This is a genomic window from Kitasatospora paranensis, from assembly GCF_039544005.1.
Lineage (GTDB): Bacteria > Actinomycetota > Actinomycetes > Streptomycetales > Streptomycetaceae > Kitasatospora > Kitasatospora paranensis.
The window spans coordinates 5977356-6091346 of record NZ_BAABKV010000001.1 but is presented as its reverse complement, the minus strand read 5'-3'; the positions used below and the strand labels follow the sequence as shown (position 1 = coordinate 6091346).

At 74.3% G+C, this 113991-nt stretch carries 90 protein-coding genes, 18 pseudogenes and 2 riboswitches (1 of these 110 cut by a window edge); of the genes and pseudogenes, 57 read left to right on the top strand and 51 right to left on the bottom strand.

The features are described from left to right. On the bottom strand, nt 1–1410 hold the 5' portion of the coding sequence (locus ABEB13_RS28945) for a S8 family peptidase (protein WP_345707793.1). It extends 78 nt beyond the left edge of the window; 1410 of the gene's 1488 nt are visible here — the first part of the coding sequence; it begins with the start codon at nt 1408–1410; its stop codon lies beyond the left edge, outside the window. Nucleotides 1411–1590: 180 nt separating this feature from the next. Continuing rightward, entirely contained in the window at nt 1591–4512 is a 2922-nt protein-coding gene (locus ABEB13_RS28940) for a glycoside hydrolase family 48 protein (RefSeq protein ID WP_345707792.1), read from the bottom strand. A gap of 218 nt (nt 4513–4730) precedes the next feature. Here ABEB13_RS28940 and ABEB13_RS28935 point away from each other — a divergent pair, with 218 nt between their 5' ends. Next, nucleotides 4731–6302 (top strand): cellulase family glycosylhydrolase, encoded by a 1572-nt coding sequence (locus ABEB13_RS28935; RefSeq protein WP_345707791.1) that lies wholly within the window; start codon nt 4731–4733, stop codon nt 6300–6302. A gap of 25 nt (nt 6303–6327) precedes the next feature. Here the strand turns inward: ABEB13_RS28935 and ABEB13_RS28930 are convergent. The 3 genes and pseudogenes from ABEB13_RS28930 to ABEB13_RS28920 form a co-directional block, all read right to left on the bottom strand. Continuing rightward, nucleotides 6328–7065 (bottom strand): annotated as a pseudogene (locus ABEB13_RS28930) (amidohydrolase family protein); the annotation flags it as partial. Between the two features lie 64 nt (nt 7066–7129). Next, entirely contained in the window at nt 7130–7417 is a 288-nt protein-coding gene (locus ABEB13_RS28925) for a hypothetical protein (protein ID WP_345710018.1), read from the bottom strand. A 2-nt stretch (nt 7418–7419) separates the two neighbouring features. Then, a complete protein-coding gene (locus ABEB13_RS28920; protein ID WP_345707790.1) occupies nt 7420–8745 on the bottom strand; it encodes a type I glutamate--ammonia ligase in 1326 nt (441 codons plus the stop codon). Nucleotides 8746–8939: 194 nt separating this feature from the next. On the opposite strand from ABEB13_RS28920, the gene ABEB13_RS28915 reads away from it, so the two are divergent. Further along, entirely contained in the window at nt 8940–9581 is a 642-nt protein-coding gene (locus tag ABEB13_RS28915; protein WP_345707789.1) for a TetR/AcrR family transcriptional regulator, read from the top strand. 43 nt (nt 9582–9624) lie between these two features. Next, nucleotides 9625–11124 (top strand): MFS transporter, encoded by a 1500-nt coding sequence (locus ABEB13_RS28910; protein WP_345707788.1) that lies wholly within the window; start codon nt 9625–9627, stop codon nt 11122–11124. A gap of 66 nt (nt 11125–11190) precedes the next feature. On the opposite strand, the gene ABEB13_RS28905 is transcribed toward ABEB13_RS28910, so the two are convergent. After that, nucleotides 11191–11376 (bottom strand): hypothetical protein, encoded by a 186-nt coding sequence (locus tag ABEB13_RS28905; protein ID WP_345707787.1) that lies wholly within the window; start codon nt 11374–11376, stop codon nt 11191–11193. A 461-nt stretch (nt 11377–11837) separates the two neighbouring features. Between ABEB13_RS28905 and ABEB13_RS28900 the strand changes: the two genes are divergently transcribed. From ABEB13_RS28900 to ABEB13_RS28860, 9 genes and pseudogenes are all read left to right on the top strand, one after another. Next, entirely contained in the window at nt 11838–13613 is a 1776-nt protein-coding gene (locus tag ABEB13_RS28900) for a 3-hydroxyacyl-CoA dehydrogenase family protein (protein WP_345707786.1), read from the top strand. Between the two features lie 298 nt (nt 13614–13911). Continuing rightward, nucleotides 13912–14820: a TetR family transcriptional regulator gene (locus ABEB13_RS28895; protein WP_345707785.1), complete on the top strand. Its 909-nt coding sequence runs from the start codon at nt 13912–13914 to the stop codon at nt 14818–14820. Nucleotides 14821–15190: 370 nt separating this feature from the next. Next, the gene (gene ccrA, locus ABEB13_RS28890; protein WP_345707784.1) at nt 15191–16528 is read left to right on the top strand and encodes a crotonyl-CoA carboxylase/reductase; all 1338 of its coding nucleotides are present in this window, start codon (nt 15191–15193) and stop codon (nt 16526–16528) included. Further along, nucleotides 16528–18560: pseudogene (locus ABEB13_RS28885) on the top strand (protein meaA). Before ccrA ends, ABEB13_RS28885 begins: the two are co-directional and overlap by 1 nt. A gap of 22 nt (nt 18561–18582) precedes the next feature. Continuing rightward, nucleotides 18583–19542 (top strand): HpcH/HpaI aldolase/citrate lyase family protein, encoded by a 960-nt coding sequence (locus ABEB13_RS28880; RefSeq protein WP_100888079.1) that lies wholly within the window; start codon nt 18583–18585, stop codon nt 19540–19542. Nucleotides 19543–19574: 32 nt separating this feature from the next. Continuing rightward, nucleotides 19575–20078, top strand: coding sequence for a MaoC family dehydratase (locus tag ABEB13_RS28875; RefSeq protein WP_345707783.1), 504 nt, complete (start codon nt 19575–19577; stop codon nt 20076–20078). 135 nt (nt 20079–20213) lie between these two features. Further along, entirely contained in the window at nt 20214–21416 is a 1203-nt protein-coding gene (locus tag ABEB13_RS28870) for an acyl-CoA dehydrogenase family protein (RefSeq protein WP_345707782.1), read from the top strand. 480 nt (nt 21417–21896) lie between these two features. Next, nucleotides 21897–22588 (top strand): annotated as a pseudogene (locus tag ABEB13_RS28865) (phosphatidylserine decarboxylase). Beyond that, nucleotides 22575–23456, top strand: coding sequence for a CDP-alcohol phosphatidyltransferase family protein (locus ABEB13_RS28860; RefSeq protein WP_380233176.1), 882 nt, complete (start codon nt 22575–22577; stop codon nt 23454–23456). The pseudogene ABEB13_RS28865 and the gene ABEB13_RS28860 overlap by 14 nt, the downstream one beginning before the upstream one ends. A 99-nt stretch (nt 23457–23555) precedes the next feature. Here the strand turns inward: ABEB13_RS28860 and ABEB13_RS28855 are convergent, their stop codons facing one another. The 3 genes from ABEB13_RS28855 to ABEB13_RS28845 all read right to left on the bottom strand — a co-directional run bounded on the left by ABEB13_RS28855 (nt 23556) and on the right by ABEB13_RS28845 (nt 27208). Next, a complete protein-coding gene (locus tag ABEB13_RS28855; protein ID WP_417466427.1) occupies nt 23556–24890 on the bottom strand; it encodes a hypothetical protein in 1335 nt (444 codons plus the stop codon). A 405-nt stretch (nt 24891–25295) separates the two neighbouring features. Next, nucleotides 25296–26423, bottom strand: coding sequence for an alpha/beta hydrolase family protein (locus ABEB13_RS28850; RefSeq protein ID WP_345707780.1), 1128 nt, complete (start codon nt 26421–26423; stop codon nt 25296–25298). A gap of 95 nt (nt 26424–26518) precedes the next feature. Next, nucleotides 26519–27208: a helix-turn-helix domain-containing protein gene (locus tag ABEB13_RS28845; RefSeq protein ID WP_345707779.1), complete on the bottom strand. Its 690-nt coding sequence runs from the start codon at nt 27206–27208 to the stop codon at nt 26519–26521. 222 nt (nt 27209–27430) lie between these two features. After that, nucleotides 27431–27612: riboswitch (cobalamin riboswitch) on the top strand. Between the two features lie 91 nt (nt 27613–27703). On the opposite strand from ABEB13_RS28845, the pseudogene ABEB13_RS28840 reads away from it, so the two are divergent. The 5 genes and pseudogenes from ABEB13_RS28840 to ABEB13_RS28820 all read left to right on the top strand — a co-directional run bounded on the left by ABEB13_RS28840 (nt 27704) and on the right by ABEB13_RS28820 (nt 34239). Then, nucleotides 27704–28674, top strand: a pseudogene (locus ABEB13_RS28840) (cobalamin biosynthesis protein). Beyond that, nucleotides 28671–30165 (top strand): annotated as a pseudogene (locus ABEB13_RS28835) (cobyric acid synthase). Before ABEB13_RS28840 ends, ABEB13_RS28835 begins: the two co-directional pseudogenes overlap by 4 nt. A 26-nt stretch (nt 30166–30191) precedes the next feature. Then, a pseudogene (locus ABEB13_RS28830) lies at nt 30192–32240 on the top strand (putative cobaltochelatase); the annotation flags it as partial. 19 nt (nt 32241–32259) lie between these two features. Beyond that, nucleotides 32260–32856, top strand: coding sequence for a cob(I)yrinic acid a,c-diamide adenosyltransferase (gene cobO, locus ABEB13_RS28825; protein ID WP_345709860.1), 597 nt, complete (start codon nt 32260–32262; stop codon nt 32854–32856). Nucleotides 32857–32860: 4 nt separating this feature from the next. After that, nucleotides 32861–34239 (top strand): annotated as a pseudogene (locus ABEB13_RS28820) (cobyrinic acid a,c-diamide synthase CobB). Here the strand turns inward: ABEB13_RS28820 and ABEB13_RS28815 are convergent. Further along, nucleotides 34226–34693: a nitroreductase family deazaflavin-dependent oxidoreductase gene (locus ABEB13_RS28815; protein WP_345707777.1), complete on the bottom strand. Its 468-nt coding sequence runs from the start codon at nt 34691–34693 to the stop codon at nt 34226–34228. The pseudogene ABEB13_RS28820 and the gene ABEB13_RS28815 overlap by 14 nt on opposite strands. 143 nt (nt 34694–34836) lie before the next feature. Between ABEB13_RS28815 and ABEB13_RS28810 the strand changes: the two genes are divergently transcribed. Next, a complete protein-coding gene (locus ABEB13_RS28810; protein WP_345707776.1) occupies nt 34837–35517 on the top strand; it encodes a TetR/AcrR family transcriptional regulator in 681 nt (226 codons plus the stop codon). A gap of 33 nt (nt 35518–35550) precedes the next feature. Here ABEB13_RS28810 and ABEB13_RS28805 read toward each other — a convergent pair whose 3' ends face one another. From ABEB13_RS28805 to ABEB13_RS28790, 4 genes are all read right to left on the bottom strand, one after another. Beyond that, the gene (locus ABEB13_RS28805) at nt 35551–36771 is read right to left on the bottom strand and encodes a DUF4190 domain-containing protein (protein WP_345707775.1); all 1221 of its coding nucleotides are present in this window, start codon (nt 36769–36771) and stop codon (nt 35551–35553) included. A gap of 319 nt (nt 36772–37090) precedes the next feature. Beyond that, nucleotides 37091–37738, bottom strand: coding sequence for a hypothetical protein (locus ABEB13_RS28800; RefSeq protein ID WP_345707774.1), 648 nt, complete (start codon nt 37736–37738; stop codon nt 37091–37093). Beyond that, on the bottom strand, nt 37696–38679 hold the full coding sequence (locus ABEB13_RS28795; RefSeq protein ID WP_345707773.1) for a hypothetical protein: 984 nt from the start codon (nt 38677–38679) through the stop codon (nt 37696–37698). Before ABEB13_RS28795 ends, ABEB13_RS28800 begins: the two co-directional genes overlap by 43 nt. Next, nucleotides 38676–39602, bottom strand: a complete 927-nt coding sequence (locus ABEB13_RS28790) for an ABC transporter ATP-binding protein (RefSeq protein WP_345707772.1) — start codon at nt 39600–39602, stop codon at nt 38676–38678. Before ABEB13_RS28790 ends, ABEB13_RS28795 begins: the two co-directional genes overlap by 4 nt. A gap of 197 nt (nt 39603–39799) precedes the next feature. Here ABEB13_RS28790 and ABEB13_RS28785 point away from each other — a divergent pair, with 197 nt between their 5' ends. Then, entirely contained in the window at nt 39800–40201 is a 402-nt protein-coding gene (locus ABEB13_RS28785; RefSeq protein WP_345707771.1) for a GbsR/MarR family transcriptional regulator, read from the top strand. A gap of 22 nt (nt 40202–40223) precedes the next feature. On the opposite strand, the pseudogene ABEB13_RS28780 reads toward ABEB13_RS28785, so the two are convergent. The 3 genes and pseudogenes from ABEB13_RS28780 to ABEB13_RS28770 all read right to left on the bottom strand — a co-directional run bounded on the left by ABEB13_RS28780 (nt 40224) and on the right by ABEB13_RS28770 (nt 43387). Beyond that, nucleotides 40224–41242: pseudogene (locus ABEB13_RS28780) on the bottom strand (TolB family protein). Continuing rightward, nucleotides 41239–42503 (bottom strand): annotated as a pseudogene (locus tag ABEB13_RS28775) (MFS transporter). The pseudogenes ABEB13_RS28780 and ABEB13_RS28775 overlap by 4 nt, the downstream one beginning before the upstream one ends. A gap of 5 nt (nt 42504–42508) precedes the next feature. Continuing rightward, nucleotides 42509–43387 carry an alkaline phosphatase family protein gene (locus ABEB13_RS28770; protein WP_345707770.1) on the bottom strand — a complete coding sequence of 293 codons (879 nt, stop codon included), beginning with the start codon at nt 43385–43387 and terminating at the stop codon, nt 42509–42511. A gap of 218 nt (nt 43388–43605) precedes the next feature. Between ABEB13_RS28770 and ABEB13_RS28765 the strand changes: the two genes are divergently transcribed. Together ABEB13_RS28765 and cobC are read left to right on the top strand one after the other, a co-directional pair. Beyond that, nucleotides 43606–44076 (top strand): cobalamin biosynthesis protein, encoded by a 471-nt coding sequence (locus tag ABEB13_RS28765; RefSeq protein ID WP_345707769.1) that lies wholly within the window; start codon nt 43606–43608, stop codon nt 44074–44076. Next, complete coding sequence (cobC, locus tag ABEB13_RS28760) at nt 44073–45113, top strand: Rv2231c family histidinol phosphate aminotransferase CobC (RefSeq protein WP_345707768.1); 1041 nt, start codon at nt 44073–44075, stop codon at nt 45111–45113. Before ABEB13_RS28765 ends, cobC begins: the two co-directional genes overlap by 4 nt. 185 nt (nt 45114–45298) lie before the next feature. Here the strand turns inward: cobC and ABEB13_RS28755 are convergent, their stop codons facing one another. The 5 genes from ABEB13_RS28755 to ABEB13_RS28735 form a co-directional block, all read right to left on the bottom strand. Continuing rightward, the gene (locus ABEB13_RS28755; protein ID WP_345707767.1) at nt 45299–45904 is read right to left on the bottom strand and encodes an MOSC N-terminal beta barrel domain-containing protein; all 606 of its coding nucleotides are present in this window, start codon (nt 45902–45904) and stop codon (nt 45299–45301) included. Further along, nucleotides 45901–46458, bottom strand: a complete 558-nt coding sequence (locus tag ABEB13_RS28750) for a hypothetical protein (protein ID WP_345707766.1) — start codon at nt 46456–46458, stop codon at nt 45901–45903. Before ABEB13_RS28750 ends, ABEB13_RS28755 begins: the two co-directional genes overlap by 4 nt. Nucleotides 46459–46518: 60 nt before the next feature. Further along, nucleotides 46519–47766 carry a M48 family metalloprotease gene (locus ABEB13_RS28745; protein ID WP_345707765.1) on the bottom strand — a complete coding sequence of 416 codons (1248 nt, stop codon included), beginning with the start codon at nt 47764–47766 and terminating at the stop codon, nt 46519–46521. An 89-nt stretch (nt 47767–47855) separates the two neighbouring features. Further along, the gene (glnII, locus tag ABEB13_RS28740) at nt 47856–48878 is read right to left on the bottom strand and encodes a glutamine synthetase (RefSeq protein ID WP_345707764.1); all 1023 of its coding nucleotides are present in this window, start codon (nt 48876–48878) and stop codon (nt 47856–47858) included. A 180-nt stretch (nt 48879–49058) separates the two neighbouring features. Next, nucleotides 49059–49949, bottom strand: coding sequence for an SCO1860 family LAETG-anchored protein (locus tag ABEB13_RS28735; protein WP_345707763.1), 891 nt, complete (start codon nt 49947–49949; stop codon nt 49059–49061). Nucleotides 49950–50297: 348 nt separating this feature from the next. On the opposite strand from ABEB13_RS28735, the pseudogene ABEB13_RS28730 reads away from it, so the two are divergent. From ABEB13_RS28730 to ABEB13_RS28700, 7 genes and pseudogenes are all read left to right on the top strand, one after another. Then, nucleotides 50298–50621 (top strand): annotated as a pseudogene (locus ABEB13_RS28730) (NADPH-dependent FMN reductase family protein); the annotation flags it as partial. Between the two features lie 95 nt (nt 50622–50716). Further along, nucleotides 50717–51088 (top strand): YybH family protein, encoded by a 372-nt coding sequence (locus ABEB13_RS28725; RefSeq protein ID WP_345707762.1) that lies wholly within the window; start codon nt 50717–50719, stop codon nt 51086–51088. Nucleotides 51089–51121: 33 nt separating this feature from the next. Next, nucleotides 51122–51424: a muconolactone Delta-isomerase family protein gene (locus tag ABEB13_RS28720; RefSeq protein ID WP_345707761.1), complete on the top strand. Its 303-nt coding sequence runs from the start codon at nt 51122–51124 to the stop codon at nt 51422–51424. 91 nt (nt 51425–51515) lie between these two features. Beyond that, nucleotides 51516–52133 (top strand): TetR/AcrR family transcriptional regulator, encoded by a 618-nt coding sequence (locus ABEB13_RS28715; RefSeq protein WP_345707760.1) that lies wholly within the window; start codon nt 51516–51518, stop codon nt 52131–52133. A gap of 87 nt (nt 52134–52220) precedes the next feature. Continuing rightward, on the top strand, nt 52221–52940 hold the full coding sequence (locus ABEB13_RS28710) for an SDR family NAD(P)-dependent oxidoreductase (protein ID WP_345707759.1): 720 nt from the start codon (nt 52221–52223) through the stop codon (nt 52938–52940). A gap of 255 nt (nt 52941–53195) precedes the next feature. Then, a pseudogene (locus ABEB13_RS28705) lies at nt 53196–53390 on the top strand (hypothetical protein); the annotation flags it as partial. Nucleotides 53391–53627: 237 nt separating this feature from the next. Beyond that, the gene (locus ABEB13_RS28700; RefSeq protein ID WP_345707758.1) at nt 53628–54323 is read left to right on the top strand and encodes a type 1 glutamine amidotransferase domain-containing protein; all 696 of its coding nucleotides are present in this window, start codon (nt 53628–53630) and stop codon (nt 54321–54323) included. Between the two features lie 42 nt (nt 54324–54365). Here ABEB13_RS28700 and ABEB13_RS28695 read toward each other — a convergent pair whose 3' ends face one another. Together ABEB13_RS28695 and ABEB13_RS28690 are read right to left on the bottom strand one after the other, a co-directional pair. Next, nucleotides 54366–55043, bottom strand: coding sequence for a uracil-DNA glycosylase (locus ABEB13_RS28695; RefSeq protein ID WP_345707757.1), 678 nt, complete (start codon nt 55041–55043; stop codon nt 54366–54368). Between the two features lie 35 nt (nt 55044–55078). After that, nucleotides 55079–56169 (bottom strand): annotated as a pseudogene (locus ABEB13_RS28690) (amidohydrolase family protein). A 91-nt stretch (nt 56170–56260) separates the two neighbouring features. Here ABEB13_RS28690 and ABEB13_RS28685 point away from each other — a divergent pair. Then, nucleotides 56261–57364: a pyridoxal-phosphate-dependent aminotransferase family protein gene (locus tag ABEB13_RS28685; protein ID WP_345707756.1), complete on the top strand. Its 1104-nt coding sequence runs from the start codon at nt 56261–56263 to the stop codon at nt 57362–57364. Nucleotides 57365–57374: 10 nt separating this feature from the next. Here the strand turns inward: ABEB13_RS28685 and ABEB13_RS28680 are convergent, their stop codons facing one another. Further along, nucleotides 57375–58625 (bottom strand): beta propeller repeat protein, encoded by a 1251-nt coding sequence (locus ABEB13_RS28680; RefSeq protein WP_345707755.1) that lies wholly within the window; start codon nt 58623–58625, stop codon nt 57375–57377. Nucleotides 58626–58883: 258 nt separating this feature from the next. Between ABEB13_RS28680 and tmpA the strand changes: the two genes are divergently transcribed. Continuing rightward, a complete protein-coding gene (tmpA, locus tag ABEB13_RS28675; protein WP_345707754.1) occupies nt 58884–60479 on the top strand; it encodes a 2-trimethylaminoethylphosphonate dioxygenase in 1596 nt (531 codons plus the stop codon). Nucleotides 60480–60486: 7 nt separating this feature from the next. Here the strand turns inward: tmpA and ABEB13_RS28670 are convergent, their stop codons facing one another. Continuing rightward, nucleotides 60487–61254 (bottom strand): GntR family transcriptional regulator, encoded by a 768-nt coding sequence (locus ABEB13_RS28670; protein WP_345707753.1) that lies wholly within the window; start codon nt 61252–61254, stop codon nt 60487–60489. A gap of 317 nt (nt 61255–61571) precedes the next feature. On the opposite strand from ABEB13_RS28670, the gene ABEB13_RS28665 reads away from it, so the two are divergent. The 6 genes from ABEB13_RS28665 to ABEB13_RS28640 all read left to right on the top strand — a co-directional run bounded on the left by ABEB13_RS28665 (nt 61572) and on the right by ABEB13_RS28640 (nt 66694). Continuing rightward, entirely contained in the window at nt 61572–62744 is a 1173-nt protein-coding gene (locus tag ABEB13_RS28665) for an ABC transporter substrate-binding protein (protein WP_345707752.1), read from the top strand. A gap of 84 nt (nt 62745–62828) precedes the next feature. Next, a complete protein-coding gene (locus ABEB13_RS28660; protein WP_345709859.1) occupies nt 62829–63704 on the top strand; it encodes an ABC transporter permease in 876 nt (291 codons plus the stop codon). Further along, a complete protein-coding gene (locus ABEB13_RS28655) occupies nt 63692–64516 on the top strand; it encodes an ABC transporter permease (RefSeq protein ID WP_345707751.1) in 825 nt (274 codons plus the stop codon). Before ABEB13_RS28660 ends, ABEB13_RS28655 begins: the two co-directional genes overlap by 13 nt. Before the next feature lie 15 nt (nt 64517–64531). Further along, nucleotides 64532–65626, top strand: coding sequence for an ABC transporter ATP-binding protein (locus ABEB13_RS28650; protein WP_345707750.1), 1095 nt, complete (start codon nt 64532–64534; stop codon nt 65624–65626). An 82-nt stretch (nt 65627–65708) separates the two neighbouring features. After that, on the top strand, nt 65709–66374 hold the full coding sequence (locus ABEB13_RS28645; RefSeq protein ID WP_345707749.1) for an HAD family hydrolase: 666 nt from the start codon (nt 65709–65711) through the stop codon (nt 66372–66374). Continuing rightward, nucleotides 66374–66694 carry a DMT family transporter gene (locus tag ABEB13_RS28640; protein ID WP_345707748.1) on the top strand — a complete coding sequence of 107 codons (321 nt, stop codon included), beginning with the start codon at nt 66374–66376 and terminating at the stop codon, nt 66692–66694. The genes ABEB13_RS28645 and ABEB13_RS28640 overlap by 1 nt, the downstream gene beginning before the upstream one ends. A 4-nt stretch (nt 66695–66698) precedes the next feature. Here ABEB13_RS28640 and ABEB13_RS28635 read toward each other — a convergent pair whose 3' ends face one another. Next, nucleotides 66699–67775: an SMI1/KNR4 family protein gene (locus tag ABEB13_RS28635; protein ID WP_345707747.1), complete on the bottom strand. Its 1077-nt coding sequence runs from the start codon at nt 67773–67775 to the stop codon at nt 66699–66701. A 244-nt stretch (nt 67776–68019) separates the two neighbouring features. Between ABEB13_RS28635 and ABEB13_RS28630 the strand changes: the two genes are divergently transcribed. Continuing rightward, nucleotides 68020–69564 carry an endonuclease/exonuclease/phosphatase family protein gene (locus tag ABEB13_RS28630; RefSeq protein WP_345707746.1) on the top strand — a complete coding sequence of 515 codons (1545 nt, stop codon included), beginning with the start codon at nt 68020–68022 and terminating at the stop codon, nt 69562–69564. Beyond that, nucleotides 69507–71393: a phosphocholine-specific phospholipase C gene (locus tag ABEB13_RS28625; RefSeq protein WP_345709858.1), complete on the top strand. Its 1887-nt coding sequence runs from the start codon at nt 69507–69509 to the stop codon at nt 71391–71393. Before ABEB13_RS28630 ends, ABEB13_RS28625 begins: the two co-directional genes overlap by 58 nt. 37 nt (nt 71394–71430) lie before the next feature. On the opposite strand, the gene ABEB13_RS28620 is transcribed toward ABEB13_RS28625, so the two are convergent. The 5 genes and pseudogenes from ABEB13_RS28620 to ABEB13_RS28600 all read right to left on the bottom strand — a co-directional run bounded on the left by ABEB13_RS28620 (nt 71431) and on the right by ABEB13_RS28600 (nt 76426). Then, the gene (locus tag ABEB13_RS28620) at nt 71431–72630 is read right to left on the bottom strand and encodes a glycoside hydrolase family 3 N-terminal domain-containing protein (protein WP_345707745.1); all 1200 of its coding nucleotides are present in this window, start codon (nt 72628–72630) and stop codon (nt 71431–71433) included. Between the two features lie 124 nt (nt 72631–72754). Continuing rightward, nucleotides 72755–73432 carry a phosphonatase-like hydrolase gene (locus ABEB13_RS28615; protein WP_345707744.1) on the bottom strand — a complete coding sequence of 226 codons (678 nt, stop codon included), beginning with the start codon at nt 73430–73432 and terminating at the stop codon, nt 72755–72757. Nucleotides 73433–73444: 12 nt separating this feature from the next. Next, entirely contained in the window at nt 73445–74566 is a 1122-nt protein-coding gene (locus ABEB13_RS28610; RefSeq protein WP_345707743.1) for a TIGR03364 family FAD-dependent oxidoreductase, read from the bottom strand. A gap of 86 nt (nt 74567–74652) precedes the next feature. Further along, nucleotides 74653–75354, bottom strand: a complete 702-nt coding sequence (locus tag ABEB13_RS28605; protein ID WP_345707742.1) for an ABC transporter ATP-binding protein — start codon at nt 75352–75354, stop codon at nt 74653–74655. After that, nucleotides 75351–76426, bottom strand: a pseudogene (locus ABEB13_RS28600) (ABC transporter permease). Before ABEB13_RS28600 ends, ABEB13_RS28605 begins: the two are co-directional and overlap by 4 nt. A gap of 184 nt (nt 76427–76610) precedes the next feature. On the opposite strand from ABEB13_RS28600, the gene ABEB13_RS28595 reads away from it, so the two are divergent. Both ABEB13_RS28595 and ABEB13_RS28590 read left to right on the top strand, forming a co-directional pair. After that, the gene (locus ABEB13_RS28595) at nt 76611–77831 is read left to right on the top strand and encodes a sensor histidine kinase (protein WP_345707741.1); all 1221 of its coding nucleotides are present in this window, start codon (nt 76611–76613) and stop codon (nt 77829–77831) included. After that, nucleotides 77828–78460: a response regulator gene (locus tag ABEB13_RS28590; RefSeq protein ID WP_345707740.1), complete on the top strand. Its 633-nt coding sequence runs from the start codon at nt 77828–77830 to the stop codon at nt 78458–78460. The genes ABEB13_RS28595 and ABEB13_RS28590 overlap by 4 nt, the downstream gene beginning before the upstream one ends. A 252-nt stretch (nt 78461–78712) precedes the next feature. Here ABEB13_RS28590 and ABEB13_RS28585 read toward each other — a convergent pair. Next, a pseudogene (locus ABEB13_RS28585) lies at nt 78713–78991 on the bottom strand (phosphatase PAP2 family protein); the annotation flags it as partial. Nucleotides 78992–79182: 191 nt separating this feature from the next. Next, complete coding sequence (locus tag ABEB13_RS28580; RefSeq protein ID WP_345707739.1) at nt 79183–79830, bottom strand: DedA family protein; 648 nt, start codon at nt 79828–79830, stop codon at nt 79183–79185. Between the two features lie 111 nt (nt 79831–79941). On the opposite strand from ABEB13_RS28580, the gene ABEB13_RS28575 reads away from it, so the two are divergent. The 3 genes from ABEB13_RS28575 to ABEB13_RS28565 all read left to right on the top strand — a co-directional run bounded on the left by ABEB13_RS28575 (nt 79942) and on the right by ABEB13_RS28565 (nt 82750). Further along, nucleotides 79942–80310, top strand: a complete 369-nt coding sequence (locus ABEB13_RS28575) for a BlaI/MecI/CopY family transcriptional regulator (RefSeq protein WP_100888125.1) — start codon at nt 79942–79944, stop codon at nt 80308–80310. Next, complete coding sequence (locus ABEB13_RS28570; protein WP_345707738.1) at nt 80307–81233, top strand: M56 family metallopeptidase; 927 nt, start codon at nt 80307–80309, stop codon at nt 81231–81233. The genes ABEB13_RS28575 and ABEB13_RS28570 overlap by 4 nt, the downstream gene beginning before the upstream one ends. Before the next feature lie 143 nt (nt 81234–81376). Beyond that, a complete protein-coding gene (locus ABEB13_RS28565) occupies nt 81377–82750 on the top strand; it encodes a helix-turn-helix domain-containing protein (protein ID WP_345707737.1) in 1374 nt (457 codons plus the stop codon). Nucleotides 82751–82759: 9 nt separating this feature from the next. Here ABEB13_RS28565 and ABEB13_RS28560 read toward each other — a convergent pair whose 3' ends face one another. After that, the gene (locus ABEB13_RS28560) at nt 82760–83266 is read right to left on the bottom strand and encodes an SsgA family sporulation/cell division regulator (protein ID WP_345707736.1); all 507 of its coding nucleotides are present in this window, start codon (nt 83264–83266) and stop codon (nt 82760–82762) included. Between the two features lie 273 nt (nt 83267–83539). Between ABEB13_RS28560 and ABEB13_RS28555 the strand changes: the two genes are divergently transcribed. Then, complete coding sequence (locus tag ABEB13_RS28555) at nt 83540–84439, top strand: hypothetical protein (protein WP_345707735.1); 900 nt, start codon at nt 83540–83542, stop codon at nt 84437–84439. A 7-nt stretch (nt 84440–84446) separates the two neighbouring features. Here ABEB13_RS28555 and ABEB13_RS28550 read toward each other — a convergent pair whose 3' ends face one another. Then, entirely contained in the window at nt 84447–85004 is a 558-nt protein-coding gene (locus ABEB13_RS28550) for a histidine phosphatase family protein (RefSeq protein ID WP_345707734.1), read from the bottom strand. Nucleotides 85005–85122: 118 nt separating this feature from the next. Next, nucleotides 85123–85283: riboswitch (cobalamin riboswitch) on the top strand. Between the two features lie 33 nt (nt 85284–85316). On the opposite strand from ABEB13_RS28550, the pseudogene ABEB13_RS28545 reads away from it, so the two are divergent. Further along, nucleotides 85317–85540 (top strand): annotated as a pseudogene (locus ABEB13_RS28545) (CbtB domain-containing protein). 13 nt (nt 85541–85553) lie between these two features. Continuing rightward, on the top strand, nt 85554–86315 hold the full coding sequence (locus ABEB13_RS28540) for a CbtA family protein (protein ID WP_345707733.1): 762 nt from the start codon (nt 85554–85556) through the stop codon (nt 86313–86315). 73 nt (nt 86316–86388) lie between these two features. On the opposite strand, the pseudogene pepN reads toward ABEB13_RS28540, so the two are convergent. Then, nucleotides 86389–88874, bottom strand: a pseudogene (gene pepN / locus ABEB13_RS28535) (aminopeptidase N). 158 nt (nt 88875–89032) lie between these two features. On the opposite strand from pepN, the gene ABEB13_RS28530 reads away from it, so the two are divergent. The 6 genes and pseudogenes from ABEB13_RS28530 (at nt 89033) to ABEB13_RS28505 (ending at nt 95282) form a co-directional block, all read left to right on the top strand. Then, complete coding sequence (locus tag ABEB13_RS28530; RefSeq protein ID WP_345709857.1) at nt 89033–90214, top strand: TerD family protein; 1182 nt, start codon at nt 89033–89035, stop codon at nt 90212–90214. A gap of 134 nt (nt 90215–90348) precedes the next feature. Next, nucleotides 90349–91071, top strand: a complete 723-nt coding sequence (locus ABEB13_RS28525; protein WP_345707732.1) for a WXG100-like domain-containing protein — start codon at nt 90349–90351, stop codon at nt 91069–91071. Continuing rightward, on the top strand, nt 91068–92429 hold the full coding sequence (locus ABEB13_RS40785; protein ID WP_425559920.1) for a DUF6531 domain-containing protein: 1362 nt from the start codon (nt 91068–91070) through the stop codon (nt 92427–92429). Before ABEB13_RS28525 ends, ABEB13_RS40785 begins: the two co-directional genes overlap by 4 nt. 353 nt (nt 92430–92782) lie before the next feature. Then, nucleotides 92783–94476 (top strand): annotated as a pseudogene (locus ABEB13_RS40780) (RHS repeat-associated core domain-containing protein); the annotation flags it as partial. Between the two features lie 99 nt (nt 94477–94575). Beyond that, nucleotides 94576–94884 carry a hypothetical protein gene (locus tag ABEB13_RS28510; protein WP_345707730.1) on the top strand — a complete coding sequence of 103 codons (309 nt, stop codon included), beginning with the start codon at nt 94576–94578 and terminating at the stop codon, nt 94882–94884. 23 nt (nt 94885–94907) lie between these two features. After that, nucleotides 94908–95282 (top strand): hypothetical protein, encoded by a 375-nt coding sequence (locus ABEB13_RS28505; RefSeq protein WP_345707729.1) that lies wholly within the window; start codon nt 94908–94910, stop codon nt 95280–95282. Between the two features lie 85 nt (nt 95283–95367). Here the strand turns inward: ABEB13_RS28505 and ABEB13_RS28500 are convergent, their stop codons facing one another. From ABEB13_RS28500 to ABEB13_RS28485, 4 genes are all read right to left on the bottom strand, one after another. Continuing rightward, nucleotides 95368–96297, bottom strand: a complete 930-nt coding sequence (locus ABEB13_RS28500) for a proline dehydrogenase family protein (protein ID WP_100888137.1) — start codon at nt 96295–96297, stop codon at nt 95368–95370. A 90-nt stretch (nt 96298–96387) separates the two neighbouring features. Beyond that, complete coding sequence (gene pruA, locus ABEB13_RS28495; RefSeq protein ID WP_345707728.1) at nt 96388–98016, bottom strand: L-glutamate gamma-semialdehyde dehydrogenase; 1629 nt, start codon at nt 98014–98016, stop codon at nt 96388–96390. A gap of 176 nt (nt 98017–98192) precedes the next feature. Then, a complete protein-coding gene (locus ABEB13_RS28490) occupies nt 98193–99392 on the bottom strand; it encodes an FAD-dependent oxidoreductase (protein WP_345707727.1) in 1200 nt (399 codons plus the stop codon). Nucleotides 99393–99402: 10 nt separating this feature from the next. Further along, nucleotides 99403–99999: a PadR family transcriptional regulator gene (locus ABEB13_RS28485; protein ID WP_345707726.1), complete on the bottom strand. Its 597-nt coding sequence runs from the start codon at nt 99997–99999 to the stop codon at nt 99403–99405. Between the two features lie 139 nt (nt 100000–100138). Between ABEB13_RS28485 and ABEB13_RS28480 the strand changes: the two genes are divergently transcribed. Next, complete coding sequence (locus ABEB13_RS28480; protein WP_345707725.1) at nt 100139–100501, top strand: hypothetical protein; 363 nt, start codon at nt 100139–100141, stop codon at nt 100499–100501. Next, complete coding sequence (locus tag ABEB13_RS28475) at nt 100450–101748, top strand: PucR family transcriptional regulator (RefSeq protein ID WP_345707724.1); 1299 nt, start codon at nt 100450–100452, stop codon at nt 101746–101748. Before ABEB13_RS28480 ends, ABEB13_RS28475 begins: the two co-directional genes overlap by 52 nt. Nucleotides 101749–101799: 51 nt before the next feature. Here the strand turns inward: ABEB13_RS28475 and ABEB13_RS28470 are convergent, their stop codons facing one another. Beyond that, nucleotides 101800–103251 (bottom strand): alkaline phosphatase PhoX, encoded by a 1452-nt coding sequence (locus ABEB13_RS28470; protein WP_345707723.1) that lies wholly within the window; start codon nt 103249–103251, stop codon nt 101800–101802. 175 nt (nt 103252–103426) lie between these two features. Beyond that, complete coding sequence (locus tag ABEB13_RS28465; protein WP_345707722.1) at nt 103427–104305, bottom strand: hypothetical protein; 879 nt, start codon at nt 104303–104305, stop codon at nt 103427–103429. Between the two features lie 534 nt (nt 104306–104839). On the opposite strand from ABEB13_RS28465, the gene ABEB13_RS28460 reads away from it, so the two are divergent. Beyond that, a complete protein-coding gene (locus tag ABEB13_RS28460; protein ID WP_100888144.1) occupies nt 104840–105283 on the top strand; it encodes a VOC family protein in 444 nt (147 codons plus the stop codon). Nucleotides 105284–105333: 50 nt separating this feature from the next. On the opposite strand, the gene ABEB13_RS28455 is transcribed toward ABEB13_RS28460, so the two are convergent. Continuing rightward, nucleotides 105334–106983: a hypothetical protein gene (locus ABEB13_RS28455; protein WP_345707721.1), complete on the bottom strand. Its 1650-nt coding sequence runs from the start codon at nt 106981–106983 to the stop codon at nt 105334–105336. A 451-nt stretch (nt 106984–107434) separates the two neighbouring features. On the opposite strand from ABEB13_RS28455, the gene ABEB13_RS28450 reads away from it, so the two are divergent. Beyond that, nucleotides 107435–108112 (top strand): MFS transporter, encoded by a 678-nt coding sequence (locus tag ABEB13_RS28450; RefSeq protein ID WP_345707720.1) that lies wholly within the window; start codon nt 107435–107437, stop codon nt 108110–108112. Next, nucleotides 108082–108621, top strand: a complete 540-nt coding sequence (locus tag ABEB13_RS28445; RefSeq protein WP_345707719.1) for a hypothetical protein — start codon at nt 108082–108084, stop codon at nt 108619–108621. Before ABEB13_RS28450 ends, ABEB13_RS28445 begins: the two co-directional genes overlap by 31 nt. A 49-nt stretch (nt 108622–108670) precedes the next feature. On the opposite strand, the gene ABEB13_RS28440 is transcribed toward ABEB13_RS28445, so the two are convergent. From ABEB13_RS28440 to sufD, 7 genes and pseudogenes are all read right to left on the bottom strand, one after another. Continuing rightward, nucleotides 108671–109357 carry a DUF4389 domain-containing protein gene (locus ABEB13_RS28440; protein WP_345707718.1) on the bottom strand — a complete coding sequence of 229 codons (687 nt, stop codon included), beginning with the start codon at nt 109355–109357 and terminating at the stop codon, nt 108671–108673. Between the two features lie 162 nt (nt 109358–109519). After that, on the bottom strand, nt 109520–109921 hold the full coding sequence (locus tag ABEB13_RS28435; protein WP_345707717.1) for a metal-sulfur cluster assembly factor: 402 nt from the start codon (nt 109919–109921) through the stop codon (nt 109520–109522). 16 nt (nt 109922–109937) lie between these two features. Continuing rightward, on the bottom strand, nt 109938–110390 hold the full coding sequence (sufU, locus tag ABEB13_RS28430) for a Fe-S cluster assembly sulfur transfer protein SufU (RefSeq protein ID WP_100888148.1): 453 nt from the start codon (nt 110388–110390) through the stop codon (nt 109938–109940). Between the two features lie 14 nt (nt 110391–110404). After that, nucleotides 110405–111661 (bottom strand): cysteine desulfurase, encoded by a 1257-nt coding sequence (locus ABEB13_RS28425; protein WP_345707716.1) that lies wholly within the window; start codon nt 111659–111661, stop codon nt 110405–110407. Beyond that, entirely contained in the window at nt 111658–112422 is a 765-nt protein-coding gene (gene sufC, locus ABEB13_RS28420) for a Fe-S cluster assembly ATPase SufC (protein ID WP_100888150.1), read from the bottom strand. Before sufC ends, ABEB13_RS28425 begins: the two co-directional genes overlap by 4 nt. Before the next feature lie 6 nt (nt 112423–112428). After that, a pseudogene (locus ABEB13_RS28415) lies at nt 112429–112745 on the bottom strand (bifunctional 3-phenylpropionate/cinnamic acid dioxygenase ferredoxin subunit). Further along, nucleotides 112742–113977 carry a Fe-S cluster assembly protein SufD gene (gene sufD, locus ABEB13_RS28410; RefSeq protein ID WP_345707715.1) on the bottom strand — a complete coding sequence of 412 codons (1236 nt, stop codon included), beginning with the start codon at nt 113975–113977 and terminating at the stop codon, nt 112742–112744. Before sufD ends, ABEB13_RS28415 begins: the two are co-directional and overlap by 4 nt. Nucleotides 113978–113991 lie beyond the last annotated feature (14 nt).

Genomic DNA, 113991 nt, shown 5'->3' with positions numbered 1-113991 from the left:
CTGGCAGACGGCCGCCCAGGCGCCGTCACCGCTCGGGTCGTAGGACGCGGGGCAGGCGTGGTCGTCGGCCTGGTGCTGCAGCATCGCCCGCAGCTCGTTCGGGCCGGCCCACGGGTGGGTGGAGGCGAGCAGCGCCGCCACGCCGGTGGCGTGCGGGGACGCCATCGAGGTGCCCTGCATGTACGCGTACTTGTTGCCGCGGACGGTGGAGAGCACCCGGCCGTTGTGGTCCGGGGTGTCGGGCAGCTGGTAGCGGGAGTCGCCGCCGGGGGCCGCCACGGTGGTCTTGCCGAGGCCGTAGCTGGAGTAGAAGGACTTGTCGCCGTTGACGCCCACCGAGCTCACCACGACGACGCCGGGCAGTTCGGTCGGCAGCGACAGGCAGGAGCCGTCCACCGGACGGGTGCCCGGCGTCGTGTCGTCCGGGCTGGAGGTGTCGGTGGTCTTGTGCGCGAGGTCGATGTTCTCGTTGCCGGCGGCGGCCACGTTGAGCACCCCGTTGCGCTGCGAGAACTCGACCGCGCGGCGCACGGCGGTCATCACCGCGGCCTGGTCCGGGTCGTTCTTGCAGGCGAACAGCCACGGGTCGATGTAGTAGCTGTTGTTGGTCACCTTGAAGTGGTGCTCACCGGCCCAGACGAAGCCGCAGATCGCGTACTCCGGGTAGATGAACCCGCCGTCGTCGACCACCTTGACCGCGGCCAGCCGGACGTTCGGGGCGATGCCCTCGATGCCCTTGCCGTTCTTGGCGGCCGCGATGGTGCCCGCCACGTGGGTGCCGTGGTCACTGGTGGTGGGCTGCCAGGACTGCCAGGAGGTGTCCGCCTTGCCGCCGTTGATGCAGGAGGCGGAGAGCGCGGGGTCGACGTTGGCCGCGAGGTCCTCGTGGGTGGCGTCGATGCCGGAGTCGAGGATGCCGACCACCACGTTGCGGCTGCCCAGGGTCGTCCGGTGGGCCTTGTCGACGCCGATCTGGCGCATGTCCCACTGGTCCGCCCAGAGCGGCTCGGAGCCGTCGGCGGGGGCCGCCGCCGGTACCGCGGCGGGCTCGGAGACCTGCTCGTCGGCGCTCTGCACGATGCCGGCCGTCCGGCTCGCCCCGACCGACTCGACCGTCCGGGACGCGCGCAGCTTCACGGCGAACTGCGGGTCGGTGGAGCGGGCCACCACGACGCCGATCCGGTCGTAGGAGACGACGACGCTGCCGCCGAGCGCGGCGACGGCCCTTTCCGCCTTCTTGACCTGACCGTGGTCGGCCCGGGTGTTCACCACGTAACTGAGCAGGGGCCCGGGCGCGTCGGCCGCGGCGGCGGCGACCGCGGTGCCGGCCGGCAGTGCCAGGGCGGCGGCGGTCGCGAGGGCGAGGCCCAGCGCCGCTGACCTGGCCCGACGTATCCGAAGAACACTCATAGGGGTTGGCCCTCCCGAGTCCCGTCTGCGCCCGGCCTGTTGGCCGAGCAGCGTGAGTGGGTCGGACGCTATTGGCCGTCTGTGCCCGTCCGCAAGAGGACGGTCCACCGAAAGCACACAGAAGGACGGGCGGTGCCCGGTCCGCTGTCAGTCGGACCGGGCACCTTTTCTGTCGGTCCGTCAGGAGTTGAAGAGCTCTCCGTAGGTCGCCAGGGCGGTCGCGATGTCCGCCTGCGCCCAGAACCGGTGGTACGTGAAGGTCGGGGCCGCGCCGCCGTTCAGGTAGGTCTGCACCTTGGCGAAGGCCGGGTCGCTCTTGTACCAGGAGCGGATGGACAGGAAGGTGGACGAGGAGTTGATCGCGTCACCGTTGGGCATGGTGCCCGTCCAGCCCGAGGGCACCGAGACGGAGTCGTTGAACCGGCTGTAGTCCGTCCGGGTCTCGGGCACCGAGATGCCCAGCGCGTCCTGGTTGTTGGCCCACATGCCGTCCAGCAGCTTCTGCGCGGCGGTCTTCGCCGCGGCGTTGCCGGACTTCGCCGCGTAGTACGAGAGCAGCTTGGCGTAGGAGCCCGCCACACCGACGTCGCTGGTGTAGTCGACCACGCTCACGTGCAGGCCGGCGTTGGCGCCCGGCGAGCTCGCGTTCCAGGTGTCCGGCTTGCCGCTCCAGGCGAGCGTGGACGGGATCTTGAAGCTGCCGTCGGCGTTGAAGGACGTGTTGGCGAGCGCCCAGCTCACCCACTTGTCCAGCACCGCCTTGGCCTTGGTGTCGCCGCTCGCGTAGTAGTACTCCGCCAGCCGCTCCACGCCCCAGGACTGGAACCCGAACCACTGGTTGCTCGGCGGATCGTGGTAGACCGGCGCCTCGTCGTAGGCCATCCCGTAGAAGGTCGGGGTGCCGGCCGGCGGGGTGCCGTAGGCGCCGTCCCAGCTGTTGGTGGCACCGCCGGCGATGGCGCCCTCGTTGGACTGCAGCCACTGGACGAACTCCACCTGGCGGCCCAGGCTGGTCGTCCAGTCCGCCTTGCCGGTGGCCGACTTGGGCGTCATGTCGGTGTTGTTGACCAGTGCGAACGCGGCCATCGGGTTCTGGTAGCCGCCGTGCGCGGCGCTGTCGCCGATCCGCCAGGCCCAGCCGGCGCTGCTGTCGGTGGCCCCGCCCCAGGCGTAGTACCAGGAGAGCAGGTAGTGCTCGCTGTCCTTGCCGGTGCCGGCCGCGCAGACCGTCGGGCCGACGCAGTTGCCGATCTTCTTGAAGTACTTGTCGAAGAACGAGTACCGCAGGTAGTCGCCCATCTTGCCGGCCTTGGCCACGGTGGTGGCGACCTGCGAGCCGTTGCCCTGGGCCTTGGCCCAGGTGTCCGCCCAGTAGGCGGCCTGGATGGCACGGGCGTCGGCGTCCGGGGCGTCGGTGTACTTCCACTGCTTGGCGTAGGACGTGTCCTTGATGAACAGGTCCAGGTAGCCGTTCTTGCCGCCGTAGGCGAACTTGTCGCAGGTCGGCTGCGGGATGGTCTCCCAGACGGACTCCTGCGCGCCGCGCTGGTAGGTGTTGATGTACGACGGACCGGTGTCGGTCGGCCCCGCCTCGCACTTGCCGGGCGAGTTCCCGTAGCCGTAGACGTTGTCGACGTCCTGCAGCCAGTGCATGCCGTAGATGTCGTCGGTGCCGTAGGCGCTCTTGAGCTCCGCCGCGATCGGGTCCGAGCCCGCGGTGACCGAGGTGTCCAGCTGCGACGGGTAGTCACTGGGCAGCGGGTGCTCGGGCGCGTAGGTGGCCGGCTTGCTCGCGTTGTAGAACGAGTTGGTGGGCTGGTCGGCGTGCGTGGGGATCATGTACGTCTCCATGAGCGTCCACGCCGCGTTGAACTTCGACCAGTCCTTGGTCACCCGCCCGTACTGGGCCTCCAGCCACAGCAGGTAGCTGTAGGCCTCGGAGGTGGTCTCGTGGCCCTGGTCGGGGGCCTCGACCAGCAGGGTCTCCACCGAGTGGTAGGGGATGCCCTCCGGCGAGAAGTAGCCGTTGGCCGGTGCCTTGATCTTGTTGTAGAGCTGGAGGAACCGGTCGTCGTACACCCCGGTGCCCGCGGCCAGTTCGGTCACGGTGACCACCGAGCTGGTGTACCCGGTGGCGGTCGAGGTGAAGTTCGCCGAGCCGGTGGAGGCGGCGTCGGCCGTCAGGGTGACGGTCTGCGCGGTCGACCAGTTCGACGGGGTGAAGGTGAGCGTGGCACCGGAGCTGATGGCCAGTCCGGTGTTGCCCGAGGTGCGCGTGGTGGTGACGGTGACGTTCGCGGTGGGCTGCGAGGAGAGCTTCAGCGCGAAGGTGCCGGTCTTGCCCTGGGTCACCGACAGCGTGGTCGGCACCGCGGAGATGGACGGGCCGGCCGCCACGGTGAGACCCGCCGGGGTGGACTCGCTGGTCGCACCCAGGCTGTCGTACGCCTTGGCGTAGACGGAGTGGCTCCCGGAGGAGGCACCCGTCCAGCTGAAGGTGTACGGCGCGGCGGTGGCGGTGCCGATCAGCGTGGTGTTGTCGTAGAACTCGACCTTGCTGATGGTCGCGCCGTCGGCCGCACTGGCACTGGCGGCCAGCGGAATCGTCGCGCCCGCGGCGTAACTGGCCCCTGCGGTCGGGCTGGTGAGTGCCACCGTGGGGGCGGTGTGGGCACCGGTGCAGCTGGTGCCGTTGACCGCGAAGGCGGTCGGGGCGGTGTTGGTGCCGCTGTACGAGAAGTTGGCGCCCGCGGTCGTGTTGCCACCGGCCGGGATGCTGGTCGCCCAGGCCGGGTTGACCACGGTGACGTTCTTCCCGGACTGGCTCCAGGTGCCGTTCCAGCCGGTGCCGGACAGCGTCTGGTTGCCGCTGTAGGCATAGGTCAGCGTCCAGCCGTTCAGCGCGGCCGAACTCACGTTGCTGATCTTCACGTTGGCGGTGAAGCCACTGCCCCAGTCATTGACCGAGTAGTCGACGGAGCACTGCACGGTGGCGGCCACGGCGGGGTTCGCGACCATGGTGCCGACACCGGCGGCGAGCACGGCGAGCGAGACGCCGAGCGTGGACAGACGGATGGTGCGGGAGGTGGTGGGGGGTGACATCTGCACGTCTCCAGTGGGTGGGGGAAACAGTGCGAGGCGGTGATGCACGGCTCTCGCGCGGTCCTGGATCTGTGGGAGCGCTCCCAAGGATGGGGACACGTCAGAGGCGTGTCAAGAGATTGCGCAGCAGGACGGCTTGGCAACTCCCTTGGCGCTGGCTATCTTTCTGGCGGGCCTGTGGGAGCGCGCCCACGCAGCACTCCTCTCAAGGAGCGGAAATGTCCCTCCGCACCACCGCCCTGGCACTGGGGTCCGCGCTCGTCGCGACCGCCGCCGCAGGGCTCACCCTGATCGGCCCCGGCACCGCCGCAGCCGCCACCACCGCCTGTACCGTCGACTATTCCGTCAACGACTGGGGCAGTGGCTTCACCGCCAATGTAAAGATCAACAATGTCGGTTCGGCCGCGCTGAACGGCTGGACGCTGACCTATGCCTACAGCGGCAACCAGACGCTGTCCGGCACCGGCTGGAACGGCACCTGGAGCCAGTCCGGGAAGAACGTCACCGTGGTCAACCCGGCCTGGGCGACCAGCATCCCGGCCGGTGGCAACACGACCGCGGGCGCCAACTTCTCGTACAGCGGCACCAACACCGCCCCGACCGCCTTCGCGGTCAACGGCGTTCCGTGCACCGGTGCGGGCGCCACCCCGACCGTCTCCGCGTCCCCCACCGCCTCGCCCTCGCCCAGCGCGTCCGCGTCGCCGACCGTCTCGGCCTCGCCCACCGCGTCCCCCTCGCCGTCGCCGTCCCCGTCGGGCTCGCCGACCACCGGCACCGGGGCCGCACCCGCGCTGCACGTGTCCGGCAACTCCCTGGCGGACGCGAACGGTTCGACGGTGACACTGCACGGCGTGAACCGGTCCGGCACCGAGTTCATGTGCGTCCAGGGCTACGGCTTCTTCGACGGGCCGGTGGACGCCACCTCCATCGCCGCGATCAAGAGCTGGCACGCCAACGCCGTCCGCGTCCCGCTGAACGAGGACTGCTGGCTCGGCCAGTCCAACGTCAACTCCGCGTACGCAGGCGCCAACTACCGCACGGCCATCAAGGGCTGGGTGGACGCCCTGCGCGGCGCCGGCATCACCCCGATCGTGGAGATGCACTGGAGCCGCGGCCAGTACACCGGCAACTCGTCCGGCTGCTCCGACGTCAACGCCACCTGCCAGAAGCCGATGCCGGGTGCCGACGCGGTGCCGTTCTGGCAGTCGGTCGCGAACACCTTCAAGGACACCGACCAGGTGGTGTTCGACCTGTTCAACGAGCCGTACGCGGACCGCTCCGAGTCCTCCGTCACCCAGGGCTGGCTCTGCTGGCGGGACGGCGGCAGCGCCTGCCCCGGCATCGCCTACCCGGTGAGCGGCATGCAGACGCTGGTGAACACCGTCCGGGCGACCGGCGCGCAGAACGTCATCCTGATCGGCGGCCTCGCCTACTCCAACGACCTGGGCCAGTGGCTGACCTACAAGCCGACCGACCCGACCGGCAACCTGGGGGCGGCCTGGCACGTGTACAACTTCAACACCTGCTCCACCGTGTCCTGCTGGAACTCCACGGTGGCCCCGGTGGCGGCCAAGGTGCCGGTGGTCGCCGGTGAGATCGGCGAGAACACCTGCAGCCACGGCTTCATCGACCAGGTGATGTCCTGGCTGGACTCGCAGCACCTGGGCTACCTCGGCTGGACGTGGAACACCTGGGACTGCAGCTCGGGCCCGTCGCTGATCAGCAACTTCGACGGCACGCCGACGTCCTTCGGCATCGGCCTGCGGGACCACTTCCGCGCGCTCGGCTGATCCCCGCGCCCGCCGGCCGGACGGGTCAGATCCCGTACAGCCGGCGGGCGTTGCCGGACGAGAGGAGTTCACCGATGCGCCGGGCGTCGGCCGCGCCGCATGCGCCGTCCGCCTGCCAGGAGGCCAGCAGACGGCCGAGCGCGTGCCGGAACTGCGCGGCCCCCACCAGGAACAGCTCCGGCAGCCCGTACGCGTCGGTGGAGAACAGGACCTTGCCGAAGGGGGCCAGTTCGAGCACCTCGCCGAGCACCGCGGCGGCCCGCGGTCCGGTGTACGACAGCGTCAGGCCGACATCCGCGTAGACGTGCGGGAAGGCCTGCGCCAGCCACGCCGCCTGCCGGTGGTACGGGTAGCCGTGCAGCAGCACCAGCGGCACCCCGGACGGCTCGACCGCGCGGACGAAGTCGACCAGCAGCGCCGGATCGGCCTCGGCGAGCCGCAGGTCGGGGTCGCCGAAGCCGGTGTGCAGCTGGATCGGCAGGCCCAGCCCCACCGCCGTCCAGAGCAGGTGGCGCAGCAGGACGGGGTGGGTCAGCCGGTCGGTGCCCGGCCCTCCGGCACCGGTGTCCCCGGCGGCGCGGACGACCTCGGCGCGGCTCGGCGGGCCGGGCGGGACGGCCAGCCCGGCCCGGTAGGCCAGCACGGACTTGACCGCCACCGCTCCGGCGCAGGCGGTCGCCAGCGCCTCGTCGACCGCCTCCGGCCAGGCGTGCGGCTCGGCGGTGACACCCCCGCGACGTGCTCCAGCCGGACGACGGTGTGCACCTCGGCGCCGGCCAGGGCGGCCAGCTCGACCGGTGGCAGCAGCGGGCGCCCGGCCGCACCGGTCAGCCCGGTGTCCACCAGCAGGTGGGCCAGGCCCGCCGCGGCGAGCAGCCGGCGGGTCGCCCCGGCGCCGCCGGCGGCCCGGCGGGCCGCCAGGTACGCGGCGGGCCCGGCCAGCGCGGGCAGGCCGAACACCGGGGGCACCAGCGGCGCACGGCCAGCCCGAGCGCACTGTCGAACGGCGAGGTGCCGGCCGCGGGCGGCCGGTCGGACTCGGTGATCAGCGCGCCGAACTCCGCCTCGTCGAGGTCGTCCGCAAGGACGCCGTGGCAGTGCTGGTCGACGAGCACGGTCAGTACCGCCAGCGGGTGGCCGCGACCACCGCCTCCTCGTCGAGCCCGGCGAACAGCTCCACTTCGGCCCGCCGCACGGCCAGCACCGCGGCGTACAGCTCGGGGCCGAGCGCGGCCCGCAGCACGGTCGACGCCTGGTAGGCGGAGACGGCCGCGGCGAGGCCGTGCGGCAGCCGTTCGGCGCCGGTGGCGGCGGCCGGGTCGCCCGCAACCTCCGGCGGCAGGCGCAGCCCGCTGTCGAGGCCGGCCAGGCCGGCGGCGAGCACCCCGCCGACCATGAGGTAGGGGTTGGCGGCGGCGTCGAAGCACTTGATCTCGGCGTTGGCCTGTTCCGGGGCGGAGCCGGTGATCAGCCGCAGGGCGGCCTCGCGGTTCTCCAGGCCCCAGCACTGGTAGGGGCCGGCCCAGCGGCCGGGGACGAGGCGCAGGTGGCTGGCGACGCCGGGTGCGCCGAGCACGAGCAGGGCGGGCAGTTCGGTGAGGATGCCGGCCAGGAAGGCCTCGGCCTGCGGGGTCATCCCGTACCGGCCCTGGCCGCCGCTGCCGAGGTTGCGGCCCTCGCGCCAGAGGCTGAGGTGGAGGTGGCCGCCGTTGCCGACCCGGCCGGCGGTGACCACGGGGGCGAAGGAGGCGCGCAGCCCGTGCCGGGCGGAGACCGCGCGGACGGTCTGCCGCACGAGCAGCGCGGTGTCGGCGGCCGCGACCGGACCGTCCGGCGCGAGGGAGACCTCGAACTGGCCCGGGGCGTACTCGGGGTGGATCTGGAGGACGGCCAGGCGCTGTTCGGCCAGCGCCCGCAGGACGTCACGCAGGTAGTCGGAGTGCGCGATCAGCCGGTCCATCCCGTACGCGGCGCCCTCGCCGGGTGCGTCCACCACCCACTCGACCTCGATGCCGGCCCGGATGCCGAGCCCGCGGGCCTCGATCGCCTCGGCGGCGCGGCGGGCGAAGGTGCGCTGGCAGCCGGGATGCGGGCTGCCGTCCTGCGTGCGGCGGTCGACGGGGGCCCAGGCCCAGCCGGGCTGGGCGGCGAGCGGCACCAGGGCGTCCAGGTCGGGGACGAGCCGCAGGTCGCCGGCCGGGCCGGTGCCGGGCGCCATGGAGTCGTCCACGAGGAAGGTGTCGAAGCAGGGTGCGGCGCCGATCCCGTGCCGGACGGCGTGCGGCAGCTGCGCGACGGGCACCGCCTTGACCCTGGTGACGCCGGCGTTGTCGACCCAGCCGAGGGCGACCGCGTCCACGCCGCGCCCGGCGAGTTCGGCGGCGGCCGTCTCGGCCTGCTCGGCCCGCTCTGCCGGTCCGCTGGTGCTCCGCGTGCTGCCCATGGCGCCATGCTGCCGCCGGGGCGGGCCGGGTCACGGGACCGCAGCGCGGCGGACCCCCGGGCGGGTGAATAGTCATCCGATCGAAGAATGTGACGCAGGTCACAGGAATATCCGAAATTTCCGGGGACGGACTCCCCGTTTAACCCTGTGTCCGCACAAACGGGGAACATGTCCCCGGTACCGAAGGGAGTCCGATGACCACCGTCAGCAGCAAGCCGGTCGGCGCTCGGCTCCGCGCGGACGCAAGCCGCAACCGGGCGCGCATCCTCACGGCCGCCCGGGAGGTCATCGTCGAGCTCGGCGCCGAAGCCCCGCTCGACGAGATCGCCCGCCGGGCGGGCGTCGGCAACGCGACTCTCTACCGTAACTTCTCCGACCGCCGCGAGCTGCTGCACCACGTGACCCTCTCGGTCATGACCCGGGTGCTGGAGCACGCGGAGGCCGAGCTGCTGGAGCCGGACGCCTTCGAAGGCCTCAGCCGGTTCACGCACGCCGCCGCGGAGGAGCGGATCGGCGCGCTGTGCCCGATGCTCTCCGACCACATCGACCACGACGACCCCGAGCTGGAGACCACCAGGCTGCGCCTGAAGGCCGTGACCTCCGAACTCATCGCCCGCGCCCACGCGAGCGGGCAGCTGCGAGCCGACATCGGCGTCGGCGACTACTTCCTCGGTGTCACCCAGCTCACCCGCCCCGTACCGGGCACCGGCTGCCTGGACCTCGAAGACTTCGTCCACCGCCTCCTGCAGGTCTTCCTGGACGGCCTGCGCGTCCCGACACTCTCCGTACTTCCCGGCCGCCCCGCGTCACTCGACGACCTCAAGCGCGCCGGCTGAACGACCCCCGACCACACGCAACGCACCGTAAGTGGGTACCCCCATGTCCGACACCGGCCTCCAGGCCGATCCGCGCCGCTGGAAGGCCCTCGCCTTCATCGGCCTGGCCCAGCTGATGGTCGTCCTCGACGCGACCGTCGTGAACATCGCCCTTCCGTCCGCCCAGCACGACCTGGGCATCTCCGACGGCAACCGCCAGTGGGTCATCACCGCCTACGCGCTGGCCTTCGGTGGCCTGCTGCTGTTCGGCGGCCGGATCGCCGACCTGTGGGGCCGCAAGCGGACCTTCACCATCGGCCTGGCCGGCTTCGCGCTGGCCTCGGCCCTCGGCGGCGCCGCGGCCAACACCGCGATGCTGCTCGGCGCCCGCGCCCTCCAGGGCGTCTTCGGCGCGCTGCTCGCGCCCGCCGCGCTCTCGCTGCTCGCGGTGATGTTCACCGAGGCCAAGGAGCGCGCCAAGGCGTTCGGCATCTACGGCGCGATCGCCGGCGGTGGCGGTGCCATCGGCCTGATCCTCGGCGGCCTGCTCACCGAGTACCTGAACTGGCGCTGGACCTTCTTCGTCAACATCCCGTTCGCCATCGTGGCGATCCTCGGTGCCGTCCTGGTGATCCGCGAGCCGGTCGGCTCCCGGAACCGCAACCGCCTCGACATCCCGGGCGTGCTGCTGGTCAGCACCGGCCTGGTCTCGCTGGTGTACGCCTTCACCCGCGCCGAGACCGACGGCTGGTCGGCCCCGCTCACCATCGGCCTGTTCGTCGCCGCCGCCGTGCTGCTCGCCGCGTTCGCCGTGGTCGAGAGCCGGGTCGCCGCGCCGCTGCTGCCGCTGCGCGTGGTCACCGAGCGCAACCGCGGCGGTGTCTACCTGTCGCTGGGCCTGGCCGTGATCGGCATGTTCGGCCTGTTCCTCTTCCTCACCTACTACCTGCAGGTCGTGCAGGGGTACTCGCCGGTCAAGAGCGGCCTGGCCTTCCTGCCGATGGTGGCGGGCATGATCACCGGCTCGACCCAGATCGGCGCCCGGCTGATGACCCGGGTCGCGCCGCGCTTGCTGATGGTGCCCGGCTTCCTGGTCGCCTCGATCGGCATGCTGATCCTGACCCAGATCGACGTCGGCAGCTCCTACCCGGCGCTGATCCTGCCCGGCCTGGTCCTGATGGGCCTCGGCATGGGTACGGCCTTCATGCCGGCGATGAGCATGGCCACGCACGGTGTCGAGCCGCGTGACGCGGGCGTCGCCTCCGCCATGGTCAACACCTCGCAGCAGGTCGGCGGCGCCATCGGCACCGCGCTGCTGAACACCATCGCGGCCAGCGCCACCACCGCGTACCTGACCTCGCACGCCAAGGACGGCGGCCCGCAGCAGCTGCTCCAGCTGCACGGCATGGTGCACGGATTCTCCGTCGCCATCTGGTGGTCGTTCGGCATCCTGGTGGTCGCCGCCGCGGTCGCCGGAGTCCTGATCAACACCGGCAAGCCGGATATGCACACCTCCTCCGACGGTGCCGCCAAGGAGGACGCGATCCCGGTCATGGCGCACTGACGCCGTACCGACCGCACCCACGAACGGCCCGCCGGGGATCCCCGGCGGGCCGTTCCGCGTCCGTGCTCAGCGCGCGTAGGCCTTGAGCTCCTCGGTGTCCGGCGTGACGTTCACCGGCTCGGGCAGCACCACGATCTCGCCGTGGTCGCCGTCGGGCACCGGCCTGACTCCGATCCTGCCGTCGATGAGTTCGAGCGTGATGTTCTCCCGGGCGGCGGTCATGGCGATGGCCTCGAAAGCCTCGTGTTCCATCTGGGGTCGATCCGTCGTCATGACGGCCATGGTCTCCTCCTCCGGGCGGCGCGGCCACGGTCCGACGCGCACGGCCTCCCGGTGTGTCGAAGCACTCTTCCTACCCGACGGTAACTCCGCTACAGTGGCCGCACGTACCGTCGCCGGGCCTCGGGAGCCGCACCGGCGTGGACGGCCCCGTGGTGTTCCACGGCAGGCCCGGGTGCGTGCTTCTCCGGCCCTTCGGGCCGTCCCACTTCACCTGTCCGGCGCAGCCCGCCTCACCTTCGGCGCGCCCCGGGCACCTCGGCACACCCGCAGCACGGCCGGAGCGGACCGGTCCGTGCCCGGCGGGGCCGGCCCCCGCGTTTCCGCACTCCCGTGCCGCCGAACCCTCCTCCGACGCACCCCGCCGTCGCTCGCTGTCGAGCGCCCGGCCGCGTCGGAGCGCGGCACGGGGCCCATGACAAGGAGTCAGGACAATGGAGCGTCCCTTCCCCACCGTCGCCGTGGTCGGCCTCGGCACCATGGGTGCCGGCGTCGCCGTGGCCGTCGCCGCCAGCGGCCGCCGGGTGATCGGCATCGAGGCCGACGCCGATGCCGCGGCCCGCGCCCTGGCGCGGATCGAGGAGTCCACCGAGCACGCGGTGCAGCGCGAGCGGCTGACCGCCGAGGAGCGCACCGCGCTGCTCGCCCTGATCTCCGTCGGGGACCGCCTGGACGCCGCGGCCGGCGCCGACCTGGTGATCGAGGAGGTGCCCGAGCAGCTGGAACTGAAGCGCGAGCTGTTCGCCGAGCTGGACCGGATCTGCCCGCCGGAGACGGTGCTGGCGACCGGCACGACCGCGCTCTCGGTGACCCGGATCGCCGCCGCCACCGCCCGCCCGGAGCGGGTGCTCGGCCTGCACTTCTTCAACCCGGTGCACACCATGAAGCTGGTCGAGGTGGTCCGCACCGTGCTGACCTCCCCGCAGGCCGCCGAGGACGCCGCCGCGTTCGCCCGCGACCTCGGCAAGGAGCCGGTGGCCGCCGGCGACCGGGCCGGCTTCATCGTGAACGGCCTGCTCTTCGCGTACCTCAACCAGGCCGCCGCGATGTTCGAGTCGCGGTACGCCACCCGCGAGGACATCGACGCCGCGATGCGGCTCGGCTGCGGCCTGCCGATGGGCCCGCTGGCCCTGCTCGACCTGATCGGCGTGGACACCGCCCGCACCGTGCTGGAGGCGATGTACGAGCAGTCCAGGGACCGGCTGCACGCGCCGGCCCCGATCCTCGGCCAGCTGGTGTCGGCGGGTCTGCTCGGCCGCAAGTCCGGCCGCGGCTTCTACACGTACGAGGCCCCGGGCTCCTCGCGGGTCGTCGCGGAGGAGAGCGCCGCCGGGGGCGGCGCGGTCGCCGGGCGGACCATCGCGAGCATCGCCGTCTGCGGCTCGGGCACCATGGCCACCGGCATCGCCGAGGTCTTCGCCAAGGCCGGGCTGCCGGTGCTGCTCGCCGCCCGCAGCCAGGACAAGGCCGACCGGGCCAAGGACCAGCTGGCACGGTCGCTGGAGCGCTCGGTCTCGCGCGGCCGGCTGACCGCCGGGCAGCGCGACGCGGCGCTGGCCCTGGTCACCCCGACCGGGCGGTACGCCGACCTGGCCGAGGTGGACCTGGTGGTCGAGGCGGTCGCCGAGGACCTGGCGGTCAAGCGGGACCTCTTCGCCACCCTGGACAAGATCGTCAAGCCCGGTGCGGTGCTCGCAACCACCACCTCCAGCCTGCCGGTGATCAGCTGCGCGACCGCGACCGCCCGGCCGCAGGACGTGATCGGGATGCACTTCTTCAACCCGGCGCCGGCCATGAAGCTGGTCGAGGTGGTCTCCACGGTGCTGACCGCCCCCGACGTCACCGCCACCGTGCTGGAGCTGTGCGCGAAGGTGAAGAAGCACGCCGTGGAGTGCGGCGACCGGGCCGGCTTCATCGTCAACGCCCTGCTCTTCCCGTACCTGAACGACGCCGTGCGGATGCTCCAGGAGCACTACGCGACGGTGGACGACATCGACACCGCGATGAAGCTCGGCTGCGGCTACCCGATGGGTCCGTTCGAGCTGCTGGACGTGGTCGGCCTGGACGTGTCGCTGACCATCGAGCAGGTGCTGCACCAGGAGTTCCGCGAGCCCGGCCTGGCCGCCGCCCCGCTGCTGGAGCACTTGGTCGCCGCGGGCTGCCTGGGCCGCAAGACCGGCCGCGGCTTCCGCGACCACGCGCGGCGCTGACCGCCGTGCCGGGGCCCGCCCCACCGGGCCCCCGGCACGCCCCGCCCACCACGGGCACGATCGGCCACCCACGGACACGTGGTGTCACCGGCGCGTGGCATCGCGGCAAGGAGTCGCAATGAGCACCGAGCCAGCGGGCAGACTGCCGCGGAGCACCGTCGCACCGGCCGGACGGCCGGGCTGGAACCAGGGCCCGGCCGCACCGCGGTGGCCGCGGCCGGCCGAGCCCGCTCCGGTGGCGCCGGTACGCCGGACGAGGCCCGCCGGGGCGGCACCCGGGGCGTGTAGCGTTCCGGGCATGGATCGGGAACAGTCATCCGCGCAGCAGCAGCCGTCCCGGGAGCCGGTCGACGGCGGCAGGCCGGCCGAGACCGGCGGGGGCGGGCGGCGCGCCGCCGCGCAGCGGCGGCAGATGCGCCAGGAGCTGGCGTCGGCCGCCATGGACCTGTTCGCCAACCAGGGCTACGAGGAGACGACGGTCGATCAGATCGCCGCCGAGGCCGGCGTGGCGCGGCGGACGTTCTTCCGCTACTTCCGGTCCAAGGAGGAGGCGATCTTCCCGGACCACGACGACACCCTGATCCGGGTGGCCGACCTTCTGGCCAGCGCGGAGGCCGAGGAGCACCCGCTGGACGTGGTCTGCCGCGGCATCAAGGAGGTGCTGCGGATGTACGCCTCCACGCCGGGCGTCTCGGTGGCGCGCTACCAGCTGATCCGGCAGGTCCCGGCGCTGCGCGAGCGCGAGATCGCGGTGGTGGCCCGGTACGAGCGGCTGTTCACCCGCTACCTGCTGGGCCGGTTCGACGCCGTGGAGCAGAACCCGCCCGGGTGGCAGTTCGGCGGGGACGACGACTCGATGCTCGCCGAGGTCTCGGCGGCCGCGGTGGTGGCCGCCCACAACCACGTGCTGCGGCGCTGGCTGCGGGCCGGCGGGCACGGTGACGTCGAGGCGCAGCTCGACCACTCCTTCGAGGTCATCCGGAACACCTTCTGGGCGACCCCGCCGAGCGGTGTGCGACGCCGCGGCACGCTCGTGGCACCCGGTGCCACCGGTGACACCGGGTCGGCCCTGGAGGCCGCTGCGGTGAGCGCACTGAGTGCCAGCCCCGGGGGTGAGGTGCTCATCACAGTGGCCCGCACGGACGCCCCGCTGGAGCTGGTGGTGGATTCGATCCGCGCCGCCCTCGGTGCCGCGGCGACCCCCTGAGGCGCTTGTTTTCACAGGTCAGAGGCGATCTTGAGGCCCGTCCCGGAATTCCGGGGCGGGCCTCTTCACATCCCGAACGCGGGCCGGTCGAACAGCGATCCACGTCACTCGAACTGATGACACCCGGTGTCTTTACGAGTGGCACAGGGTGCCACTACCTTGTTACCCATCGGTCGCGGCGCCGCGGCTCCCCACCTCGGCGCGCCGTGTCCGGCGTCCCCTCACCGTGGGGGCGGCACTCGCAGTACACCTCGGCGACACATCCCGTCGCACCGCATTCCCACCCACAGACCCTCAGCGAAGCCGGTGTCCGCTCCCGGCTCCCCCAGACGCCCTGTGCCCTCACACAGGTACGCCTTCGGAGGCAGCCATGAACGCAATCCTCGACGCGATCCTCAGCTCCGACAGCACCTCGGCGGACTTCGCCGCGCTCAAGCTGCCCGAGTCCTACCGGGCGGTGACGCTCCACAAGGACGAGGAGCAGATGTTCGCCGGCCTCGCCAGCCGCGACAAGGACCCTCGCAAGTCCCTGCACCTGGACGAGGTCGCGCTCCCCGAGCTCGGCCCGGGCGAGGCCCTGGTCGCCGTCATGGCGAGCTCCGTCAACTACAACACCGTGTGGAGCTCGATCTTCGAGCCGGTCTCCACCTTCGGCTTCCTGGAGCGCTACGGCCGCCTGTCGCCGCTGACCAAGCGCCACGACCTGCCGTACCACATCCTCGGCTCGGACCTCGCGGGCGTCGTCCTGCGCACCGGCGCCGGCGTCAACGCCTGGAAGCCCGGCGACGAGGTCGTCGCGCACTGCCTCTCGGTCGAGCTGGAGTCCCCGGACGGCCACAACGACACGATGATGGACCCGGAGCAGCGCATCTGGGGCTTCGAGACCAACTTCGGCGGCCTGGCCGAGATCGCCCTGGTGAAGACCAACCAGCTGCTGCCCAAGCCGAAGCACCTCACCTGGGAGGAGGCCGCCTCCCCGGGCCTGGTCAACTCCACCGCCTACCGCCAGCTGGTCTCCCGCAACGGCGCCGGCATGAAGCAGGGCGACAACGTGCTGATCTGGGGCGCCAGCGGCGGCCTCGGCTCGTACGCCACCCAGTACGCGCTGGCCGGCGGCGCCACGCCGATCTGCGTGGTCTCCAGCGAGTCCAAGGCCGAGATCTGCCGCGCCATGGGCGCCGAGGCGATCATCGACCGCAGCGCCGAGGGCTACAAGTTCTGGAAGGACGAGAACACCCAGGACCCGCGCGAGTGGAAGCGCCTGGGCGCCAAGATCCGCGAGTTCACCGGCGGCGAGGACGTGGACATCGTCTTCGAGCACCCCGGCCGCGAGACCTTCGGCGCCTCGGTCTACGTCACCCGCAAGGGCGGCACCATCGTCACCTGCGCCTCGACCTCCGGCTTCATGCACCAGTACGACAACCGGTACCTCTGGATGTCGCTGAAGCGCATCGTCGGTTCGCACTTCGCCAACTACCGCGAGGCCTTCGAGGCCAACCGCCTGGTCGCCAAGGGCAAGATCCACCCGACCGTCTCCAAGGTCTACTCCCTGGAGGAGACCGGCCAGGCCGCCCTGGACGTGCACCACAACCGCCACCAGGGCAAGGTCGGCGTCCTCTGCCTGGCGCCCGAGGAGGGCATGGGCGTGCGCGACCACGAGCTGCGGGCCAGGCACCTGCCGGCGATCAACCGCTTCCGGGACATCTGATGGCAGAACGTGAAGGTGTCCGGCGCGACCGTCCGTGGCTGATGCGGACCTACGCGGGGCACTCCACCGCGAGCGACTCCAACGCGCTCTACCGGCGGAACCTCGCGAAGGGCCAGACGGGCCTCTCGGTGGCGTTCGACCTGCCCACCCAGACCGGCTACGACTCCGACCACGTCCTCGCCCGCGGCGAGGTCGGCCGGGTCGGCGTGCCGGTGGGCCACGTCGGCGACATGCGCACCCTGTTCGACGGCATCCCGCTGGAACAGACCAACACCTCCATGACGATCAACGCCACCGCGATGTGGCTGCTGGCGCTCTACCAGGTGGTCGCCGAGGAGCAGGGCGCCGACATCGCCAAGCTCACCGGCACCACCCAGAACGACATCGTCAAGGAGTACCTCTCCCGCGGCACGCACGTCTTCCCGCCGGGGCCGTCCGTCCGGCTGATCACCGACATGATCGCCTACACGGTCGCGAACATCCCCAAGTGGAACCCGATCAACATCTGCAGCTACCACCTGCAGGAGGCCGGGGCCACCCCGTCCAGGAGATCGCGTACGCGATGTGCACCGCGATCGCCGTCCTCGACGCCGTCCGCGACTCCGGCCAGGTGCCGGCGGAGCGGATGGGCGAGGTCGTCGGCCGGATCTCCTTCTTCGTGAACGCCGGCGTGCGCTTCGTCGAGGAGATGTGCAAGATGCGGGCCTTCTCCCGGCTCTGGGAGCAGGTCACCCGCGAGCGCTACGGCATCGAGGACGCCAAGCAGCGCCGGTTCCGCTACGGCGTCCAGGTCAACTCGCTCGGCCTGACCGAGGCCCAGCCGGAGAACAACGTCCAGCGCATCGTGCTGGAGATGCTCGCGGTCACCCTCTCCAAGGACGCCCGCGCCCGCGCCGTCCAGCTGCCCGCCTGGAACGAGGCCCTCGGCCTGCCCCGTCCGTGGGACCAGCAGTGGTCGCTGCGGATCCAGCAGGTGCTGGCCTACGAGTCGGACCTGCTGGAGTACGGCGACATCTTCAACGGCTCCGAGGTGATCGAGGCCAAGACCGCCGAGCTGCTCGCCGGCGCGCAGGCCGAGATCGCCAAGGTGCTGGAGATGGGCGGCGTCATCCCCGCCGTCGAGTCCGGCTACCTCAAGTCCAACCTGGTCTCCTCGCACGCGGCCCGCCGGGCCCGGATCGAGGCCGGCGAGGACAAGATCGTCGGGGTCAACTGCTTCGACACCACCGAGGAGAACCCGCTCACGGCCGACCTCGACGCCGCGATCATGGTGGTCGACCCGGCCTCCGAGCGGTCCGTGCTGGCCGGCCTGGGGCAGTGGCACGCCGAGCGCGACGAGGCCGCCGCACAGCGCGCCCTGGAGCAGCTCAAGGCCACGGCGGTGACGACCGACAACCTGATGCCGGCCACCCTCGCCTGCGCCCGCGCCGGGGTCACCACCGGCGAGTGGTCGTTCGCCCTGCGCGAGGTCTTCGGCGAGTACCGCGCCCCCACCGGCGTGGGCGGCGCCCCGGTCGCCGTGCCGGCCGAGCCCGGCGGCGAGCTGGCCGCCGTCCGCGAGGCCGTCGCCGCGACCGCCGCCGAACTCGGCGCGGGCAAGCTGCGCCTGCTGGTCGGCAAGCCCGGCCTGGACGGCCACTCCAACGGCGCCGAGCAGATCGCGGTCCGCGCCCGCGACGCCGGCTTCGAGGTGGTCTACCAGGGCATCCGGCTCACCCCCGAGCAGATCGTCTCGGCGGCCGTCGCCGAGGACGTCCACTGCGTGGGCCTGTCGATCCTCTCCGGTGCCCACCCCGAGCTGGTGCCGGACGTCCTCCAGCGGCTGCACCGCGCCGGGGTGGAGGATGTGCCCGTGATCGTCGGTGGCATCATCCCCGCTGCGGACGCCGAGGCCCTCAAGGCCGCCGGTGTCGCCGCGGTCTTCACCCCGAAGGACTTCGGCATCACCACCATCATCGGCCGGATCGTGGACGAGATCCGGCTGGCCAACAGGCTCCAGCCGTGGGCCGCGACCACCCACGCGACCAGCTGACCCGGAAGGACGAACCACCCCCATGACCGTCAACCGCCTGCGGCCCCGCCGTTCCTGCCTCGCCGTACCAGGCAGCAACCCGCGCTTCCTGGAGAAGGCCCAGGGCCTGCCCGCCGACCAGGTCTTCCTCGACCTGGAGGACGCCTGCGCCCCGCTGGTCAAGGAGAGCGCCCGGCACAACATCGTCGACGCCCTCAACAACGGCGACTGGGGCAAGAAGACCAAGGTCGTCCGGGTCAACGACTGGACGACGCACTGGACGTACCGGGACGTCATCACCGTCGTCGAGGGCGCCGGCCCCAACCTCGACTGCATCATGCTGCCGAAGGTCCAGGACGCCGAGCAGGTGAAGGCCCTCGACCTGCTGCTCACCCAGATCGAGAAGACCATGGGCTTCGAGGTCGGCAAGATCGGCATCGAGGCGCAGATCGAGAACGCCAAGGGCCTGATCAACGTCGACGCGATCGCCACCGCCTCGCCGCGGCTGGAGACAATCATCTTCGGCCCGGCCGACTTCATGGCCTCCATCAACATGAAGTCACTGGTCGTCGGCGAGCAGCCGCCCGGCTACGACGCGGACGCCTACCACTACATCCTGATGCGCATCCTGATGGCCGCCCGCGCCAACGACCTGCAGGCCATCGACGGCCCCTACCTGCAGATCCGCAACGCCGACGGCTACAAGGCGGTCGCCCGCCGCGCCGCCGCCCTCGGCTTCGACGGCAAGTGGGTCCTCCACCCGGACCAGGTCGCCGCCGCGAACGAGATCTTCTCGCCCTCCCAGGAGGACTACGACCACGCCGAGCTGATCCTCGACGCCTACGACTGGTGCACCTCCGAGGCCGGCGGCGCCAAGGGCTCCGCAATGCTCGGCGACGAGATGATCGACGAGGCCAGCCGCAAGATGGCCCTCGTCATCTCCGGCAAGGGCCGCGCCGCAGGCATGGAGCGCACCTCCAAGTTCGAGCCCCCGCAGAGCTGACCCGACCCCTCACCGCTTCTAAGGACATCCCCATGCAGTTCGGACGCACCTACGAAGAGTTCGAGGTCGGCGCGGTCTACAAGCACTGGCCCGGCAAGACGGTCACCGAGTACGACGACCACCTCTTCTGCCTGCTCACCATGAACCACCACCCCCTCCACATGGACACCAACTATGCGGAGAACACGACCGACTTCGGCAAGAACGTCGTCGTGGGCAACTACATCTACTCCCTGCTCCTCGGCATGTCCGTGCCGGACGTCTCCGGCAAGGCCATCGCCAACCTGGAGATCGAGTCGCTGCGCCACGTCGCCCCGACCTTCCACGGCGACACGATCTACGGCGAGACGACCGTCCTCGACAAGTGGCCGTCCAAGTCCAAGGACGACCGCGGCATCGTCCACGTCGAGACCAAGGGCTACAAGCAGGACGGCACGGTCGTCTGCATCTTCCGCCGCAAGGTGATGGTGCCGACCGAGACGTACATCAAGGAGCGCGGCGGCGAACAGCCCGGCCGCCCGACGCCCCTCACCTGAGCCCCGGCTGGGCAGGCCGCCGTCATCGGCCGCGCCCACTCCGGAGCGGGGACCCGGCTGCCGCAGCCACGCCGGCCGGGTCCCCGCGCAAAGACCTCTCCCCCACCCTCACGCCTTCAGATAGGGAGCCGCACGATGGGACGCCTCGCACAGACCGACGGCCTCACCGAGATCCAGCGGGACATCCTCGCCACCGTGCGGGACTTTGTCGACAAGGAGATCATCCCGGTCGCCACCGAGCTGGAGCACAAGGACGAGTACCCGACCGCGATCGTCGAAGGGATGAAGCAGCTCGGCCTGTTCGGCCTCACCATCCCCGAGGAGTTCGGCGGCCTGGGCGAGTCCCTGCTGACCTACGCGCTGGTGGTCGAGGAGATCGCCCGCGGCTGGATGTCGGTGTCCGGCATCGTCAACACCCACTTCATCGTGGCGCACATGATCAACGCGCACGGCACCCAGGAGCAGAAGGAGTACTTCCTTCCGCGGATGGCCGCCGGCGAGATCCGCGGTGCGTTCTCGATGTCCGAGCCGGCCCTCGGCTCCGACGTCGCGGCCATCTCGACCAAGGGCGTCAAGGACGGCGACCACTACGTCCTCAACGGCCAGAAGATGTGGCTGACCAACGGCGGCACCTCCACCCTGGTCGCCGTCCTGTGCAAGACGGACGAGGGCGGCTCCACCCCGTACCGGAACATGACCACCTTCCTGATCGAGAAGACGGCCGGCTTCGGGCCGAACCCGACCGTCCCGGGCCTGACCGTGCCCGGCAAGATCGAGAAGATGGGCTACAAGGGCGTCGACACCACCGAGCTCGTGCTCCAGGACGTCCGTATCCCGGCCGACCGGGTCCTCGGCGGGGTCCCCGGCAAGGGCTTCTACCAGATGATGGACGGCGTCGAGGTCGGCCGCGTCAACGTCGCCGCCCGCGGCTGCGGCGTCGCCCGCCGCGCCTTCGAGCTGGGCATCTCCTACGCCCAGCAGCGCACCACCTTCGGCAAGAAGATCGCCGAGCACCAGGCGATCCAGTTCAAGCTCGCCGAGATGGCCACCAAGGTCGAGGCCGCCCACCAGATGATGGTCATGGCCGCCCGCAAGAAGGACAGCGGCGAGCGCAACGACCTCGAGGCCGGCATGGCGAAGTACCTGGCCTCCGAGTACTGCAAGGAGGTCGTCGAGGACGCCTTCCGCATCCACGGCGGCTACGGCTTCTCCAAGGAGTACGAGATCGAGCGCCTCTACCGCGAGGCCCCGATGCTGCTCATCGGTGAAGGTACTGCGGAGATCCAGAAGATGATCGTCGGACGCCGGCTGCTGGAGGAGTACCGGCTGGCCGACTGAGCCGGCCGGAGTCGAACTTTCCGCATGGTCGGCGGCGGGCGTGCGGGCCCGCCGCAGGCCCCGCCGTACCGCGACGGCCTGGTCAGCCGACGGGGGCCGGTACGGCGGCCCGGAGGCGGTCGCAGGGCGTGTACCAGTCGGTGTGCGCCCTGCGGCCGCCTCCGTACACCCCTGTACGGGGCGCGTCGCAGCACGCGCCCAGTGGCCCGCTGTGGCCCGTCGCGGCGCGCCCAGGCCGCGCGCCTGCGTGAGACGTGGGTCACGCGCCACGCCGGACCCCTTGGGTAACCACCCCGGCTCGGCTACGGTCGTATACATAGCAGGCATGGGTCGGCACCCTGCCAGGCAGCTCCACGAACAGGCGGCTTGCCCACCTACCGCCTGGTCCCGATAGCATCCACCGGGACAGCGTCCCCATGTACCCGATCCCCGCGGTGGCCCCCGTCCAGCGGCCATGATCCCCCGCGACTAAGGTCTTCGATGCCCATCAGCCCGTCCCCTCACACCTCCGTCCCGGACGGCGACCTCTTCGCCGCTCCGACGGCCGGTCGGCGTCCGCGCGTGACGATCGCGCGCGGCGCGACCCCTGGTTCGCCCCGACCCTGGCCACCGCCGCCGTGACGACCGCCCTCACCCGGCGCAACGGCAAGTGGGCCCTGGCGGCCGTCCCGGCCTGTGCCCTCGGCGCGGGCATGCTGTGGTTCTTCCGCGACCCGGAGCGTGAGATCGGCACCGGCAGAGTCATCTCCCCGGCGGACGGCGTGGTGCAGTCGATCGACGCCTGGCCGGACGGCCGGACCCGGGTCGCCATCTTCATGAGCCCGCTCAACGTGCACGTCAACCGGGCTCCGCTGCCGGGCACCGTGACCTCCGTCGAGCACGTCGCCGGCGGCTTCGTCCCGGCCTTCAACAAGGACAGCGACCGCAACGAGCGCGTCGTCTGGCACTTCGACACCGAGCTCGGCGACATCGAGATGGTGCAGATCGCGGGGGCCGTGGCCCGCCGCATCGTGCCGTACGTGGATGCCGGCACCAAGGTCGAGCAGGGCGAGCGGATCGGCCTGATCCGCTTCGGCTCCCGCGTCGACACCTACCTGCCGGCCGGCGTCGAGGTCGGCGTCGAGGTCGGCCAGAAGACCACAGCCGGGGTGACGCGCCTTGACCGTGACTGATCCTGAGACTCTCGTCGGCCTCGGTGACGAGGAATCGACGGAGCTGCGGCGCCGCCGTTGGGCGCGCGACCGCGAGCTGCGTGCGCCCCGTTCGCCGCAGCACCTGTCCACCGCCGACTTCCTGACCCTGGGGAACGCCGTCTGCGGCTTCCTGGCGATCTACTCGATCACCACCGGGGTCCTGATGCCTCACCTCACCGGTGAGACCACCTCGCCGAACCGCAACAGCGCCGCCACCGCGGTGACGCTGCTGCTGATCGGCTCGATGTGCGACCTGTTCGACGGCCTGGTGGCCCGCAAGCTGCGCTCCTCGGCGCTGGGTGCGGAGCTGGACAACCTGGCCGACCTGATCAGCTTCGGCATCGCCCCGGCGTACTTCGTTGCGGTCTGGGGCATCGTGTCCCCGGACAGCAACCAGCAGCTGTCGGCGTTCATCGCGCTGACCGTGCTGCTGGCGGTGGTGCTGCGGCTCGCCCGGTTCTCGGCCGTGAAGATGCGGCCGGGGATCTTCCAGGGCATGCCCTGCCCGATGGGCGCGATGACGGTGATCGCCATCGTGCTGCTCGACCCGCCGTTCCTGCCGGGCCTGCTGATGATCTTCGGTGTGGCCTACCTGATGGTGAGCCGGATCGAGTACCCGAAGCCGCAGGGCCTGCTGGCGACGGCGACGCTGTGCTGGATCGTCGTCTCCATCGGCTGCCTGGCCGCCTGGGCGGCCGGCCTGCCTGGTGGCGACATGCTGATGCACATCGGCGCGATCGCCCAGATCACGCTGGCCGCCATGGCACCGCTGCTGGTCATCCGCCGCAAGGTCGGCGAGAAGGTCGGCGACGTCCGGGCCCGCCGCGCGGAGTCGCGCGGCTGCTGACGCCATGACGAAGGGCCCGTATCCGTTCCGGATACGGGCCCTTCGTCATGGGCGGCCGCGCGGTGCCCGCAGGCTCCCCGGGTGCGGCCGCCCGGCGTCCTACTGGCCGGCGCCGCCGTCGTGCACGCTGAACGCGGAGCGGCGGGCCGCGCGGGCGACCGCCGGATCCGGGTGCACGCCGGAGACCGCGGTGAGCACCGAGGCCGCCCGCGGGTGCCCGGACTGCCGGGCACGGTGGAAGAGCCGGACGGGCTCGCCCGCCGAGGCGCCCTCGACGTGCGGCACGAGCAGCGCGGTGTCCCCGTGGTCGAGCACCGCGGCAGCGGTGTCCACCCACAGCCAGGCGGCGTCCTGCGCGCCCAGCACGTCGGCCGGGGACACGGCGCCCTCGTCGGACTGCTCGGCGAGCCAGAGCAGCGCGTAGGGCCGCAGCACCTGCTCCTCGACCGCGGCACGGACGGCCTGCTCGGCGGTGCCGCCGGCGACCCGGAGCGCCTCGAAGGCCAGGCCGCGCACCAGCGCGTCGTCACCGCGGGCGGCGTCCAGCAGCTCGGCGACGGCACGGTCGACCGGCCGGGCCGCCACCCAGGCCCGGTACTCGGCGCGGGCCGGACCGGGCGTGTAGTCGGCGCAGGCGCTGAGCAGCTCCAGCGCGCTCTGCTCGATGTGCCCGGCCGCGGTCTGGGCGACCGTGCAGATCTCCTCCAGCTTGGCCCGCACGGCCCAGTGGCCGAGCGGCGACAGCTCGGCGGCCTCGTCGCGGCGCTCCAGGGCGCCGACGGCGGCCAGGCCGTCCAGCATCCAGTCGAGGACGGCGGCGGCGTCGGCGGCGGCGGTCGGGGTGTCGACCTGCGGCGTCAGGCAGGTGCCGCGGACGGCCGACATGGCGGACGCCGCGTGCGGCACCGGGGAGAGCGTGGGGCCGCCGGTGACCGCGCCGTGCCGGCGCTCGTCGAGGCCGCGGCGGAGCAGCTCCAGCAGCTCGCCGTCGGGCACCGGCCCGTCGACCAGGTGCAGGAAGGAGAGGAGTTGCGGGGCCTGGTCGACCGCCTGGCCGGCGAGCAGCGCGAAGACGCCGCGCATCGCGGTGGGCGGGACGGGGGCGAGCAGCGTCCAGGCGTCGAACAGCGCGGACCAGCCGCGGATCACCGCCTCGTCGTCGCGCTCCCAGGCGTTCAGGCGCCAGCCCGGTCCGGCGCCGCCGTCGCGCAGTTCCACCAGGCCGACCAGCAGGGCCTGGCCCCAGGCCTTGGCGGCGGCGCCGACGGTCATCGCGAGGGCGCGTCCGGCGGCCCTGGCGTCGTCCGGCAGCAGCTCGCCGCGCTTGTCGACCTCGCCGAGCTCGCCGGCCCACCGGGCGATCCGGACGGCGTCGGCGAGCATCCGCCGGGCCAGCGGGGCCAGCTCGGCCGGCGCCGGGAAGCCCTCGGGCATCGGCACCCGGCCGCGGCCCGGCTTGGGCGCGGGAGTGCGGCGGCGGGCGGGGCCGCCCGGGGGTACGGCGTCGGCCCGGCCGGCCGCGCCGGGCAGGCGGGTCACCGTCGCTCCGTTGCGGATCGCGGGCTGGAGCGGGGCATCACGGTCGCGCGGGTTCCGAGACGTCACGCCGTGCAGTCTTCCCCGCGCAGGGGCCTTCTGTCACATCGAGTTCGGCGGACATTCGGCGGCGCGGCCCCGGGACGGGTGCGAGACGGGGCAACAGCGACCAAACCGGGCTGCCGCGCCGACACGAATGGCATGCACACGATCACGCAGGGTGCCGACCGCCCGGCCGGTCCGCAGCAGCAGGCGGCGGGCGCCCCGCACCGGGCAGCGGGCGCGGGCGGGTCGGAGCAGGGGTCACAGCAGCGGGGTCAGCCAGCGGCGCAGGGCCTCGGTGTAGCCGTCCGGGTCGGCGTTCCAGAGCGCGGCGTGCGCGGCGCCCGGCACGGCCTGCAGGCTGACCAGCTGCTCGCGGCGGCGGGCCAGCCGCGCGGCGCTCTCCCAGGGCGACACCTCGTCCGTCGGGCTGTGCAGCAGCAGGGCGGGCACGTGCAGGTCGGTGCCGTCCGCGAGCCGGGCGAAGCCCGCCAGGTCGACCTTGGAGCGCCCCTCGGCCGCCAGCGCACCGAGCTCGGCCAGTGGCCCCGGCTGGCCGGCCCGGGTGGCCTCCCGGCGGACGGTGGCCGACCAGTCCAGCACCGGGGAGTCCAGCACCAGCCCGGCGATCGACTCCCGCCACGGCGACCGGGCCGCCGTGTGCAGCGCCATCGTGGCGCCCAGCGACCACCCGTACAGGACGATCCGTCCGGCGCCCTGGTCGCGGGCGAAGCGGACGGCCGCGTCGACGTCCCGCCACTCGGTCTCGCCGAAGTGCCCGAGGCCGTCCGGGGAGGCCGGTGCGCCGGGGTCGCCGCGGTAGCTCACCACCAGGCTGGGCAGCCGCAGCGAGTGCAGCAGCGGCAGCACCGGCAGGGCCTGCCGGCGGTCGGTGCCCGGGCCGTGCACCAGGATCACCCAGAGCCCGCGGATCCCGGCCACGTGCCAGGCCGGCAGCGGGCCGAGCTCGCCGTCCACCACGCCCTCGGAGTAGGTGAGGCCGACGGAGGTGGCCGGGTCCCCGGTGTACACCCGCGCGGTGAGCCGGACCTCCTGCCCGGTGCGCAGCGTGCCGCTGTCGGTGCCGAGCAGGCGGCGGGTCACGCCCTGCGGGCCCGTGCCGAGCACGTCGCCGACCACGGCGTGGCCGCCGTCCTTCCACTCCAGGGCGTAGCGGCCCGGGCGGGCGGTCTCGACGCTGCGGGTGACGGTGACCCGGTCGGGGGCGAGGGCCTGGACGCGCAGGCCCGCGGCGGACGGCGCGGGCGCGCCCGCGAAGCCCGGCCGGACGGCGCGCTCGGAGGCCCGCCGGCCGAGCAGCAGCACCGCGGCGCCGGCTCCGGCCGCAGTGGCGGTGGCGGCGACGACGGCGGCGGTTCCCCAACGCATGGCGCTCCCCGGTCTGCTGGACTGCGACGGCATGGCGTCTCCAGTGCACGCCCCCGGACGGCCCCGGGCCACCGGAGCGGGGCCGTCCGTGGCCGTCAGACCGGGATGTCGAAGCGGTGCCGGCCGAGCAGTTCCCAGAAGCGGACGGGCAGCGGGGTGGCCGGCGGCCCGTCGGCGGCCGGGGCCGAGGCGCCCCAGTGCGAGGGGACGCGGTACCCGTTCTGAAGGTCCGCCAGGGCCGCCGAGAGCACCTCCGGCGGGGCCGGCACCATCCGGGCCACCGCGGCCGCCTGGGCCTGCCAGCGGCCGTCGACGACCTGCCGCAGGCACCGCTCCAGCTGTTCCTGGCGGCCGGTGACCCGGACGAGCGTGCGCAGCGGGATGCCGAGGGCGTGGGCCAGGGCGTGGCTCTGCTCCTCGTCGGCGTCCCAGTGGCCGGTGGCCTCGGCCCGGGCGTAGGTCGGCAGGGAGACGCCGATCCGGCGGGCGGCCTGGTCGGCGGTCAGCTCCCGGGCGAGCCGGTGGTCCCGCAGGGTGGCCGGCGGGGTGCCCATCAGCTGGGCGGGCGGGCACCACAGGGCGCGGGCGAGGGCGATGAACTCCTCCTCGGAGGGGCGCAGCCCACCGCTCTCCCAGGCGAGGACGTGGGTGGGCAGCAGCCGGACGCCGTGCGCGGCCATCCCCTCGGCGACCTGGCCGGGCGTCAGGCCGAGCCCGGCCCGGTGCGCCCGCGCGGCCTGCGGGGAGAAGGGCACCGGCGGCGGGAGGGGCGGTCTTCGTCGCATGCGACTGAACGTACGGGCGGGCCCGCGGGGCCATCACCCGCCGAACACACGAAGCGGTCGCCGGCGGCCCGGGACGGCGGGTGGAGGATCCTACGAGCGGCGGCGGCCGATCCTGGAGGATCGTCGGAGGGAGCGACGGCGTCAGGGCGCCCCGGACCTGCGACGGTGTGTGACCAACCCCTCCGCAGGCTCTGTTGACGCCCGGTCGCGGCGCGTGATGGGATCCTTGCGCCATACGGAGGCATGCAGAGGAAGCCGGTGCGAGTCCGGCGCGGTCCCGCCACTGTCACCGGGGAGCACGCTCGACCACATGGTCACGGCGGTCCGCCACAGGGTCGCCGGAAGGCCCGAGGGTGCGTTCGACCCGGAAGCCAGGAGACTCTCGCCGCCGGTTCGTCGATCCAGGGCGCGGACCCTGAGTGAGGACACGCACGCCATGCAGGCTGCCCAGCGGTCGCCGTTCCACCACGCCCTGGACGCCTCGCCGTGCCACGGCTGAGGCCCGCCTCCCCCTATCTGCTGGGCGCCGTCGCCGGGTATCTCGCCGACGCCGCGCTGGCCGACCCCGTCGGGGCCACCCGGTGGCGCTGTTCGGCACCGCCGCCGGCCGGCTGGAGCGCGCGCTGTGGCGCGACCACCGGGGCGCCGGGGCCGCGTTCACCGCGCTGAGCGTGGGCGCCGTGGCGGCAGGCGCGGTGGCCGTCGAGCGGGCGCTGGGGCGCCGCCCCGGGGCGCGCACCGCGTTCACCGCGGCGGCGGCCTGGACGGTGCTGGGCGGCACCTCGCTGAGCCGGGAGGCGCGCACCGTCGGCCGGGCCCTGGCGGCCGGCGACCTGGCCGCCGCCCGCCGGCGGCTGCCGCACCTGTGCGGCCGCGACCCGAGCGGGCTGGACGAGCAGCAGGTGGCCCGCGCGGTGGTCGAGTCGGTGGCGGAGAACACCGCCGACGCCGTCGTCAACGCGCTGGTGTGGGGGGCGGTCGCCGGCGCGCCGGGGCTGCTGGCCTTCCGTGCCGTCAACACCCTGGACGCGATGGTCGGTCACCGCTCGCCCCGCCACCTGCGGTTCGGCTGGGCCGCGGCCCGGCTGGACGACGTCGCGGGCTGGCCCGGCGCGCGGCTGACGGCACTGCTGACGGTCGCGGCCGCCGAGCACCCGCGGACGGCGCTGCGGGTCTGGCGGCGCGACGGCTCGTCACATCCGAGCCCGAACGCGGGTCAGGCCGAGTCGGCGTTCGCGGGCGCGCTCGGCGTCCGGCTGGGCGGCACCCTGGCCTACGGCACCCGGGTGGAGCACCGGCCGGTGCTGGGGGCGGAGCTGCGGCCGGTCGGCGTCGCGGACATCGAACGGGCCTGCCGGCTGTCGCGCCGGGTGGGGATCCTCGCCCTGGCGGCGACGGTCGGAGCCCGGGCGCTGGGTGGTGCCGTCCGCCGCGGACGCACCCGTGGGAAGGGGAACGGATCGTGAGCAACGCGCTGCTGGTGGCGGGGACGACCTCGGACGCCGGGAAGAGCGTGGTGACGGCCGGCATCTGCCGCTGGCTGGCCCGGCAGGGGGTGCGGGTCGCCCCTTCAAGGCGCAGAACATGTCGCTGAACTCCTTCGTGACGGCGGACGGCGCCGAGATCGGCCGCGCCCAGGCGATGCAGGCGCAGGCCGCCCGGGTCGAGCCGGAGGCGGCGATGAACCCCGTGCTGCTCAAGCCCGGCGCGGACGGCCGCAGCCAGGTGGTGCTGCTCGGCCACCCGGTCGCCGAGGTCGGCGCGCTGGACTACCGCGAGCGCAAGCCCGTCCTGCTGGAGCGGGCCCTGGAGTGCCTGGCCGACCTGCGCAGCCGGTACGAGGTGGTGGTCTGCGAGGGAGCCGGTTCGCCCGCCGAGATCAACCTGCGGGACCGCGACATCGCCAACATGGGGCTGGCCACGGCCGCGAACCTGCCGGTGGTGGTGGTCGGCGACATCGACCGCGGCGGCGTGTTCGCGGCGATGTACGGGACGCTGGCCCTGCTCTCCGCCCAGGACCAGGCGCTGGTGGCGGGCTGGTTCGTGAACAAGTTCCGCGGCGACGCGCGGCTGCTGGCACCGGGCCTGGACATGCTGCGGGAGCTGACCGGGCGTCCGGTGCTGGGCACCCTGCCGATGCTGGCGGACCTGTGGCTGGACGCCGAGGACTCGCTGGACCTCACCACCGCGGTCGAGCGCGGCCGCACCCGGGGCCGGTCGGCGCGGACGTGCTGCGGGTCGCCGTGCTGCGCCTGCCCCGGCTGTCGAACTTCACCGACGTGGACGCGCTCGCCCAGGAGCCGGGGGTCCTCGTCCGCTGGGCGACCAGACCGGAGGAGCTGGCCGACGCGGACCTGGTGGTGCTGCCCGGCACCCGGGCCACCGTCGCGGACCTCGCCTGGCTGCGCGAGCGCGGCCTGGAGGGCCCGCTGCGGGCCCGGGCGGCGGCGGGGCAGCCGGTGCTCGGGGTGTGCGGCGGGTACCAGATGCTGGCGCGCGAGATCGTCGACGAGGTCGAGTCGAAGGCGGGCGCGGTCGACGGCCTGGCGCTGCTGCCGACCCGGGTGGTGTTCGGCGCGCGCAAGGTGCTGGGCCGGCCGGTCGGCGAGGCGTACGGGGAGCGGGTCGAGGGGTACGAGATCCACCACGGCGTGGTCGCGGTGGAGGGCGGTGAGGCGTTCCTGGACGGGTGCCGGGTCGGATCGGTGTGGGGCACGACCTGGCACGGCGCGCTGGAGAACGACGGCTTCCGGCGGGCGCTGCTGCGCGAGGTGGCGGCGGCCGCCGGGCGGGCCTTCGTGCCGGCGCCGGACACCTCGTTCGCGGCGGCCCGGGAGGCCCGGCTGGACCGCCTGGGCGAGCTGATCGAGGAGCACGCGGACACCGACGCCCTGTGGAAACTGATCGAGGGCGGGGCGCCGGCCGGCCTCCCGTTCGTCCCGCCCGGTGCGCCGTGAGCGATGTCGAAAGGCCTGATGTGCAGATGACCGATGCCCGTTACCCGTTCACCGCGATCGTCGGCATGGCCGACCTGCGGCTGGGGCTGCTGCTGAACGCCGTCTCGCCGGCCGTCGGCGGGGTGCTGGTGCGCGGCGAGAAGGGCACCGCCAAGTCGACCATGGTGCGGGCGCTGGCCGGCCTGCTGCCGTCGATCGCGACGGTCGAGGGCTGCCGGTTCGCCTGCGACCCGGCGGGGCCGGACCCGCAGTGCCCGGACGGCGCGCACGGCGGCGCGGCGGCCGCCGACCGGCCCGCCCGGCTGGTGGAGCTGCCGGTCGGCGTCTCCGAGGACCGCATCGTCGGCTCGCTCGACCTGGAGCGGGCGCTCGCGGAGGGCGTCAAGGCGTACGAGCCGGGCCTGCTGGCGAAGGCGCACCGCGGCGTGCTGTACATCGACGAGGTGAACCTGCTCCAGGACCACCTGGTGGACCTGCTGCTGGACGCGGCCGCGATGGGCCGCTCGTACGTGGAGCGCGAGGGCGTCTCCGTGCGGCACGCGGCGCGGTTCCTGCTGGTCGGCACGATGAACCCGGAGGAGGGCGAGCTGCGGCCGCAGCTGCTCGACCGGTTCGGGCTGACGGTGGAGATCGCGGCGACCCGGGAGCCGGCCGAGCGCGCCGAGGTGGTGCGCCGCCGGCTGGCGTACGACGCGGACCCGGCCGGCTTCGCCGCGCGGTTCGCCGCGGACGAGCGGGCGCTCGCGGCCCGGATCACCACCGCCCGGGAGCTGCTGCCGCAGGTGGAGCTCACCGACACGGCGCTGCGTCAGATCACCGCGGTCTGCGCCGCCTTCGAGGTGGACGGCCTGCGGGCGGACATCGTGATGGCGCGCACCGCCGTCGCGCTGGCCGCCTGGGCGGGCCGCACCGAGGTGCTGGAGGAGGACGTCCGCAAGGCGGCGCAGCTGGCGCTGCCGCACCGGCGCCGGCGCAATCCCTTCGACGCGCCGGGCCTGGACGAGGAGCGGCTCGACCGGACGCTGGAGGAGCAGGCCGGGGAGCCGGAGCAGCCCGAGGACCCGCAGGGCCCGGACGGCGACGGCCCCGGCCCGGACGGCGGCGGCCCGGACGGCCCCGGCCCGGACGGCGGCGGCCCGGACGGCGGCGGGGCGCCCGCGCCCGGCGACCTGCCGGACGGCTCGGCCGCGTCCGGGCCGGAAGAGGCCGCGGCGCCCCCGCAGCAGCGTCCGCGGCCCGGCGGCAGCCGGGAGGCGGCGCCGGTGGCATCCGCCGACCCGTACCGGACCCGCCTGTTCAAGGTGCCGGGCACCGGCCGGGGCGCGCAGGGCCGCCGCTCGCCCGCGGAGACCGACGGCGGGCACACCGTGCGCGCCCGGCGGCCGCGCGGGCCGCTGAGCCGGCTGCACCTGACCGCCACCCTGCAGGCCGCCGCCCCGTACCAGGTGGCGCGCGGGCGGGCCGGCCGGGCGCTGGTGCTGGCCAAGGACGACTTCCGCGAGCAGGTGCGCCGGGGACGGGAGTCCAACCTGGTGCTGTTCGTGGTGGACGCCTCCGGGTCGATGGCGGCCCGGCAGCGGATGGGCGCGGTCAAGGGCGCGGTGATGTCGCTGCTGATGGACGCCTACCAGCGGCGCGACAAGATCGGCATGATCACCTTCCGCGGCACGGGCGCCGAGTTGGCGCTGCCGCCGACCTCCTCGGTGGAGGTGGGTGCAGCCCGGCTGGAGCAACTGCCGACCGGCGGCCGCACCCCGCTGGCGGCCGGACTGCTGCGCGCCCACGAGGTGCTGCGGATCGAGCGGCTGCGCGACCCGGACCGCCGGCCGCTGCTGGTCGTGGTGACCGACGGCCGGGCGACCGGCGGCCGCGACGCGCTGGCGCAGGCCGGCCGGGCCGCCGGGCTGCTCGCCGCGCAGGGCGTGGCGAGCGTGGTGCTGGACTGCGAGTCGGGCCATGTCCGGCTCGGGCTGGCGCACACCCTGGCGGCCCAACTGGGCGGCCCCGCCGTGACCCTGGACGAGCTGCGCGCCGAGGGCGTGGCGGCGCTCGTCCGCGACCACCGTTCCTCCTCCCCCAGCGAAAGGCCGCCTGATGCCGCAGGGAAAGATCGAGACCGTCCCGGACGACGGACTGACGACCCGTCAGCGCCGCACCCTGCCGATCACGGCGGTGCACACCGGCCCGGGCAAGGGCAAGTCGACCGCGGCGTTCGGCATGGCGCTGCGCGCCTGGAACCAGGGCTGGCCGATCGGGGTGTTCCAGTTCGTGAAGTCCGCCAAGTGGAAGGTGGGCGAGGAGAACGCGCTGCGGGTGCTCGGCGCCTCCGGCGAGGGCGGCACGGTGGCCTGGCACAAGATGGGCGAGGGCTGGTCCTGGGTGCAGCGCGGCATGGAGTCCAGCGAGGAGGCGGCCAAGGAGGGCTGGGAGCAGGTCAAGCGCGACCTGGCCGCCGAGACCTACCGCTTCTACGTGCTGGACGAGTTCACCTACCCGATGCACTGGGGCTGGGTGGACGTCGACGAGGTGGTGGCGGTGCTGAAGGACCGTCCGGGCAGCCAGCACGTGGTGATCACCGGCCGGTACGCCAAGGAGCCGCTGACCGACCTCGCCGACCTGGTCACCGAGATGACCAAGGTGAAGCACCCCATGGACGCGGGCCGCAAGGGCCAGCGCGGTATCGAGTGGTAGCCCGTTGAACATTCCCCGTCTCGTCGTCGCCGCGCCCTCCTCGGGCGCGGGCAAGACCACCGTCGCCACCGGGCTGATCGCCGCCCTGGCGGCGCGCGGCCTGGCCGTCTCCCCGCACAAGGTGGGCCCGGACTACATCGACCCCGGTTACCACGCGCTGGCGGCCGGCCGGCCCGGCCGCAACCTGGACGCGTACATGTGCGGGGAGGAGCGGATCGCCCCGCTGTTCCTGCACGGGGCGGCGGGGGCCGACGTGGCCGTGGTCGAGGGCGTGATGGGGCTGTTCGACGGCGCCGCCGGGCGCGGCGAGCTGTCGTCCACCGCGCAGGTCTCCAAGCTGCTCCGGGCCCCGGTGGTCCTGGTGGTGGACGCCTCCTCGCAGTCGCGCTCGGTGGCGGCGCTGGTGCACGGCTTCGCCTCCTGGGACCCGGAGGTGCGGCTGGCGGGCGTGATCCTCAACCGGGTGGCCTCGGACCGGCACGAGGACCTGCTGCGCGAGGCGCTGGAGGAGGGCTCCGGCGTGCCGGTGCTGGGCTCCGTACGGCGCACCGCGTCGGTCGCCACGCCGTCCCGGCACCTGGGCCTGATCCCGGCCGTCGAGCGCTCGGCGCAAGCGCTGCAGGCCGTCTCCGACATGGGCGGGCTGATCGGCCGCTCCGTCGACCTGGACGCGCTGCTGGCGCTGGCCCGGACGGCTCCCCGCTGGCCGCCGAGCCGTGGGACGCGGCGGCCCAGGTGTCGCCGGTGGCCGGCCGGCCGCGGATCGCGGTGGCGGGCGGCCCGGCGTTCTCGTTCTCGTACGCGGAGAACACCGAGCTGCTGACCGCCGCGGGCGCCGAGGTGGTGGCGTTCGACCCGCTGCGCGACCCGGCGCTGCCGCCGGGGACGGGCGCGCTGGTGGTCGGCGGCGGCTTCCCGGAGATGTACGCGGGCGAGCTGAGCGCCAACGAGCCGCTGCGGCGGTCGATCGCCGCGCTGGCCGCGGACGGGCTGCCGATCGCCGCGGAGTGCGCCGGGCTGCTGTACCTGGCGCGGGAGCTCGACGGGCGGCCGATGTGCGGGGTGCTGGACATCACGGCCCGGATGACCGAGCGGCTCACCCTGGGCTACCGGGAGGCGGTCGCGCTGGAGGACAGCCTGCCCGCCGCGGCCGGGACGCGGGTGCGCGGGCACGAGTTCCACCGCACGGCCTGCGAGCCGGGGGCGGGCGAGCACCCGGCGTGGGGCTGGCGCGGCCCGGCCGGTCCCCGGACGGAGGGCTTCGTCCAGGGCTCGGTGCACGCCTCGTACCTGCACCTGCACTGGGCGGGGGCGCCGCAGTTCGCGGAGCGCCTCGCCCGGGCGGCGGCCGCGTTCACGGCCGGTGCGGTCAGGCGCGGTTGATCCGGAAGACCGGGTAGCCGGGGGCGATCGCGAGCAGTTCCTCGTCGGAGGCGGTGGCGTCGACGCCCTCGAAGAACATGCCGACCTCGAACTTCCACCGCTTGAGGTAGGCGCGGAGCACCTCGGGCTTCTCGGCGTCGGCCAGTTCGACCGCGCCGAACTCCTCGGCGCGGCGGCCGAGCCGCAGTTCGCCGGTGCCGGTGACCCGCAGGTTGCGCACCCACTGGGTGTGGCCGCGCGGTGCCACCAGGTACCGCTCACCGCCGTGGGTGAGCAGGTTGACCGGGGTGGTGCGCCACTCGCCGCTCTTGCGGCCGCGGACGGCGAGGACCCGGGAGCCCCAGACGCTGACGCCGGCGCGGGTGAGGGCGGCGACCGTGCGGTTGAAGAAGCTCAGCATGGCGGCGTCGAACTTCTTGGTCGGGATGACGTAGCGGGCGCTGCTGTCGGACATCGGAACCCCCAGGGTCGCCGGAGCCAGCTCTCCGTGAGCAGTGCTCTCGTTCACGAGCACCACTCTGCCACCGGCGGTGCGCGCGGTCAAGAGCACTGCTCTCGTTTCTGTGCATTGCTCCAGTCATGTGGCAGGCTGTCGGTATGACCGCCATCAAGACCGCCCGCGCACGGGCCCGCGAGGAGCTGACCCGCGAGATCAAGGAGGAGGCCCGCCGCCAACTGGCCTCCGAGGGCGCCCAGCGGCTGTCGCTGCGCGCCGTCGCCCGCGAGCTCGGCATGGCCTCCTCCGCGCTGTACCGGTACTTCCCCAGCCGGGACGAGCTGCTCACCGCCCTGATCGTCGACGCCTACACCGATCTCGCGAACGCCGCCGACGGCGCGCTGGCCACCGCCTCACCCGCCCCGCGCGCCCGGTGGCGGGCCCTGTGCGCGGCGGTGCGCGACTGGGCGCGGGCCCACCCGCACGAGTACGCCCTGGTGTTCGGCACACCGGTGCCCGGGTACCGGGCCCCGCAGGAGACCATCGAGCCGGCCGCCCGGCTCCCGCTCGCGCTGATCGGCGTGGCGGGCTCGGCGCGGCTCGACGGGGAGCCGGTGGGCGGGGTGCTCGGCGCCCAGCTGGCCGCCGTCCGGGAGCACCTGGCGCCCGACCTCGCCGAGTCGGTGCTCGCCCGGGCCGCGATCGCCTGGACCCAGCTGTTCGGCATGATCGGCTTCGAGCTCTTCGGCCACCTGGTGGGCACGCTGGATCCGGCGGACGCCTTCTTCGCGTACACCGTCGAGCGGATGGCCGACTTCGTGGGACTGCCCGACGCGGAGTGAGTCCGCGCCGGGCAGTCCGGTGATGATGCCGGGTCAGATCCTGACGGCCGCCCGGCGGCCGGTGCCCGGGGCCAGCACGGGCGCCGGGCTGGTCGTCCGGGTGCCGTCGGAGCCGTCCGAGCCGTTCACCCGGCTGTCGTCGGTGCCCAGCTGGAGCGCGGCCCGCACCGCCTTCGGCCGGTCGTAGCCGAGGTACTCCTCGGCCGCGGCGAGCTCGTGCTGCAGGGTCTTCGCGTCCTTGGCGCCCTTGGCCGCGGCCAGGTGCGGCAGCGACTTGCGCAGCTCGTCGACCAGGTCGCGGACGGGCTGCGAGGCGACACCGCCCCAGGTGTGGGTGGTCAGCTCGTCGATCTCCTGGTTCACCCCGCCGGCCAGGGTGTCGGCCCAGGCCCGGTAGGCGGCCGGGGCGTCGGTGGGCTTGGCGTCCGGCTGCACCACGAAGGCCTGGTCCACGTGGTGCTCGGCGCCGAGATAGGTCCGCTGGTCGGCGTCGAAGGCGGCGAGGTTCTGCTGGAGCGACCCGGTCATGTGGCCGGTGGTGTCGGTGAGGAAGCAGGTCGAGTGGGGGTACGCGGCCTGCAGATCCCAGCTGTGCTGGTCCGGGTAGAAGAAGTGCACCTCGGCGTCGACCGGCAGCTTCCAGCCGTCCGGCGCGAACTCGGCGAGCGAGTCGTTGCAGCCCTTGGTGGCGTCGGCGATCAGCGCGGCCTTGCCCGGGTAGGACTTCGCGTCGGAGTCCGCCTGGCCGAACACCTCGCCGTAGTGCGGCTCGGCGCAGTCCACCGTACGGACGTCGACGACGCCCTCCGTCCCGGAGCCGGCGGGCTTGACGAAGCAGTCGCCCGACAACAGCTCGAAGGCGTTCCGGCCGTCCGAGTACGAGCCGGAACCGTAGCCCGAGCCGTCGTCGGTCGCCGGGAAGTCGTGGCCCGCGGCGACCAGCACGAAGACCATCGCCACCGCCATGACGACCGCCCAGACACCGCCCAGCGCGATGCCGGCGATCGCCAGCCCGCGACCGCGCTCGTTGCGCCGCTTCACCTCGCGCAGCGCGGCGATGCCGAACCCGATCGCGCCGATCCACAGCAGGCAGGCGCCGCCGATGATGCCGAGGACGAACGAGGTGATGGCGAAGCCGTTCCAGCGCGTCGGCGGACCGGGCGGCGGCTGCCAGCCGAGCGGGCCGGGCACCGCGTACGGCGCGCCGGTGCCCCAGCCCTGGGCGCCGTACCCGGCGAAGGCGCCCGGGTGCACCGCCCCCGGATGCGGGTAGGGCCCGGGCTGCGGATACGGCCCGGGTGCGCCCCACGGGTCGCCGGGCGGCGGACCGTAGCCGCCGGGCGGGACCGGCGGCGGCGCGTCCCCGGACGGCGGGGCGAAGGCTCGGGCGAAGGCGTCGTCCTGAGCGGCTGAGCCGCCCGGCGGGGGACGTCCTGGTCGGACGGCATGAGATGGGCTCCCTGGGCGTGGTGCGCGCCGCAACGGATCGTTCGACGGCGGCGCGAATATAGCGGATCACCAGGACACCCGTCCGAGGAATATCACGCCGCAGGCCGCCGGACGGCCCCGCAGGTCAGCCCAGGTCCCGTCGGCGCAGCCCCGCCAGGCCCGCCGCGGCGGCCAGCACCGCGAGCCCGGTGACCCACAGCACCGGGGCGGCGGCCACCGGCCCGCCCGGCAGGTGCGGGGTGTGGGTGAACGGCGAGAGGTCCAGCACGGCCCGGGGCAGCCGCAGCACCGGGCCCAGCCAGGAGACCAGGACGAACAGCCCGAGCACGCCCCAGGCCGCCGCCGTCCACCGCGGGGCGAGGCCGAACACCGCCACCGCGACCGCCGCGGTCAGCCAGACCGCGGGCAGCCGGACGAGGAAGGCGGGCACCAGCCGGCCGACGGCCCCGGCCGGGTCGCCCAGCGCGGCTCCCTCGCCCAGACCGGCGGTCAGGCCCGCCACGGCGAGCAGCAGTGCGGGCCCGAGCAGCCCGTACAGCAGGTGGCCGGCGGCCCAGCGGAGGCGGCCGGTGGCGGTGGCGAGCACCGGTTCGGCGCGACCCGACGCCTCCTCACCGCGCAGCCGCAGCACGGCCTGCACCGCGTACCCGGCGGCGACCATGCCCAGCAGTTCGGCGATCGCCGCCAGGTAGCCGTCCAGCAGTCCCTGCCGGCCGCCCAGGCGGGCCATCAGGTCGGCCACCCGGGCGTTGCCGCCGACCAGGTCGGCCACGCCTTTCGCGACGCCGCCGAAGACCGCGCCGGCCACCGCGAACCCGGCCGCCCAGCCGGCCAGCGGGGCCCGCTGGAGGCGCCGGGCCAGCGCGGCGGCCGTCCGCAGCCCGGGGCGGCCGCGCCCGGCCCGGGGCGCTGCGGCAGCAGGCCCGCACCGAGGTCGCGCCGGGCGACCAGGGCGTACGCGGCGCAGACGCCGGCCGCGGCGCCCGCGGCGAGCGGCAGCAGGGCCCACCAGTCGTCCCCGGCGAACGGCCGCACCCGCTCCGCCCAGCCGAGCGGCGACAGGAGACCCACCCAGGACGGACCGGCGTCGCCGACCGCCCGGAGCACGTAGGCGGCGCCGAGCACGGCCCCGGCCAGTCCGTTGGCGGCGCGGGCCGTCCCGGCGAGCTGCGCGGTGACGGCGGCGACCCCGGCGAACAGCAGCCCGCAGCCGGCCAGCGTCAGGCCGAAGGCCAGCGAGCCGCCGAGGGTCTGGCCCGCGGCGGCCAGACAGCCGGTGACCAGCGCGGCGAGCAGCAGGTCGGCGGTGGCGGCGGTGAGCAGGGCGGCGGTGAGCGGGGCCCGGCGGCCGACCGCGCCGGCGCCGACGAGTTCGAGCCGGCCGTCCTCCTCCTCGGCGCGGGTGTGCCGGACGACCAGCAGCACGCTCATCAGCGCCGCGAGCACGGCACCGAAGGCACCCATCCGCCAGGCCGTCAGCCCGCCGACCGTGCCGGCGTCGTGGAGGGGCCCGTAGAGGGCGCGCAGCGAGCCGTTGGCACCGATGCCCGCGGCGAACCGCAGCCGCTCCTCCCGGGTGCCGTAGAGCGAGCGGAAGGAGAACGCGGTGGAGGCGACCGAGGCGGTGAGGGCGTAGACCCAGAGCGGCAGCACGATGCGGTCCCGGCGCAGGGCCAGCCGGAGCAGGACGGGGGTGCCGGCGAGGGTGTTCACCGGGCCGCCGCCGGGGCCGCGGGGCCGGCCGGGCCGGCGGGCGCCGCGCCGGTGCGGCCGTAGTGGCGCAGGAAGAGCTCCTCCAGCGTGGGCGGGCGGCTCGTCAGGCTGCGGACGCCGACCGCGGTGAGGGCCCGCAGGACGCCGTCGAGGCGGTCGGCGTCCACCTGGCAGCGCAGCCGGTGCCCGTCCGTGACGAGGTCGTGGACACCCTCCAGCAGGGGTGGCGGGCCGACGAGTTCGGCGTCGATGGACGTCCGGGTGAGGTGCCGCATGCCGGCCAGGGTGCCGGTCTCCACGGTGCGGCCGGCCCGGATGATGCTGACCCGGTCGCAGAGCGCCTCCACCTCGGACAGGATGTGGCTGGAGAGCAGCACGGTGCGGCCGCGGTCGCGCTCCTCGGCGATGCAGCTGCGGAAGACGTCCTCCATCAGCGGGTCGAGACCGGAGGTGGGCTCGTCCAGCACGAGCAGTTCGGCGTCGGAGGCGAGGGCAGCGACCAGTGCGACCTTCTGCCGGTTGCCCTTGGAGTAGGTGCGACCGCGGCGGGTCGGGTCGAGGTCGAAGCGCTCCAGCAGGGCGGCCCGGCGGGCCGGGTCGAGACCGCCGCGCAGCCGGCCGAGCAGGTCGATGGCCTCGCCGCCGGTGAGGTTGCGCCAGAGGGTCACGTCGCCGGGCACGTAGGCGAGCCGGCGGTGCAGCGCCACGGCGTCCCGCCAGGGGTCGCCGTCGAGCAGCCGGGCGGTGCCGGCGTCGGCGCGGATCAGACCGAGCAGGATCCGGACGGCGGTGGACTTGCCCGCGCCGTTGGGCCCGAGGAAGCCGTGCACCTCGCCCCGGGCGACGGTGAGGTCGAGCCCGTCGAGGGCGCGCGTCCGGCCGAAGTCCTTGACCAGGCCGGTCACCGAGATGGCGGTCGTCATGTCCCGAACGTACTCTTGTTTCACAGATTCGTGAAGTTGGTGAATACCGAGGATTTCGGGAACGGCCCCCGGGTGCCCGAGGATGGGCCGGTGATCGCACGAGGGACGGGAGACCGCGCGGTGGAACGGGACGAGGCGGCGGTCGGCGCCTTCATCGAGCGCTTCGCCGGCGTGATGGCCGACGCCGGCTTCCCCGGATGCCCGCGCGGGTCTTCACCGCCCTGCTGGCGGCCGACTCAGGCCGTCTCACCGCCGCCGAGCTCGGCGCTTCCCTGCAGGTCAGCCCCGCCGCGGTGTCCGGCGCGGTGCGCTTCCTCACCCAGGTCGGCCTGGTCGGGCGCGAGCGCGAGGCGGGCTCCCGCCGGGACCGCTACCGGGTGCACGACGACGCCTGGTACGAGGCCTCGATGCGCCGCGACCGCGAGCTCGTCCGCTGGGAGGCGGGCCTGCGCGAGGGCATCGAGGCGCTCGGCGCCGACACCGCCGCCGGGGCGCGGCTGACCGAATCGCTGGAGTTCTTCGCCTTCATGCGCGCCGAGCTGCCCGATCTGCTCACCCGCTGGCACGACCGCCGCACGGCGCTGCGCGACACCCGCTGACCGGCCGGGCCGCGGGGCGGTGTCAGCCGAGGTAGGCGGGGGCGACCGCGGAGCGGGTGAGCACGGCGGCGGCGCCGCTGCCGTCGGCGGGCACCGTCCACAGGTCGGCGCCGTAGTCGCCGGCCAGCGCGTACACCAGCGTGTGGCCGTCGGCCCAGAGCGCCTGGTCGTCGATGTTGCGCCGCTCGGCGGTGGCGGTCTCCGTCATGGTCGCCAGGTCCAGCACGTACAGCCGCCAGGGTGCGTCCGGTTCGGCGCCCGCGACGCGCTTCTTGTAGGCGATCCTGGTGCCGTCCGGGGAGAGCGAAGGGCACTCGACGTTCTCGTGCAGCGTGGTCAGCGTGCGGGCCGCGAGGTCCCCGCGGGCCAGGTAGGTCTTCCCCCGGTGGCGACGGTGACGTAGAAGTGCGCGTCGTCGGCGAAGGTGACGCCCCAGATGTTGAGGTCCGGCGCCTTGACCGGCCGGCCGTCCCGGATCAGCGTGAAGCTCTCCAGGTTGTCCTCGTACCGCCAGCTGCGGGTGTCCACGATCGACGTCCGGGTGGAGAACGCGGTGCCGGCGTACGAGTCGCCGCTGACGAAGACCGTCCAGGCCGCCAGGTGCCCGGACGGGGAGACCCGGGAGCGGGTCGGGATGCCCGCCGCCGGGTAGTGCCGCAGCTCGTGCAGGGCGGAGTCGACCACGACCGCCCGGTAGGTGTCGGTGAGGGCGCCGTGCTCGGCCTGCAGGCAGATCCCGGTGCCGGCGGCGGCGTGGAAGCGCAGGCAGGTGAGGCCGGAGGCGGTGCGCGGCCCGTCCGGGCGGTCGGCGGGCACGCTGGTGATCTCGTCCCGGTGCGGCCCCCACGCCATCGAGCGGAACAGCAGCTGCCGGCCGCCCGGCTTCAGGGTGACGGTGCCCGGTGTGACAGCCGGGCCGCCCGCCTGCTCCTGGTCCTTGCGGCCCGAGCGGTCGGCGGCGTGCAGCACGGCCACCGTGCCGACGCCAGCGAGCAGCAGGACGGCGGCCAGCAGGACCAGCAGGCGGGCGGTTCTGGTCATGCGGGCTGCTCCTCGGCGGGGCGGGGGTCGCGGATCAGGGCCGTGGCCGCGCAGGCGGCGACGGCCAGGCAGACGGCGGCGGCGGCGAGCGCGGTGTGCCCGCCCCACAGCGACCAGGCGGCGCCGAACGCCAGCGAGCAGCCGAACCGGCCGAGCGCCTGGCCGGTGCCCACCAGGGCCTGCCCGGCACCCTGCTGGCCGGCCGGGACGGTGCCGGCCGTGGCCGCCGCCAGCACGCCGTCGGTGGCCGCGTAGAAGCAGCCGTGCAGCAGCAGGACGGCGGGCACCACCCAGCCCTGCCGCAGCGGCGCCAGGACCAGGGCGTACCCGGCGAGCAGCACGAGGTGGCCGGCCAGGAAGAGCCGCCGCCGACCGAGCCGGTCGGCGAGCGCGCCGAACGGGACGGCCAGCAGCAGGAAGGCCGCCGCGGTGCCCAGCGGCAGCAGCGGGAAGAGGTGGGCCGGCACGTCGAGGCGGCGTTGCAGCAGCAGGTAGAGGAAGGCGTCGGAGACGGTGGTCAGGCCGAGCAGCACGGCGGCCAGGGTGAGCCGGCGCAGCCCGGGCAGACGCAGCAGGGCGATCGCGTCGCGGGCGGAGGGGCGGCGCTCCGGCGCGGGGGCGACGGCCGGACGGGCGGGGACGAAGAGGACCAGGACCAGGACGCCGATCGCCGCGACGCAGGCCGAGACGGCGAACACCGCGTCGTAGCCGTCGACCGCGGCCCGGAGCACCGCGAACGCGGCGAGCGGGCCGAGCAGCGCGCCGGTGGTGTCCATCGCCCGGTGCACGCCGAACGCCCGGCCGCGGTGCTCGGGTTCGGTGGCGAGCGAGATCAGCGCGTCCCGGGGGCGGTGCGCAGGCCCTTGCCGGTGCGGTCGACCGCGAGCACCGCGCCGATCAGCGGCACGGTGTGCGCGAGCAGCAGCAGCGGCTTGCAGGCGGCGGACAGGGCGTAGCCGATCCCGGCGACCGTCTTGTGCCGGCCCGGGCCGCGGTCCGCCGCGTGGCCGCCGACCAGGCGCACCAGCGCGCCGACGCCGTTGTTGATGCCGTCGAGCAGGCCGAAGCCGAGCGGCGAGAGGCCGAGCCCGGCCACCACGTACAGCGGCAGCACGGCGCTGACCATCTCCGAGGAGACGTCCGTGATCAGGCTGACCGCGCCGAGCGCCAGGACGGTGCCGGGGACGGCGGCGGCGCGCCGCCCCGGGCGGGTGCCCGGGGCGACGGCGGCCTTGCTGCTGCGGGAGTCCGCGAGGTACACGGGCGTCAGTTCCAGATGCCCGTGATGTCGGAGGCGGAGGCGGCGTTGCCCGCGTGGGCGGACAGGCCGGCCAGGTCCTCCAGCGTGCGCAGCACGTTGTAGTGGTTGTAGGTGCTGCTCGACGAGCTGCCGGCGGCGACGTGCTGGCCGTACAGCAGGGTCGGGATCTTGTTGCCGGAGAGCTTGTTGTCCTCGTCGAAGGTGACGACCAGGATCGAGTTGTGGGTCTGCGCCCAGGTCGCGTACGCGCCCAGGTTGTTCTTGATCCAGGTGTCGCCGGTGGAGACCGAGCAGTCGTGCATGTCGCTGCACAGGTTCGGCGTCACGAAGGAGACCTTCGGCAGCGTCGTGTAGTCGGTCGGGAACTGCCCGAAGGTGTACGCGGTGCTGGTCGGCACGTTGGAGAAGCCGAACCACGGGTTGTGCTTCTGCGCGTAGTTGCCGCTGCTGCACACCGTCGAGCCCTGGCTGGGCAGCGTCTCGTTGTAGCTCGCCCAGGTCTTGCCCGCGGCGATCAGCTCGGAGCCGAGGTTGGCGGCCGAGATCGAGCCGACGCCGACACAGCTGTCGTCGGTGCGGCCCTGGGTGGAGCCGGAGAACAGCGCGTAGTAGTTCGGCTCACTGGGGTGGGTGATGCCGAAGGAGTTGGTGAGGTTGGCACCGCCCGCCTTGATCGTGTTGTTCAGGTACGGCGCGCTGGAGCTGCCGATGATCTGCGAGTAGGCGTGGTTCTCCATCACCACGACCACCACGTGGTCGGGGGCCGGCAGGGTCGCGGCCTGGGCGGTCGCGCCGGTGGCGGCCCAGAGTCCGAGCGAGCCGGCGGCCAGGGCGGCGGTGCTGGCGAGCGCCGTGAGGGCGCGCCGGGTGCGCTTCGGGGTCATGCTGTCCTCCGTACGAGGGGCGACAGTTGGGGGGTCGAGCGCCCAAACCCTAGGCTCGCGGCGGTTGACGGGGCCGCGCTCGGCAAGTGAAGACCAGAAGAACAGCGGGCGGCCGCGTTCCTCTTCGCTATTCCCCAGGTCACACCCGTCACGATTGACCCGCAACACACCGCCGTGGTGGGATTTCCCGCAGGTCACAGGGGGCGAAGGGGGCGGCGGTGGAGCTGGACGGGCCGGTCACGGCCGGCGTCGGCGCCCGCCGGGGCACCCCCGCCGACGAGATCCTCCGCCTGCTGGACGAGGCACTGGCCGCCGCCGGGCTGGACAGGTCGCACCTCGGCCGGCTCGCCACCCTCGACACCCGGGCCGGTGAGCCCGGTCCGGTGGCCGCCGCCGCCGCTCTGGGGGTGCCGCTGACCGGGTACCCGGCCGCCGTACTCGCCGCGGTCGACGTCCCGCACCCCTCCGCCGCGGTGGCCGCCGCCGTGGGCACCCCCAGCGTCGCCGAGGCGGCAGCCCTGGCGGGCCTGCCGGGCGGGCGGCTGGTGGCGCCCAAACGCGCCTCCGCCCGGGCCACGGTGGCCCTGGCCGCCGTCCCGGCCGCGGCGGCGCCCACCGCGACACCGACCACCGCGCCGGTGACCGCCGCGACGGCGGCCGCCGCGATCCGACCGGGAGTGCCGACGTGACCGACGAACCCGACCTGCGCCACCACGGCGACGCCGAGGTCCGCGCCGCCGGACTGGTGGACCTCGCCGTCAACGTCCGCACCGGCACCCCGCCCGAGTGGCTGCGCGCCCACCTCGCCGCGACCCTGGCCGACCTGGCCGCCTACCCCGACCAGGGCGCCGCCCGCGCGGCCGTGGCCGGGCGGCACCGCCGGCCGGTCGAGGAGGTGCTGCTCACCTCCGGCGCGGCGGAGGCCTTCGTGCTGCTCGCCCGGACCCTGCGGCCGCGGCACGCGGTCGTGGTGCACCCGCAGTTCACCGAGCCCGAGGCGGCCCTGCGGGACGCCGGGCACACCGTGCACCGGGCGCTGCTGCACGCCGGGAACGGCTTCCGGCTGACCGCCGACGCGGTGCCCGAGGAGGCCGACCTGGTGGTGCTCGGCAACCCGACCAACCCCACCTCGGTGCTGCACCCCGCGGCGGCGGTCGCCGCACTGGCCCGCCCCGGCCGCACCCTGGTCGTCGACGAGGCGTTCATGGACACCGTCCCGGGCGAGCGGGAGACGCTGGCCGGGCGGCGGGACCTGCCGGGGCGGGTGGTGGTGCTGCGCAGCCTCACCAAGACCTGGGGGCTGGCGGGCCTGCGGATCGGCTACGTGCTCGGGCCGGCCGGGCTGCTCGGCGAACTCGCGGCCGCCCAGCCGCTCTGGCCGGTCTCCACCCCGGCGCTGGCCGCCGCCGTGGCCTGCTCCGCGCCGGCGGCGCTCGCCGAGGCGCAGGCCGCGGCCGAGACCGTCGCCGAGCACCGCGCCCACCTGCTGAAGGGCCTGACGCAGCTGCCCGGGGTCCGGGTGCACGGCGAGCCGCTCTCCTCCTTCGTGCTCGTCGAGCTGGCCGGTGCGGCCGGGGTGCGGGAGCGGCTGCGGTCGGCGGGCTTCGCGGTGCGGCGCGGCGACACCTTCCCGGGGCTGGGTGCCGACTGGCTGCGGATCTCCGTCCGTGATCCGGCCACCGGCGACCGCTTCCTGGCGGCCCTGGCCGAGGTCATCCGACCCTGACGGCATCCCCCGGCCGACCGGGCCGCCGGTGACCACCCGGGCGTAGACGCCGGCGCAGGGCAGCGGGCCGAGGCCCGGCAGCGGTTCCACCCGGTTGCGGCGGGCCAGGGCGCGCAACGCCTCCGTGTCCGGGGGCAGTTCCCCGTGGGCGAGGGTCGGGACGGCGCAGCGCGGGCTGGCCGCGATCACCGCGAGCCGGATGTCCGGGCCGATCCGCAGCTCGCGGCCGACCCAGTCGTTCTCGGCGAACGCGGCGGCGCCCGGGGTGTCGACCACCAGGTTGGGGCGGTAGCGGGGGCCTGCGCGGGCCCGCCGACGGCCGCCAGGGTGGCCGTGGTGATCAGGTGCAGCGGGGCGAAGTCGAAGAAGGTGCCGGGCGGGGCGGCGCTGCCGAGCGTGCCGACAGTGACGGGCACCTCCTGGTCGACGCCGTGGCTCAGGACTTCTTCCGGTACGGCCCGTTCCAGCTCGGCGCCGGCCGGCGGCACGTCGACCAGCCGGACGGGGCGGCCGAGCAGTGCGGTGAACCCGGCCTCGTCCAGCACGGCGCCGTCCGGCCCGCGGACGCAGACGCCGCCGTCGCCTCCGGTGGTCGCGGCGGCGGTCAGCAGGGCCCGCCACAGCCGCGGGTTCTTGGCGCTGACGACCCGTCCGGTCGTGGTGTCCAGCAGCGCGCGGACCCGGTCGCCGGCGATGCCGCGCCCGGTGATCCGGGCACGCGCCAGCTCCTCGCCGAGCGCGGACTTCAACGGATACCGGTACAGGCTCCGCACGGCCGCCCCGGCGATCACGGTGCCACCGTGCGGGCCCAGTCGGCGAGCGCGGCGAAGTCCGCGTCCCGCAGGCCGTGCCGGTGGTCGACCGGCAGGGTCATCGCCGGGGCGGGGTGGTGCTCGGCGATCCAGGCGGTGTCCTGCGGCTCGATCTCGTCGTCCACCCAGGCGAACGGCCGCCCGGCGGCCCAGGCGACCAGGGCGCGGGTCTTCCAGTGCAGGCCGTCCGGGTCGCCGTGGTGCATCTGCGGCCAGGCGATGTACGGCAGCGGGGGCAGCCCGATCAGCGGCCCGACCCACTCGTTGGCCTCGTTCATCCAGGTGGTGCACCAGACCGGTTGCAGGGGCAGGGCGAGCAGCGCCGGCCCGTGGTCCGGGTTGAGCCACAGCCGCAGCGGCTTGACGCGGGCGGCCGGTGTCTCCGGGTGGCGGGCGATCCAGGAGGCCGGGCGCACCCGGTGGGTCAGGTAGCCGTCGGGCCGCCGCTGGGGTTTCGCCCGGTACGGGTTGAGCGGCCCGTCCACGTCGAGCAGCAGCAGCGGCCGCCCGTCCTCGGTGTCCGGTGGTGTCATCGCCCCTCCCGCGTCGGTGGGGCGGATTCTCCGGCCTCGGGGCGGGCGTCCGCCAGCGGTTTACCGGCCGGGGCGCTGCGGCCCCGGGCCGGACCTCCCCGGCGCCGGGCGCCAGGAGCGGGCGGCGGCGATCCGCCGGGTGGCGCTCGGGTGGGTGGCGAACAGCAGCTCCAGCAGCCGGGGCGGGTCGACGTCCGAGACGTTGGCGACCGCGAGCCTGCGTTGCATGGCGATGAACTGCACCGGGTCGTCGGTGAGTTCGAGGGCATGGCGGTCGGCCCTGGCCTCGATGCGGCGGCTTGCGGCGGCCTGGAGCGGGCCGGTGAGGGTGCCGATCAGGGCGGTCAGGGCGGCGAACAGCGGCAGCGAGCGCGGGTCCGCGGCGCTCTGCGCGCCCGCCGCGGACAGCAGCGGCTGCCACGCGGTGAGCAGGCCGAGGACGGCGACGGCGACGGCCGCGCCGAACGCCCCGAGCACCGTCCCGGTGGCCACGTCGCGGTGCTTGACGTGGCCGAGCTCGTGGGCCACCACCAGCTCGACCTCGCGCGGCTCCGCGGCGGTCAGCAGGGTGTCGTACGCGACGATCCTGCGGGTGGAACCGAGGCCCGACACATAGGCGTTGAGGGCGGTGGTGCGGCGCGAGGCGTCCGCGACGAGGACCTCGCGGACGGTGACGGCGTCCCGCTCGGCGAGCGCCAGCAGGGCGCTGCGCAGCGGCCCGTCCGGCATCGGCGTGAAGCGGTTGAACACGGGCTCGATCACCAGCGGGTGGAGGAAGGAGAGCGCGGCCACCAGCAGGGCCGCGACGGCGGCGGCCACCGGCCACCAGCCGGTGGCCGACCGGCCGGTGAGCGCGTAGAGGCCGAGGGCGGCCGGCAGGACCAGGCCGAGGGTGAGGGCGAGACCGCGCACGGTGTCCACGGCCCAGCCTGCCCAGCCCTGGGTGACCAGCCCGTACCGGGCCCGCACCACCCGGACCCGGGCGGCGAACGGCAGCCGGAGCAACTGGCCGAGCAGGACGAGCGCCGCGGCGCCGCCCAGCACCTCGGCGGCCCAGGACCCGCCGAGCAGGTCGCCGACCGCGGTGACCAGGCCGGCGCCGGCCGGCGTGAGCCCGAGCACCAGGGTGAGGGCGAGGCCGGCCAGGGCGCCGCCGAGCACCCACGGCACCTGGGCCCGGCGCAGGGCCCGCCCGCGGGCCGCCTGTTCGGGGGTGAAGTCGGGGGTGAGGTCGGGAGCGGGGCCGGGGCCGGGAGTGGTTCCGGGGGTCACATCGGGGGTCACGTCTGGGGTGAGGTCGTCCGCCACGGGACCAGCGTAGTGACCGGGCGGGGGAACGCGGACGCCCGCCGCCCCTCCGGGAGGGAGGTGCGGCGGGCGTCGGTGTCAGCGGCGGATCAGACCTGGCCGGCCTTCTCCAGGGCCTCGCAGCAGGTGTTGATCAGCAGGCGGGTGACGACGTAGGGGTCGACGTTCGCGTTCGGGCGGCGGTCCTCGATGTAGCCCTTCTGGTCCACCTCGACCTGCCACGGGATGCGGACGGAGGCGCCACGGTTGGACACGCCGTAGGAGTAGACGTTCCACGGGGCGGTCTCGTGCTTGCCGGTGAGGCGGGACTGGATGTCGTCGCCGTACTGGCTGACGTGCTCCAGGACCTTCTCCTCCGAGGCGCCGAGCGACTCGCAGGCGGTGATGATGGCGTCGTAGCCCTCACGCATCGCCTTGGTGGAGAAGTTGGTGTGCGCACCCGCACCGTTCCAGTCGCCACGGGCCGGCTTGGCGTCCAGGGTGGCGTCGATGCCGAACTCCTCCGCGGTGCGGTAGAGCAGGTAGCGGGAGAGCCACATGTCGTCGGACACGGTCAGCGCGTCGACGGGGCCGATCTGGAACTCCCACTGGCCGGGCATGACCTCGGCGTTGATGCCGCAGATCGCCAGGCCGGCGTCCAGGCAGCGGTCCAGGTGCAGCTCGACGATCTCGCGGCCGAAGACCTCCTCGGCACCCACGCCGCAGTAGTAGCCGCCCTGCGGGGCCGGGAAGCCGCCCTCGGGGAAGCCGAGCGGGCGCGAGCCCTTGAAGAAGGTGTACTCCTGCTCGATGCCGAAGATCGACTCCTGGGCCGCGTACTGCTCGGCGATCGGGCGGAGCTTCGCACGGGTGTTGGACACGTGCGGGGTGCCGTCGATCTCGAAGACCTCGCACAGCACCATGATGTTGTCACCGCCGCGGATCGGGTCCTTGACGACCTTCACGGGCTCGAGCACACGGTCCGAGGCGTGACCCTCGGCCTGGTTGGTCGACGAGCCGTCGAAGCCCCAGGTGGGGATCTTGTCCGCGTTCGGCAGCACCCGAGTCTTGGAACGGAGCTTCGCGGTCGGCTCGGTGCCGTCGATCCAGATGTACTCGGCCTTGATTGCCATTGCGGTGAACCTCACTGCTTGGGTGGTGGGTGCCCGCGTAGCGTTGCAAGTCGCCGTTTCCCGGTTGTTCCTCCTATGTAACGCCCATGTGAACCAACCGTCCGCGCCGACACGCTCACCGTCGGAGAGGGCCTGTCTCAGCATGCGAGCGTGCCGGTGGGACGGACGGGGCGCACGGGGTCAACGGCGGCGGGCGTGCGCCCGGCGGCGCCGGGTCATCCACAGGGCGGCGCCGCCGGCCACCAGGAGGGTCGCCGCGCCGCCCGCCATCGCTCCGGTGCCACTGCTGCCGGTGTAGGCCAGCGACGTGCCGCCGGCCGGGGTGGGCCGGCCCGCAGCCGTCGGCGAGGGCGCGGCCGAGGTGGTCTGCGCCGCGGGCACCGGCTTCTCGCAGGAGACCGAGGCGACAGTGATCCTCCCGCTGACCTTGGCGACGTTGAGGTTGAGCGGATTGACCTCGATCGAGACCTCCAGCGCGGAGGCCGCCGCGGTGGTGGAGGTGACCGTCTTCCTGGAGAACTCCACGTCCACGGTGCCGATGGCGGGGACGACGACGTGGGTGGGGCTGTTCAGCCCGACCGAGACCGACTTGCCGAGCACGGTCAGCCGCACCGGCGAGGTCACCTTGGCGCTGGGCTGCCCGTCGACCGGGCAGGTGGCCTCGGCGCTCAGCGCCTGCACCCCGAGCAGGGTCGTCAGCGGCAGGCCGGGGGCGTGCACGGCGGCGTCCGCCAGCGTGACGGAGGCCGAGGTGCCGTGCTCGTCGGCGTGCGTGACCGACCGGCCCACCTCGGCCTTGACCAGGGTGACCGGACGGCCGCGGTCCACCCCGTCGACCGCGGCGGTGAGCATCGAGCCGTTGCGCTCCGCGGGCGTCTCGACCTTGTTGAGGGAGACGTCGACGGGCACGTCGACGGCCTTGTTGAGCAGCGAGACGTCCAGGGCGAGCTCGGCGGTGACCGCGCGGGCGCGGCCCGGCGAGCCCTTCGGGTCGGCCGCGTGCGCCGCGGAGGCCGGGAGCGCGACGGCCAGGGCCGAGGCGGCGAGCGAGGCGGCGGCAACGGAACGCAAGGACGACAGGGACGGCATGACGGGGACCCCCACACATGGTTACGGCAGAGCAGGCCGCCGGTGCCACCCCGCGCGGGCGCAGCGCATACGGCGCGCACCGGACGGGGGAAGGGGCTCGTGCTCTCGACTGACACTCAGTCTCACTCGAACAATCCGTCACATGAGCACCACGGAGCGTCAGTTCACTCGTTTGAGTGAGGTTGACGGCAGTCACTGACACATCACTCCGAGCTCACCCCCTCGAAGCCCAACGGCCCGCAGCGACCGGGCCGTTGGGGCCGGACCACACGCGCCCCGACCTGCCATGGGAGCCGCGGGCGCGCACGCCGGAGGTTCTTCGTCGCACCGCGGCAGTTCATGGACACCCTGGGCGGGCTGTGGGCGCAGGGCAAGCCGGCCGACAAGGTCTACAGCGGCTTCACGTCCTCGGCGACGGCGCACGCCGGCCAGGAGACCACGCTGCAGGCGCTGTACACCTCCGTCCACCAACTCGGCGGCATCCTGGTCGCACCCGGGTTCACCGACCCCGCGAAGTTCGTCGACGGCAACCCCTACGGCACCTCGCACATGGACGGCCAGGGCACCCTCCCGGTCGACGACACAGCCCGCAACGCCACCCGGGTCCAGGCCGAGCGGGTCGTGAGGATCGCCTCGCTCGTCGAGGCCGCCTGAGCACGCACCGCCCCGTGCGGCCGAGCGGATCACCCGCCCCGGCCGCACACTCGGACAGCAGCACCAGCCACTGAGCGGGAAGGCAGAACGCGCACATGACCACCACAGCCGTGCACGAGGGCATCGTCCGCGAGGTGATGGACGACTGGAGGGCCGCGGTCGACAACCACGAGCCGGAGCGGGTCGCGGCCCGTTTCACGCCGGACGCGATCTTCCAGGGACTGCACCCCTACACCGTCGGCCGCGAGGGAATCGCCGAGTACTACGCCTCCCAGCCGCTCGGCATGAAGGCGCAGTACACCGTGCTGGAGACCCGACAGGTGGCGGACGGCACCGTCCTCGCGTACCTGGGCGTCGACTTCACCTTCACCGACCGGCCGACCCGGAACGTGTGGCTCAGCGTCCTGCTGACCCGCACGCCGTCGGACTGGGCCATCAGCCACTACCAGGTCTCCAAGCTCGACTGACGAGCCGGTGACACCACCCGAGGAGAGAGAGTCATGAAGGAATTCCTGGTCGAACTGAGGACCACCTTCCCCGAGGGCATGGACCAGGCGGAGATCGACCGGCTGCGCGCGGCCGAGGCCGTCCGCGCCCGGGAACTCGCCGCCGCCGGCCACCTGGTGCGACTGTGGCGCCCGGTCGGCGAGATGCGCAGCATCGGCCTGTGGCGCGCGGCCGACGAAGCGGAACTCCACGAGAAGGTGCTCGGCACGCTGCCGCTCCACCCGTTCATGACCGACCGGATCACCGCCGTCGCCCCCCATCCGAACGACCCGGGCCGGGCAGAATCGGAGGCCTGAACACCCACCGGGCGCACATCCGGTCCCGGGTCGGCAGGCCAGTAGCCGACCGGTCCACTAAAGATAGCCGGTCGGTCGTATACTGGTCCGCATGGGACGGACAAGTGACGCCAGAGGGAAGATCCTTGCCGCTGCGCAGTCCCTCATGGAGGTGCGCGGCTACTCCTCCCTGGGCGTGGCCGAGATCTGCAAGACGGCAGGGGTCCCGAAGGGCAGCTTCTACTACTTCTTCGAGTCCAAGGAGGCCCTCGCGCTCGCCGTGATCGACGAGCACTGGGCCGCCGAGCGAAGCGACTGGACCGGGGTCCTGAACGGCGACGCGGAGCCGCTGGAGCGGCTCCGGCAGCTGTTCGAGGCGACGGAGGCCCGCCAGCGGGCCGGTATGGAGAGCTGTGGCACGGTGTCGGGCTGCATGTTCGGGAATCTCTCGCTGGAGATGAGCAACCAGGCCGAGGCCGTGCGCAAGCGCCTCCAGGAGATCTTCGAGACGCAGGTCGAGATGGTCGAGTCGGTCGTCGCCGAGGCCGTCGGGCGCGGTGAGGCCACCGTCACCGACACGCGCGCAGCCGCCCGGTCGGTCGTCGCGCAACTGGAGGGCCAGGTGCTGTTCGCGAAGCTGTACAACAACCCTGCCCAGCTCAGCGCGCTCTGGGCGAACAGCCTGGCCCTGCTGGGTGTTCGGGCGTCGCCCGTCCCGGCGGTCACCTGACGCCGGAGCGCCCGCGGCGGCCGCCCACGCGCGATCCGCGCCCGGTGTCCGAGTTGTGGGTTCCGGGCCCGTTGATAGCTTCGGGGCATGGAGAATGCCGCGCGGCGCCCCAGGGTCGCCGTCGTCACCGGCGCCTCGCAGGGCATCGGCGCAGGCCTGGTCGAGGCCTACCGCGGGCTCGGACATGCCGTCGTCGCCGCCTCACGGACGATCGCTCCGTCCGACGAGGCCGACCTGTTGACCGTCCGGGGCGACGTCGCCGATCACCTGGCCGCCGAGCGCATCGTCGCGGCCGCCCTCGACCGCTACGGCCGGATCGACACCCTCGTCAACAACGCCGGCCGGTTCATCGGCAAGCCGTTCACCGAGTACACCAGGGCCGACTACGAGGCGGTCACCGCCGTCAACCTCGGCGGCTTCTTCCATCTCACCCAGCTGGCAGTCCGGCAGATGCTCATCCAGGGCGGTGGTCACATCGTCCAGGTCACGACCAGCCTCGTCGACCACCCCCGGTCCGCCGCACCGGCCCTGCTCGCTTCGCTGACCAAGGGCGGCCTGCAGGCCGCGACCAGGGCCCTGGCCGTCGAGTACGCGGCGCACGGCATCCGCGTCAACGCCGTCTCGCTCGGGGTGATCAGGACCTTCCCGAACGCCGATGCCGACCGCGAGGCGCTGGCCGGGCTCCATCCGCTCGGCCGCATGGGGGAGGTCGGCGACGTGGTCGACGCGGTGGTCTTCCTGGAGAACGCCCCCTTCGTGACCGGTGAGATCCTGCACGTCGACGGCGGCCAGAGCGCGGGCCACTGACGACGCGTGACCGCGCTTCCGGGTCGCCGTCCGCTCACGGACCGCCCTGCCGGCCGGGATCACCGCGGACTCCCGCGCCGGACGTTGCGTCACGGGGGCTGCTCCGGCGCTCTCGCGGCGCCGCAGCGTCGTTTCTCGCCTCCGTCCACTCGGGACGGTCGGCAGGAGACACGCCTGTGACCTGCGGTGGGAGTCCACGCCTCTCGGGCGGGAGGAGGTGCGTCCCGGAAATCCCCCGGGCAAAAGGGCCGCCGGGTCGAGCCCAGGGTCCACTGGACCTGGTCCCTGGTGTGGCGGCGCAGTGACACCCGTCCGTCGGTGCTGAGCACGGTGGACGCCCTGACGGCCGGTGTCGGCGACCTCGGGCTTCACGCGCCGGACGCGTGGCTGCCCGACAGCGACCCGTACAAGCCGGCGCCGACGCCCGCTCCGCCCCGCACCCGCCGATGACGAGACCGGCCCCGTCCGAGGCCGAGGCCGACGGGCCCGGTGCCGCCACCTGCCGGCCGATCGTTGATCCCCCGCCCCGCCCCCCGGTCCGGACAGCCGAAGGGCCGGCTGCCGGAGGGGCTCCCGCTCCGGCCACGTCAGCGGTGGAGGAACCGCACACATGCGTCCGCTCAGGTGCGTGCCTAGGCTGGATCCAGTCGAAGTCCCCCGCGGACCGCTCGGGGACGAGGAGGCGCAATGGCGAACGTACTCTTCATCGTCAGTGGCGCGACGTACTGGGTGCTCAAGGACGGGACGAGGTACGCGACCGGTTACTGGGCCGAGGAATTCGCGATGCCGTACAAGAAGCTCACCGAGGCCGGCCACGGGGTCGTGATCGGGACACCCGGCGGCGCGATCCCGAATGTCGACATGATGAGCCTGCGACCCTCGATGGCCGGGGGTGAGGAGGGCGCCCTCGAACTGGAGGCGATCATCCGTTCCGCCGAGGTGATGAGGCGGCCCCTGAAGCTGTCGGACGTCCGCCTGGAGGACTACGACGCGGTGTACCTGCCCGGCGGCCACGGCCCGATGGCGGACCTGGCGTTCGACGCCGACGTCGGCCGACTGCTGACGGCCCAGCTGGCCTCGGGCAGGCCGCTCGCGATCGTGTGCCACGGCCCCTCCGCGATCCTGGCCACCAGGATCCACGGAGAGTCCCCCTTCAAGGGCTACCGGGTCACCTGCTTCACCGACGAGGAGGAGGAAGAGGTCGGCATGGCCTCCAGGGCGCCCTGGCTGCTGGAGACCGAGCTGCGGGAGAAGGTCGGCATCGACTTCAGCCGCGGCCCGATCTGGGAGCCGTACATGGTGGAGGACCGCAACCTCATCACCGGGCAGAACCCCCATTCCGCGGCGATCCTGGCCGATCGGCTGCTGGAGCTCCTCGCGTGAGAACGCCGGGGGTTGCCCGCAACGGCTACGGCGGGTGCCGTGTCAGGGCAGGCGCCAGTCCACCGGGGCGGCCCCCTGTGCGGCGAGCATCTCGTTGGCCCGGCTGAACGGGCGGGAGCCGAAGAAGCCGCGGTCGGCGGCCATCGGACTCGGGTGCGCCGACTCGATCGCGGGGACGCGGCCGAGCAGCGGGCGCAGGTTGCGGGCCGCCGAACCCCAGAGGATCGCCACCAGCGGGCCGCCGCGGGCGGCCAGCGCCCGGATCGCCTGCTCGGTGACCTCCTCCCAGCCCTTGCCCTGGTGCGCGTTGGACTTGCGCGGCGCCACCGTCAGGACCCGGTTGAGCAGCAGCACGCCCTGCCGCGTCCACGGCGTGAGATCGCCGTTGGACGGCGGCGGGAAGCCCAGGTCCGTCCCGTACTCCCGGTAGATGTTCACCAGACTCGGCGGGATCGGCCGCACGTCCGGTGCCACGGAGAAGCTGAGCCCGACCGCGTGGCCCGGTGTCGGATAGGGATCCTGACCGACGATCAGGACCCGGACGTCGTCCAGCGGCTGCTGGAAGGCGCGCAGCACGTTCGGCCCGGCCGGCAGGTACGTGCGGCCCGCCGCCAGTTCGGCCCGCAGGAAGTCGCCCATGGCGGCGACCCTTCCGGCGACGGGCTCCAGTGCACGGGCCCAGCCCGGCTCGACGATCTCGTTCAGTGGACGCGGTGCCATGGTCGTCACCCTATCGGCCCACGCCGACAGCGTGATCAGGCCACCACACGCCCGCGCAGCACCACCGCCCGCGGGGCGGCCAGCACCCGGACGTCCGCCCGCGGGTCCTCGGCGTACACCACCAGGTCGGCCGGGGCGCCCTCGGTCAGACCGTCCCGGCCCAGCCACGCGCGGGCCGCCCAACTCGCCGCGGACACCGCCTCGGTGGGCGTCAGCCCGGCTTTCACCAGCTCGGCCACCTCGGCCGCCACCAGGCCGTGCGCCAGCGAGCCGCCCGCGTCCGTGCCCACGTACAGCGGGATGCCGGCGTCGTGCGCCGCGCCGACGGTGTCGTACCGGCGCTCGTGCAGCCGGCGCATGTGGGCCGCCCAGGCCGGGAACCGGTGCTCGCCGCCCTCGGCCAGGCCCGGGAAGGTCGCGATGTTGACCAGGGTCGGGACGATCGCCACCCCCGCTCGGCAAAGACCGGGATCAGCTCCTCGGTCAGGCCGGTGCCGTGCTCGACGCAGTCGATGCCCGCCGCGAGCAGGTCCGGCAGGGACTCCGCGGCGAAGCAGTGCGCGGTGACCCGGGCGCCCTCCTCGTGCGCGGCGGCGATCGCCTCGCGCAGCGCGTCCGCGGGCCAGCAGGCCGCCAGGTCGCCGCGGTCGCGGTCGATCCAGTCGCCGACCAGCTTCACCCAGCCGTCGCCGCGCCGGGCCTCGTGCCGGACGAACGCCGCCAGGTCGCCGGGCTCGATCTCGTGCGCGTAGTTGCGGATGTAGCGGCGGGTCCGGGCGATGTGCCGGCCGGCCCGGACGATCCGCGGCAGGTCCTCGCGGTCGTCGATCCAGCGGGTGTCGGCGGCCGACCCGGCGTCCCGGATCAGCAGGGTGCCGGCGTCCCGGTCGGTGAGCGCCTGCTTCTCACTGGTCGCCTCGTCCACCGCGCCGTGCGCGTCCAGACCGACGTGGCAGTGCGCGTCCACCAGGCCCGGCAGCACCCAGCCGGTGATCGTCCGCACGTCGTCGGCGTGCACCGGGCGGTCGAAGGCGACCCGCCCGTCCACCACCCACAGCTCGTCCCGGACCTCCTCGGGCCCGACCAGCACCCGTCCCTTGATGTGCAGCACCGCGCCGTCGCTCATGCCCGGCACTCTACCGACGGGTCCGGGCGGGGACGGCCGGGTGCGGCAGACTGGTCCGCGAGATTCGTCCGTACCCGAAAGGCTGGGCCGCATGTCCCCGTTCCTCGACCTCCCGCCGCTCACCGCGGCCGACTTCGCCGCCATCGAGGACCGGGTGGCGGCGCTGCTGGACACCACCGCGGACGTGATCGTCACCCAGGGCGAGGCGCTGCTCCCGCTGGAGGCCGCGATCCGCTCCGCCGCCCACCCCGGATCCACCGCGCTCAACATCGTCACCGGCCCGTACGGGCAGACCTTCGGCGGGTGGCTGCGCAGCGCGGGCGCCGAGGTCGTCGACCTGGCCGTGCCCTACGACGCGGCGGCCACCGCCGACCTGGTCGCCGAGGCCCTGCGGGCCCACCCGGGGACCGGGTTCGTGTCGCTGGTGCACGCCGAGGCCGCCACCGGCAACACCAACCCCGTCCCCGCGATCGGCGCCGTCGTCCGCGAGCACGGCGCGCTGCTGATGCTGGACGCCGTCGCCTCGGTCGCCGCCGAGCCGCTGCACACCGACGCCTGGGGCGTCGACCTGTGCGTGATCGGCGGCCAGAAGGCGATGGGCGGCCCGGCCGGCGTCTCCGCGGTCTCCGTCTCCGAGCGGGCCTGGCAGCGGATCACCGCCAACCCGGCCGCGCCGCGCCGCTCCTACCTGTCGCTGCTGGACTGGAAGGAGCGCTGGACGGACGCCGGACGGACGGTACTGCCGCACGCGCCGGCCCAGTTGGAGATGCTCGCACTGGACGCCTGCCTGGACCGGATCGCCGCGGAGGGGCTGCCCGCCACCATCGGCCGGCACCGCGCCGCCGCCGCGGCCGCCCGGGCCGGGGTCCGCACGCTCGCCCCGCTCACCCCGTACGTGCACCGCGACGAGCACGCCGCCCCCGTGGCCACCACCGTACGGACCCCGGACGGCCTGGACGCCCGGGAGCTCGCCGCCGCGGCCCTGCGCACCGGCCCCGGGCTGCCCGTCCAGGCCGGCGGCGGCGCACTGGCCGCCGGAATGCTGCGGATCAACCACTACGGCGCGGCCGCCTCGCTCGGCACCGTGCACGCGGTGCTGACCGCCCTCGCCGAAGCCCTGCCGGACGGCGCCGACGCGTCCGGCGCCCGGGCCGCCGCCACCGCCGCCTGGCAGGCGGCCGAGCAGGCCGGGTGAGCCGGCCGCCCTACGGCCGGTAGGCCTCGATCACCGGGTGCCAGCTGTCCTGCTGCTGCGGGAGGGTCGAGCCGACCGCCCAGGCGGCGCCGGTACCGGGCACCGCGGCGACGGCCAGCAGCGAGGCGCCGTCGCCGGCCGGGGTGCGGTCGGCGCTCCGGTGGGACCACACTCCGGCGCGGCGGCGGAGCGTGAAGCCGGGCGTGGCGTCGGCGGGCTGTTCGCCGGCCGCCCAGAGGGTGCCGTCGTCGGCGGCGGCCAGGGCGTGCAGGACGCCCCCGGTGCCGGCCGGCAGGGCGGCGTCCTGCCAGCGGGTGCCGTCCCAGTGCAGCAGGAAGGGGCGGGCCGGGTCGTCGGAGGGGCCGGTGCCGCCGGCCGCCCAGACGTCGTCGGGGGCGAAGGCGGCGACCGCCTCCAGCGTGCTGGTGCGGCCGGCCGGTGACGGGGCGTCGACCTGGTGCCAGCCGGCGCCGTCCCGGTGCAGGGTCAGCGGCCGTCCGGTGCCGTCCGGGTCGTAGGCGACGCCGACCGCCCAGAGGCCGCCGGCCCGGTCGGGCGCGGCCGCCAGCAGCACGGCGTCGCCGCCGGGGCCGGGCAGCGGTGCCCGCCGCCAGGCCGTACCGTCCCAGCGCAGGGCGAGCGGGCGGGGCTGGGCGGTTCGGTCGGCCGCGCTGGCGCCGACGGCCCAGAGCCCGGCGGCGTCGGCGGCCAGCGCGAACGGGTGGGCGGCGCGTCCGGCGGGCTCGGCGGGCAGCGGGACCTCGCGCCAGGCCCGGCCGTCGAAGTGCAGGGCGAGGCCCCGGCCGGGTCCGCCCGGGTCGTCCCCGTCCGCCGGATCCGCCGGCCCCGGCGGGTCGTCCGGGTCGTCCGCGCGGCTGCCGACGGCCCACACGTCGGCCGGCCCGAGCGGCAGCACCGCGTCCAGGCCGCCGGTGGCGGCGGGCACCGTGACGCGGCGCCAGGCCCGGCCGTCGAACCGCTCGACCAGCGGGACGCTGCCGGGCCCGGTGTCCTCGTTGCCGACCGCCCACGCGGTGCGGGCGTCGAGCGCGGCGACCGCGCGGAGCTCCTGGTTGCGGACGGCGGGTGCGGCCGGCCGGACGTGCCAGCCGGCGGCGGCAGGCACCGGGCCGGCGGCGGCAGGCACCGGGCCGGCGCCGTCCGGCGGGGCCGCACCGGTCGCCGCGGCGAGGGCCGCCAGTGCGGCCGGTACGCGGCGGAGGGCCCGCCACGTCCGTCGTGTCCGTGCTGTCCGCGGCATGCGGCGGCCTCCCCGTCCCTGTGCGCTCGTGCCGACCCCTCCCGGGCCGTGCCACGAGTGGACCAATCCGGGGGCGGCGGCGCGAGCCGCGCGGGCCGCGTCGCGGCGCAGTCAACCCGATCGGGTGAGGGCGGCGGCCCCGGGGCGCCCGCTGTTCGCCTGCGCGCCACTGTCCTGCCCCCTGCCGTCCGCCGGACTGCGACAGCCTGGATCCGACAACTTGTCTGTACAACCGGGCCCCACCGGAGGGATCCACCGATGTCCATGTCCGCCGACTGGCTGCGCGACAACTGCGGCTGCCCCGAATGCCGCGACCCGCACAGCGGCCAGAAGCTCTTCCAGATCCACGAACTGCCCGCCGACCTGGCGGTCGCCGAGCGGACGGAGGCCGACGGGATCCTGGAGATCCTGTGGTCCGACGGGCACCGGTCGCGCTACCCGTCGGCCTGGCTCACCGCCGGGGCCGAGCCGGACGACCGCACCGAGCAGGCCAAACGGCTGTGGCAGGCCGCCGACTTCGCCCACGGCCTGCCCGAGGCCGACTGGCAGGCCTACCGGGACGACCCGCAGGAGCGGGCGGCGGTGCTCGCCGCCGTGCAGCGCTCCGGCTTCGCGCTGTTGCGCGGCGTCCCGACCGCCGACCGGCAGGTGCTCGCCGTGGCGCGCAGCTTCGGCTACGTCCGGGAGACCAACTACGGCGAGCTGTTCGATGTCCGGGTCGAGCCCGACCCGACCAACCTGGCCTTCACCAGTACGGCGATCGCCCCGCACACCGACAACCCCTACCGCGACCCGGTGCCCACCGTGCAGCTGCTGCACTGCCTGGAGAACGCGGCGGTCGGCGGCGACTCGGGCCTGGTGGACGGCTTCCGCGCCGCGGCCCTGCTGCGCGCCGAGGCCCCGGCGGACTTCGCCGTGCTGACCCGGATCCCGGTGCCCTTCGTGTTCCGCGACCGGGGCACCGAACTGCGGGCCGAGCGGCCGCTGATCGAGACCGACGGCCTCGGCCGGATCCGCGGGGTGCGATTCAACAACCGCTCCACCGGCACGCTCCGGCTGCCCGCGGCCGATCTGGACGCGTTCTACGCGGCCTACCGGCGGTTCGCCGCGATCACCCTGCGGCCCGCGCTGCAGCTCACCTTCCGGCTCGCCCCCGGTGACTGCCTGGTCTTCGACAACGTCCGTCTGCTGCACGCCCGCACCGCCTTCGCGCAGGACGGCCGGCGCCACCTCCAGGGCTGCTACGCCGACCTCGACGCGCTCGGCTCGACGCTCGCCGTGCTGCGTCGGCGGGCCGCCGCGCTGGACGCGCTGGAGGAGATGTTCGAGGGCGAGGGCGCCGCCGAGTACCTCGGCGAGGACGTCAGCATGGCCGAGCACATGCTCCAGGCCGGCGCCCTGGCCGAGGCGGAGGGCGCCCCGCCCCACCTGGTGGCGGCCGCGCTGCTGCACGACATCGGCCACTTCGGCGGCTCGGGAACGGAGTTGATGCGCGGACGGGACAACCGGCACGGCCCGGCCGGTGCGGACGTGCTCGCCCGCTGGTTCGGGCCGGAGGTGACCGGCCCCGTCCGGCTGCACGTGGCCGCCAAGCGGTACCTGTGCGCGGTGGAACCGGACTACCTGGCCGGCCTGTCGGAGGCTTCCGCCTACACCCTGGGCGTGCAGGGCGGCCCGATGGACGACGCCGAGGCCGCCGCGTTCGCCGCCCGGCCCGGGGCCGCCGACGCGGTCGCGGTGCGGCGCTGGGACGACCGGGCCAAGACGGCCGGCGCACCGACCCCGCCGTTCGGGCACTTCCGGCCGCTGCTGGCCGCCCTGATGGCCGGGACGGCCGGCGGCGCCACGATGTGACGCCCCGTCAGTCGCTCTCCCGGGCGTGCCGGGAGAGCGCCGAGGAGGCCAGCGAGTTGTGGATGCTGAACGCCACCGTGCCCGGCAGGTAGCGGTCCTGGGACCACTCCACCGGGGTGCCGGTCGGGTCGGTGGTGCGGCGCTTCTCGCGCAGCAGCGGGCTGCCCCGGCGGCAGCCGAGCAGCCGGGCGTCGTCGGCGTTGGCGGCGACCACGTCGATGGTGTGGTCCGCGTCGGTGAACAGGATGCCGTGCTCGCGCAGCGGATCGGTGTGCGAGACCACGTCCGGCGGGAGCTCGGCCACCACCTCGCCCACCCGGGGCGGGTAGACGGTGCGCTCCACCATCACCGGCGTGCCCGACAGGGTGCGCAGCCGGAGCGTCTCGTACACCTCCGTGCCGGGCTCCAGTCGGAGCATCTCGCGCTCGGCGGCGTCGGCGGGGCGGCGCACCAGGGACTCCAGCCGACCGCCCGGCTCCTCGCCCATCGAGCGGGCCCAGTGGGTGAAGCTCAGCAGCTCGGAGAAGCTCTGCACCCGGGCGGTGCCGAGCACCACCCGGCGGGTGCCGCGCCGCGAGGTGACCAGGCCGTCGGCGCGCAGCAGCGCGAGGGCCTGGCGGACGGTGCCGCGGGAGACGCCGTACTGCTCGGCGAGGGCGCCCTCGGCGGGCAGTCGGCCCGCCTCGCCGAACCTGCCGGTGGTGATCGCCTCGCGCAGGTCGGCGGCCACCGTGCGGTAGAGCGAGCCGGTCGTGCGGTCCGGGTCGGGTGCCACGTCGCTCAGGGTCCTTTCCGCCAGCCGGTCCGGCGCTCGGGTTCGGCGCGGACGGCACCGACTGTAACCGTTGACGATCACCGGTTGCCGCCCGGTGTCGACCGTTCCCGCAGCCGACCCCTGGCCTGGGGCGTCCGTTCACCTTGCCGTCACCGGGCTCCGGCGTACTTACGGCGTCAGCAAAGTTGGCTGGCCAACTTGGCCCGGCGTCGGCTGACACCTCCTCAAGCGAATCCCGTGGGACCAGCGGAGTCCCGGACTCCGTTCACCGCAGCAGCGCACCCGTCGCTGCCTCCCCTCACTCTGGAGAACCACCCGTGACCGTGCACCGTGCCCGTGCCGCCGCCCTCGCGGCCGTGCTGACCGCCGCCGCGCTCTCCCTGTCCGCCTGCGGCTCGGCGGGCTCGACCTCGACCGGCTCCGGCGACACCGCCAAGACCGGCGCCAAGGCCGCCAAGGACGCCACCTCCGCCACCGACCTCGGCGGCATGGACGCCCTGGTCGCCGCCGCCAAGAAGGAGGGCAAGCTGCACGTCATCACGCTGCCCAAGGACTGGGCGAACTACGGCAAGATCATGGACGCCTTCAAGGCCAAGTACGGCATCGAGATCGAGGACGAGAACCCGGACGGCTCCAGCCAGGACGAGATCAACGCGATCACCTCCCGCAAGGGCCAGGACCGCGCCCCCGACGTGGTCGACCTCGGCAGCGCCTTCGCGCTGTCCGCCGCGAAGGACGGCATCCTCGCGCCGTACAAGGTCGCCACCTTCGCCAAGGTCGCCGACACCATGAAGGACGCCGACGGCCTGCGGGTCAACGACTACGGCGGCTACATCTCGATCGGCTGCGACGCCAAGAAGATCGGCACCTGCCCGAAGACCTTCGCCGACCTGCTCAAGCCCGAGTACAAGGGCAAGGTCGCGCTCAACGGCAACCCGACCAAGTCCGGTTCGGCGTTCGGCGGCGTCTACGCGGCCGCGCTCGCCAACGGCGGTTCGCTGGACAACATCCAGCCCGGCATCGACTTCTTCGCCAAGCTGAAGCAGTCCGGCAACTTCAACCCGGTCGAGTCGACCCCCGCCACCGTCGAGAAGGGCGAGACCCCCATCTCGATCGACTGGTCCTACCTGAACGCCGGCTACACCGACGAGTTCAAGACCAAGGGCATCGACTGGCAGGTCGCCGTCCCGTCCGACGGCAGCTACGCCCAGTACTACAACCAGGCGATCAACAAGTTCGCGCCGCACCCGGCCGCCGCGCGCCTGTGGCAGGAGTACCTGTTCAGCGCCGAGGGCCAGAACCTCTTCCTCGGCGGTTACGCCACCCCGGCACTGTTCGACGCGATGAAGCAGGACGGCAGCCTCGACGCGACCGCGGCCGCCAAGCTGCCGACCGTCGAGAAGCCGTTCACCACCTTCCCCACCCAGGACCAGATCACCGCGGCCAAGAAGGTCGTGACGGAGAACTGGGCCAAGGCGATCGCGGGCTGATCACGAGATGACCACGGCTCCCACCCCGGTGCCGACCCCGGCCGCCACTGACACCAGTGGCGGCCCGGGGGCCCCGGCCACCGCATCCTCGCCCCCGCCGCAGCCCGGCACCGCCGGGCCCTCGGCGGGCCCTGGGCGGCCGCCGTCCCGCTGCTCGCGTTCTTCGCGATCGGCTTCGGCCTGCCCGCCCTCGCCATCGTCACCGGGGCGTTCACGCTCTCCTCCGACGCGGAGAGCGGCGCCGGCTCGTTCACCACCGCCAACCTCACCGACTCGGTGCAGGGCGCGTACTGGACGGCCCTGCTCAGCAGCGTGAAGCTCTCCGCGCTCACTGCCCTGGTCGGCACCGCGATCGGCCTGCCGCTCGCCCAGGCGGTCGTCACCTCGCGCTTCCGGCTCGTCCGGGAGGCCGTGCTGACCGCCTCCGGCGTGCTCGCCAACTTCGGCGGCCTGCCGCTGGCCTTCGCCTTCGTCGCCACCCTCGGCAACGCCGGTGAGGTCACCAAGCTGTTCCACCTCACCGACCACGGCTGGTCGCTGTACAGCTTCACCGGCCTCGCCGTCGCCTACCTGTACTTCCTGGTGCCGCTGATGGTGCTGACCATCACCCCGGCCCTGGACGGCCTGCGCCGGCAGTGGCGCGAGGCGGCCGCCAACAACCGGGCCACCACCGTCCAGTACTGGCGGCACGTCGCGCTGCCGATCCTGCTGCCCTCGCTGCTCGGCGGATTCGTGCTGCTCTTCGGCAGCGCCTTCGCCGCGTACGCCACCGCCTCCGCGATGGTCGGCGCGACCGTCCCGCTGATCAGCCGCCAGATCGCCGACGCGCTCTCCGGCAACGTGCTGGTCGGGCAGGGCAACCTGGCGCTGGCGCTCAGCCTCGACATGATCGTCGTCGCCGTCCTGGTGATGGCCGTCTACCTGCCCCTCCAGCGCCGGAGTGCCCGATGGCTCAGCTGATCAACCGCCTGCGGCTGTGGCGCGGCGCCGTCCTGTTCGTCGCCGGCCTGTACTTCCTCGTCCCGATGGCCGCGTCGGTGTGGTTCTCGATCGACAGCCCCGGCGGGATCGACTTCGCCGCCTACACCGGCCTGCTGGGCGCCCCCGGCTTCACCGACGCGCTCGTGCTCACCCTCGAACTCGCCGCCGTCACCGTCGTGGTGCTGCTGGCGCTGCTCGTCCCGGCACTGATCGCCGCCCGGCTCGGCACGGCCCGGATGCGGGCGGTGCTGGAGGTCGTCTGCACCCTGCCCCTGGTGGTGCCGCCGGTGGCGCTCACCGCCGGCCTGATCGGCGTGCTGCGCTGGGGCCCGGACCACCTGATGGACACGCCGTTCTTCCAGACCATCGTGTTCATCCAGCGGCCCGAGTTCCCCCTCGTGCTGGTGATCGCGTACGTGCTGATGTCCCTGCCGCTCGCCTACCGCGCACTGGACTCCGGGCTGCGCGCGATCGACGTGCGCACCCTGGTCGAGGCCGCCCGCAACTGCGGGGCGAGCTGGCCGCGCGCGGTCGTCACGGTCGTCCTGCCGAACCTGCGCAGCGCCCTGCTGAACGCCTCTTTCCTGACCCTGGCGCTGGTGCTCGGCGAGTTCACCGCCGCCTCCATCCTCGGCTACCAGCCGTTCGCGGTCTGGGTGTACTCGGTCGGCAACAGCCAGGGCCAGATGTCCGTCGCGGTGTCCGTGCTCAGCCTGCTGATCACCTGGGTGCTGCTGCTCCTGCTCGCCGCCGCCGGCCGCGAGCGCCGCCCCGCACCCGCCACTTCCTGACCCGGAGACCCTTCCATGAGCACCGCCACCCTGCCCGCCGCCACCCATGTGGCCGGCGCCACCGTCGAGTTCCGCGGGCTGCGCCGCAGCTTCGGGGCGACCACCGCGCTGGACGGCCTCGACCTGGCCGTGCAGCCCGGCGAACTCCTCGCCCTGCTCGGCCCGTCCGGCTGCGGCAAGACCACCGCACTGCGGATCCTGGCCGGCTTCGAGAGCCACGACGCCGGCGAGGTGCTGGTCGACGGCGAGCCGATCACCTCGATCCCCGCGCACCGCCGGGACGCCGGGATGGTCTTCCAGTCGTACAGCCTCTTCCCGCACCTGACCGCCGCCGACAACGTCGCCTTCGGGCTGCGGATGCGCGGCACCGGCAAGGCCGAACGCCGCGCCCGGGCCCACGAGCTGCTGGAGCTCGTCGGCCTGCCGCAGCACGCCGCCCGCTACCCCCACCAGCTCTCCGGCGGCCAGCAGCAGCGCATCGCGCTGGCCCGCGCGCTGGCCCTCAAGCCCCGGGTGCTGCTGCTCGACGAGCCGCTCTCCGCGCTCGACGCCAAGGTGCGGCTCAGCCTGCGCGAGGAGATCCGCCGCCTCCAGCAGGAGCTCGGCATCACCACCCTGTTCGTCACCCACGACCAGGAGGAGGCGCTCTCCATGGCCGACCGGGTCGCGGTGCTGCGGGCCGGCCGCCTGGAGCAGTGCGCGACGCCGTCCGAGCTGTACGCCCGCCCGGCCACCGCGTTCGTCGCCGAGTTCGTCGGCACGATGAGCCGGATCCCGGCCGAGCGGGCCGGCGGGGGCACCGTGGCGGTGCTCGGCCGCCGCCACGCCGTGGACGGCGCCCTGCCCGCCGACGGCCCGTTGGATGTCCTCCTCCGCCCGGAGAACGTCCGCCTCGCCCCGGCCGCGGACGGCCCCGCGCTGGTGACCGCCGCCTCCTTCCTCGGCGCCGTCACCCGGCTCACCGTGCGGCTCGCCGACGGCACCGAGGTCAAGGCCGACCTGCCGACCGAGGCCGCCGCCGCACTGCCGCTCGGCGGCCGGGCCGACATCTCCCTGCCGGAGCGCCCCGTCCTGGTCGACCGCCGCACGGCCGCGTCCGACCGGGCCTGAGCCGCCGCGCGATCCCGCTGAATCCGGTCGTCCCCGGGCGGTCGAGGCCCCCGGGGACGACCCCTTTGCTTAAGGTGCACCCATGCCCGACACTCCCGCCGCCGTCCTGTTCGACATGGACGGCACCCTCGTCGACACCGAACACCTCTGGTGGCAGGCGGCCGCCGAACTCGCCGCCGAACTCGACCTCACGCTCACCGAGGCCGACCTGCCGGAGGTGCTCGGCCGCGCCGTCGAACACACCGCCGCCCACCTGCACCGCACGAGCGGCACCGGCCGGGACGAGGACGACCTGGTGGCCGCCCTCAACGACTCCTTCGCCGGCAAGGTCGCCGGTCGCGCCGTGCCGCGGCCGGGCGCGCTCGCACTGCTGGCGGAGCTGCGCGCCGCCGCGGTGCCGACCGCCCTGGTGTCCGCCTCGCCGCGACGGGTGGTCGACCTGGTGCTGTCCGGCCTCGGCCGGGAGTGGTTCACCGTGACGCTGGCCGCCGAGGACACCCCGCGCACCAAGCCGGAGCCCGACCCCTACCTGGCCGCCGCCGACCGGCTGGGCCTCGACCCGGCCGACTGCGTCGCGGTCGAGGACACCCCGGCCGGGGTCGCCTCGGCCAGCGCGGCCGGCTGCGCGGTGCTGGCCGTCCCGTCCACCGTGCCGATCACCGCCGCCGGCCGGGTCACCCTGCTGGACAGCCTGGAACAGGCCGACCTCGCCCTGCTCGGCCGGCTCGCGGCCGCCCGGCCCGCCTGATGCCCTGGCTGCTGCTCGCCCTGGCCATCACCAGCGAGGTCTGCGCCACCAGCCTGCTCAAGCTCACCGACGGCTTCTCCCGCCTGTGGCCGAGCCTCGGCGTGGCCGCCGGGTACGTGCTGTCCTTCCTGCTGCTCGGCCGGGCCCTGAAACACATCCCGGTCTCGATCGCCTACGCGGTCTGGTCGGGGGCCGGCACCGCGGCGGTGGCCTGCATCGGCGCCGTCTTCTTCACCGAACCGCTGGGCCGCGCCCAGTGGTTCGGCATCGCGCTGATCATCGCCGGGGTGCTGGTGCTGAACCTCCGCGCCGGACGCTGACGGGCTACGGCCGCTCGTCGCGCCGGTGCAGCTCGCCCCGCGCGGGATCGTAGCGGTAGCACCCCGCCTCCAGGGCGGCGGCGAAGTCGGCCAGCACCCGCAGCCAGCCGTCCGCCACGACGTGGTCGGGGAAGCCCTGGTCCGCGTGGATCACCTGGCCGACGGTGCCGGTCCGCCCCGGGTCCAGGTCCAGGGCAGTGATCGAGCCGTCCAGGTCGTATGTGAGCGGGATCCAGCCCGGGCGCCAGCCCCAGTCCCGGCGGATCGCGTCGTCGGCCTCGGCCGAGTCCCAGCCGCCTTCCTCCACCTCCTCGTCGCGGCGCTCGGCGAGGACCGCGAGGTCGGCGTGGTCGACGCCGTCCGCCGGACCTCCCGGGAGGGCGACGGCCCGGTGGATTCGGCAGGACGCGGTGAAATCCACGGGCAGTGGCCACCCGAGGGCCTCCTCGGCCTCGGCGATCTCCGCCTCGTCGGCGGGCCCGGCCAGTCCGTCCAGGACGGCGGGTGCATGCCCGGCGAGGTACTCCTCGATCCGACGCCAGGCGTCGGCGACGGCGGCACGCAGGGCAGCGTCCCGGCCCTCATCCGGCGCGAGCGGCGGTGGCCCGGCCTGCGGGTCCGGGACCCCGAGATCCAGCAGGGCCCGCTCGGCGGCCGCCCGTTCGGTCGCCCCCAGCAGCGCCAGCCGGGCGGCCGCGCGCCACCGCAGTACGGGCGGCCGGCCCTGGTCCTCGACCAGCAGCCACAGCGCGGCCGCCAGGTCGGTGTGATACTCCCCGCCCGCCGCGGACACCGCAGCGGGCACGTCGTAGCAGTTCTCCTCGCCTCGCCGTGCCAGGAACGCGTCCGGATCCAGCAGGAGCGTGCCGAGGGCCAGCGCGACGGCGTGCGCGACGAAGCCGGGGTGGTGGGCCGTCAGCGGCCGCCGCAGGAAGGCGACCGGCACGCCGCGCAGCAGCGCGCCGTCCAGCGCCCTCCGGACCTCGGCATGGTGCGCCGGGCCGAGGTCCAGTAGGGACCGGGCGGCCCCGGCGACCTCCGACCGGTTGCCGGCGGCAACCGTCGCAAAGAGCTCCGCCACCGCCCGTTCCTGTGCAGACTCCACTGCTGTCCCCCCGTCTCTGAACGCGCATCCGTCGGCGCGGGCGGGTCGGACCCTACCGGCCCGGACCGACAGGGCTGCGGGACACGGCGATTTGGCCGAGCTCCCGACGGTCCGTCACACGCCGTTCACGGCGAATCCGCCGCCGACCGGGTGAATGGTCGAGTTGTTCAGCCAACTCGACTCAGCTGCCGACTGGTTGCGGCGGCGGACAGGACCATCTGTGGCGACCGGATCATCCCTCGTCCTCAGTACTCCCAGCAGTCCGACCGAGGGCGACAAGCTCACCTTCCACTGGTCGACCTCCGCGCCCGACCCGAAGAACTGGGTGGGCATCTACGACGGGACGCGGCAGCCCGGCACCGGCTCCTCGCTGCTGTGGAAGTACACCCCCGGCGGCAGCGGCGACGTCCAGCTGGACACCTCCGCGCTGACCGGCGGGCCGTACACCGCCTACCTGCTGGCCAAGGACGGCTACGGGATCCTCGCGCAGACGGCACCGTTCTCGTTCCGCCCCAAGCCGGCCGCGCCGCGTCCGCACAGCGCCGTGGACGCGCTGACGGCCACGGCCGTGGCGCCCGGCGCGGCCGTCTCGGTGAAGCTCGGCGGGCTGTGGGTCAAGGGCACCGGCACCCCCGCGTACCGGAAGGTCTCCGGTGACGCCTGGCTGTCGGTGGCGGCCGACGGGACCGTGAGCGGCACCGCGCCCGCCGCCCAGGCGCACCCCGCCGTGGTCACCGTGGGCGTCAAGGACCCGTCCGGCGCCGTCGACACGGTGACCGTGCAGGTCCCCGTCCGCGACCCGGCCGGGCCGATCGCCCTCAAAGCCGCCACCTGGAACCTGGCCAACGCCGGGGCCGCCTTCACGGACGCCGTCGAGAAGCAGCTGCGGGCCGTGCTCACCCAGGGGCTGGACGTCCTCGCCCTCCAGGAGACCGCCGGCAGCGCCGCGCAGAACCTCGCCACCGCGCTCGGCTGGTACGCCTACCAGAGCGCGGGCAGCGTCGGCATCCTCAGCCGGTACCCGCTGACCGCCGTCACCACGCCCACCACCGCGCTGCCCGCCGCCGCGGCCACCCTGCAGCTGCCCGGCGGCCGCTCCGTCCGCTTCTGGGCCGCGCACCTGGACGAGAGCGGCTACGGGCCGTACGCCGTCCAGGACGGGCAGAGCGCGGCCGCCGTGGCGGCGGCCGAGACGGCGTCCACCCGCGGGCAGCAGGCCAGGGCGCTGGCCGCCGCCGTACAGGCCGACATCGCCACCGGGGTGCCGGTGGTGCTCGCCGCCGACCTGGCCTCCCCTCGCACCTCGACTGGACGGGGGCCGGGGCCGGCCCGCGCTCGCCTGGCCGGTGACGGTGGCCCTCCAGGGCGCCGGGCTGACCGACGCCTACCGCCGCGCGCACCCCGACCCGGTGGTCTCGCCCGGCGCCACCTGGTCGCCGACCAGGGCGGTGCGCGGCAGCAAGCCGGAGCCGCAGGACCGGATCGACCAGGTCCAGTTCGCGGGGCCGCTCGCCCTGGCGGAGGCGCACACCCTCGCCACCGGCTGGCCCCTGGCCGAGCCGAACGCCGCCGGCAACGGCTGGCCGAGCGACACCGCCGCCGCCGTCGCCACCTTCACCCTCTGAGAGGCAGTGCCATGACCCCCAGCTCAGCCGCCGCGGTTTCGTCGGCGCCACCGCCGCGGCCGGCGCGGCCGCCGCCGTCGGCCTGCCCGCGGCCGCCGCCCGGGCCGCCACCGGCGCCGCCGGGTCGATCGCCGACGTGAAGCACGTGGTGATCCTGATGCAGGAGAACCGCTCCTTCGACCACTACTTCGGCACCCTGAACGGTGTCCGGGGCTTCGGCGACCGGCAGGCGCTGCAGTTCCCCGACGGCACCGACGTGTTCCGCCAGCCGGACGCCGGGCGCAGCGACGGCGGCGTGATGCTGCCGTACCGGATGGACACCTCGAAGTACAACGCGCAGAACGCCGGGGGCCTGGCCCACGACTGGGCCACCGGGCACCAGGCGATCAACGGCGGCGCGATGAACAAGTGGATCGCCGCCAAGGGCGAGCGCGCGATGGGCTACTTCACCCGCGCGGACATCCCCTACCAGTACGCGCTGGCCGACGCGTTCACGCTCTGCGACGCCTACTACTGCTCGATGGCCGGCCCCACCGACCCGAACCGGCTGTACCTGTGGACGGGCACCGCCGGCCCCGGCCGGGACGGCACCACCGGCCCGTGGATCGACAACACCCCGGTCACCGACAACCCGGTGGCGGACTGGACGACCTACGCCGAGCGGCTGCAGGCCGCCGGGGTGAGCTGGCGGGTCTACCACAACCCGAGCAAGGACGACCGGACGGGCGACTACGACGACAACGCCCTCTCGTACTTCAAGCAGTTCCACGCCTTCCCGGCGACCGACCCGCGGTACGTCAACGCGATGACGAAGTTCGACCTCACCGCGTTCGACCAGCACTGCCAGGACGGCACGCTGCCCACCGTGTCCTGGCTGGTCGCGCCCTACCTGTTCTGCGAACACCCCAGCGCCAGCCCGGACTACGGTGCGCACTGGGTGGACACGGCGCTCCGCTCGCTGACGGCCAACCCGGCGGTCTGGCAGCACACCGTGTTCCTGGTGATGTACGACGAGAACGACGGCTACTTCGACCACGTGCCGCCGCCCACGCCGGAGCCGGGGACGGCCGAGGAGTACACCCAGGGCCGGGCGATCGGCCTGGGCAACCGGGTGCCGCTCTGGGTCGCCTCGCCGTGGTCGCGCGGCGGCTGGGTGAACTCGCAGGTGTTCGACCACACCTCGGTGCTGCGCTTCCTGGAGCTGGTGACGGGGGTGCAGGAGCCCAACATCTCGGCATGGCGGCGGGCCGTCTGCGGCGACCTGACCAGCTGCCTGGACTTCACCGCGCCGGACTGGTCGGTGCCGCAACTGCCGGACACCGTGGCGCTGATGGCGAAGGCGGACGCCGGGGCCTCGCTGCCGGCGGTACAGCTCCCGGCGACGGGCACCCAGGCGATGCCCGTCCAGGAGTCCGGTGGCCGGCCGCACCGCCCGCTGCCGTACCGGCCGTGGGCGGACGTGGCCGTGGACCGCACCACCGGCCGGGTCACCTGCACGATGGCCGAGGCGGGCGCGGTGGCCTTCCCGTTCGCCGTCTACCCGAACATCGTGTACGCCTTCGCCGGCACGCCGTTCACGGTGGCCCCCGGTGCCGCGTCGACGTACGTCTGGGACGCCTCGGCGACCGACGGCCGGTACGACTTCTCGGTGCACGGCCCGGACGGGTTCGTGCGCCGCTTCGCCGGGACGGTCGTCCGCGCCGGGCAGGACGACGTGGCCGTGCCGTCCGTGACGGCGTCCCTCACGGCCCAGGGCGTCACCCTCCAGCTCGCCAACGACGGCCGCACCGAGGTCTCCTTCACGCTGGTGCCGAACGACTACGCGGGCACCGCGCAGACTCTCTGGGTCGGCCCGGGCGGGCGGACGTCGGTGACCTGGCCGCTGGACGCGGCCGGCCGCTACGACGTGGTCGTGACGGCGGGGACGGGCACCCGGTTCCTCCAGCGGTACGCGGGCACCGCGCACTGAGCCGGCGGCCTGCGCCGGCCGCCGGGGTGACCGACGGTCAGCGCAGGCCGGCCCGGAGGGCGTCGATCCGGTCGACCGCGGCGGTGAAGCCGTCACGGGCCAGGGTGCCGTCGGCCAGCGCGTCGGCGAGGGCCTCGGCGGCGCGCAGGCCCTGGGCGGTGTCGCGGCCCGAGCAGAGCAGGAGGTCCACGCCGGCGGCCGCCGCCGCGACGGCCCGCTGCCCCGTCCCGCCGAAGGCGGCCAGCGAGCCCGCCTCCAGTGCGTCGGAGACGGTGACACCGGTGAACCCGATCCTGCCGCGCAGCTCCTGCTGCACGACGGTGGGCGAGAGCCCGGCGGGCCGTTCGGCGTCCAGCGCCGGGTAGACCGCCCAGGAGAGCATCACCAGCCCGGCCCCGGCGGCGATGGCCGCCGGGTAGGGCGCCTCGCCGACCTCGCGCAGCTCCGTGAGCGGGTCGGCGAGCGTGACCGGACCCTCGTCGGTGTTGGCGCCGGCCGGCGCGGTACCGAGCCCCGGGAAGTGCTTGACGGTGCCCGCGACGCCCTCCCGGTGCTGGGCCGCGGTGAACGCGGCGGTCAGCATCCCGACGTCCCCCGGGTCCTTCCCGAACGAGCGCTGCTTGGCGTCGATGAAGTTGCCGGGGGCCGCGTAGACGTCCAGCACCGGGGCGAGGTTGACGTTGAGTCCGGCGGCGGCGAGGTTGCGTCCGGCGCCGGCCCCTGCCTCGGCGGCGGCCCGGACGGGGTCGGCGGCCTCGGAGACCTGCCGGGCCGACAGTTCGGGCGCGCCGCTCAGCCGGCGCACCCGGCCGCCCTCCTGGTCGGTCATCAGCAGCAGCGGCCACCGGACGGGGCTCTGCTGCTGGGCCTGGCGCAACTGCCGGACGGCAGCGGCGAACGCGGCCGGGTCGATGGTGTTGTCGCTGAAGAAGATCACGCCGCCGGCCCGCCCCTCCCGGACGGCGTCCAGCAGGTCCTGGGGCGGCACGGGGCCGGGGTAGGAGTAGACGATCCGGCGCCCGGCCAGCTGCGCCGCGGTCGGGGCAGGGGTCGGCGAAGCGGCGGCGGGCGGGGTGATCGGGGGCACGGCCGATCCCTGGGTGGTGGTGGCGGACGGGGCGGCCGCCGGGGAGGGCGCGGCCGCGGGCGTCGGCCCGCCCGCCGGCCGCGGCGGCGTACCGCAGGCGGCGAGCGCCGTCAGCAGGCACACGACCAGGTACCGGGTACGCGGCGTCACGGCACTCCCTCTCGCTCCGTCCGGACGGGCCGCCGTCAGGCTAGGCCGAGCCGTCCGGTGGCGGGGAGCGCCGCGCTGGCAGGGCCCGGCGGCGCCCCCGCATGGCCGATCGCGGCCGGCCGGCTCAGCCCGCGAGCAGCCCGGGCAGCTCGGCCACCGAGGCCAGCACGTGGGTGGCGCCGTCGGCGCGCAGCCGCTCCTCGCCGTGCGCACCGGTGAGCACGCCGGCCACCACCGGGGCGCCGGAGCGGGTGCCGGTGAGCATGTCGTAGCCGGTGTCGCCGGCCACCGCGATCTGCCGGACGGACTCGGTGCCGGTGCGCAGCAGCGCGGTGAGCACCAGGTCGGGGAAGGGCCGCCCGCGGCCCGCCTCGGCGGGGCACAGGGTGAGGTCGGCGAGACCCTGCCAGCCCAGCGCGTCCAGGATGCGGTCCTGAGTGGCCCGGGAGAAGCCGGTGGTGAGGACGACGGTGCGGCCGGCCGCGCGCAGTTCACGGACGGCCTCCTCGGCGCCGGGCAGCGCGGCGCAGTGCCCGGCGTCGACCAGGTCGTGGTACGCCTGCTCGAAGGCCCGGTTGGCCCGCTGGGCGTGGTCCTCGTCGCCGAACAGGTGGCGGAAGACGGAAATCTTGGACTCGCCCATGGTGGCGCGGACGTGGGCGAGCATGCCCGCGTGCTCGGGGCTGCCGTCCTCGACGCCGAGGGTGCGGGCTGCGGCGTGGAAGGCCTGCTCGACGAGGCCGTCGTCGGCGACGGTGGTGCCGGCCATGTCGAGGACGACGAGGCGGATGTCGGTGCTCATGGTGAACGGTCCTCAGAGGTTGGCGAGGTGGGCGGTGGTCTCGGCGATCGCCGGGGAGCAGGTCATGCCGCGCCCGCCCGGTCCGGTGACCAACCAGACGCCGTCGCGCAGCTGCTCGCGGTGGACGACGCGGGTGGTGTCGGTGCACTGGGCGTACACGCCGGCCCAGCGGCGGCGGATCCTCGGCAGCGGCCGGCCGAGCAGTTCCTCGGCGACGGCGGCGAGGTGCTCGTACGGGTCCTCGACGACGTCGAAGCCGAACGGCTGGTCGTACTCGTGGGTGTCACCGATCGTCAGGCCGCCGTCCTGGCGCTGGACCATCAGCAGCTGCATCCGGTGCTCGGCGGCGACCGCGGTCTGCGGCTGCTCCGCGCGCAGGGCGTCGAGGGCGGTGCCGCCGTAGGCCGGGTAGTACCGGAAGCTGTCGCCGTCGGCGACCGAGGTGGTCAGCGGCTCGTCGAGCGGGTCGGTCTGCATCATCTGCAACCGGACGCGGCGGACGGGGAGTTCGGGGGCGAGCTCGCGGACGAGGCCGCCGAGCCAGGCGCCGGTGCAGAGGACGACCAGGTCGCCCTCGTGGAGCTGTCCGTGGTCGTCGCGGACGGCGCGCTCGCCGACCACGTCGCGGACCTCGCGGCCGGGCAGGAAAGTGTAGCGGCCGGTGGCCTCCAGGGCGGCGCGCAGGGCGGGCTGGGCGAGGCGGGGCTCGACGGCGGCGTCCCGCTCGCACAGCAGCGCGCCGAGGTGGCGCCCGCGCAGGGCCGGGTTGGCAGCCCTGGTCTCGGCGGCGTCCAGCAGCCGGTAGCCGCGTTCGGCGGCGTCGGGCAGCTTCAGCGCCTGTTCGGCGACGGCGAGTTCGGCCTCGGTGCGGACGACCGTGAGCGATCCGTCGGGCCGGAACCACAGGCCGGGGACGCGGGCGCCGATCTGCTCCCACAGGGTGCGGGCGCGCAGCGCGGTGGCGAGTTCCTCGCCGGCCGCCCGGCCGCCGACCCAGACCAGGCCGAAGTTGCGGACGGAGGCGCCGCGCGCCTCGCTCTCGCGCTCCAGGTGGACGACCTCGTGGCCGCGTTCGACGGCCTGCCAGGCGTGCATGGTGCCCAGCACGCCCGCTCCTACGACGATGACTCTCATGCGGACAGGCTGGGGCGGCGAGGTGTCCGCCAGGGTCGCGGCGGCGGCCCCGAGATGAACCGACCCGGAAAGTTGTACAGACAACCCTATCCGGCGGCCGGGGCGGCGACCTGGGCGGTCACCACCCGCAGCCGCCCGTCGCCGACCTCGGCCACCTGGTCGGCCACGGCCAGGTGCGAGCGGTCGTGGGTGACCAGCACGGCGGCGGTGCCCCGCTCGCGTACGAGCGCGGCGAGCAGCTCGACCACCGCGGCGCCGCGCTCGTGGTCGAGGGCGCTGGTCGGCTCGTCCACCAGCAGCACCCGCGGCTCGTTCATCAGCGCCCGGGCGATCGTGACGCGCTGGCGCTGGCCGCCGGACAGCTGCCCGGGCCGGCGGCCGGCCTGCCCGGACAGCCCGACGGCGGCCAGCAGGTCGAGCGCGCGGGCGCGGGCCTCGCGCGGCGGCCGGCCGTCCAGGTGGGCCATCACCTGGAGCTGTTCGACGGCGGTCAGCGCGGCCAGCAGGTTGGGCTGCTGGAAGACGATGCCGATGCTGCGGCGGCGCAGCGCGGTCAGCGCGGCCGGGGCCAGGCCGGCCGTGTCGGTGCCGTCCACGACCACCTGGCCGGAGTCGGGGCGGATCAGCGTGGCGGCGACCGCGAGCAGGCTGGACTTGCCGGAGCCGGAGGGGCCGACCACCGCGGTCAGGCTCCCGGGCGGCACCCGGAGGGAGACCCGGTCGAGCGCGGTCAGGCGGGTGTCGCCGTCGGGGTAGGTCAGGGTGACATCGGACAGGACGAGGCTCATCGGGCGCTCCCCAGGGCGGTCAGCGGGTCGACGGAGGTGATCCGGCGGACGGACAGGGCGGCCCCGGCGGCGCCCAGGGCGATCATCACGAGGGCGGGCCCGAGGACGGTGGAGGCGTCCAGCACGAACGGCACCGTGCCCAGGGCCAGCGCGCCGACCCCGGCGGCGACCGCGGTGCCGGCCGCGGTGCCCAGCACCAGCAGCACCACCGCTTGGCCGAGGGCGTCCTTGAGCAGGTAGCGGGTGGACGCGCCGAGGGCCTTGAGCACGGCGACGTCCCCGCTGCGCTGGATCGTCCAGACGGTGAAGAAGGCGCCGACCACCAGGGCGGAGATGGCGAACAGGAAGCCGCGCATCAGCTGCAGCGAGCCGTTCTCGGAGGTGTAGGCGCCGATCGCGTCGAGCGCGTCCGCCCGGGTCACCGTCCGGGTGCCGAGCCGGGCGTCGGCGGCCCGCAGGTCCGCCCCGGGGCGGGTGGTCAGCGCGATCACGGTGGCCCGCACGCCCGGCCGGCCGGTGGCCGGGGCCATCCGCTGCCAGTCGGCGAGGCTCGTCCACACCACCGGGGTGTGGTTGAAGGCGGCGTCCCCGGCGACGGCGGTGACCGCCACCTGCTGCCCGGCCAGGGTGATCCGGTCGCCGGGGCCGGCCGCGAGGGCGTCGGCGGCGGCGGCCGACAGCACCGCGCCGCCGTCGCGGACGGGGGCCGGGGCGAGGGCGGAGCCCGGGGTGACGCCGAAGGCGGAGACGGCGGCCGTCCGGTCGCCGGCGCCGGCCCGGCCGGTGCTGATGCCGAGCGGGTCGGCGGTGGTGACCCCGGGCACCCCGGCCCACTGACGCCACGCGCTCTCGGGCAGCGTGGAGTCGCCGAAGGAGAGCTTCTGCCCGTCCGACGGTGCGGCGAACACCACGTGGTCGGCGGGCAGGCCGGTGACGGCGGAGGTGTTCCCCGGGCCAGGCCGGCGGTCAGGCCGGACAGCAGGCCGACCAGCACGGTGATCAACGCGACCACCGTCCCCATCAGGGCGAACCTCCCCTTGGCGAACCTCAGGTCTCTCCAGGCGACGAACACAGCGGTGCGCTCCCTCTTGCTCGGCGGTCCGTCGGCGGCCCGGCGGTCCCGGGATCAACTCTGGCGATCGGCTTTCGGATGCACATCACGCCGCGGTTCGATCCCCGGGAATCGAAGGGAGGGCCCAGGATTCAACCTTTTGATTGATCGGCCCGCCGGGCCCTCCCGGTACCGTGGGAGGACCATGAATCCGCCTGCCCCCACCCCGGCCCTGCGCGTCGTCGCCCGCTGTCTGCACCTGCTGATCGCCGGGCTGCTGGCGCTGGCCGCCGCGCGGGCACTGGCCGGTGAGGAGCCCGGCGCCGCCCGGGTGACGGCGGCGGCCGCGCTGACCGCCGCCGTGTACGCGGCCGGGCCGCTGCTGCCGCGCGTCGGCCGCCGCCGGCTCGCCACCGCGCTGTGGCTGGCCGCGCTGGGCGCGGCCTGGCTGCTGCTGGTCGCGGCCACCCGGGACGGCGTGTGGCTGGCCTTCCCGCTGTACTTCCTCCAGCTCCACCTGCTGCCGCGCCGGGCCGGCCTGGCCGCGGTCGCCGCCACCGCCCTCGCCGCGGCGGCGGGCTTCTGCCTGCACGAGGGGGCGCCGGCGCCGGCCGCCCTGATCGGCCCGGCGATCGGGGCGGCGGTGGCGGTGGCCACCGTGCTCGGCTACCAGGCGCTCTACCGGGAGAGCGAGCAGCGGCGGCGGCTGATCGACGAGCTGACCGCGGCCCGGGCGGAGCTGGCCGCGGCCGACCACGCGGCGGGGGTGCTGGCCGAGCGCGAGCGGCTCGCCCGGGAGATCCACGACACGCTCGCGCAGGGGCTGTCCTCCATCCAGTTGCTGCTGCGGGCCGCCGAACGGGCCCTGCCCGGCGACGTTCCGGCCGCCGGGGCGCATGTGCGGCAGGCCCGGGAGGCGGCCCAGGACAACCTGGCGGAGGCCCGGCGGTTCGTCCGGGCGCTGGCGCCGCCGGTGCTGGACGGCGTCCCGCTGGCGGTGGCGCTGGAGCGGCTCTGCACGACGGCCTCGGCGCGGTCCGGGCCGCCGGTGCACTTCACGCTCTCCGGGGACGCGGTGGCGCTGTCCGCCCCGCAGGAGCTGGCGCTGGTGCGGATCGCCCAGTCCGCGCTGGCCAACGCCGCCCGGCACGGCCGGCCCGGGCGGATCGAGGTCTCGCTCAGCTACATGGGCACCGAGGTCGCGCTGGACGTCGTCGACGACGGCGCCGGCTTCGACCCGTCGGCGCTGCCGGCCGGCGACGGCGGCGAGGGCGGGTTCGGACTGGCCGCGATGCGGGCCCGGATGGCGGCGCTCGGCGGCACCCTCAGTGTGGAGTCCGCGCCCGGCCAGGGCACCGCGGTGGCCGCCCAGCTGACCGTGACCGACCGGCTCGCACCGGCCGCGACCGGCGGGGTGCGGCCGTGACGGCCCGGATCCGGCTGCTGCTCGCCGACGACCATCCGGTGGTCCGGGCCGGGCTGCGGGCCGTCCTGGAGACCGAGCCGGACCTGGAGGTCGCCGCGGAGGCGGCCACCGCGGAGGAGGCGGTGGCGCTGGCGGCGCTCGGCGGCGTGGACGTCGTCCTGATGGACCTCCAGTTCGGCCCCGGCATGGGCGGCGCGCAGGCCACCGCGGCGATCACGGCCCGGCCCGGCGCACCCCGGGTGCTGATCGTCACCACGTACGACAGCGACGCGGACACCCTCGGGGCGATCGAGGCCGGGGCCACCGGCTACCTGCTGAAGGACGCCCCGCCGGCCGAGCTGGCCGCGGCCGTCCGGGAGGCGGCGGCCGGACGGACGGCGCTCGCCCCGGCGGTGGCCGACCGGCTGATGGACCGGATGCGCACGCCGGCCGTGGCGCTGAGCCTGCGCGAGGTGCAGGTGCTGGACCTGGTGGCGCAGGGCCTGGCGAACCTGGAGATCGCCCGGCGGCTGCACATCAGCCAGGCCACCGTGAAGTCCCACCTGGTGCACGTCTACGCCAAGCTGGGCGTGGACTCGCGGACGGCGGCGGTGGCCGCCGCCACCGCCCGGGGCCTGATCCGGCGCTGAGCGGCGCCGGGCGGGCAGGCGGCCGGCCGCCCGTCCGGCGACCGGGCCGGGACAGCCGTACGGCCCGCCGCGGGGGTCGGCGGGCCGTACGGGGTCGGGGGTGTCAGACGGCCAGTCCGGCACCGAGGAAGCCGGCCAGCGGGCCGCTGCGGGCCCGGTCGACCAGGGCGCGGCGCGGCCGGCGAGGACCGCGAGCGGCGCCGCGACCAGGATGCCGACCAGGGCGCCGACCACGACGTCGTGCGGGTAGTGCACGCCGACCCAGACCCGGGAGGCGCCCATCAGGGCGGCGGCGACCAGGGCGGCCGTGCCGAGCCTGCGGTAGGCGAACCAGAGCGCGGTGGCGGCCGCGAAGGCGATCACCGTGTGGTTGCTCGGGAAGGACCAGTCGCCGGCGACCGGGCAGCTCTCCAGGGTGACGCTGCCGGGCAGCTGCCGGCAGGGCCGGTTCTCCGCGATCAGGCTCTTGAGGACGGAGTTCGCGGCGTACGCGACGACCACGATCAGCGGGGAGGCGAGCACCCGCGCCATCACGGCCGATTCGGCGCCGCGCGCCCGCCACCAGCCGCACAGCATGAGAACGGCGAAGAGGGCGAGGCCGAGGTCGGACCAGACGGTGATCACCCGGTCGAGCCAGTGCGGGGCGGCGTCCGCCCAGCCGATCACGCGGGTGTAGAGGCCGCCGTCGATGCCGCTGCCGTCGTAGGCGAGGAAGGAGCCGATCATCGGGCACCTCCCTCACGGCGGGCCCGCAGCACCTCGCGCACCACCGGGATCACCGAGATGACGATCACCACGCCGATGATCGGCAGGAGGTACTGGTCGATGTTCGGGATCGACGAGCCGAGCGCGTAGCCGGCCAGCACCACGCCGATCGTCCAGACCGCGCCGCCGACGACCTGCCAGAGCGTGAACGTCCGGACGGGCACGCCGACCATGCCGCAGAGCGGGTTGAGCACAGTACGGACCACCGGCACGAAGCGGGCGATCACGATGGCCCGGCCGTGTCCGTACCGGGCGAGCAGTTCCTCGGCGCGCGCGGTGCCGCGGTGCAGGCTCCGGCTGTCCGTGCGGCCCAGCAGGGCCCGGCCGCCGCGGCGGCCGATCACGTACCCGGTCTGGGCCCCGAGCAGCGCACCGGCCAGGGCGGCCGGCAGTACCTGGGCGAGGTGCAGCTGCGGGCCCGCGGTGGCGCCGGGCACGCACAGCAGGCCGGCGGTGAACAGCAGCGAGTCGCCGGGCAGGAAGAACCCGACGAGCAGGCCGGTCTCGGCGAACAGGACGACGGCGATGCCGAGGGCTCCGAAGGCGGCCAGCAGCGACGAGGCGTCGAGCACGTTCACCGCGAGCAGGGCGGATGACTGGGGCAAGGTTGGCGGACCTCCCGTACGTTTGGTGGCGACCCCGCGCGGGCACCACGACCGTCTACAGTGACGTAGACGGTCTACATGACTGTAGACGATCAGGGAGGAAGCGTCGACATGTCCGATTCGCCCGTCCGACGGCCGGCCGGCGGTCTGGAGGCACAGGTCCTCGCCGTCCTGTGGGCGGCGAGCAGGCCGCTCACCCCGCAGGACGTCCAGGCCGCCCTCGGCGACGAGCTGGCCCGCACCACCGTCACCACGATCCTCGCCCGACTGCACGACAAGGGCACCGTCGGACGCACCCGGGTGGGTCGCGGCTTCGCCTACGCCCCGACCGTCCAGGACCAGGCCGGTCTCGCCGCCCGCCGGATGCGCACCGAACTCGACCGCGGCCAGGACCGCTCCACCGTCCTCGCCCGGTTCGTCTCCGACCTGTCCGCCGAGGACGAGCAGCTGCTGCGCGACCTGCTCGGGGAGGCCACATGAGCCTCGCCGTCTGGGTACCGCTGTTCCTGCCGCTGCTCGCCGCCCCGCTCGCCCGCCGCCTTGCCGACCGCTGCACCCCGCGCGCCGCCGCACTGCTGCTCGCCGGCACCGCCGGGGCGCTCGCCGCCGGCACCGTGGTCAGCCTCGGCCTGCTCGCCCTCGCCGGACTGCTCCGGCTGCCGTTCGTCGCCGGGCTCGCCCACCTCGCGCCGCACTGGCTGCCGGCCGCCTCCGCCGTCCCGGCCGGCGCCGCCGTCCTCGCGCTGATCGCCGTCACCGCCCTGGTGTCCGGCGCCGCCCGCCGCCAGTACGCCGACCTGGCCCGCGCCCGGCGCACCCTGCACACGGCCACCGCCGACGGGCCGCTCGCCCTGCTCCACGACGAGCGCGCCGACGCCTACGCCCTGCCCGGCCGGCCCGGCCGGATCGTCGTCACCACCGGCATGCTCGACGCCCTGCCGGCCGCCGAACGGGCCGCCCTGCTCGCCCACGAGCACGCCCACCTCGCCGGCCGGCACCACCTGTTCCTCGCGCTCGGCGAGTACGCCGCCGCCGTCCACCCCGCCCTGCGCGGCCTGCGCCCCGCCCTCGGCTTCCACCTGGAGCGCTGGGCCGACGAGAGCGCCGCCCACGCCGTCGGCGACCGCGCGCTGACCGCACGGGCGGTCGGGCGGGCCGCGCTCGCCGCCGCCCGCGCCCCCGGGGCGCCCCGCCCCCGGCTGGCCGCCGGCGCCCACGGCGGGCCGGTGCCCCGCCGGGTGGCCGCCCTGCTCGCCCCGCCGACCGCACGGCGCGGCCCCGGCCGGACGGCCGCGGCCCTGCTGCTGAGCTGCTGCCTGGCCACCACCGCGGCCACCGCCCTGGAGGCCACCACCGACCTCCACCAGGCCGTGGAGACCGCCCAGGCCGCCACCGGGCGCTGACCGCGCACCCGGCACGGCGCCAACCGGCCATCATGGCCGATTGGCGCCGCCGGACATGAGAATTCCCGCTCCTTGGGCATGTCCCGATCGGACGGCCTTACCCTGTCTGCGGACCGGCGGCGCACACGGAGGGGCGGGGGCGGATGCACAGTGCACACCGGGCTGCCCGCGGCCGCCCCGTCCACGGCACCGCAGACCTCGCCCGCAGCTACGACCTCACGCTGGCCGCCGTCCCCGGCCAGGGCGGCCCGCCCGGCGAGGAGCGCGCCCCGGCATCGCCCCCGCCGCCCCGCCCCGAGATCTCCGACTCCTGGCAGCGGCTGCGGCGGCTCGGCCTCGACCCCGACCTCGGCCGCAACATCCGCCGCATCGGCACCGCCGAGGTCGAACAGCGCCGGCACGACTCCCAGCTCGCCGCCGTGCTCCCGGCCCTGCGCAGCACCCTGCTGGGACACCCCGGCGACGCCCCCGTGCTGCTCGCCATCGCCGACCCCGAGGGCCACCTGCTCTGGCTGGACGGCGCCCGCCCGCTGCGGCGCAGCGCCGACGGCATCGGCTTCGACAAGGGCGCCCGGTGGACGGAGGACGAGGTCGGCACCAACGGCATCGGCATGGCACTGCGCACCGAGCGGGCCACCAGCGTCCACTCCGCCGAGCACTACCTGCGCAGCCACCACGCCTGGACGTGCGTCGCCGCCCCCGTCCGCGACCCGCGCACCGGCCGGCTGCTCGCCGTCCTCGACCTGAGCGGCCCCGCTCACCAGGTCCAGCCGCACCTGCTGCGCCTCACCGCCACGGCCGCCCGGCTCGCCGAGGCCGAGCTGCGCGCCGTCCAGCTGGAGTCGCTGCACCGGCTGCGGACCCTGGCGGCCCCGATGCTGGCCCGGGTGAGCGGCCCGGCCTTGGTGGTCGACGGCGCCGGCTGGACGGCCGCGGCCGTCGGGCTGCCGCACATCCCGCGGCTGCGGCTGCCCGCCGAGGGCTGGGGCAGCAGCGCGGTGCAGTGGCTGCCGGCGTTCGGCCGGTGCGCGGTGGAGCCGCTGGGCGGCGGCTGGCTCGTCCGGCCGCTGGGGCCGGCGGCGGCCGCCGCGGAGCAGAGCGACGGCGCCCGGATCCACCTCGACCTGAGCCGACCCGGACGGCCCGAGCTGCACGTCGCCGGCGCGGCCGGCGGCTGGTCGCACACCCTGAGCCCGCGCCACGCCGAGGTGCTGCTGCTGCTCGCGGTGCGGCGGACGGGACTGAGCGCCGCGGAGCTCGCCGAGGGGCTGTTCGGCGACCCGGCGCGCACCGTCACCGTCCGGGCCGAACTCTCCCGGCTGCGCCGCTACCTGGGCGCCCTGCTGGACCACCGCCCGTACCGGCTGGCGGCATCCGCCGAGGTGACGGTGGCCGGCCCGGCCGAGCCGCTGGACCTGCTGGCGACCTCCGCCGCACCGGCCGTCCGGGAGCTGCGCTCGGCCCTGCTGGCCGGCGCCGCCGTCCTGCCGGGCGGCCCGCCCGTGCCGCGGCCCTGAACCGGCCGGCTACTCGTCCCGGGCGCCGGCGAGAAAGGCCGCGAGGTCGTCGTCACTGGGGCCGGCCGCACTCTCCTGCTCGGCGCTGACCGCCGCGTACGTCCGATCCAGCCAGTCCCGCACGCGCGGGCGGGAGGCCTCCAGCAGGGCGCTGCCGTGCGGCGAGTCGAGCGCCATGTGCAGGGTGGAGCCGTGGCACGGGCAGTAGGCCGGCCAGAGTTTGATGTCGCCCTGGCCGCTGAGCCCGGCCAGCCCGTCGCGCAGCAGCTCCCGCGAGAACACCCAGTCCGCCTCGTCGAAGCGGCCGAGATGGAAGGTCAGCAGCACCTCGCAGGGCCGCGCGGTGTCGTACCGGAACCGGGTACGCACCTCTCCCACCTGGTCGTCGTCGAGGGCGATCCGCAGCGTCAGCACCTCGTCCACCACCGCCGGGACGGCGGGGCGGCGATCCTTGTCGTCGCCCGTGGGGGTGGCGGCGATCGGATCGGACGGTACGGACAGCGGGTCGCGCGGCATGACGGTCTCTCCGAGGCGGCTGGGGTTCGACCCAGCCTGCGGCACCGCGCGGCGGCGGGCAACGGTTGCAAGGGGTTGCAGTGGCGTGCGGCGGCGCGGATTGGACGGTGCGTCAGATATCCGCCACAGTACGTCATTACGCTTAACACATACGTTGCGTCCCGGGTCTGGCGGAGACCTCGCCCGCCGCTGGTAGCCTCATGGCCCTGTCACTGCGGCCGCGGGCCCATGACGGTACCGGGGAGACGGCATCGCGTGGGGAGGAGGGGAGCCGTGGCGCTCCGCGAGCACACCGGGTCGGCCGGCCAGGCCGTCCGGTACGGGCGGCACAGCCGGCCCGGGCCCTTCGGTGGCCGGTTACGGCTGCCCACCATCAAGTTCTCCGGCGCGGCGATGGCGATGTCGACCGTGGTCGGGATCAGCATCGCCACCACCTGGCTGCTGAACGAGCAGCAGGGCGTCGGCCGCCGCCCCGGCATGTCGAACGTCGGCGCCAGCCCGCCGCTGCCGAGCCCGGACTCCCCCGCGGCCTCCACGGCGGCCGCGCCCGTCCTCGCGGCGCAGAGCGCGGCGCCGCAGACCGCCGGCGACCCGGCCGCACCGACCCGGACGAGCCCGCACGGCACCGCGACCGCCGCCGGGAACCCGCGGCCGGGCACCTCCCGTGCACCGTCCCCGTCGCCCTCGCCGTCCACCGGGCGCGGCGGGACGACCGCCGCACCGGCGGGCCTGGCACCGCCCGGCCCGGCCAAGGGCACCGGCACCCCGCAGCCCGGCCGGCCGCCCAAGCCGTCCGGCGACGCGCTCTCCGGGCAGGCCCGGGTCGAACGGTTCGGGCCGTCCGGGACCAGGCACACGGTGGTGCTGACCGTCCGCCGGCAGCTGACCGCGCTCCAGGTCGAGCTGCGCCTGGAGCGGCCGGAGGCGCTGCCCGGGACCGTCCCGTGGTGCAGCCTGCCGGGCGTGGTGACCACCGTGGCCGTGGAGCACGGCATCCTGGTCTACCGCTGGACGCTCCCTGTCGGAATGGACATCGCCCCCGGCCGGTACGCCTTCGAGGTGCTCGGCAGCAGGCCCGCCGGCGACCGGGCGGGGGCGCCCGAGACCTGGTCGGCGGCGGCCTTCGTCCTGGACGGCCCGCAGGCGGTCGCCGTCCGCGGTATCTTCGGCTGACCTGTCGTCACTGTGCGGACGGACGGCCCAGCCTGACGTTCCAGCGGCCGAGCCGTCCGCTCAGCCGGGTGACCGAGAGCGGCTCCACGTCCAGCCGCCAGAAGGCCGCGCCGGGCACCCCGAGCGCGTGCAGCACGGCTGCCCGGACGACGTCCGGCTCGACCACCGCGGTCACCCGCGGGCCGTCCGCGGGCAGCGCGTCCAGCCAGCCGCCGACCCGGGCGCACAGGTCGAGCACCGACTCGCCGCCGTGCGGGGCCGCCGCCGGGTCGGAGAGCCACCGGGCCAGCTCCCCGCCCTCGGCCGCGGCCACCTCCTCCAGGGTGCGTCCGCGCCAGCGGCCGGTCGCGGCACCGGCCAGCGCGGGCACCGGATCCGCCGCCAGACCGAGCGCCTCGGCGGTCTGCGTGCAGCGCGGGGACGGCGCGGCGACCACCAGCCCACCCGGGTCGACGCGCCCGGCCGCCTCCCGCGCCGGGCGCAGGTCCGGCTCGCCGAGCGGCCGGTCGTCCTCGAACCGGGGCTGCCGCGCGGCCGCGCCGAGCACCGCTGAGACCAATGTCACGCGCACCGTCACCGGCTGCTCCTCCCTCGCCAACTCCCCTGCCGCACAGCCGGATCCGCCCGGCCCCCGGCGCACGCCGCCGGCCGGCGCGGCGCTGTGCTCCCTGCGCACGCCCTTGGCGGGCGACCCGAGTGACGGTACCTTCAGGTCGACATGACGACGGCATGACGGAAGCCCGGTGAGAATCCGGCACGGTCGCGCCACTGTAAGTCCGGCAGTCACCGCCCCAGCGGGGCGCCTGCCGGAAAGTCAGACCCGGGCCGTCGTCCCTGCACCATCTAGCGGGACGCGAGTTCCCGAGGAGGTCCTGCCATGGCTCAGTCCGTCGCCCCTGCCCTCTCCCCGACCAGCACGCCGTCGGTGGCCCCCTTCCCGTGAAGGCCGTCCTGCCGTGGGCCGTCTTCTTCGGCATCCTGATGCTCGCCCTGATCTACTTCGTCGGCGCCGAGCAGGGCGCCACCTCCCTGATCTCCGGCGAGAACGTGCACGAGTGGGTGCACGACGGCCGGCACCTGCTCGGCTTCCCCTGCCACTGATCCGGCGGACACCGTGAACTCCGTCTCCGTCAGATCCCTGCTCGTCCGCGGCATGCTCGCCGGCCTCGCCGCCGGCCTGATCGCCCTGGTCGTCGCCTACCTGCTCGGCGAACCGCGGGTCGACGCGGCCATCGCCTACGAGGACGCCCACACCACCGAGCACGGGATGGAACTGGTCAGCCGTTCCCTGCAGTCCACCGCGGGCCTCGCCACCGGTGTGCTGGTGTACGGCGTGGCGCTCGGCGGCATCGCCGGCCTGGCGTTCTGTTTCGCGCTCGGCCGGGTCGGTCGCTTCACCCCGCGGGCGACCGCCGCCCTGCTCGCCGGCACCGCCCTGGTCGCCGTCTACCTGGTGCCGTTCCTCAAGTACCCGGCCAACCCGCCGTCCGTCGGCGATCCCGAGACCATCGGCAAGCGCACCACGCTGTACTTCCTGATGATGGCGCTCAGCGTGCTGCTGTCCGTCGCCGCGGTGATCCTCGGCAAACGGCTCGCCCCGAGGCTCGGCACCTGGTGGGCCACCGTCGCGGCGGTAGCCGCCTTCGCGGTCGCGGTCGGCCTGGCCTACGCCTTCCTGCCCGCGATCAACGAGGTGCCGGAGGACTTCCCGGCGACGCTGCTCTGGCAGTTCCGGGTCGCCGCGCTCTCCATCCAGCTGACCTTCTGGGCCTCCTTCGGGCTGCTCTTCGGGCATCTGGCCGAGCGTCTGCTGAACCCGGCGCCCGCCCGGCCAGCCGTGGCCGAGCCGGCCGCGGAGGCCGCAGCCGCGCACTGAGGACACGCCGTCCCGCCGATGGGCCGCCCGGTCGAACCGACCGGGCGGCCCATCGGCGTCGGACCGGCCGGTGTCAGGCCCGGTGCGCCACCGCCCGGCGCAGGTCGTCGAGTTCGTCGGCGAGGCAGCGCCGCAGCGCCGGGGCCAGATCGGTGCGGGCCAGGCAGGCCTCGGCCGCCCGGACGGTGTCCGGCTCGGCCGCGCCGGACGGGAACAGCCCGGCACCGAGCGCCTTGGCGACCGCGCCACCGCGCTCCCCCGCCGTCGGGATCTGCGCGAAGTACCGCTGCCGGTAGTCCGCCTGGAGCTCGGGCGAACCCGAGCGCCAGAACCCGTCCGCGGTCGCCGTCAGCAGCTGGTTGGAGAGCGCGTCGGGGGTGAACATCCGCTGCCAGGCCTGCTCCTTGGCCGCCCGCGCGGGCAGCGCCGCCGGGCCCGGGCGGCGCCCTGCTCGCCGGTGTCGCTGGGGTCGGCGGCGAGTTCGGCGGCGATCCGCTCCTCGCCCACCGCGCCCGCGGCGGCGAGCACGGCCAGCCCGGCCCAGCGCAGGTCGTGGTCGAACGGGAGGCCGTCCGGCAGGTCGCGGCCGTCCAGCCAGCCCGCGAGTTCGGCGATCCGCGCCGGGCCCGTGGCGGTCGCCACCGCGCCGCGCAGCGCGGCGATCCGCAGGCTCTCCCCGGCGTCGGGGCGGGCCAGCAACGCCCGGACGGTGTCGCCCAGCAGGCCGAGCGCGGCCGGCCGGTCGGCCGGGGCCAGGTAGCGCCCCACCACGTGGTCGGTGGCGAAGCGCAGCACCGCCTCGACGATGGCGTCCGAGCTCTCGGCCGGCAGGTGGTCGGCCACCAGCCGGAGGTAGCCGGCGGCGGGCAGTTCGGCCGAGCGGACGAGGTCGCGGGCGTGCTCCCAGAGGACGGCGCGGGCGAGCTCGTCCGGGACGGCCGACAGGGAGGCCGCCACCGTCGCCGCGGAGTGCGCGTCCAGCCGGATCAGTGCCCAGGTCAGGTCGTCGTCGTTCGGCAGCAGCAGGGCCGGGCGGGCCGTGCCGGCGAGCTCGGGGAGCGGGGTGCGGCCGCCGGGGGCGACGTCCGCGTCCAGCTTGGCGCGGAGCACCAGCGCCTCGCCGGCCCGGTCGTACACGCCGATCCGCACCCGGTGCGGGCGGCTGCCGTCGTTGACCAGGACGGCGCCGGTGAGGGCGTCGCCGTCGGCGTCGGTCTCGATCCGCAGCACGTCCACGCCGGTGGTGCGCAGCCACGCGTCGGCCCAGGCGGCCACGTCCCGGCCGCCGGCGGCGCCGAGCGCGGCGAGGAAGTCGGCGAGGTCGGCGTTGCCCCAGCGGTGCTCGGCGAAGTACGCGTTGAGTCCGGCGAAGAACGCCTTGTCGCCGAGCCAGTGCACCAGCTGCCGCAGGGCCGAGGCACCCTTGGCGTAGGAGATGCCGTCGAAGTTGCCGAGCGCCTCGGCGACCGAGCCGGTGGCGGTCGCGGCGACCGGGTGGGTGCTGGAGCGCTGGTCGGCGTCGTAGCCCCAGCCCTTGCGGCGGGCGGAGAAGGCCGTCCAGGCGGAGGTGTGCCGGGTGGACTCGGCGGCGATCCGGTAGCCGAGCATCTCGGCGAAGGACTCGTTCAGCCAGACGTCGTCCCACCAGGCCATGGTGACCAGGTCGCCGAACCACATGTGGGCCATCTCGTGGCAGACCACCATCGCCCGCATGGCGCGCTGGGTGTCGGTCGGCGCCGAGCGGAACAGCATCTCGTCGCGGAAGACCACGCAGCCCGGGTTCTCCATCGCACCCCAGTTGAACTCCGGGACGAAGACCTGGTCGTAGCCGCCGAACGGGTAGCGCTCCTCGAACAGGCCGTGCAGCCGGTCGAAGGAGGCCCGGGTGACCTCGAAGAGGTCCGCCGCCTCGCGGTCCAGTTCGGCGGCCAGCGAGCGGCGGGCGTACAGGCCGAGCGGGATGCCGTCGTGCTCGTCGTGCACGGCGTGCAGCGGCCCGCCGACCACCGTCACCAGGTAGCTGGAGATCGGACCGGCCGGGACGATCTCCCAGCGGCCGTCGGCGAGCCGGGAGGCGGCGCCGGTGCCGATCACCGTCCAGTCGTCGGGCGCGGTGACGGTGAAGGCGAACGGGGCCTTCAGGTCGGGCTGGTCGAAGCAGGCGAACACCTTCGGTGCCAGGTCGGGGCCGCACGACCCGTACACGTAGCCGGCGCCGTCGGCCGGGTCGGTGAACCGGTGCAGGCCCTCGGCGGTGTGCGAGTACGCCATGTCGGCCTCGACCAGCAGCTCGTTCTCGGCGGCCAGGCCGGGCAGCGGCAGCCGGTTGCCGTCGAGGGTGGCGAGGTCGAGCGGCCTGCCGTTGAGTTCGGCGCGGAGCAGGGCCACCGGTTCGACGTCCACGAAGGACGCCGCGCCGGGCTCGGTGCAGCCGAACCGGATCACGGTGGTGCTGCGGAAGAGCCGTTCGCCGCGGGTGAGGTCGAGGTCGGCGGTGGAGGAGCGCACGTCGAGCAGGTGGGCACGGACGGTGGCTTCGGTTCGTTGGAGAGCTGGCATTCCCGCATGCTTTCCCAGCCCGGCGGCCCGGACAAGTCCGTTGCGCGGACGGCGCCGCCGACCGCGGGTCACCGGCGGGCGGGCGGCCCGTTGCCCTAGGGTGGGGCGCTGGAACTCGGCACGGCCGAGGCGCGAGGAGGAGCATCGTGACGACGGTCCTGACCCAGGGTGGCAACGCCCCGATCAACGCCGCCCGGGTGACGGTCGAGGTGACCGCCCCCAAGGCTCTCGACGTCTCCGGTCTGCTGCTGACCGAGGCCGGCAAGGTCAGGTCGGACGCCGACTTCGTCTTCTTCAACGCGCCGAACGGCCCCGGGGTCACGCACCGCCCGGCCGCCGCCGGCAGCCCGGACGCGATCACCGTGGACACCGCCGCCGTGCCGGCCGGCATCGACCGGATCGTGGTCACCGCCAGCCTGGACGAGGCCGGCGCGACGTTCGCCGGCACCGAGCCCACCGCGACGGTCCGCGACGCCGGCACCGGCGAGGTGCTGATCACCTTCACCCCGCCGCGCCTCACCCGGGAGACGGCCCTGGTCGTCGTGGAGGTCTACCGCCGCGGCGGCACGTGGAAGGTCCGCGCGGTCGGCCAGGGGTACGACAACGGACTGGCCGGGATCGCGACCGACTTCGGAGTCCGGGTGGAGGAGCCCGCGGCAGCGGCCGCCCCGCCGGTGCCCGCGGCCCCGCCGGTCTCCGCGGCCCCGCCGGTGCCGGCCGCGCCGCCCGCCCCCGCGGCGGCCCCGGCCGCACCGTCGATGACCAAGGTGACCCTCGACAAGGGCCGGGTGAACCTGGTCAAGGGCGGCTCGGTCTCGCTGGAGAAGGGCGGCAAGCCGTTCCTGTCCGCCGTCCGGATGGGCCTCGGCTGGGAGCCGGCCGGGCGCGGCCGCAACGTCGACCTGGACGCCTCGTGCATCGCCTTCGACGCGCAGCGCAAGCGGATCGAGACGGCCTGGTTCATGAAGCTGTCGATCTTCAACGGTGCGATCGCCCACTCCGGCGACAACCTCACCGGCGCCGGCGCGGGCGACGACGAGTCGATCACCGTGCACCTGGAGGGCGTCCCGCCGGAGGTCTGCGGCCTGGTCTTCGTGGTCAACTCCTTCTCCGGCCAGAAGTTCACGGACATCAAGAACGCCTACTGCCGGCTCGTCGACGCCGGCAGCGGCGAGGAGCTCGTCCGCTTCGACCTCACCCACGCCGAGCCGCGGACGGGCGCCGCCATGTGCAAGCTCGTCCGGCAGTACTCCGGCGAGTGGGTGATGACCGCCCTCGGCGAGTACGTCGACGCCAAGACCGCCCGCGGCATGGTCGACGCGGCCGCCGGGATGCTGTAGGCCTTTACCGCGGCTTGACCATCGACTCCCCCGGCGTGCAGTTCCGGTGAACCCCGACTCGATCCGGCAACGCATCTCGCGCTCGGGCCTCCGCTTGGCTACGTTCTGATGCGCCTACAGCCGACGGGGGACCCATGGCGATCGAACTGCCCGGTGAAGTGGAGTCGTTCCTCGGCTTCATCGGGATCAACTGGCCTTCGGTGAACGAGGACAAGGTCCGCGAGTTCGGCTCGCACGTCAAGGAGTTCGCCGAGAACATCGAGGCGGCGCACCGGGAGTCGACGGCGACGATCCATGCGCTGTCCGAGGCGTACCAGGGCGCGTCGTACGAGGCGCTGCTCGCCAAGTGGTCCGAACTGTCGGGCAGTCACATGGACGAGCTGGTGCAGGCGTGCCATGTGGTGGCGAGCGCCCTGGACGTGGCCGCCGGGGTGATCGTGGCGATGAAGCTGGAGGCGATCGCCGAACTGGTCGCGTTGGCGGCGGCGTTCGTGGCGGACCAGGCGGCAGCGGTGGCCACGCTCGGCGCGGCGGAGGCGGCGCTGGTGCTGATCGAGGAGGCGGCGAAGAAGCTCGTCAACTTCCTGGAGCAGCAGTTGGAGCAGTACATCATCGGGCAGGTCGTGGAGGCCGCCGTCGACCCGCTGGTGGAGGTGGTCGGCCGGGCGGTGTCGGGGATGGTGTTCCGGGCGGCGGAGTCGGCGCTGGGCGTGTCCGGTGGCGGGGGCGGGACGGGATTCCGGATCGACCCGGACGCGTTGGAGTCCCATGCGCAGACCATGCACCGGCACGCGGAGACCGTCGCCGGTCACGCGCAGGCGTTCCGGTCCAAGCTCGCCGGGGTGAGCTTCGCATGAGCAACCGGATCGTCCAGGCGCTGGAGCACGGGGCGCAGAAGCTCGGCAGGACGCTCGCCGAGGACGCGGGCAAGGCCGTGCACAAGCTGTACAGGCAGGCCGGCGACAACCTGAGGAAGGTCGCGCACAACACCCGGGAGATCGACGCCGAGCACGCGAAGGACCTGGAGAGGATCCTGCACGGCGAGGGCGGCAAGGGCCTGCCGCACCCGCGCTCCGGCGCTGGCGGCGGCCGTGGCGGCGGTTCGCATCCGCGCGGGCGCGGCCGGGAGCAGGTGCGGAGCCCGCGCACCGAGGGACGGCCGCAGGACACCCGGTGCGGCGGCGGTGAGCCGGTCGACATGGCGACCGGCCGGATGTACATCGACCAGGTCGACGCCGCCCTGCCCGGTTCGCTGCCGCTGGAGTTCACCCGCAGCTTCGACTCCGGCTACCTGGCCGGCCGCTGGATGGGCCCGCGCTGGGTCTGCACCTTCGACGAACGCCTGGAGATCGACGGGCAGGGTGTCGTCCACGTCCGCCCGGACCGGATCACCCAGGCCTACCCGCACCCCGAACCCGGCGACCCGGTGTTCGCCTCCGCCGGCTCCCGCCACGAACTCGACCTCGACCCCGGCACCGGCCGCTACACCGTCACCGACCCGGCCACCGGGCTGGTCAAGGAGTTCACCCCCACCGGCGACGGCGCCGAGGCCCTCCTCACCACCGTCCGCGACCGGCACGGGCGCCACTACACCCTGGCCTACGACCCCGACGGCACCCCCTGTCCATCAGCCACTCCGGCGGCTACACGCTGCTGGTCACCGTCGACGCGGAACGCATCACCGCCCTGCGTCTGGCCAACGCCGCAGACGGCGGCGGCGACGCCATGCTGCTGCGCTACGGCTACACCGACGGCCACCTCACCAGCGTCTACAACTCCTCCGGCAAGCCCATGCGCTTCGCCAACGACGCCACCGGCCGGATGCTGTCCTGGACGGACCGCAACAACTCCCAGTACCGCTACACCTACGACACCCTCGACCGGGTCGTCGACGAGGGCGGCACCGACGGCGCCCTGCGCTTCCACTTCACCTACGGCGACCCCGACCCGGCCACCCGACTGCGCACCCACACCGAGACCAACGCCCTCGGGCACACCACCGCCTACCTGGTCGACGACCACGCCCGGATCACCGCGATCACCGACCCGCTCGGCCACACCACCCACTACGAACGCGACCCCTACGACCGCCTCCTCGCCGAGACCGACCCCCTGGGCCGCACCACCCGCTACCAGTACGACGGCGCCGGCGACCTCGCCAGCATCACCCGCCCCGACGGCGAACGGGCCACGGTCACCTACGCTGCGGGGCTGAGCCTGCCCGAGACCGTCACCGAACCCGGCGGGGCGACCTGGCGCCAGACGTACGACGAGGCCGGACGGCACACCTCGCTCACCGACCCGGCCGGCGCCACCACGTTCTTCGCCTACGACGCCGCGGGCCACCTGGCCGCCGTCACCGACGCGCTCGGCCACACGACGCGGGTGCGCTGCACCCCGGCCGGTCTCCCGGCCGAGGTCACCGACCCGACCGGGGCCGTCACCCGCTACGACCGCGACGCCTTCGGCCGCACCGTCGCCATCACCGACCCGCTCGGCGCCGTCACCCGGCTGAGCTGGACGGTGGAGGGCCGCCCCGCCTCCCGGACCACCCCCGACGGCGCCACCGAGAGCTGGACGTACGACGGCGAGGGCAACTGCCTCACCCGCACCGACCCCGTCGGCCGCACCACCGCCTGGGAGTACACCCACTTCGAGACCCTCGCCGCCCGCACCGGGCCCGACGGCGCCCGCACCACGTTCACCCACGACGCCCACATGCAGCTGGTCGGCGTCACCGACCCGCTCGGCCGGCAGTGGAGCTACCGCTACGACCCGGCAGGGCGGCTGATCGGCGAGAGCGACTTCCAGGGCCGGGCGCTCGCCTACGAGTTCGACGCGGCGGGGCGCATCACGGGGACGGTCGACCCGCTCGGCCGGCGGACGGGCTACCGGCACGACCTGCTGGACCGGCTGACCGCCAAGGACGCCGACGGCAGCCTCACCACCTTCGACTACGACGCGGCGGGCAACCTGGCCAGGGCCGTCGGCCCCGACGCCGAGGTCACCCGCACCCACGACGCGCTCGGCCGGCTGCTCACCGAGACCGTCAACGGACGCACCCTCACCCACCGGCGCGACCCGCTCGGCCGGACGACCCACCGCACCACCCCGGCCGGCCACACCAGCGCCTGGACGTACGACGCGGCCGGCCGCCCCGCGGCGCTGTCCACGGCCGGCGGCGGGGTCGGCTTCGCGCACGACGCCGCGGGCCGCGAGGTGGAGCGCACCTACGCGGACCACCTCACCGTGGCCGAAGTCCGGGACAGCCGCCACCGCCTCACCGGACGGCGGGTCAGTACCCCCGCCGGTGTCCTGCAGCAGCGCGGCTGGACGTACCGCGCCGACGGCCACCTGACCGCGACGGAGGACCTGCTCACCGGTAGCCGCACCTTCGACCTCGACCGGGCCGGCCGGGTCACCGCGGTCACCGCCGCGGACTGGAGCGAGCGCTACGCCTACGACGCGGTCGGCAACGTCACCGACGCCCACTGGCCCGCCACCGGGGCCACCGCGGCCGCCGTCGGGGCCCGCAGCTACGAGGGGACGCAGCTGGTCGGCGCGGGCCGCGTCCGCTACGAGCACGACGCCGCCGGCCGCACCACGCTCCGCCAGGTCACCCGGCTCTCGCGCAAGCCCGACAGCTGGCAGTACACCTGGGACGCCGAGGACCGGCTCACCCACCTCACCACGCCCGACGGCACCCGCTGGCGCTACCGCTACGACCCGTTCGGCCGCAGGATCGCCAAGGAGCGCCTCGGTGCCGACGGTGCGACCGCCACCGAGCGCACCGACTTCACCTGGGACGGCGCCGCGCTCTGCGAGCAGACCGCGCGGGCGCCCTACCTGCCCGGGCCGCACACCCTCAGCTGGGACCACCACGGACTGCACCCGCTCGCGCAGACCGAGACCGTCACCGCCCAGGGCCAGGTGGACCGGCGCTTCTTCGCCATCGTCACCGACCTCGTCGGCACCCCCACCGAACTCGTGGACCCGGCCACCGACACCGTCGCCTGGCGCGCCACCAGCACGCTGTGGGGCCACACCACGTGGCCGGCGGACAGCACGACCTACACCCCGCTGCGCTTCCCCGGCCAGTACTTCGACCCGGAGAGCCGGCTCCACTACAACGTCCACCGCTACTACGACCCGGAGACCGCGCGCTACGTCAGCCCCGACCCGCTGGGCCTGGCCCCGGGCCCAACCCGGACGGCTACGTCCACAACCCGCTCACCTGGACGGACCCGCTCGGCCTCTCCCCGCACGCGAGGGCGGCACTGCCGCCGGCGCTGCGGGAGCCGCCCAACGTGCCCGGCTCGCCGATCACCTCGCGGCTGGCACGGCCGGGCGAGACGTTCAACATGGTGATCTCGCGGGGGCAGCCGGTCTCCCGTCCGGGCGGCTTCGGGACGTTCGAGGACGTGCCCGACCAGGCGTTCGTCCGCAACCGGCTGGCGATCCGCACCGACTGGAAGCCGGACGTGTCGCTGGTGCAGCGCTACGCCGTCCCGACGCACGGCGATCCGATCCGGATCCAGGAGAGCATCATCGGGCCGCAGGACGACCCGGTGCTGGGTCACCTGCCGGGCGGGGCGACCCAGTTGGAGATCATGAACTTCGCCGACCGTGCCAGACTGATCCCGATCGGCGACCCCGTCGAGATCTCGTGACCGGAGCAGGAGGGCGACCCGCCATGGACATCGACTGGGAGCAGGGGCGGCGCACCGTCCGCTGGACGGGCCCGGAGGGCTCCGGGGAGCGGACGTTCGAGCGGCCGCCGGTCTCGGTCGTCGGCTGCGAGGAGCCGCCGGGCGTCCTGGTCGTGGAGGAGCCGGAGGGCAACCCGGCGCGGCCGAGCAACGCCCTCGTCCTCGACCCGGACGGCGGCGAACGGCTGCGCCTGGCGCCGCCGCCGGTGCCGGAGCCCTCGTGGCGGATCGGCTACCACAGCGCCTGGACGGACGCGCAGGGGCAGCTGGTGGCGGTGTACGCCACGCAGGCCGGCGACCTCTGGGGCCGGCCCGACCTGCGCACCGGCGAGCTGCGCGACGTCCGCGAGTGGCGCTGACCGGGGCCCGGACGGTACATGCCGGAGGGGACGAGCACCCACACGCTCGTCCCCTCCGGCCATTCTTGCGGCAGCCGACGATCCGTCAGCCGCGGGTGGCCATCGCCCGCAGGAAGAACGCCAGGTTGGCCGGGCGCTCCGCGAGGCGGCGCATGAAGTAGCCGTACCACTCCTGGCCGTACGGCAGGTAGACGCGCATGGTGTTGCCGGCCTCGGCCAGGCGCAGCTGCTCCTCGGGGCGGATGCCGTACAGCATCTGGTACTCGAAGCTGTCGGTGTCGCGCTTGTTCCACTCGGCGAGCTGGCCGGCGATGCGGATCATGTGCGGGTCGTGCGAGGCGATCATCGGGTAACCCTCGCCCGCCATCAGCACCTTGAGGGCGCGGACGTACGCGAGGTCCACGTCCTTCTTGCCCTGGAAGGCGACCGACTCGGGCTCCTTGTAGGCGCCCTTGCACAGCCGGACGCGGGACCCGGCACCGGAGAGGTCGCGGCAGTCGGCCTCGGTGCGGCGCAGGTACGCCTGGAGGACGACGCCCAGCCACGGGAAGTCGGCGCGCAGCTCGCGGGCGATCTCCAGGGTGGAGTCGGTGGTGGTGTGGTCCTCCATGTCGAGGGTCACCGTGGTGCCGGCGCGGGCCGCGGCCTCGCAGATCCGGCGGGCGTTCTCCAGCGCGATCTTCTCGCCGTCGGCGGGCAGGAACTGGCCGACCGCCGAGAGCTTGACCGACACCTCGGCATCCGCGGCCAGGCCGGTCTCCTTCAGCGCGGTCAGCAGGTGCTCGTACGCCTCCGCGGTGCCGGCCGCCTGGCCGGCGTCCTTGGTGTCCTCGCCGAGGTGGTCCAGGGTGACCTTGCGGCCGGTGGCGACCAGCTCGCCGGTGGCGGTGATGCCCTGGTCGAGGACGTCGCCGGCGACGAAGCGCTTCACGATGGCCTGGGTCGGCGGGAACTTCTCGACGACGGTGCGGACCTGCGGGGAGCGGGACGCGGCGAGGAGGGCGGAACGGAGCATCGGTGACTCCTGGGCTTTCTTCCGGAGTGGTGGAGAGGGTGGCGCGGCGCCCCGGGGGTGGGGGACGCCGCGCCGTGGTGCGACGGGTGGTCAGCCCATGTGCGGGTAGCGGTAGTCCGTCGGCGGGACGAACGTCTCCTTGATGGAGCGGGTCGACGTCCAGCGCATCAGGTTCTGCTTGGCGCCGGCCTTGTCGTTGGTGCCGGAGGCGCGGCCGCCACCGAAGGGCTGCTGGCCGACGACGGCGCCGGTCGGCTTGTCGTTGATGTAGAAGTTGCCGGCGGCGTGCCGCAGGACGCCCATGGCGTGCTGCACGGCCTCGCGGTCCTGGGAGATGATCGAGCCGGTCAGCGCGTACGCGGCGACGCCCTCCATCTGGGCCAGCATCGTGTCGTAGTCCTCGTCGGCGTAGACGTGGACGGCGAGGATCGGGCCGAAGTACTCGTCGCGGAAGTACTCGCTCGCCGGGTCCTCGCAGACCAGCACGGTCGGGCGGACGAAGTAGCCGACCGAGTCGTCGTAGCTGCCGCCGGCCAGGATCTCGACCGTCGGGTCGGCCTTGGCACGGTCGATGGCGGCCTTGTTCTTGGCGAAGGACCGGTCGTCGATGACGGCGCCCATGAAGTTCGACAGGTCGCTGACGTCGCCCATGGTGAGCCACTCGACCTCGTCGCGGAAGTCGTCCTTGATCTGCGCCCAGAGCGAGGCCGGGACGTAGGCCCGCGACAGGGCGGAGCACTTCTGGCCCTGGAACTCGAAGGCGCCGCGGGTCATCGCGGTCTTCAGCACGGCCTTGTCGGCGGACGGGTGGGCGACCAGGAAGTCCTTGCCGCCGGTCTCGCCGACGATCCGCGGGTAGGTGCGGTAGCCGGCGATGTTGGTGCCGACCTCGCGCCACAGGTGCTGGAAGGTGGCGGTCGAGCCGGTGAAGTGGATGCCGGCCAGGGCGGGGTGCTTGAGGGCGACCTCGGAGACGGCCAGGCCGTCGCCGGTGACCATGTTGATGACGCCCTTGGGCAGGCCGGCGGCCTCCAGCAGCTGCATCAGGTAGTGCGCGGCGAACTGCTGGGTGGGGGACGGCTTCCAGATGACCACGTTGCCCATCAGCGCGGGCGCGGTCGGCAGGTTGCCGGCGATCGCGGTGAAGTTGAACGGGGTGATCGCGTAGACGAAGCCCTCCAGCGGGCGGTGGTCGCTGCGGTTCCACACGCCGTCGGAGGAGATCGGCTGCTCGGAGATGATCTGCCGGGCGAAGTGCACGTTGAAGCGCAGGAAGTCGACCAGCTCGCAGGGCGTGTCGATCTCGGCCTGCTGGGCGGTCTTGGACTGGCCCAGCATGGTGGCGGCGGCCAGCGTCTCGCGCCAGGGGCCGGCCAGCAGGTCCGCGGCGCGCAGGAAGATCGCGGCCCGGGAGTCGAAGGAGAGCGCCTGCCAGGCCGGCGCGGCGGCCAGGGCAGTCTCGATGGCGTCGCGCGCGTCGTCCTGGGTCGCGTTGCGCAGCGTGCCGAGCCGAGCCGCGTGGTTGTGCGGCTGGACGACGTGGATCTCGGAGCCGCCGCCGAGGCGGTGCTCCCCGTTGATCGTCATGGTCAGCTGGATCGGCTCCTGGCCGCCCAGCTCCTTCAGCTTCGCCTCCAGGCGGGCCCGTTCGGGGCTGCCGGGGGCGTAGCTGTGGACCGGCTCGTTCACCGGCGCGGGGACCTGGGTCACAGCATCCATGGCGCGCGCTCTCCTTCTCGTCATGGTCGTGCCGGCGAGGGTCGCACGCCGGCCATGAGCGAACGCTATGCCGCCGGACCCGGCCACCAGATTGGCCGGGCGGCCAATGTCCTCCGTTCGGCGTTGTCCGATCGGATGAACGGGCGCCCCGGGCCCCGTCGGGCGGGGTGGCACGGTCAGCCGGTGACGGGCTCCGCCCAGTCGATCCGGTGGCCGTGCACCGGGCCGAACATCTTCTCCGGCCGCAGGAAGGTCCGCAGGGCGACGGGGGCCAGCAGCCGCATCGCGGCCCGGGCGACGGGCCCGGCGGCCTTCTCGTTGTTGGTCCGCTCCGCCTGGGCGACGATCTTCTCCACCCGGGCGCGGCGCAGCCCCTCGTAGGCGGCGAAGGCGGCCGCCGGGTCGGGCAGGTCGCGCAGGCAGCGGGCGAGCTGCACGGCGCTCTCGGCGGCCAGCGACGCGCCCTGACCGGAGCTGGGCGACGGCGCGTGCGCGGAGTCGCCGACCAGGACCAGCCGGCCGCGGTGCCACTGCGGCACCCTGGGCAGGATGTGCATCGAGCCGACGCTCACCAGGGTGTCGGGCCGGGCCGCGGCGAGGACGGCCTCGGCGGGGGCGTCCCCGGCGTGCTGCTCGCGCAGCCGGCTCAGCCAGTCGGCGGCCGGGGTCCCGCGGGTCTCGGCGGCGGTGGTCGTCCCGCGGTGCGGCAGGTTGCTGAACCAGGCGGTGCCGCCGTCCGGCAGCGCCCACCAGCCGAAGAAGGCGCGCCGCCCGTTGGCGAAGTGCATCGCGTCGTGGGCGGCCCCGGCCGGCACGTGGTCGCTGAAGCCGCCGAAGCCCAGCAGCCCGACGTCGGCGGGGCCGGGGGCGGCCGGGTCGACGAGCGTGCGGACGGCGGAACGGACGCCGTCGGCGCCGATCAGCACGTCGCCGTCGGCGGTGGAGCCGTCGGCGAAGACGGCGGTGACGCCGTCCGGCCGCTCCTGCGCACCGACCAGCCGCCGGCCGTACGTCACCGGTATGCCCCGCTCGCGCAGCCGCCGCTGCAGCACCGCGTACAGGTCGGAGCGCTGCAGCACCAGGCCGGGCGGCAGCCCGGGCACACCGCCGAAGGCGGCGAGCGGGCGTCCCCGCGGGTCGTCGATCACCATCTGCCGGATCGGCTGGCCGATGGCCTGCACCTCCTGGTCGAGGCCGACGGCGCGCAGGGCGTCCAGCCCGTTGGGGGCGAGCATGAACACCCCGCCGACGCCGTCCGCGGCAGTGGCGTAGGCCTCGTGGATGCTCGCCTCGATCCCGGCCCGGTGCAGGGCGAGGGCGGTCACCGGGCCGGCGATGCCACCGCCGACGACCAGGGCTTTCCGTACGGGGGTCATGTCAGACTCCTCACGTCCGATTGTCGAAGAACTCCTGCCGGGCCCGGACGGACTCCGGCTGCCTCAGTGACGCGACGAGGCCGGTGACGAAGGCCAGTTCGGCCTCCAGTACGCCGCGCCGGTACTCCTCCTCGATCAGGAAGATCCACGGGACGCCCTGCTCGCCGGCCGTCCGCACGGTGGTGCGGATCTCCTCGACCTGCGCGGTCAGCGCGGTGTGGCGCTGCTCCAGCAGGTCGGCGGCCTCGGTCGGCGGGAGCACGGCCAGCAGCGACAGCGCGACCCCGAACATCGGGTACTCGTGCTGCGGTTCGGCGACCAGTTCGCGCATCCAGTCGTGGAGTTCGCCCCGGCCGTCGTCGGTGAGCGCGTAGACGGTGCGCTCGGGGCGCCGGTTGTCGCGGACGGTCTCCTGCTCGGCGACGAACCCGGCCTTCCGCAGCTGCTCCACGACCATGTAGAGCGAGCTCCGGGTGTACCGGATGTCGCGGTCCTTCCCGTGCTCCTTGAGCCGCCGCCCCATCTCGTACGGGTGCATCGACTCGGCCGTGAGCTCGGCCAGGACCGCCAGTGCGAGGGGGTTGGCCACCTTGCGCCGCTTCGCCACGATGTCCTCTTCCTTAGTCAGTATCGACTATCCGATGTCGAATAGTCAGTGTCAACCATTTGTGCGGGGCGGGCCCGAATCCTGTCCGCCCGGCTAAAATCCTCCGTACCGCATTGTCCGAGCGGATGAAGGAGACCCGATGACGACCCCCGGGCTCCCGTTGCGGCAGCTGCTGATGTCCCTCGGCGAACCGCTGGTCGAGCTGCAGACCGCCCCGGCCGGGCTGGACGTCCCCGTCCGGGACGTCGCCATCCTCGACCCCGAGGACACCCCCACCGCCGGGCCCGGCGAGCTCGTGCTGGCGATCGGCGCCCGCGGCCGGGCCGCACTGCCCGCGCTGCGCGCGGCCGGCCGGGCCAAGGCGGCCGCCGTGGCCGTCAAGCTCGACTCCCCGGGCAGGCCGACGCCCTGCGCGAGGCGGCCGCCGAGGCCGGCGTCGCCCTGCTCTCGGTGCGCCGCGAGACCCGCTGGGAGCACCTGGACGCCCTCGCCCGGGCCCTGATCGCCGGCCCGACCGCCCCCGAGGCCGCCGAGCAGGGCGCCGGCGACCTCTTCTCGCTGGCCCAGACCGTCGCCGTGCTCACCCACGGCATCGTCTCCGTCGAGGACACCTCCAGCCGGGTGCTCGCCTACTCGCGTTCCTCCGACTCCGACGAGGTCGACGACCTGCGCCGGCTCTCCATCCTCGGCTGGCAGGGCCCCGAGCCGTACCTCTCCAAACTCCGCGAGTGGGGTGTCTTCCAGCACCTGCGCACCTCGGACGCGGTGATCGAGATCGCCGAGCACCCCGAGCTCGGCATCCGCCGCCGACTGGCGATCGGCATCCGGGCGGGCGCCCAGCCGCTGGGCACGATCTGGGTCCAGGAGGGCGCCCAGCCGCTGGCCGATCAGGCCGAGCAGGCACTGGTCGGCGCCGCCCGGGTCGCCGCCGGACAGCTCGTCCGGCGGCGCCGCGAACTGTCGGCGGACGTCCGGCTCACCCAGACCCTGGTCACCGGCCTGCTGGAGGGCTCGACCGGCCCGCAGTCCCTGGCCACCCACCTCGGCCTCGGCCTGCGCCGCCCAGCCCTGGTGCTGGCGTACGCGGCCGACGCCCCCTCCGAGGGCTCCGACCTGGAACTCACCCGGGCCGAGGTGACCGGCCTGATCTCGGTGCACACCGCGGCCCGGCACCGCTCCGCCCTGCTCGCGCCGATCGAGTCACGGGTCTACGTGCTGCTCCCCGAACTGCCGCCCGACCTGCCGACAGCCACCCTGCGCGGCTGGGCGCAGGAGGTGGTGGCCGCCGCCCGCGAGCACCTCGGGGTACGGCTGCGGGCGGCGATCGGGCCCGTGGTGGAGTCGCTCGCCCGGGTCCCCGACTCCCGCGCGCAGGCCGACCGGATCCTGGACGCGATGGGCCGCGGCCGGGTCGCGCCCCAGGTCGCCGCGCTGCTCGACGTGCAGGCCGAGGTGCTGGTCAGCGAGGTCCTGGCGCTGCTCCAGGAGCACGCCGAGCTGCGCGACCCGCGGCTGACCGCGCTGGCCGAGTACGACCGCCGGCACGGCACCCGGCTGGCCGAGTCGGTCCTGGCCTGGCTGGACGCGCTGGGGGAGGTCAGGGTGGCCGCCGACGCCCTGCACATCCACCCCAACACCCTGCGCTACCGGGTGCGCCGGGCCGAGCAGGTGACCGGGATCGACCTCGCCCAGCCGCAGCAGCGGCTGCTGGCGATGCTGCAACTGCGGCTGCCCGCCGAGGACACCTGACAGGGCGTGACCTGACGGGGAGTCGACGGCGGGCAGCGGGGCCGAGCGGCGTCAGTGCCGGCGCAGGCGGTGCCACGGGCCGGTGACGGCCAGCATGATGCCCGGCTCCTGGATGTTGGCGAACAGTGTCTCCCCGTCGGCCGAGAAGGTGACGCCGGTGAACTCGCTGTACTCCGGCGCCTGCGCGGTGCCGAGGTTCAGCTCGTTCCGGGCGATCGGGAAGGTGCGGCCGTCGTCGGTCGTGCCGAACAGGTGCTGCACGCCGCTGCCGTCCTCGGCGATCACCAGGCCGCCGTGCGGGGAGACGGTGATGTTGTCCGGGCCGTCGAAGTTGCCGCCGTCCGCCCAGACGTCCTTGTTGACGCCGAGCAGCACCTTCAGGGTGAGGGTGCGGCGGGCCGGGCTGTAGAACCAGACCTGGCCGTCGTGCTGGACGGGGCTCTCCTCGCGGGCGTAGCTCGCCACGAAGTAGACGCCCTCGTCACCCCACCACATGCCCTCCAGCTTGCGCGAGCGGGTGATCTCGCCGTCCTTGAACTGCTTGCGGACGGAGACCGTCCTCGCGTCGCGGTCCGGCACCCGGACCCAGTCGACCCCGTAGGTGGTCCCGGGCCGGGTGGCGCGGGAGAGGTCGTCGACCAGCTTGCCGTGCGAGTCGAAGACCTTGAACGCCTCCAGCACGCCGGCGTCGTCGGCCAGGGTGCGCAGCCGGCCCCTGCCGTGCCGGAACCCCGCCGGCGGGGTCCACCGGTAGAGCAGGCCGTTGGGGCCGGCCGCGTCCTCGGTGAGCAGCACGTGACCGCGGTGCGGGTCCACCACCGCCGCCTCGTGCGGATAGCGGCCGAAGGCCTTCACCGGCTGCGGGTCGCGGTTGGCGTCCTGGTCGTACGGGTCGACCTCGAAGATGTAGTCGTGGTCCTTGGTCATGCCGTTCTGGCCGGCCCGGTCCTCGGTCTCCTCGCCGGACAGCCAGGTGCCCCACGGGGTCGCGCCGCCGGCGCAGTTGGTGGAGGTGCCCGCGATGCCGACCCACTCCCGGACGTGCCGGCCGCGGTCGCGGACCTCGACGACGGTGCAGCCGCCGGCCGCGGCCGGGTCGTAGACGTGGCCGGCCAGCAGCGGCACCGGGTACGGCCAGGCGCTCCGGGCGCCCTTGAGCTCGTGGTTGTTGACCAGCAGGGTCGCGCCGTGGCGGCCCGGGAAGGCGGCCGTGCCGTCGTGGTTGCTGGGCGTCGACTCGCCGGTGACCAGAGTGGTCCGACCGGTGTGGGTGATGATCCGGTAGGAGAAGCCCTTCGGCAGCGCGAGGATCCCCTTCGGGTCGGCGAGCAGCGGCCCGTAGCCGAGCGCGGCGTGCGCACCCCGCTCCGCGGGGGCCTCGCCGCCGGCCGGGGCGGCGATCGCCCCGGGGGCGGTGGCCAGCACCTCGGCGCTGCCGGCGATGAGCACACCGGCCCCGAGCAGGCTCGAACGGTTGACGAAGTCCCGGCGGGACAGTGCCATGGCGGTCACTCCAGAGGTCGGACGGCAGGGCGGTGCGCAGCAGACTGGGCTGCCGCGGTGAACCCGGCGTGAATCCGGCCCTGCACCCGCGTGACCCTTTGCCGTCCTTGTACCCAACCATGACCTCGGCTTTACCTTCCGGCGCACAGGCCGGACCGCCTCCGGTGCCGGCCGGTCAGTGCTGGGTGCGCTCGACGCGCCACTGCTCCCAGGCCGTCAGCCAGGCCTCCTCGGTGCCGGACGGCAGCTCCGGCGCGCCACCGGACCACAGCCGCTCCCAGGCGCGCTGCGCGGGCAGGCTCGGGACCTCGCTGGCGAACGCGGTGTACCGGACGACCTCCTCGACCGCGGCAGCGCCCTCCGGCGTGCCGACCAGCCAGTCGGTGTTCTGCGCCAGCCGGGTCAGGTGGTTGACCATGGTGGAGATGGCGTCGGTGGCCTCCTCGCGGCTCTCGGAGGCGAGCCGCATCTGCTGGCGCACGGCGGCCTCCCAGCGCTCGGCGCCCGCCTCGCCGCGCAGCCGCCGGGGCATCCGCGCGGTGCGGCGGGACCGCAGTTGGGCCTCCATCGCGAGGGACTCCGCGACGGTGTGCTCGACCACCGCGCGGTGCGCCTCCAGGCCGGTGGCCTGCGGCAGCGCGCGGTCCTCCACCGGGACGTCCCGGGCCCGCTGACGGAGCGCCAGGCGGCGCAGCAGCTCGGTGCGGCCGACCACGAACCGTTCGAAGTCCTCCACCCGGCGCAGCTCGATGCCGCCCGGCGGGACGCCGCGGCCGGTGACCGTCACGGTGACGCCGTCGACCCGCAGCCGGCCGGCCCAGACCGGGGCGCCGCCCTCGGCGCCGTCCAGCGCCGCGCGGGTGTCCTCGTGGATCTGCACGGCGCGCGGCTCGCCCTCGACGGTGATCCACTCGCGCAGCGCCCGGACCCGGCCGGGGCCGTCGCCCTCGTCGACGTCGAGGTGCTCGTAGACCCGGTCGCGCTCGTCCTCGACCACGTCCTCCAGCTCGGGCAGCGGCTGGGCGTGCTCGGCACCGGGCCGGTAGGTGCGCACCGTGACGTACGGACCGTCCAGCGAGCTCCAGTCGCCGGAGCGGAGTTCGACCCAGCCGAGCCGGCCGTTGAAGACCTCGTACTCGGCGAGGGCGTCACGGTCGGTGCCCCCGGCGGAGTCGGCGCGGGCGGCCGTGGCGGCGCCGTCGGCCGTGGTGCCGGGGGCACCGGGGGCGCGCCCTCGCCGTCGCGCGCCGGTCGGAGGGGCAGTGTGCCCGAGTCCGCGCCGTACACGGGGAAGTCCGCATCGGACATCACCCGCCGGTTGTGCTCCTCGTGGTCGGCGTAGAAGTCCTCGGGCTCCTGGGGCCTGCTCGCGCCCTACCTCTTCATGCTCTGCCGCCCCCGGGTACTCGGCCTCACCGTTCGGTGCGCGGACGGCACCGGGCCATGCCCCGGCCGCGCCGCCACGCGTCCGGCCCAACGATACGGCCCGGGCACCTGCCGGGGCATCAGCTTCGCCCGGACGGTGCCGGACCGGACGGCCCGGCCGCGTCCCGGGGCGGATGTCGGCGGCCGTGCCTACCCTGACGGCATGACTTCGACCACCGGCTTCCCGGCCCGCATCAGCATCGTCACGCTCGGCGTCAGCGACCTGCCGCGCGCCGCGGCCTTCTACGAGGCCCTCGGCTGGCAGCGGTCGGCGGCCTCCAGCCCGGAGATCGTCTGGTTCCGCACGGCGGACTCGGTGCTCGGACTGTTCCCCGCCGAGGAGCTCGCGGCCGACGCCGGGGTGCCGGCCGGCGGCGAGCCGTCCTTCCGCGGAGTGACGCTCGCGGTGAACCTCGAATCCCCCGAACGGGTGGACGCCGCCCTCAGGACGGCGGTCGACGCCGGCGCCGCCGTGGTCAAGCCCCCGGCGGCCACCTCCTGGGGCGGCTACTCCGGGTACTTCGAGGACCCGGACGGCCACCTCTGGGAGCTGGCCCACAACCCGTTCTTCCCGTTCACCGCCGACGGCAGCCTCGACCTGCCGTAGGGGCCCGTCCGGCCGGCCGCGGGGCCCGCCGGGCAGGCCCCCACGGCGGGTCAGCCCTCCTGGCTCCGGCGGGACTTCGCCTTGAAGGAGGCCTTCCGGGCCTCCTTGGCCACCTGCCGGTCCAGGTGCAGCTCGCCGACGGTGTCCAGCATCTGCGCGGTGTACGGGTGGGGGACGCGCCAGACCTCGCCGAAGAAGCTCGCCGGGTTGTCCGTCACCGGCAGGCCCGCCACGAGCTCGCGCAGCTGCCCCGCCTCGCCCCGGCTGGCCAGCAGCACCGCCGCGAAGGCGTCCACGGTGTGCCACAGGGCCACCTCGCGCTCGGCCGCCGCGACCTCGCCGCCGTGGCTGCGCAGCACCTCACGGGCCAGCCCGCCGAGGTCCGGGTCGTCCACCACCTCGGCGAACGCCGCGTCGCCGTCCGGACCGAGCGAGATCAGCGCCGCCGCACAGTACATCCGGCGCACCGGGCTGTACGCGTCCCGGCCGCGGGCGGCCTCCAGCAGCTCGCGCGCGGCCTCGGCGGGCTGCCGGACGGCGAGCCAGACCGCGATCTCGCGGTCGGGCAGCAGGTTGGCCGACTCGGCGAGCGCGTTCAGCAGGGCCTCCGCGCCGCCCTCGGCCAGCTCGCCCACCAGCGGCGCGTCGTAGCCGTCCGCCAGCAGCCACTCGCGGACCCCGTACTGGCCCAGCGGGGTGAGCCGGACGAGGCCGAACCGGGCCGCGTCCTCGTCGCTGAGCTGGTCCTCGCGGGGCTCCGCCGCGGCCGGGGCGGCCGCCTCGTCCTCCTCCTCGAAGAGGTCGGGGTCGATCGGCCGGTGCTCGACCAGGCCGAGCTCGGCCAGGTCGGCCAGCATCGGGTCGAGCGCCACCATCACGTCGGTGATCTCGCCGAGCATCTCCTCGTCGGGCTCCTCGCCGTCCGGGACGACCAGCAGCGCCGCGAGGACGCCGAGCGGCACCGTCTCCTCGCCGGGCTCCGCGAAGGCGGTGTACTCGTACAGCACCTGCATCGCCTCGTCGAGCAGCTCGGCCGCGGCCTCGCTGGCCTCCTCGACCGCGGCCAGCCCGTCCTCGTCCGCCTCCTGCGGCTCCTCGGCGCCCGCCTCCCCGGCCTCGCCCTCGACCTCCAGCGAGTCCGCCTCCACGGCGAGCTCCCGCACGATGCCGGCGGCGGTCAGCCACAGGTCGAGGACGGCGTCCGGGTCACCGGACTCGACGTCCTCCAGCTCCTCGGCGGGCACCGCGACGTGCTCGCCGGCCGCGGTGGTGCCGAGCGTGACCAGGTCCAGGTCGCACGCCAGCGACCAGGCGCGCAACATCTCCACCAGGGCGTCCTCGGGCATCGGGCCGTCCTCGGGGGCGAGCTCCAGGAGGCGGGCGGCCGGGCCGCGGTCCGCCTCCACCAGGTCGCCGAACTCGTCCACCACCCGGTGCGGGGCGGACCAGCGGGCCAGCGTCAGCGCGTGCGCGATCAGCGGGACGGCCAGCGCGGCGGCGGCCAGCTCCTCCTGAGGCGGCAGCGCGATCGGCGGCACGAGGACGGCGGTGTCGTCGAAGTCCTCGTCGTCCCCGTCGCTGCCCTGGGCCCCGTACAGCTCGGCCAGGTCGTAGTCGGCCGGCAGCCGGCTCCCGCCGGGGGCCGAACCCTCGCCCGGCTGCGACGAGTGGTCAGGGGTGTTGCGGCGTCGTCCGGCCATCGTTGGCGATCTCCCGTGGTGGCTGTGGTGCGGCCAGCGGCCGGCGCGTACCGGCCCATCCACTCAGCGTATCGGGGTCCGTGCCCCCTGTGCGCACCCGTCGGGCGCGCGCCGCGCCCCGCGCCGACCACGTATCCTTCCTCGGGCGACGCGCACACCCCGCGCGAGCCCGGGCGACGACGCCCACCCCTCGGCACAGCACACCTCGCGCCACCCGGACTCCGCAACCACGGCCGCCACCCCTGGCCCGGCCGGCCCCGGTGGTGCCCGGCCAACAGGAGACCCCTGCCATGGCGGACCTCTCCCCCGCCGGCCCCGGCCTGCGCACCGCGCAGTACCCCGGGCGCCGACTGTCGGAGGCCCTGCTCCCCCGGAGCTCGCACCGCGCGCCCAGCTCCAGCTCGCCGCGATCAGCCGCTGGAACGCGCTGCGCGGCATCCGCGTCGGACTGGTGTCCGGCGCCCTGCTCCTCCTGCTGATCGGCGCCAACCTGGCGACCCCGATCTACCCCGTGCTCCAGCAGCAGCTCGGCCTGACCCCGCTGGACACCACCGTGCTCTTCACGGTCTACGTCTTCGCGCTCGTCCCGGTGCTCGCCGTGGTCGGCCACTGGTCGGACCACCTCGGCCGGCGCGCCCTGATCCTCCCGGCGGTGGGCCTGGCCGCCTTCGGCGACGTCCTGTTCGCGAACGCGCACAGCTTCGCGGTGCTCGCCCTCGGGCGCGCCGTGCAGGGCGTCGCGGTCGGACTGTCCACCGGCGCCGCCGGCGCGGCCCTGGGCGACCTGCTGCCGGACCGCCCGACGCTGGCCGCGAAGCTCACCCTGGCCTGCTCGGCCGGCGGCGTGGCGCTCGGCCCGGTGGTGGGCGCCACCCTGAGCACCGGCGAGCACCCGCTGCTCACCCCTTCCTGCTGCACGCGCTGGCGCTGCTGGCGCTGTGCGTGCCGCTGTCCCTCGTGCACCCGCGGATGCCCGGCCGGGAGCGCCCGGCGACCACCCCGCCGCGCATCACCACTCCAGCCCACCTGCGGCCGCAGCGCCTGCGGCTGCCCCGGCGCGGCCGCCGCGAGTTCCTGCTGGCGGCGGGTGCGGGCTTCGTGTCGTACGCGGTGTTCGGGGTGTACCTGAGCCTGGCGCCGGCGTTCGCCGCCCGGCTGCTGCACTCCTCGTCGCACCTGACCGGCGCGGTGGTGGCGGCCCTGCTGCTCGGCTCCTCGGCCGCCGCGCAGCTGCTGGTGCCGCCGACCGCGGACCGGCTGGTGATCGCGCTCGGCATGGCGGGCCTGGCGGCCGGTCTGGCCCTGGTGGTGGCGGCCGGCTACACCGGGACACCGGCGCTGCTGTTCATCGGCAGCGTGCTGGGCGGGTGCTGCCAGGGCGTGGCGTTCCGTTCCCTGTTCACCGGCGCGGTGGGCGCGATGGACCCGGAGCGCCGCGGCAGCGAGCTGTCGGCCCTCTGGGTGATCGTCTACCTGGGCAGTTCGCTGCCGATCGTGGCGGTCGGCGCGCTGACCCAGCGCTACGGCCTGCTGCCGGCGGTCAGCGGGTTCGCCGCGGTCGCGTCGGCGGCCTGCGTCGCCCTGGCGGTGGCGTCGGCGGCCCGGCCGCGCAGCTGCGTCGAGTCGTCGTCGGAGTAGTTCCCGAAGGAGCCGCTGAGGCCGCTGAAGAGCCCCAGCACCAGGAAGATCACCAGCAGTGCCTTCCCCCGCCGGACAGCAGCAGCGGCCGGGTCGCGGAGCGCGGCTTCTCCAGCGGCGGCAGCGACTCGTCGCCGAACAGCCGCTTGGGGTAGCCCGAGGTCAGCATCAGCGCGTACGCGCTGAAGCGGGTCATGAAGCGCAGGGTCGCCGCGGTCGCCTCGAACAGCGGCCGCGGCATCCTGCCGAGGACGAGCACGACGATCCAGATCACCAGGGCGGCGACGTACCAGCCGCTCGCCAGCAGCGCCTCCACGACAGCCGCGGGGATCATCAGGATCAGGCGGAAGAAGACCGCGAGCCGGTTCAGCGGGCCGGGCCGCAGGTCCACCCGGACGGGGTAGTCGGCCGGCTCCCAGGCGAACGGCGGGTAGCGGTCGACCAGCAGCATCGCGTCGGCGCGCACCCGGGTGTCGTACCGGACGTAGCCGGCCAGGTAGTTCTCGACCGGATCGGGCAGCCGGCCGAGGACGAGGGCGCCGAACCACCCGACGATCACCACCGGCACGGCGATCACCGAGAGCGCCCACACCACGATGAACTGCGGGATCAGCAGCAGCCAGCGGAAGAAGACCGTCAGGCGGCGCTGGGTGCCCGGTTCCGGGATCTCCAGTTCGGGCAGGACCTCGGTCGGTCCGGGCTGTGCGGGTGGTGCCTGCCAGGTGCCCGTCGCCACGTTGTGCTCCCTCGTCCCGTCGACCGGTGCGGACGACGGGATGACATTCCCGCTCCGGGGTGCCGCCGACACCTGGCCGGACCCGGACGGCGGAAGGCGCCGGAACGCGCGACCGCCCCCGCCCGGGAGGGGCGGGGGCGGGGGCGGTCGACGGGTGGTGCGTCAGACGTTGAAGCCGAGCGCGCGGAGCTGGTCGCGGCCGTCGTCGGTGATCTTGTCCGGGCCCCACGGCGGCATCCAGACCCAGTTGATCCGCAGGTCCTTCACCAGGCCGTCGGTGGCGGTCTTCGCCTGGTCCTCGATGACGTCGGTCAGCGGGCAGGCCGCCGAGGTGAGCGTCATGTCGATGGTGGCGACGTCGTCCTCGTCGATGTGGATGCCGTAGATCAGGCCGAGGTTGACCACGTCGATGCCGAGCTCGGGGTCGACGACGTCCATCAGGGCCTCGTGGAGGTCCTCGACGGACACGGTGCCCGCGCTGGTGAAGGCCACCTGGCCCTCGGGCACGGCGGGGGCGTCCGCGTCGGTCACGGCCTGCTCGGCCGGGGTCTCGCTGTCACTCATGGGGAGTCCGTCCGTTTCAGTCGTTGATGGCGGGCTGACCGCCCAGGGCCTTGGCGGTGGCGTCCTTCCAGGCCATCCAGCTGAGCAGCGCGCACTTGACCCGGGCCGGGTACTTGGAGACGCCGGCGAACGCGACCGCGTCCTCCAGCACCTCCTCGTCGCCCTCGCCCTGGCCCTTGCTCTGCATCAGCTCCAGGAAGGCCTCCTGGACGGCCTGGGCCTCGCCGACGGTCTTGCCGACCACCAGGTCGTTCAGCACCGAGGCGCTGGCCTGGCTGATCGAGCAGCCCTGCGACTCGTAGCTGACGTCCGCGACGGTCGAGCCGTCCAGGCGGACCCGCAGGGTGATCTCGTCGCCGCAGGTCGGGTTGACGTGGTGCACCTCGGCGTCGCCGTCCCGCAGCCCCTTGCCGTGGGGGTTGCGGTAGTGGTCCAGGATGATCTCCTGGTACATCGAGTCGAGCTTCATGCTGGCGTCACCCCTCAGCCGAAGAAGTTGCGCACGTGGTGCAGGCCGTCGATCAGCGCGTCGACCTCACCGGGCGTCGAGTACAGGTAGAACGACGCCCGCGTGGTCGCCGGAATTCCGTACCGCAGGCAGACCGGCCGCGCGCAGTGATGGCCGACCCGGACGGCGATGCCCTGCTCGTCGAGGACCTGGCCCACGTCGTGCGGGTGGATGTCGCCGAGCGTGAAGGAGATCGCCGCACCGCGGTCGACGGCCGTCCGCGGGCCGATGATCCGCAGGTCCGGCACCTCCAGCAGCCGCTCGACGGCGTAGGAGGTGATCGCGTGCTCGTGGGCGGCGACCTTCTCCATGCCGATGGCGGAGAGGTAGTCCACCGCCGCGCCGAGGCCGACGGCCTGGGCGATCGGCGGGGTACCGGCCTCGAACTTGTGCGGCGCCGGGGCGTAGGTGGACGAGCCCATGGTCACGGTCTCGATCATCTCGCCGCCGCCGAGGAACGGCGGGAGGTCCTCCAGCAGCTCCTGGCGGCCCCAGAGGACGCCGATGCCGGTCGGGGCCAGCATCTTGTGGCCGGTGAAGGCGACGAAGTCGGCCTCCAGGGCCTGCACGTCCAGCACCATGTGCGGGGCGGCCTGCGAGGCGTCGATGAGCACCAGGGCGCCCACCGACTGGGCCTTGCGGACGATGGTCTCGACCGGGTTGACCGTGCCCAGCAGGTTGGAGACGAGCGTGAACGAGACGATCTTCGTCTTCTCGGTGATCAGCTCGTCGATGTTCGAGAGGTCGAGCCGGCCCTCGTCGGTCAGCCCGAACCACTTCAGCTTCGCGCCGGTGCGCTGCGAGAGCAGCTGCCACGGCACGATGTTGGAGTGGTGCTCCATCTCGGTGATGACGATCTCGGCGTCCGCGTCGACGCGGTAGGGCTCGTCGGCCCAGCCGAGCATGTTGGCGACCAGGTTGAGCGACTCCGAGGCGTTCTTGGTGAAGATCACCTCGTCCCGGCTCGGCGCGTTGACGAACGCCGCGACCTTGTCGCGGGCGCCCTCGTACAGCGCCGTGGCCTCCTCGGCGAGCACGTGCACACCGCGGTGCACGTTGGCGTTGTGCCGCTCGTAGTACGCCGTGAGCGCCTCCAGCACCTGGCGCGGCTTCTGCGAGGTCGCCGCGTTGTCCAGGTAGACCAGCGGCTTCTCGTCGTGCAGCATCCGCTGGAGGACGGGGAAGTCCTTGCGGATCGCGTCGGTGTCGAGCAGGCCAGACAGGTTCGTCACTCGGAAGCGCCGCCCTTCACGTAGCTCTCGTAGCCCTCGTTCTCCAGCTTGTCCGCGAGCTCGGCGCCGCCGGACTCGACGATGCGGCCGGCCGCGAAGACGTGGACGTGGTCGGGCTTGATGTACCGCAGGATGCGGGTGTAGTGCGTGACCAGCAGGGTGCCGACCTCACCGGTGGAGCGGACCCGGTTGATGCCCTCGGAGACGACCCGCAGCGCGTCGACGTCGAGGCCCGAGTCGGTCTCGTCGAGGATCGCGATCTTCGGGCGGAGGAGCTCCAGCTGGAGGATCTCGTGGCGCTTCTTCTCACCGCCGGAGAAGCCCTCGTTGACGTTGCGCTCGGCGAAGGCCGGGTCCATCTGGAGCGCGGCCATGGCCTCCTTGACCTCCTTCACCCACAGGCGCAGCTTGGGGGCCTCGCCGCGGACGGCGGTGGCGGCGGTGCGCAGGAAGTTGGAGACCGAGACGCCGGGGACCTCGACCGGGTACTGCATGGCGAGGAAGACGCCCGCGCGGGCCCGCTCGTCGACGGACATGGCCAGCACGTCCTCGCCGTCCAGCAGCACCTCGCCACCGGTGACGGTGTACTTGGGGTGGCCGGCCAGCGAGTAGGCCAGGGTCGACTTGCCGGAGCCGTTCGGGCCCATGATCGCGTGGGTCTCGCCCTGCTTCACGGTGAGGTCGACGCCCTTGAGGATCTCGCGGGGGCCGTTCTCGGCCTCGACGGAGACGTGCAGGTCGCGGATTTCAAGCGTAGCCATGTGTACTCAGGACTCCTGGTTGACGGAGACGAGCACATCGTCCCCTTCGATCTTCACGGGGTAAACGGCGACGGGCCTGGTGGCGGGCAGCCCGGACGGCTTGCCGGTGCGCAGGTCGAAGCTGGAGCCGTGCAGCCAGCACTCGATCATGCAGTCCTCGACCTCGCCCTCGGAGAGGGAGACGTTCGCGTGCGAGCAGGTGTCGTTGATCGCGAACACCCCTCGTCGGTGCGGACGACGGAGACCGGCACACCGTTGAGTTCGACGCGCTTGGGAACGTCCTCGGCGAGGTCTCCCAGCGCGCAGGCGCGCAGGAAGCTCATGCCACGGTCGCTTCCAGCTCGGCCTCGATCTTCTCCATCAGGTGGTCCTGGATCTCGGCGACGCCGATCTGCTGGACCAGCTCGGCGAAGAAGCCGCGGACGACCAGGCGGCGGGCCTCGTCGGCCGGGATGCCGCGGGCCTGCAGGTAGAACAGCTGCTCGTCGTCGAAGCGGCCGGTCGCCGAGGCGTGGCCGGCGCCGACGATCTCGCCGGTCTCGATCTCCAGGTTCGGGATCGAGTCGACCCGGGCACCGTCGGTGAGCACCAGGTTGCGGTTGAGCTCGTAGGTGTCGGTGCCGACGGCCGCGGCGCGGATCAGCACGTCGCCGACCCAGACGGCGTGCGCGTCCTGGCCCTGCAGGGCGCCCTTGTAGACCACGTTGGAGCGGCAGTGCGGGGTGTCGTGGTCGATCACCAGGCGGTGCTCCAGGTGCTGGCCCGCGTCGGCGAAGTACAGGCCGAACAGTTCGGCCTCGCCGCCGGGCGCCGCGTAGTTCACCCGCGGGTGCAGGCGGACGACGTCGCCGCCGAAGGTGACCGCGACCGACTTGAGCGAGGCGTCCCGGCCGACCAGGGCGGTGTGCTGCGCGGTGTGCACCGCGTCGCGCTCCCAGTCCTGGACGGAGACGAAGGTCAGCTTGGCGCCGTCGCCGACCAGCAGCTCGACGTTGGCCGCGCGGGTGCCGGTGCCGGTGTGGTTGATCACCACGACCGCCTCGGCGAACGGCTTGACGTCGACGACCACGTGCGCGAAGCGCACGCCGCCCTCGCCGTGCACGTCGATCCGGACGGGCTCGGTGAGCACCGTCTCCTTGGGGACGGTCACCACCAGCGCCTCCTCGAAGGCGCTGAAGGCCTGGGCGGCGACCCGGTCGACCGGCTTGCCGGCCGTGCCCAGGCGGGCGTCGTCGCGGCCGACGGTCTCGGCGGTGACGCCCTCCGGCAGGGCCAGCTCCAGCTTGTCCTCGCCGCGCGCGCCCTCGGCCGCGGTGCCGTCGTGCAGCCCGCCGAGGCGGTGCAGCGGGGTGAACCGCCAGTCCTCCTCGCGGCCGGTGGGCACCGGGAAGTCGTTCACGTCGTACGAGGGCTTGACCGCGACGCGGGCGTCGATCGGCTGCTGGACGGCGGTGCGGCCGGTGCCGGGACCGGCCAGCTTCGCGCCTGCGCCGGCGGTGCCGACCTCGATCGAACCGGCGGTCGTGGCCCCGGTGTTGGTGTTGACCTCAGCCATGGCTGTCGTAGTGC

Coding starts and splice junctions, on each gene's coding strand:
- ABEB13_RS28940 (WP_345707792.1), bottom strand. CDS start 4,512: ATGTCACCCCCCACCACCTCCCGCACCATCCGTCTGTCCACGCTCGGC.
- ABEB13_RS28935 (WP_345707791.1), top strand. CDS start 4,731: ATGTCCCTCCGCACCACCGCCCTGGCACTGGGGTCCGCGCTCGTCGCG.
- ABEB13_RS28920 (WP_345707790.1), bottom strand. CDS start 8,745: ATGGGCAGCACGCGGAGCACCAGCGGACCGGCAGAGCGGGCCGAGCAG.
- ABEB13_RS28915 (WP_345707789.1), top strand. CDS start 8,940: ATGACCACCGTCAGCAGCAAGCCGGTCGGCGCTCGGCTCCGCGCGGAC.
- ABEB13_RS28910 (WP_345707788.1), top strand. CDS start 9,625: ATGTCCGACACCGGCCTCCAGGCCGATCCGCGCCGCTGGAAGGCCCTC.
- ABEB13_RS28905 (WP_345707787.1), bottom strand. CDS start 11,376: ATGGAACACGAGGCTTTCGAGGCCATCGCCATGACCGCCGCCCGGGAG.
- ABEB13_RS28900 (WP_345707786.1), top strand. CDS start 11,838: ATGGAGCGTCCCTTCCCCACCGTCGCCGTGGTCGGCCTCGGCACCATG.
- ABEB13_RS28895 (WP_345707785.1), top strand. CDS start 13,912: ATGGATCGGGAACAGTCATCCGCGCAGCAGCAGCCGTCCCGGGAGCCG.
- ccrA (WP_345707784.1), top strand. CDS start 15,191: ATGAACGCAATCCTCGACGCGATCCTCAGCTCCGACAGCACCTCGGCG.
- ABEB13_RS28880 (WP_100888079.1), top strand. CDS start 18,583: ATGACCGTCAACCGCCTGCGGCCCCGCCGTTCCTGCCTCGCCGTACCA.
- ABEB13_RS28875 (WP_345707783.1), top strand. CDS start 19,575: ATGCAGTTCGGACGCACCTACGAAGAGTTCGAGGTCGGCGCGGTCTAC.
- ABEB13_RS28870 (WP_345707782.1), top strand. CDS start 20,214: ATGGGACGCCTCGCACAGACCGACGGCCTCACCGAGATCCAGCGGGAC.
- ABEB13_RS28855 (WP_417466427.1), bottom strand. CDS start 24,890: ATGCCCGAGGGCTTCCCGGCGCCGGCCGAGCTGGCCCCGCTGGCCCGG.
- ABEB13_RS28850 (WP_345707780.1), bottom strand. CDS start 26,423: ATGCGTTGGGGAACCGCCGCCGTCGTCGCCGCCACCGCCACTGCGGCC.
- ABEB13_RS28845 (WP_345707779.1), bottom strand. CDS start 27,208: ATGCGACGAAGACCGCCCCTCCCGCCGCCGGTGCCCTTCTCCCCGCAG.
- cobO (WP_345709860.1), top strand. CDS start 32,260: ATGCCGCAGGGAAAGATCGAGACCGTCCCGGACGACGGACTGACGACC.
- ABEB13_RS28815 (WP_345707777.1), bottom strand. CDS start 34,693: ATGTCCGACAGCAGCGCCCGCTACGTCATCCCGACCAAGAAGTTCGAC.
- ABEB13_RS28810 (WP_345707776.1), top strand. CDS start 34,837: ATGACCGCCATCAAGACCGCCCGCGCACGGGCCCGCGAGGAGCTGACC.
- ABEB13_RS28790 (WP_345707772.1), bottom strand. CDS start 39,602: ATGACGACCGCCATCTCGGTGACCGGCCTGGTCAAGGACTTCGGCCGG.
- ABEB13_RS28785 (WP_345707771.1), top strand. CDS start 39,800: ATGCCCGCGCGGGTCTTCACCGCCCTGCTGGCGGCCGACTCAGGCCGT.
- ABEB13_RS28770 (WP_345707770.1), bottom strand. CDS start 43,387: ATGACCCCGAAGCGCACCCGGCGCGCCCTCACGGCGCTCGCCAGCACC.
- ABEB13_RS28750 (WP_345707766.1), bottom strand. CDS start 46,458: ATGACACCACCGGACACCGAGGACGGGCGGCCGCTGCTGCTGCTCGAC.
- glnII (WP_345707764.1), bottom strand. CDS start 48,878: ATGGCAATCAAGGCCGAGTACATCTGGATCGACGGCACCGAGCCGACC.
- ABEB13_RS28725 (WP_345707762.1), top strand. CDS start 50,717: ATGACCACCACAGCCGTGCACGAGGGCATCGTCCGCGAGGTGATGGAC.
- ABEB13_RS28720 (WP_345707761.1), top strand. CDS start 51,122: ATGAAGGAATTCCTGGTCGAACTGAGGACCACCTTCCCCGAGGGCATG.
- ABEB13_RS28715 (WP_345707760.1), top strand. CDS start 51,516: ATGGGACGGACAAGTGACGCCAGAGGGAAGATCCTTGCCGCTGCGCAG.
- ABEB13_RS28710 (WP_345707759.1), top strand. CDS start 52,221: ATGGAGAATGCCGCGCGGCGCCCCAGGGTCGCCGTCGTCACCGGCGCC.
- ABEB13_RS28700 (WP_345707758.1), top strand. CDS start 53,628: ATGGCGAACGTACTCTTCATCGTCAGTGGCGCGACGTACTGGGTGCTC.
- ABEB13_RS28695 (WP_345707757.1), bottom strand. CDS start 55,043: ATGGCACCGCGTCCACTGAACGAGATCGTCGAGCCGGGCTGGGCCCGT.
- ABEB13_RS28685 (WP_345707756.1), top strand. CDS start 56,261: ATGTCCCCGTTCCTCGACCTCCCGCCGCTCACCGCGGCCGACTTCGCC.
- ABEB13_RS28680 (WP_345707755.1), bottom strand. CDS start 58,625: ATGCCGCGGACAGCACGGACACGACGGACGTGGCGGGCCCTCCGCCGC.
- tmpA (WP_345707754.1), top strand. CDS start 58,884: ATGTCCATGTCCGCCGACTGGCTGCGCGACAACTGCGGCTGCCCCGAA.
- ABEB13_RS28655 (WP_345707751.1), top strand. CDS start 63,692: ATGGCTCAGCTGATCAACCGCCTGCGGCTGTGGCGCGGCGCCGTCCTG.
- ABEB13_RS28650 (WP_345707750.1), top strand. CDS start 64,532: ATGAGCACCGCCACCCTGCCCGCCGCCACCCATGTGGCCGGCGCCACC.
- ABEB13_RS28645 (WP_345707749.1), top strand. CDS start 65,709: ATGCCCGACACTCCCGCCGCCGTCCTGTTCGACATGGACGGCACCCTC.
- ABEB13_RS28640 (WP_345707748.1), top strand. CDS start 66,374: ATGCCCTGGCTGCTGCTCGCCCTGGCCATCACCAGCGAGGTCTGCGCC.
- ABEB13_RS28615 (WP_345707744.1), bottom strand. CDS start 73,432: ATGAGCACCGACATCCGCCTCGTCGTCCTCGACATGGCCGGCACCACC.
- ABEB13_RS28610 (WP_345707743.1), bottom strand. CDS start 74,566: ATGAGAGTCATCGTCGTAGGAGCGGGCGTGCTGGGCACCATGCACGCC.
- ABEB13_RS28605 (WP_345707742.1), bottom strand. CDS start 75,354: ATGAGCCTCGTCCTGTCCGATGTCACCCTGACCTACCCCGACGGCGAC.
- ABEB13_RS28595 (WP_345707741.1), top strand. CDS start 76,611: ATGAATCCGCCTGCCCCCACCCCGGCCCTGCGCGTCGTCGCCCGCTGT.
- ABEB13_RS28575 (WP_100888125.1), top strand. CDS start 79,942: ATGTCCGATTCGCCCGTCCGACGGCCGGCCGGCGGTCTGGAGGCACAG.
- ABEB13_RS28570 (WP_345707738.1), top strand. CDS start 80,307: ATGAGCCTCGCCGTCTGGGTACCGCTGTTCCTGCCGCTGCTCGCCGCC.
- ABEB13_RS28565 (WP_345707737.1), top strand. CDS start 81,377: ATGCACAGTGCACACCGGGCTGCCCGCGGCCGCCCCGTCCACGGCACC.
- ABEB13_RS28560 (WP_345707736.1), bottom strand. CDS start 83,266: ATGCCGCGCGACCCGCTGTCCGTACCGTCCGATCCGATCGCCGCCACC.
- ABEB13_RS28525 (WP_345707732.1), top strand. CDS start 90,349: ATGGCGATCGAACTGCCCGGTGAAGTGGAGTCGTTCCTCGGCTTCATC.
- ABEB13_RS40785 (WP_425559920.1), top strand. CDS start 91,068: ATGAGCAACCGGATCGTCCAGGCGCTGGAGCACGGGGCGCAGAAGCTC.
- ABEB13_RS28510 (WP_345707730.1), top strand. CDS start 94,576: ATGGTGATCTCGCGGGGGCAGCCGGTCTCCCGTCCGGGCGGCTTCGGG.
- ABEB13_RS28505 (WP_345707729.1), top strand. CDS start 94,908: ATGGACATCGACTGGGAGCAGGGGCGGCGCACCGTCCGCTGGACGGGC.
- ABEB13_RS28500 (WP_100888137.1), bottom strand. CDS start 96,297: ATGCTCCGTTCCGCCCTCCTCGCCGCGTCCCGCTCCCCGCAGGTCCGC.
- pruA (WP_345707728.1), bottom strand. CDS start 98,016: ATGGATGCTGTGACCCAGGTCCCCGCGCCGGTGAACGAGCCGGTCCAC.
- ABEB13_RS28490 (WP_345707727.1), bottom strand. CDS start 99,392: ATGACCCCCGTACGGAAAGCCCTGGTCGTCGGCGGTGGCATCGCCGGC.
- ABEB13_RS28480 (WP_345707725.1), top strand. CDS start 100,139: ATGACGACCCCCGGGCTCCCGTTGCGGCAGCTGCTGATGTCCCTCGGC.
- ABEB13_RS28470 (WP_345707723.1), bottom strand. CDS start 103,251: ATGGCACTGTCCCGCCGGGACTTCGTCAACCGTTCGAGCCTGCTCGGG.
- ABEB13_RS28460 (WP_100888144.1), top strand. CDS start 104,840: ATGACTTCGACCACCGGCTTCCCGGCCCGCATCAGCATCGTCACGCTC.
- ABEB13_RS28455 (WP_345707721.1), bottom strand. CDS start 106,983: ATGGCCGGACGACGCCGCAACACCCCTGACCACTCGTCGCAGCCGGGC.
- ABEB13_RS28435 (WP_345707717.1), bottom strand. CDS start 109,921: ATGAGTGACAGCGAGACCCCGGCCGAGCAGGCCGTGACCGACGCGGAC.
- sufU (WP_100888148.1), bottom strand. CDS start 110,390: ATGAAGCTCGACTCGATGTACCAGGAGATCATCCTGGACCACTACCGC.
- sufC (WP_100888150.1), bottom strand. CDS start 112,422: ATGGCTACGCTTGAAATCCGCGACCTGCACGTCTCCGTCGAGGCCGAG.
- sufD (WP_345707715.1), bottom strand. CDS start 113,977: ATGGCTGAGGTCAACACCAACACCGGGGCCACGACCGCCGGTTCGATC.